This window comes from Saccharothrix sp. NRRL B-16314, assembly GCF_000716595.1.
Lineage (GTDB): Bacteria > Actinomycetota > Actinomycetes > Mycobacteriales > Pseudonocardiaceae > Actinosynnema.
Genome location: NZ_JNXC01000040.1, coordinates 1 through 115343 on the forward strand (window position 1 = coordinate 1; position 115343 = coordinate 115343).

Consider the following 115343-nt stretch of genomic DNA (forward strand, 5'->3'; position numbering starts at 1 on the left):
CGGCGGCGTGCGCATCGAGAGCGGCGGCACGGGTGACGGTCAGCTCGGTGATCCGCAGCGAGAGGTCGGTGCCCGGGGGAGGCGCCAGCAGGTGGCGGCTCGGCCACTCCTGTACCCGGACGAGCGCTGGCCCGAGCGCGACGAGGAAGGCGGCGCAGAGCACGCCGGACAGCGCCACGACCAACGCGCCGGTGAGGTCCGTGACCTTCGAGAAGATGTTCCAGAAGAGGAAAGTGGGAGTGTTGTCCGAGGGCGGCAGCACGGAGTACCAGAACGGGTAGGTCGTGTTCTGCAGCATCGTGGCCGGCATCGCGATCCCGACGAACCCGATGGCCGAACCGGCTGTGGCGTGCAGCGGCAGCCAGGCCAGCTCACGTCGCACGGCCACGTTGCGCAGCGCGGCGCGCGCCTGCTGCGGCACCGCGTCGGGGGCGAGAACATCGAGTCGGGCCCGTTCCCGGTTCGCGACCGACCGCAGCGTGCGCAGGGCGGAAGGCACCAGGAGAACACCGGCACCGACGCAGCTGAGCAGTCCGACCACGCCGATCCAGACGAGGACGGCCAGGGCGAGCAACGCCGTGCCGAAGCCGCCGAGAAGACGCGCAGTGGCATCGAGCGTCGACCGCAGTCGCTCCCGCACCCGTGCCATGCCACCTCCCCGCTGGACCTTATCCGATCAACACAACCGGACTCGGATGCAGGTCGACCTGCCGTTGTGGCGCTCCACCGGGGCGTGAGCAGCTCGGTCACCGGGGTGGCACCGCTACTTCTGTTGTCCAGCAGGCTGGATTGTCGACCCGGATGAAGGTGAACAGACTGAGGTCGATCGATGTGCGCAGGATCGACATCCGCGCGGAATCTAGGAGTGTCTGCATTGTTCACATCCTCTTCCCGGCGAGATCGGCCTTTTTCGCCGCGATATCGCCGTATGACCACCGTGGCGGCAGCCGCGGTCGCGGCGGGCAGTCTCGCGTTCGTCGGCCCGGCCCCGATCACCCAGGCCGAACCTCGCCGCGATGCGATCCAGCAGGGCTTGGACAAGCTCGTCGGTACCGACCGGCACCCGGGAGCGCTGGCCGCTGTCCGGGACCAGCACGGCCGGACCCGCCACTACACGGCCGGGGTCAGTGATCTGCGGGCCGGTAGCAAGGTACCGGCGAACGGCAGGGTGCGGATCGGCAGCGCCAGCAAGATGTTCGCCTCGGTGGTCGTACTGCAGTTGGTCGGGGAGGGCAAGGTAGAGCTCGACGCATCGATCGAGAAGTACTTGCCGGGCCTGGTGCGGGCCAAGGGCGTGGACGCGAGCAAGATCACGGTCCGCCGGCTGCTCCAGCACGACAGCGGCCTGCCCGACTACACCGATTCGTTGTTCCCTGCCATGGGCGACTTGCTCCCGTACCAGCACGTCTACCTCGAACCGCGTGAACTGCTCGACCTGGCGAACGCCCGGGAGGACGGCAGGCCCGCCGGTAGCGGCTGGTCCTACAGCAACACGAACTACGTCTTGGCCGGCCTGATCGCCCAGCAGGTCACCGGTCGCCCGTTCAACGAACTGGTGACCACCAGGGTCATCGAGCGGATCGGCCTGCGCGACACGTACGCGCCCGAGGTCGGCGAGCAGGACATCCGCGGCCGGCACCCCAAGGGGTACCAGCGCAATCCGGTGACCGACGAGCTGCTCGACTTCACCCGCATGGACCCGAGCTGGGGCTGGGCGGCCGGCCAGCTGGTCTCCACGCCCGGCGATCTCAACACCTTCCTGGGTGCGCTGCTGGGCGGGAAGCTTCTCGAACCGGCCCAGCTGGCCCAGCTGCGCGCCACCATCCCGACAGACCCGGAGTCGGGCCAGGGCTACGGGCTCGGCATCTTCAGCATCCCGCTGAGCTGCGGAAAGGTCGCGTGGGGCCACGGCGGCGTCATCCCGGGCTACTCGAACGAAAACGGGGTCACCGATGACGGCCGCGCGGCAACCATCGTGGTCACTGCGACGCAAGGATCGGTGAAGGACAAGTCCGTCGCCGCGGACCGGAGCGCGCTCTTCGACGCCGCACTCTGCGCGAACTGACCCCCGGCAGAACACAGGCAGCTTCCGCCCTTGGGAAGCCACGCAACGGCAAGGGCTCGGGCGGGTGCTCAACGCATCCACACCCGAGCCCTTGCCGCACGTGCGTTTCCGGCGGGATCCGACCGGCCGGGGTCGATGGAGGTAGTGCTGGCTGTACCAGAGTTGTGCAGCCCAGGGGATCGTCGGGAGCCGAGGCCGCGGCAACACTAGGGGTGTCAGTGCGAACCGTCCAATTTGGAGAGTGTCCCTTGTTGAAAGGTCTGAGTCGCCCGGCCGGAACCAGCCCGGGCCCAGCGCGTCGGCGTCGTGGTGTGGCCGTGGCGGCAATCGCGGCGGTGGCAGTTGCCGGTATCGCGGTGACCTCGGCGGCCTCGGTGGATGCGGGCAAGGAGAAGTCGACGCCGGCTCACGACAAGTCGCTGCAGGCGGGCCTGGAGGAGTTGGTCAAGGACGGAACCCTGCCCGGGGCGCTGATGTCGGTGCGGGACCGCGACGGGCGGGTGGTGAATTACACCGCTGGGGTGGGGGACATTCGGACGAAGTCCAAGGTTCCGGCGGACGGCTACGTGCGAATCGCCAGCAGCACCAAGATGTTCACCGCGGTCGCGGTCCTGCAGTTGGCCGGCGAGGGCAAGCTCTCGTTGGACGACACGGTGGAGAAGTTCCTGCCGGGTGTGGTGCGGGGTACCGGTGACGGTGCGGCGATCGACGGCCGGAACATCACGATCAGGCAACTGCTGAACCACACCAGCGGGATGACCCGGGCGATGCCCCTCATGCCCGGGGGAATTCTGCCGATCAAGGACCGGTACTTCGACGCCAGGGAGGTGCTCGACGCGGCGTTGACGCAGGCACCGACGTTCGCTCCGGGACAGGACCGGGTGTTCGAGTACAGCAACGGCGGCTACGTGCTGCTGGGCCTGGTGGCGCAGAAGGTGGCGGGACGGCCGCTCGCCGAGGTGATCACGGATCAGATCATCAACCGGATCGGGCTGAAGGAGACGTACTACCCGGGACCGGGCGACCGCGAGATCCGTGCGCCACACCCGCAGGGTTACCTGCCGCCCATGGATGACGAGGGCAACGAGATCCCCGGTGAACTGGTCGACATCACCCGGCTCGACCCGTCGATCGCCGGCGCCGCGGGGCAGATGATCGCCACCCCGAGTGATGTGAACAAGTTCCTGGTCGCCCTGCAGACGGGCCGGCTGCTCAAGCCCCGCCAGATGGCGGAGATGCGTCAGACGGTCGAGGCGACCGGCATTCTCCCGGGGTGGCGCTACGGTCTGGGTGTCACCGAGATTCCGCTCAGTTGCGGAGGCGTGGTGTACGGCCACGGCGGCGACATCGACGGTTTCCAGAGCCGCTCCGCGATCACCTCCGATGGCAGGGCGGTCACCTTGGTCGTGACGAACGACGCAGCTCGCATCATGGAAGTTCTCGCCTTCTTCGACAAGGCCCTGTGCGTCACGAAGTAGAAGCCGCCTTACCTGAACACCCTCACCGGCCGGTGCGATGGAGGAACCACCGCACCGGCCGGTGAGCTTCGTCGGAACGACCCGACGATCTGACGACGCTCGTTCAGACCGGAACGACGCGCGTCGGCTCGACTCCTGTTCAGCTGCGACCGCAAACCGGTATGCGACGCGCATGCCTGTGCATCAGACCCGGGTGCGGAGGAACGGTCGCCCGGAGGGTCGATGTCGCTGTGGGGCGCGGGTGGTACCCGGCGGCGCTTGAGCACGCGGCGCACGGTTGAGGCGGCTACGCGGTGGCCGAGCTTGAGCAGCTCGCGCTCCAGCCGCGGGTGGGGGTTGGTGCGGCGTAGTACGGCGACTTCGTGCCGCAACACCAGCAGCTCCACGTCTTCGGCCGCCGATGACCGGCCAAGCAGGACCAACCAGGCGACGACCCGGACGAAGACCAGGTGCAGCAGTCCTCGGGCCACGCCCCGCGATCATGCTCGGCTACAGCCGATGGTGCGCGATCGCCACAGGTCGGCGCCTTGACGCAGAGTTCTGGCACCCCCGGGTTCACGTCCGATGTGCCAGGTGTCACGAGCCCTCGACGTCAGATGCCGACATCGTGTCGGTAAAGTTGCCGACATGATGTCGACAACCCAACTGGGCCGGTAGCCGATGTTCCTGACGATCCGCGAGCTGGTCTTCGCCCGGAGCCGCTTCGCTCTGATGGGCACCGTGGTCGCGTTGATCGCGATCCTCATGGTGCTGCTGTCCGGGTTGTCTGTCGGCTTGGTCGACGACGGCGTCTCCGGGCTGAAGAAGCTTCCTGTCACGTCGTTGGCCTTCGAGCGCGGCGTGGCGGGCGACGCCGCGTTCTCGCGCAGTGTGGTGGACCTCGGCACCGTCGACGAGTGGGCAGAGCGCGACGGCGTCACCGACGCCGCGCCGTACGGAAACACGCTGGTCAACGCCAAGACCAACGGTGACGTCGACATCGACCTGGCGTTGTTCGGTGTCCAGCCCGGTTCGTTCATCGACCCGGAACCGGCGCGGGGCACGCGTTTGGGCTCCGATCCGAACGAGATCGTGGTGAGCGCCACGGCATTGGACGCGGGCGTCCGGCTCGGCGATGTCGTCACGGTCGACAGGGTCGGCACCGAGTTGACCGTCGTCGGCGTGCTGGACGGTCAGCACACCTACGGCCACGTCGACATCGGCTACATCCCGCTGCGCACGTGGCAGGAGATCCGGACCGGGACCGCGCCGGGCGCTCAAGCACCGGCACACGCCTACGAAGAAATCACCGCGGTCGCGGTGCGATCCGCTTCAGGGACCGACCTCGCCGCAGGTGACCGCGAGGTGGGAACGATGTCGATGACGTTGGAGGAGTCCTTCGGCGCGTCTCCCGGCTACACCGCCGAGACGTCGACCCTCCAGATGATCCAGGTGTTTCTCTACGCGATCTCGGCCCTGGTGGTCGGGGCCTTCTTCACCGTGCTGACCATCCAGCGCAAACCGGAGATCGCGGTGCTGCGCGCGATGGGCGCGAGCACGCGGTACGTGTTGCGGGACAGCCTGGCTCAGTCGCTGGTGCTGTTGACGATCTCGACCGTCCTCGGGGTCGGCATCGGGGTGGCGGCGGGTGCCGCGATCTCGTCCACGCCGATGCCGTTCTCACTCGACCCGGGGTCGATCGCCGTCGCGGGGCTGCTGCTGGTGGTGCTCGGCATGGCCGGCGCGGCCATCGCGGTGCTGCGCATCGTCAAGGTCGACCCCCTTACCGCGCTGGGAGGCAACCGATGAGCGCCGGGCTGTTGTTGGACGAGGTCACCCTCCGCCACGGCGACGGGGAGGACATCACCACCGCGCTCGACGAGGTGACCCTGCGCGTCGAAGAAGGCGAGATCGTCGCGGTGGTGGGGCCGTCGGGGGCGGGCAAGTCGAGCCTGCTCGCCGTGGCGGGCGGGCTCACCGTGCCCGATGCGGGTCGAGTGCTCGTCGGTGACGTCGACCTGTCGGGCACCGAGCGGGACCGGGCGCGGATCCGTCGGGAGCGGATCGGCTACGTGTTCCAGAGCAACAACCTGATCCCCTCGCTGACCGCCGTCGACCAGGTGCGATTGCCGCTGACGTTCGGTCGACACGACGCGAGCCGCGACCCCCTCGAACTGCTCGCCGAGGTGGGCATGGAGCACAAGGCCGGCCGTCGGCCTCACGAGCTCTCCGGTGGTGAACGTCAACGGGTCGGCATCGCCCGTGCGCTGGTCACCCGACCGCGCCTGCTGCTCGTCGACGAGCCCACCGCGGCGCTGGACCGCCGGCGCAGCCACGAGGTGGTCGAACTGCTGGCCAAGGAGACCCACCACCTTCGGATGGCTACAGTCGTGGTCACACACGACCACGACGTGCTGCGCCACTGCGACCGGGTCTACGAGATGGCCGACGGCAGGCTGAAACCGACCCGGCCCGCCCTGGTGTAGCGGAGGCGACACCCGCCAGGAGGAGAGCATGCCCCGCATCCAGGCGCCCACCGTGGCCGAGCACCGCGCACGGCAACGGCGGGCGATCCTGGTCGCGGCGCACGAGTTGCTCGCCGAGACGGGTCAAGCCCCGTCGCTTGCCGCTGCGGGCGCACGCGCCGGCCTCGCTCGGTCCAGCGTCTACCAGTACTTCTCCTCGCGAGACGCACTGCTGCAGGCCGTGGTCGAGGACACCTTCCCGGCCTGGGCCGCCCAGGTGCGCGCCCACGTCACCGCGGCACCCACCCCGGCCGATCAGGTGTGGGCGTACGTGGAAGCCAACGTCGCGCTGTTCTCCGGGCCTGAGCAAGCGGTCGCCAAGGCGTTGCGGACCGCCATGGACCCATCGGTGCTGCACGAGCACAGCGCGCGGCTGCACGCCCAACTCCGGGAGCCGCTCACCCGCGCCCTGCGCCTGCTCGGCGAGCCGGATCCCGACCAGATGGCCGAGTTGGTGAACACGACGGTCCTGCGCGCGTCACAGGACATCGAGCGCAATGGTCAAGCGGCCGTGTTGGCCCTGCTCGACCGGCTACTCCGCCCCTACCTGGACGTGCACCGGACCGGGTGACCCTGTGGGGTGTCAGAAGGCGACCACGCGGCCTGACCCGCGCTTGATCCCGATGCGCTTCACCACGACCTGCCAAATCGTTTGGGCACTTGGTTCGGTGAAGGGTTCTTGAGGACCATGCCGCTGTAGACGGCCTGTTACGCGTCCGTGTCCGATCAGGGCGCGGGCGGGATCTCGCCCGAGCCGCGCTGGACGAGGGTGGCCGGGATGACGGCGTGCGTGGGTGGGGACTGGTCGCCGTCGATGCGGGTGAAGATGAGTTCGGCGGCTTTGCGGCCGAGGGCGGGGACGTCCTGGCGGAGCACGGTGACGGCGGGTTCGAGCATGTCGGCGAGGGGGAAGTCGTCGAAGCCGATGAGTGCGATCCGGTGGTGCAGGCCGCGGGCGCGGAGGGTGCGCATCGCGCCGACGGTGACGAGGTTCTGCGCGGTGAACAGCGCGGTCGGCGGTTCGGCCAGGTCGAGCAGGGCCGCGGTGGCGGTCTCGGCGGCGTCGGGGCCGTGCAGGTCGGTGCGGACGAGTTCTTCGTGCAGGGTGAGGCCGGTGTGGGCGAGTCCTTCCAGGTAGCCGGTGTAGCGCTCCTGGCTGGTCCAGAGCGTTTGGCGGTCCCCGAGGAAGGCGATGCGCCGGTGGCCGCGTCCGGCCAGGTGCAGGACGGCTTCGCGGGAGCTGTCGCGGTTGGTGGTGGTGACGCTGTCGGTGCCGTCGAAGGTCGGTGGGCGGTCGACCAGGACCATGGGTGTGCCGCGTTCGCGTTCCTGCTGGAGCGCGTCCTGGTGGCCGCCGGCGGCCATGGCCACGATGCCGTCGACCCGGCGGGTGGCCAGGGAGGTGAGCAGCTCGCGCTGCAGCGCAGGGTCGTCCTCGTTGCTGCCCGCCAGCACGAGCACGTCGTTCTGCCGGGCGCGGTCCTCGACCGCGCGCAGCAGGGCGGCGTCGAAGGGGTTGGACAGGTCCTCGAAGAGCACGCCGATGGTGGCGCTGCGCTTGTCGGAGCGGCGCAGGCTGCTGGCGGTGAGGTTGGGGCGGTAGCCGAGGGTGCGGGCGGCGGCGCGGACGCGTTCGACGACGTCGGGACCGGCGCCGGGCAGGTCGTTGATGACCCGTGAGACCGTCTTCGTGCTGACCTGGGCGAGTGCGGCGACGTCCTTCATGGTCGGCTCGCGCCGTGCACCCCGTACGTCCATGGTCCTTTGCTCCATCCTGGGTAACGCTTGCGTAACGGCGACTTGTCGTGACTTGGACCACGAAGCTAGCGTCAACGTTGACTTAACGAAAGCCCCACTTCTTCGAACTGTCCTCATGGGACCGGAAGTGCGGCGTTTTCCATTGCTGCATGCGTAACAGGCGGCCACGACGGAACCTCAGCGGGTCCGGCGGCCGGTTACGTCAACGTTGACGTTGGAGGAGACATGACCGGACGGTCGCGAACGGGCGCCAGGCTCACGGCACTGGTGTCGGCGTCGTTGCTGGCGTTGGCCACCGGGTGCGGGGACGGCGGCGGTGCGGCCGGTGGCGGCACGCTCGTCGGGTTGGTGACCAAGACCGACACGAACCCGTTCTTCGTGAAGATGAAGGAGGGCGCGCAGAAGGCGGCCGGGTCGACCGGTGCGACGGTGCAGTCGTTCGCGGGCAAGCAGGACGGCGACAACCAGTCGCAGGTCGACGCGATCGAGAACCTCATCGGTGCGGGCGCGAAGGGCATCCTGCTCACGCCCAACGACTCCAAGGCGATCGTGCCCTCGGTGGACAAGGCGCGCCAGGCCGGGCTGCTGGTCATCGCGCTGGACACCCAGCTGGAACCGGCCGACGCCGCCGACGCGACCTTCGCCACCGACAACTACCAGGCCGGCTGCTCATCGGGCAGTGGGCCAAGGCGAAGTTCGAGGCGGAGGGCAAGCAGGCGAAGATCGCGCTGCTGGACCTCAACCCCAACCAGGTCTCCGTGGACGTGCAGCGTGACCAGGGCTTCCTGGAGGGCTTCGGCGTCGACGTGAAGGACAAGAAGCGGATCGGAGACGAGAGCGACCCGCGGATCGTGGGCCACGACGTCACCGACGGCGCGCCCGAGGGCGGCCGGACCGCGATGGAGAACCTGCTCCAGAAGGACCCCGGCGTCAACCTCGTCTACACGATCAACGAGCCCGCGGCGGCCGGCGCGTACGAGGCGTTGAAGGCGGCGGGCAAGGAGAAGGACGTCACGATCGTCTCGGTCGACGGCGGCTGCCCCGGCGTGGAGAACGTCAAGTCGGGCATCATCGGCGCGACCTCGCAGCAGTACCCGCTGAAGATGGCGCAGCTCGGCGTCGAGGCGATCGCGAAGTTCGCCGCCGACGGCACCAAGCCGCAGAACACGGCGGGCAAGGACTTCGTCGACACCGGCGTCACCCTGATCACCGACCAGCCCGCGACCGGCGTGGAGTCGAAGGACACCGCGTGGGGCCTGCAGAACTGCTGGGGCTGAGCCATGTCGACGACCCTGTCCAAGGACCACTCGCCCGGCGGCAATCCACTCGGCGAGCACACCACGCGCTCGCCGCTCGCCCGCCTCCAGCACCTGCTGCACTCGCAGGCCACCATCGGCCCCGCCGTGGTGCTGCTGGTCGCCGTCGTCGTGTTCGCCGTGCTGTCACCGCGATTCCTCACGCCGGGCAACATCTCCCTGATCCTGCAACAGGTCGCGGTCATCGGCACGCTCGCCGTCGGCCAGACGATCGTCATCCTCACCGCGGGCATCGACCTGTCCTGCGGCGCGATCATGGTGCTGACGTCGATCGTGATGGCCAAGGTCGCCGCGGACACCGGCCTGCCGGGCCTGCCCGCGCTGCTGCTCGGCTTCCTGGTCGGCACGCTGTGCGGTCTGCTCAACGGCCTGCTGGTCACGCGGCTCAAGCTGCCGCCGTTCATCGTCACCCTCGGCACGCTCAACGTGTTCTTCGCGCTGAACCTCTGGTACTCGCAGAGCGCCACCATCCGCGGCACCGACATGCCCTCGCTGCTGCTGTGGACCGGTCAGACGATCAACCTCGGCGGCACCCGCGTCACCTACGGCTCGATCATGATGGTGGTGCTGGTCGCGGCGATGGCGTTCGCGCTGAAGAACACCGCGTGGGGACGTCACGTCTACGCCACCGGTGACGACCTGGAAGCCTCACGCCTGTCCGGCATCCGCACCGGCCGGGTCCTGCTGAGCGTCTACGCGACGGCAGGTCTGGTGTACGCGCTCAGCGCGTGGGTCCTCATCGGCCGCATCGCGTCGGCCAGCCCGCAGGCCGGGCAGCTGGACAACCTGGACTCGATCACCGCGGTGGTGATCGGCGGGACCAGCCTGTTCGGCGGTCGCGGGGCCATCGTCGGCTCGCTGCTGGGCGCGCTGATCGTCGGCGTGTTCCGCAACGGCCTGGCGCTGGCCGGGGTGGACGTGCTGTGGCAGACGATGGCCGTGGGCGTGCTCATCATCGTCGCGGTGTCGCTGGACCAGTGGATCAGGAAGGTGAAGCCATGACCACACCGGTGTTGCAGGCCCGCGGCCTGGTCAAGCGCTACGGCCGGGTCACCGCCCTGGACGGCTCCGACCTGGAACTGCTGCCCGGCGAGATCCTGGCCGTCATCGGCGACAACGGCGCGGGCAAGTCCAGCCTGATCAAGGCGCTGTCCGGTGCTGTGGTGCCGGACGAGGGCGAGATCCTGCTCGACGGCACACCGGTGTCGTTCACCTCGCCCATCGACGCCCGGGACGCCGGCATCGAGACCGTGCACCAGTCGCTGGCCGTGTCGCCGTCGCTGGACATCGCGAGCAACCTGTTCCTCGGCCGCGAACGCCGCCGCAAGGGCGTGCTCGGCACGGTGTTCCGGATGCTCGACCGCAACGGCATGCGCGAGGAAGCACGCCGCCAACTCGACGCCCTGGGCATCATGACCATCCAGAACCCCGGCCAGGCCGTCGAAACGCTGTCCGGCGGCCAGCGGCAAGCCGTCGCGGTCGCCCGTGCCGCCGCGTTCGGCAGCCGGGTCGTCATCATGGACGAGCCGACGGCGGCGCTGGGCGTGCGCGAGTCCCGCGCCGTGCTCGACCTCGTCCTCCAGGTCCGGGACAGGGGTCTGCCGGTCATCCTGATCAGTCACAACATGCCGCACGTGTTCGAGGTCGCCGACCGCATCCACATCCAGCGCCTCGGCCGCCGCAAGGCCGTGGTCGACCCGAAGACGATCTCGATGGCCGACGCCGTCGCGATCATGACCGGCGCCATGGAGCCGCCCGACCAAGCCGCCTGACGCGGCCGTTCCCGCGCGACGCCCGCACCGGGCGTCGCGCGGGACGAGCACGCCTTCCCGAGGCGTCACGGACGTCGCCTCGTCAGCCTGCCGACCGTCACCGCCCTGCTCGGGGCGGTGCCGAAGCTGAAGGAAACCCGACATGATCATCGTTGGCGGCGAGGCCCTCGTCGACCTCGTGCCCGACCGCGTCGGCGGCTACCGGCCCATCCCGGGTGGGAGCCCGGCCAACACCGCGGTCGGCCTCGGCCGGCTCGGCGCGCAGACCGCGCTGCTGGCCCGCTTGGCCGATGACCGCCTGGGCGCTCTGCTGCGCGCCCACCTGGAGACTTCCAACGTCGACCTCCGCCACGTCGTCCGGTCGACCGCGCCGACCACGCTCGCCGTGGTGGACGTCGACCTGGACGGGGTGGCCGACTACTCGTTCTACATCGACGGCTGCGCCGACGGCGGCTGGCGGGTCGCCGACCTGCCGACCGACCTCCCACCGGATGCGGCACTGCACGTGAGCGGCTCCTTCGCCCTCGCGGTCGAGCCGATGGCCGCCGTGTTCGAGACGCTGCTGTCCCGTGAGCACCCGCACCGCGTCGTCACCCTGGACCCCAACATCCGCCCGGTGCTCATCGACGACCCCTCCACCGCGCGCGCCCGGTTGCGGCGTTGGCTCGGCATGACCGACATCGTCAAGGTCAGCGCCGAGGACCTGCGGTGGATCGCCCCGGACCGCACGCTCGCAGACGTCGTGTCCGAGTGGCACGAGCAGGGCCCAGCCCTCGTCGTCGTCACCCGTGGGGCGGCAGGCGTGCACGCCTCCGGTCCCACCGGCCGCATCGACCTCCCCGGGCTACCGGTCGACGTCACCGACACCGTCGGCGCGGGCGACGCGTTCATGGCGGGCCTCCTGGCCGCTCTCGACCGCAACGACCTGCTCACCCGGACCAACCTGAGCACCGTGACCCACACCGAACTCGTCGACGTCCTGTCCTACGCCCAGCGCGTCGCGGCCATCACGTGCACCCGCGCCGGCGCCGACTCCCCGTGGTTCGACGAACTGCTCCCCGACGAAGCCCGCTCCACGAACGCCTGACCCGACGAACTCCCTTCCCACAGACGTGAAGTGAGGCCAGTATGCGCAGATTTGCCGTCCTGTCGGCGACAGCGGTCCTGATCGCGATCACGGCGATCGCCGCGCCCCCGGCACAGGCCGCGCCCTACCCGGAGTACCCCTACGACGCCACCGACTACAACGAGCCGTTACGCGGCCAGTTCCACTTCAGCTCGCAGGGCGGCTGGATGAACGACGTGAACGCGCCGCTGTACTACAACGGCGTCTACCACCTGTTCTACCAGCACAACCCGCACAGCTTGCAGTGGGACACCATGCACTGGGGCCATGCGACCAGCACCGACCTGGTGCACTGGAGGCAGCAGCCGATCGCCCTGGAGCCGGGTCTGCACAACGCCACGCTGTTCTCCGGTGGTGGCTGGGTCGACCACAACAACGTCACCGGCCTCAAAACCGGCGCCGACGCCCCGATTTTGTTGTTCACCAACACCAACGGCGTGTCCATCGCCTACAGCACCGACGGCGCGCGGACGTTCCGGATGTACAACGGTGGCACCAAGGTGATCTCCACCCCGTACGAGTCGCGTGACCCGAAGGTGTTCTGGGACGCCGCGCGCAACCGCTGGGGCATGGTGCTCTGGGGCAACGAAGGCGGCAACACCGCGAAGTTCCACAGCTCCACGAACCTGCTCGACTGGACCTACCGCGGCGAGTTCCGCGCCGACTGGCTGTTCGAGTGCCCCGACCTCTACCAACTCCCCGTCGACGGCAACACCGCGAACCCGAAGTGGGTCCTGCAGGACGCGAGCGGCGAGTACGTCATCGGCACGCTGAACAGCGCCGGCGTGTTCGTGCCGGACGCCGGCTGGTCCCGACCGCAACGCCTGGACGTTGGTCGCACCGAGTTCGGCGGGACCGCCTACGCCGGCCTCACCTTCACCAACATGCCCACCAACCGGGTGGTCCAAGTGTTCTGGCAGCCCGGCAACAAGGGTTCGACCTGGACCGGTAACGCGTCGTTCCCCGCGCAGCTCGGGCTCAGGACGTTCCCCGAGGGCATCCGGGTGACCCGCAACCCGGTCAGCGAGATCTCCACCGTCCGCCAGGCAGCGCAGACCTGGAGCAACCTCACGGTCTCTCCCGACCTCGCGACTAACCCTTTCAACGGCATCACCGCCGACACCTACGAGATCGAAGCGACCTACGACCTGACCGGGGCCACCGCCACCGACTTCGGCTTCGAGCTGCACCGCCGCGCCGACGGCACACGTGACGCCGCCATCGGCTACGACCGCGTCCGGCAGACCCTCGCCGACGCACCCATGCCGCCGATCGACAACCGGGTGAAGCTTCGCGTCCTCGTCGACCGCGGGCAGCTGGAGACCTTCGGCAACGACGGCCGGATCTCCGTCACCGACAACGTCGACTTCAACTCCTCCAGCGGTAGTCTCGGCATCCGCGCCTACGCCAACAACGGCACGGTCCGCGTCGAGTCACTGACCTTCCGACGCTTGAGCAAAGCGTGGACGAACGCACCCAGCGGACCGGACCAGGGCATCGGCATGATCAAGTGGAACGGCGCAAACAAGTGCGTCGACCGCGACGCCGCCGCCACCGTGAACATCTGGGACTGCTGGAACGGTGCCAACCAGCGCTGGACCTTCACCGCCGCCGGGAAGATCAAGATCGGCAACGAGTGCCTCGACCAGCCCGGTGAGGCCATCGGCAACGGCGCGCAGCTCAAGACCCACCCGTGCTGGGGCGGCGACAACCAGCGCTGGATCCGCATCGGCACCAACCAGTACCAGAACGCGTGGTCCAAGCGCTGCCTGGACCTCGCCGCCGGCGACCCCACCAATGGCCGCAGGCTGCAGGTCTGGGACTGCGTCGGCGGCCCGAACCAGACGTGGAGCATGCCGACCAACTGATCACGGATGCACAGCGTGACGGAGGGTGGACGGCCGGACCATTCGCCCCCCGTCACGACTCCGCACCTCGGCGTCCCGCTCGGCATGGACCGCACCGTTCACAGGTCCGAGGTCGGGCCGGGCGAACCGCGGCGTCGGCCTGACCGGTCCCGTAGCGGCCGGTGTACATCAACGGCAGGTGCACTTACTAATGGTCAAGCCCACTTGCTGCTAGCACGGCCGCTCGTTGACGCGTCCGCAGAGGTGGTGCTGAGCCCGTTCCAGGTGATCATCCTGCGGGTTCGACAGTGGGCTGAACGGCGTATTTCGGGGCAAGGCGTGCAACACATCCTCGTCCCGGATGTATTCATGAGGTGGACGCCTCCACAGGAGGTGTGGGGGTGCAGGGGACTTTGGGGGAGCTTTCGCATGCCTCTCTTGAGATCGCTCGCGGTCGTCGTGGCCGCGTTACTGGGGACGCTGGTGCCGGGTGTGGCACATGCGGCACCACCGGACAACGACGACTTCGACGCATCGACACCGATCACGGAACTACCGTTCACCACCCAGTTGGACAGAACCGAGGCCACCAGAGCACTCGACGACCCGACCAACTGCGTGGGGTGGCCCGCAGAGGGATCTGTTTGGTTCCATCACACCACGACCGAGAACGGAATCGTCCGCATCGACACCGACGGCAGCGACCTCGATGTGAGGCTGTCGGTGCTCGTCGGCAGCCGCGGTGATCTGCGGTCCCTCGGGTGCAGCAGTCCCGGAGGCCCGCTGACGCTGCGGGTGACCGCGGGCCAGACGTACTACTTCATGGCCGCCGATGGGTACGACGGTCGCGGGGCCAAGCTGAACCTGAGCGTGCGGCAGATGGCGCCCGTGGCCAACGACAACTTCGCCGACGCGCAGACGGTGACATCGCTGCCGTTCAGCGCACCACAGCCGGACTTCACGCTCGCCGGCGCCGAACCGGAAGAGCCTTGGGCGACGACGTGCGCCGGTGTGCGAGAAGGCGCACCCACAGTGTGGTTCACCTACACTCCGACTCGCACGGAGTCGATCCTCGCCCAGGTGAGGGCGAACAGCATCGGCCCCGTCCTGTCCGTCTACGAAGGCTCGTCCTTGCCGGAGCTCAGGTCGCTCGGGTGCACGGAGGGCCACTACTGGAAGGGCAAGGCGTTCCGGCTCGTCGCGGGCACGACCTACCACTTGCAATTGCAGTACAGCTTCTACAGCTCCACCGAGGCCACCATGGTGCTGGAGGAGGCACCGCCGCTGGAGGCGGAGGTCGCTCCCACCTCGTCCGGTGAGTGGTCGATCTTCCAGGACATCGACTTCAGGCTGTACCACCGGAACGACTACGACCAGCCGGTCACGACGGAGTGGGACTTCGGCGACGGCACGAGCGTGCCGCCGAGCACCGAGAAGCAGGCGATCCACCGCTACGCCAATGATGGCAACTACACCGTGACCGTCCGCTCGACCTCCGAGGACGGCCGTGTCGCTACCGACACGACCTCCGTTGTGGTGAAGACGCACGATGTCGGAATCACCAAGTTCACCACGCCGTCCTCAGCGCGGGCAGGGCAGCAGAAGCAGATCTCCGTGCAGGTGTCGAACACGCGCTATCTGGAGAAGGACACCACGGTCACGCTCTACAAGTACGGAGAGTGGGGATGGCAGGAGGTCGGCCTGATGAAACTGGACGTACCGGCATACCCGACGCGCAAGGTCACCTTCCCGTTCGCGTACACGTTCACGCAAGAGGACGGGGCCAGGGGCAAGGTGACTTTCCGCGCCGTCGTCTCATTGCCGTACCCGTCGCAGGACGCGCTGCCGCTGGACAACGAGGTCATCTCCACCGCCACGACCGTCCTCCCGGCGGCCACCGTCACCGCTCTCGTGAACTGATCAGGGGGAACCATGTTCAGACGGGCAGGCTTGACATCCATCGCGCTCGCCGTGGTCGTGGCGCTGGCACCCGCCGTCGCCCACGCGGCGCCGGCAGGCGACGACTTCGACTCAGCCGCCGAGATCACCTCGCTGCCGTTCACCACGACGATCGACACCAACGGATCCAGCAAGGCCGCCGATGACCCGAACCCCTGCTACTTCTGGGGCGAGGGTTCCGTCTGGCAGAAGTACACGGCGCAGAGCGACGGGCTGTTGCGGGTGTCCGCGCGCGCGGATACGTGGGGCAGGATGCTCGCCGTCTACACAGGACAGCGCGGCGCGCTCGACCTGGAGCCGAGTGCCTGTATCCAGAACGAGAACTACACGGTGCACGCCAAGGCGGGTACCACGTACTACTTCATGCTGGTCGAGTACAGCGGGAGCGCCGCCGGCGGGGTCTCGTTCACACTGAGCGAGACCACCCCGGAGCCCAACGACAACCGTGCGGCGGCCACGGTGACGAACGTGCCCGGCGACCACCAGGCCGATCTCACCCGCGCCACGGCCGAGCAGGGCGAGGTGCCACCGAGCTGCGCTCCTGAAGCAACCCGGTCGGTCTGGTACCGCTACACGCCTGCGTACGCCAGGTTCGTCCAGGTCAGCTCGGCGCAGGTGATCAGCGTTCACCATGCGATCGATCTGTCCGAAGTAGACTGCTCGGTCCGCTACTCGACCGCGGTGTTCCACGCGGCGGCTAACGAGAGCTACTTGATCAGGATGGCCGCTTCCCCGGAGGCGACCGAGGGGTTCCAGGTCAGTCTGCGAACCGCCCCTGACATCGTTCCGCACACGACCACGTGGCCTGAAGTCCCGAACGTTCTCGGCGACACGACCCTCGGCGCGTCATCGGGCGACCCGATCAACCAGCCGGTCGCGAGCGGCACCATCGACCTCGGTGACGGCACCGTCATCCCGGTGACCGACCACCACGTGAACCACCGGTTCACCAAGGACGGCGACTACCGCGTCACGACCACGGTCACGACACCCGACGGCCGCACCGGCACAAGCGTGCGGACGCTCAAGGTTCAGACGCACGACGTGTCGGTGTCCGGGCTGACGGTGCCGACCTCGGCACGGGCCGGCCAGAGCAAGCCCGTCAAGGCGTTCGTGACCAACACGCGTCGTGAGGACGATGTCATCGTCACCTTCTACCGCGTCGGCGCGAACGGGGAGGGCGACAAGGAGATCGGCCGTCTCACGCAACGGGTTCCGGTCTCGCTGACCGGCACAACCGAGTTCCCGTTCGCCTACACCTACCGGCCGGAGGACGCGACCGCCGGCCAGGTGACATTCCGGGTGCGTGCCGAGGTCGTCGGCTACGGCTGGCGGGGCGACGACAAGGGTGAAGACAACGAGGCACGCGCCACCACGACCTCTGTCCGGCCCGCAGCCACTGTGAACGTTCGAATCGAGTAGTCGAATCAGTCGCCTTACCCGGCCCATGAAAGTCCGCTGAACGACCCGGCGGAGGGCCGGGTAAGGGCCTCACAGCCCTGGAGCGCTATCCGGAAGAAGTGATCACGGTTGCACGCAGCGGCCTTGTCCGATCGTGATCGTTCCCCTCACAGAACCTGATCCCGTCCTGAGGCCACGACCGGACAGCCCTGCGGTCGACCTCGATACGACCGCCCTCCACCCGACCGTCGAGTCCGACGGGGTGGTCACCTCCTCGGGACGGGGCGGATCGCTGCTCGACCCTGGTGCGATCATCGGTACCGTGGCCGACTACATCGCCGCCCTCCGACGTCTGCGCGGGTCGTCCGGACTCACCTACCGGCAACTGGAGGGAAAGGTGAGCGCCGATGGCGCGGTGCTGCCGTCCAGCGCCATCGCCACCACGCTCAGCCGATCCACCCTGCCGTGCGAGCAGTCCGTCGAAGCATTCGTGCGGGCATGCGGGCTCGACGGCGGCGATGCCCCGCTGTGGATCGCAGCCTGCAAACGACTCGCCGGCGACCCGGTTGTGGAGCAATTCCGCGCGAAGCGCACCCCCGACGTGGTCTCAGTACTCGCGGAATTCGGAGCCCTGGCACTGCTGGGCGGCGCGGGCACCGGCCTCTGCTACGCACCGCACCGCACCCGCCTCCGGACTTGCGGTAGCAGGTCTGTCGCTTCCCGCGGTCGGTAGTTGGGCGCAGTTCCATCCGGCGAGCACACCCGCGTACTGCGTCGCGGAAGGCTACGACCGATCCGGGCGCTACGGCACGGAGATCGCCGTCCAACTCGCATGTGCCGGCTGTACCCTGCCGCGCACCTACCTGGAGGCCCGTTGGGGGACGGCATAGTTGCAGATCCAGTGGCATCACCCGGTCCACGGTGTCGGCTGCCTGACCGCAATCCTCGACGGCGACGGCCGGGACCTCCTGGAACCACGCGACGCGGTCGCCGAAGGCCGGATCACCGCCATCCACATCGTCATCGATCCGGCCGAGTTCGCCTCGGTCCAACTGCCGGCCCCGGCCTGAACCGGTGCGGTCGGGTTCGGCCCGCGTCGGGTGCGAGCCATCGCCGGCCGAGCGACCGGGCCCCGACGAGGTAGCTGGTTCGGACCGCGCTGTCATCGGCATGTGCGGACGTGTAGTCGGCCGTGAGCTGCGGCGCGATCAGCTCGGACCTGCCATCGGTGTCGGCGGTCGTGGTGTTTCGGGTAAATCGGGAGCGGCCTACGGGCGTGGTCGTTACGATCCGCGCATCTCATGGAGTAGATCAGTGGTAGATCACCCCGCTTGGGACGGGGAGGGCGCGGGTTCGATCCCCGCCTCCATGTCCGGCCGACCGTGGAGTCCGCAGTGTCCGACCAGATCCACACCGCTTCGTCCGGCTACGCGACCGGTCAGCTGGCGCGGGCGCTGGCCGCGGCGGTCTCCGCGGGTACCGAGGCCGACCGCGAGCGGGCGCTGCGCAAGCTGCGGCGCTGGGAGGATGTCGTCAGCGGGATGGCCGACGGCACGCTGACGGTCGGCTCCCGCACCCCGGTCGCGGACACCCCGGCGTGGGTGACGCTGGAGGTCGCGCACGGCGGATTCGCGACCGGCGGGTACCTGGCCGAGGTGCCGTTGTCCGAGGACGAGACGGCCCGCGTCGCCTCCTTCCCGGACGACGTGCCCGGTAGGAACGAGCGGGAACGGCTCAACTCCTGGTACCTCGGCGACGCCGGTCAGACCGAGCTGCTGGACGCGATCCGCAGCGGGCACTACCGGGTCGACGTGCCGGAGGACGCGGCGCTGCCCGTCGTGGCGTTGCTGCTGGACAGGGGTTTCCCGGAGCAGGCGCTCGACCTGGTCACTGAACTGCGCCCGCTGATGCACCGGCTGCGGCTGACGCCACGCTTCGAACCGGTCTCCCTGCCTTCGGGCGCCGCCGTCCGCCTCACCTCGGTGAAGGACGCCGCCGCGTCGCTGCGTTCCACGCGGGTGCCGGTGCAGCTCGCCAAGATGCGCGACGCGCTGACCGTGTGGGATCCGCTGTACGACCGGCTGGTCGCGTTGTGGTGCCGCACCGTCGACGACGACCTGCCGCACGTCGACGAGAACGGGACCGTGCGCGGCGGCTGGCCGTGCCGGATGTGGCCCGCGGACTGGGCGGCGGCCAGGACCGAGTGGCTCGCGGACTTCGCCGAGACGTCTCGCACGCACGCGCCCTCGAGCAGGCAGACCAACCCGAAGAGCAACTTCGCGAGACTGCGCAGCGCACTGGAGTCCTGCCCGGACGGCAGTGACGCACTCACCGCGCGCGAGGTCGGCTGGATCCGCCGCGTCATCGCGAGCACGGTGAGCCACCGGGGCGCTCCGGGAAGCGGACAACGCGACGCGTGGCGCACCGCCCAGGTGGCCACCGTCGCGGCGCCGACGCACGCCGCACTCGCCGGCGTGCTCGCAGCCCGGCTGGACCGGTACCCGGCGGACGGCGGTCTGCCGTCGCTCGACGTCGCGACGGCCGCGGTGTCCGAAGCCGAGGCGACCGCCGAGGTCCCCTGCGGCACGACGATGCCGGACCACCTGGTGCACAAGGCGGCGCGGTCGCTCGAAGCACCGGCGGACGAGTTGGTGCGCCTCGGCGTGATCACGTCGGGGGAGACGTTGGCGGTCGTGCTGCCGCAACTCACCTCACGGCTGCTGAGCGCGGCGATCGACGACCCGGTCGTGGCGGGGCTGCACGAGCAGACCTACACGGCGTTCCGGCGTCGCCGCGGCCTGCTGCTGCTCAACCTCGACCACCAGGTGCGGTTCACCGAGCTGCCTTGGGTGAAGGCGCTCGCCCCCTACCGCTCGCCCAAGCCGGACAACGCCGTGGCCGCACTTCGAGCCCTGCGGCAGACCACGCTGCTGGCGCTCACCGCGTTCCCGCACGCCCTGCTGCCGAACCCGCTGGTGACCGAGCTGAGGACGCTGGCGAAGCAGACAGGCCTGGAGCTGCCGCTCGTGGAGGAAGTGGCCGCGGACATCTTCATGGGCACGTTCACCACCAAATGGCGCGAGGCCGGCGTGGTGGCGAGCCGTCTGCTGGCCGGCACGCTCTACGCGAACTACTACGACCTGCCGGCGGACTGGCCCAAGCCCCGGCGCGAGAGGATGCGTTGGGGCAAGCACACCGCCGAGGACTTCTCGGAGCTGTGCCGGGAGCGGGCGGGCACCTCCGGCGGCTCCATCGCGGCGAACGGCATGGTGCTGGAGCAGAGCCAGATCCTGACCACGCACAACCTCGCCGTGCTGGTCGACGGCCTGAACCTGACCGACGAGCTGCGCGAACGCGCGCCGGAACTCGCGTGGCAGGCGTTCGGCTGGATCGTCCGCAGGCTGACCCAGCGCGCGGCCCACCGGCACGCCGCGCTGATCCAGGTGAAGAACGCGGCGTACGCGTGGCGACAAGCCCTGTTCCTGCTTGCCTTCTGCGAGCCCGCCGTGCAGTTCGCCCACGCGGAAAGGCTGGCGGTCGAGGCGCGCGGCACCGCACTCGAACCGGCGGTCGAAGGTCTGCTGCACGTGCTCCTCGGCGGCCGTTTCACGCCAACCGGAACCGTGCAGCACAGCACGGCCGTGCGGTTCCTCGGCTGGGCCGAGAACACACACCCGCTCCTGCCCCCTTTCGGCCACAGCTGACCCGGATCAACGGCAGTCAGGGGCAGCCGCACCGGCCACCGAGAGTCGACAACGCGGCACCAGGGCCGTCGAGAAGGTTTTGTACGCGCGGAACCGTTCGCGAACGTCCGCGTCACTTGAGGCTGGTCGGCCTGAACGTGCAAGCCCGGGCGATGTGCTGGTGCGGTTCACGTCCTGTGGGTTTGTGCGTGGCGGACGAAGGTGGGGCGACCGGCCGTTCCACCGAGCCGCGGACAGCGGGCGGGAAGCCGCTGTGAAACTTCGAGCGGCGATCGTTCAAGCAGGGTGTCACGATTTACCGTTACGCCCTGCGGGATGCAAAGGAGGCGAGCTGGTGCTGAGGCAGGTCGCAGAGGGTGTGCTGGTCCACGAGAGCGAGTTTGTGCAGAGCAACGCCGTTGTCGTGCAAGGCCGTGCCGGCGTGCTGCTCATCGACCCCGGCGTGCAGGACCACGAGATGGCCTGCCTCGCGAACGACCTGTCCGATTTGGGCCAGAGCGTTGTGGCGGGCTTCTCGACGCATCCGGATTGGGATCATCTGCTCTGGCACCCCCGGCTCGGCGAGGCCCCTCGTTACGGCACGGCCCGCTGCGCGGCGGCTGTCCGCGATGAGCTGTCCGACCCGGGTGCGAAGGCCGAGATAACCGCCCACCTGGAGCCGACGGGCATCGCCGAGCAGGTGCCGCTGGACCTGTACGGCCTCATCACCGCCCTGCCCGCCGAGACGGCACGGATTCCATGGGACGGCCCTCACGTTCGGATCATCGAGCATCAGGCGCACGCACCGGGCCATGCGGCGCTGTTCATCGAAGAACGCGGGGTCCTCGTCGCCGGCGACATGCTCTCCGATGTCCTGGTCCCGATGCTCGACTTGACCGCCACCGCTGACCCGATCGAGGACTACCTCGCCGCGCTGCGGCTGTTCGACGGTGTGGCGGGCGACGTCGGTGTAGTCGTCCCCGGCCACGGGTCAGTAGGCGGAGCTGATCAGGTACGCGCTCGGATCGAGCAGGATCGGGTGTACGTGCTCGCCTTGCGTGAGGGCTGTATCCCCAGTGACCCGCGGGTCGGCCCATCGGCTAAGCCCGGCTGGGAGTGGGTAAGCGATGTGCACCACGGGCAAGCCCGGCGCCTCGTCGAAAGAAACGAACGCGGCGGCACTCGTGGCTGACGCGGTCCTGCGAGGGCGAGATGCGATGGTCTCCCTGGAGGCGGAGAACGCGTCGTGGCCGTCCCGACCGGTGGGAACCCTAGGGCTTGGCGGCCGGACGGTAGGGAGATCTACATTGGGCCCGAGTCCGGGCCGGACTCGGGCTGATCCGCAGCGGTCTGTGTCGGACGCCACCGGACCACAGCGGCTCGTCCTGTGCCGCTGTCAGGCGGGAGTTCGGGGCTCAAGCGAGGAGATCTACCTCAACAACCGGGACGAGCTGATCCTGTTCCGGAACCACTACACCGGCCACCAGTTCGGTGAGGGGCGTCGCGGACCCGGCTGCACGCTGCGCGTCGACCTGCCGGTCGCCTCGGACGTGTCCAGCTACAGCCGCGTGCAGGCGCACCTAAGATTCCCGGCGGTGAACGCCGCCCAGGTGGCGAGCCGAACGTCCGAAGCCAGGTCGCTCTGACCGGCACGTGCTACGGCACCAACAGCCGTCTCCTGAAGCCCCACGACCGGTGGTTCAGCCCAGGTCAGCTTTGGAGTCGACGGTGCATCGGCTACGCCACCCTGAGCCCGCTGCTGTCACCGACGTCGACAGCGGCCCTGTCCCAGCGGTCCTGCAGGCACTGGAGCGGGCGACTGGTGACTTCGGGGCGACGGGGGAGCAGGTGCGCTGGACGGGGTCTGTGAGGATTTGGCCGAGCCGGGGTGACTGGGCGATCTCGGGGATGAGATATTCCGGAACCGAGCAGGACTCCAATGCGTCATCATCTGCAGTAGGCGGGGCGAAGTCGGGGGAGGTGTCGCCGTGTCCGTTGTGCCGGTCGAACACGGGACGGTCGTTGTCGGCACCGGGGCGGGTGCCTGATGGCGGGCGAGAACCCGCTGGTCGCCGCGCCGCCTGCCGAACCGGGCGGGTTCATCAACGCGGGCACCGGCGACAACGGTTGGGCGACCGGCATTTCCATCGCCGAGTCCGCGATGGACACGTACAACGGCATCAAGGACGGCAACTGGATCGAGGGCGGCCTCGGCCTGGTCGGGCTCGCCGCGGACGCCGCCGCGATGGCCATCGACCCGTTCGGCACCCTGCTGTCCTCCGCCGCGTCGTTCCTGATGGAACACGTGCAGCCGTTGAAGGACATGCTCGACTGGCTGGCGGGCGATCCGCCCGTGATCGAGTCGTACTCCACGACGTGGAACAACGTGGCCACCGAGCTGGGGAAGATCGCCGAGGACTACAACGCGGCGATCAAATCCGGCACCGAGGGGTGGACCGGCGCGGCGGCCGAGGCGTACCGCACCAACTCGAAGGCCCACGGTGACGCTCTGAGCGGCGCCGCGTCCGCCGCCGGGACCGTCGGCACCGTCGTCGGGTTGATGGGGATGGTCGTCGGGTTCGTGCGCGAGATGGTCCGTGACCTGATCGCGGACCTGGTCGGCAAGCTCATCGCGTGGGTCCTGGAGGCCGCGTTCACGCTGGGCTTCGGGACGCCGGTGATCGTCGCGCAGGCCGTGACGGCGATCTCGAAGTGGGCCGCGAAGATCGCGAAGATCATCCAGGACCTGCTGAACACCATCAAGAAGGTCTCGCCGATGCTGAAGCGTCTGGTCGAGGTCTTCGAGAAGATCATGAAGGTGGTCGGGAAGCTCGCGGGCAAGGCCACCGCGACCGCGGACTCGCCGAGGAGCGACGTCCCGACCGGTTCGTCGAGGCCGGGGCGCGACCCGAGCAGCGGGTCGGACGGCGATTCGCCGCGTGGGGGACCGGCTCCCGGCGGCAACGGTCCGATGGGCGAGGTCCGCGGCGGGCCGAGCGGCAGCAGCCCGGTCGGCGACCACCGAGGCGGCCCGGGACAGCCCGCGCCCGGCGGCGACCGCGGCGGACCCTACGGACAGCCCGCGCCCGGCGGGAACCTCCCCAGCTCGTACACCAGTGGTGGTGGCACGGGTGCCGGTGCCGGTGGGCCGAGTGGCGGTTCGCCCAGCGGTGCCGGTGGGCCGAGCGGTGGCGGTTCGCCCAGTGGTGGCGGCGCAGGCAGCACCGGTAACGGCGCAGGCGGCGGCAGCACCGGCGGAGGTGGTGGCAGCACCGGTGGCGGTGGCGGTGGCGGGAACTCTGCACCACCTCCGGCGCGGTTCGACCAGACCTCCGCGTCGACCGCGGCCACGGCCGACGCTCCCGTGCGCCCCGACCAGCCCCAGACCGGTGGCCCCAACACCGGCCCTCAGGGCGGCCAGTCCAACCCGGGCAGCACGCCTCCGCCCGGCGGCATGCCCGCCGGCGGCGCGCCCGGAGGTGCTCCTGGTGGTACGCCGGGCGGTGGTGCTCCCGGTGGTGGCGGTGCACGTCCCGGCTCCAGCGGCGGCTGGACCGGAACACCCGGAAGCCGGGGCGATGTCGGCTCAGCCATCCCGGCGGCCCGAGGTGCGGAAGGCCCTCGGCCTTCCTCGTACGGCCCGACGCACAGCGGACCCGGGACTTCCGGCCCGACGCACACCGCGCCGAGCGCTCACGGCCCTTCCCACGGTGGCTCGTCACCGAGCAGCACGCCTCACGGCGGCTCGCCGCACACCAGTTCCCCGCACAACGGGCCTGGCAACACCGGTCCCTCGCACAACGGGCCGTCCAACACCGGCCCTGCCGGCACGCGCCCGCACAGTGGCCCAGGCCCCACGCAGAGCGGCCCGCCGCACACCGGGCCGACCCACAGCGGTCCCTCGCACAACGCGCCCGGCAACACCAGCCCTTCGCACAACGGGCCGGGCAACGCCGGGCCGTCCAACACCGGCCCCGGTCACAACGGGCCGTCGCACAGCGGGCCTGCGCACACGAGCCCGTCGCAGGCAGGTCCGCCGCACGCGAGCCCGCCCCACCACGGCCCCGGCAACACGGGTCCGTCTCACGCCAACCCGCCCCACGGCAACCCGGCACCCGGCGGCACGCCCCACGCCAACCAGCCGCACACCAACCAGCCCAACACCAACCAGCCCAACACCAACCAGCCCAACACCAACCAGCCCAACACCAACCAGCCCCACACCGGCCCGCAGAGCCGGGGCCCGGTGCCGACGTCCCACCCCAACGTGCCGCACCAGCCGTCGTCCCCGCACGCCCCGAACCGGCCCTTCGGCGGCCCGCCACCCCAGCGTCACCCGGACGCGCAGACGCCGTCCCCGCGCCACGCGCCGGACAGCGCGCCTCCGCGGCACACCCCGGACCCGTCCCCGCGCCAGGACCCGGTCCCGCACCAGCGGTCCGACCAGGACCCCTGGTCACCGCCGCAGCGCGACCCGGACGGCCCCGGCACGGCGGACCGGCCCGACATCGACGACGCCCACGCCCGGCACGGTGAGACGACGCCCGCAGGCATCTCGCACCACCGGGGAGACTCGGAGATGGGCGACCTGCCGCAGCGCGTCCCGCACGACCCGCGCTACTTCACCGCCGACGTCCACATCACCCCGGACGGCCGGGCCCGCATCGGCAACCACAGCTACAGCCCGGAGGAGTACGGCGACCTGTTGCGGCGCAACGGCTGGGACGGCAAGACGCCGATCCGCCTGATCGGCTGCGACGCGGGCTCGAACGACTTCGCCAACCGCCTCTCCCGGCACACCGGCGCGGACGTCCTCGCGCCCACCAAGCCCGCCTGGACCGACAGCAACGGCCGCGTCTACACCAGCGACGCCGAGGTCGACCCCGACGGCAACCGCCGCCCGCGCATCCCGCCGAACGGCGAGTGGGAGACGCACCGCCTGGACGGCACCCGCAACAAGGCGAGCGACGACGGCTTCGTACCGGGCACGAACGACGCCGACAAGCACGACCTGGACCCGGACGACGCACGTGACCGCGCCGCACGGGACAACACAATCACCGACCCGCCCGAGGGCCGCGACCCGACGCCTCAGCGGACCGTGCCGTGGGACCCGCCCGAGGACCTGCCGCGCGTGGACGTGGAGGTCGACCCGAACCAGCGCGTCCTCGACTTCAACGGCGGTCCGCCGCTGGAGCCGAACTCCCGCGTCGTCGTCCACAACCCGGACGGCTCGGTGCGCGGCACGTACTACACGGACGCGAACGGCAACGTCACGCACGTCGACACGAGCGTGCCGAACACCCGCAACAGCGCGGGCGTGCCGGTCAACCCGGACACCGCCCGGCCCGAGCCGGGTGTCGTGTACCAGGTGGACACCGGGGTCAGCACGCACACGTTCCGCGGCCAGGAGGTCCCCGACGCCGGAACGTCCCGCCCGGACACCACCGCAGGCACGACGGACACCGGCCGGACCGACGGCACGGACGGCACGAACAACGCGAACGACACCGGCACGTCGCCGGACCGGACGGACGCGCCGGGAACGTCACCGGACACCACACCGGACACCACACCGGACGCCACACCCGACAGCACGCCCGACGCGTCGCCGGACCACCGCCCCGCCGACCGCTTCGACGACTTCGACCAGACCCGCACGCCACCCGCCGTGGAGTGGAACCCGCCCGGCGGCCCCGACGGGACTTACCGGACGATGCCGCCGCACGAGAACTACAACCCGGCTCCGCCGCCGGACGGCGACGGCCCGTTCTCCCTGCGCGGCAACGACCCGGACAACCCCTTGGAGCCGCACGCCCGCTACGACGTCCACAACGACAACGGCGACTGGCACGGCACCTTCTACACCGACGCCGACGGCCGGGTGTCGCACGTTCACACCTGGTCGGGCAACAGCACCCAGGGCTTCAACCCCGAGCTGGGCACCGCGGAGACGTGGGACGCGAACCTGCCGGTCCCGGCGCCGAACACGACGTTCGCGGTCGGTCCGCGGCACGTCGAGGGCATGGACCCGGAGGTGCCCCAGCAGATGTACCGGACCGACGTGCACGGCGACACGATCGCCGCGAGTGGCCGCCCGGTGTACCCGCCGAGCGGCACCAGGGCGGAGGACTTCTGGGGCCCGCGGCGCGGTGTCGAGCCGGGCTCGCCCGGCGAGGGAGTCCAGCCCGACACCGGCCGGATCGCGAGCGGTGGCCCGGAGGGCTACAAGAGCCCGACCGCGGGCGAGTACGCGCCGTTCAACTACTACGGGGACCGGCACGAGCTGTTCAAGTTCGACGGCGGCCACATCGTGGCGTTCGAGGGTGGCGGCCCCGGCGAGCGGATCAACCACGTACCGCAGTGGGCCTACGAGAACCGTCCGATGAAGATCGACAACGGGTCGACGGACGACACCTGGCGGCGGGTGGAGGAGGACATCGCGCGGCGCGCGGCGGTCGACGGCACGACCGTGGACCGGGTGGACTTCTTCGCCGAGCGCACCACGCCGGACATCCACACGCCGGACAAGCTGCACGTGCGCTACCACTTCACGGTGTCCGACCCGCCGCCGCCCAGGACCGTGCAGGAGATCAGGAGCTTCCACAATGTCCCCGAGCCCGCCCGGAACAACCGTGTCGTCCTCCCCCCGCCAACCCCGTGAGCGGCAGCAGGAGCTGCTTCAGGAGATCGGCCGCGACCTGGTCGAGGCGTGCCCGCAGGGCTGGTTCCGGATCGACCTGCGCGCGTCGGTGGCCGTCACGTCGGACTGGATGGCCCTCACCGTGCTGATGCCGGACCACTCCAGCCCGCCCGCGGACCCGCCACTGTCGGTGGGCCGGGCGTTGCGGGAGCTGCGCGAGCTGATGTACGCGGAGGGGCGCGGCACGTGGTTCTCGCTGCGGTACACGATGGACCCGCCGGCCGCGTTCCACGTCGTCTACAACCACGACTTCGACCCGAAGTGGTCCCCGGACCTGAGCCCGCGCGAGTGGGCACTCGACCTGGAGCACTTCCCGCGCGCGCCGGAGCACGTCCCCGACTGGCTGCGCGCCAAGCTGCCCGACGACGACCAGCCGACTGCGGGATACTGAGGCCATGACGGAACCACTCAACCCGGTCCAGCAGGACGAGCTGCTCCAGCGGATCACCGGGCGACTGGTACTGGACCTGCCGGCGGGGTGGAGCCACCTCCAGGTCGACTACAAGGCCCTCGGCGACCACGTCGAGGCGGGTGGCCTGCTGCGCATGGCGAACGGTGGCATGTTCGGCTGGGACCTGCCCGACGAGGCGCGCGACCTGTTCGCCCGGCTGCGCGTCGGAATGGCCCGCCCGGAGCGCGGCACGTGGCTGCACGCCACCTACTGGCTCGACTACCCGGACAACTACGCGATCGAGTACAACCGCCAGGACGAGCCGCGTTTCCGCACCCCGCCGCCCCCGCAGGCCCACGCCCGGGAACTGGAACTCTTCCCGCGCGCCGACGAGCACGTGTCGGGCTGGCTGCGCGCCGCCGTCACGCCGTGATCCTGTGGGCTGTCATCAGTTGACGTGCGGCGGTTGTCGCATCGGGCGGTAGTTCGGAGGGGCGCCAGGATCTTCGACGCATGCTCAGCCTGCCATGTTGGACAACGCTTCCTCGGCGAGTGGCCGCAGTTGTCCAGCGCCGGCCACCGTGGAAGGTGTTTTCGCTCTCCTGCGCGGCAGGAGGCCCCATTCGCATGTCGGGGCAGGTTGAACACCGACTGCACAGTCGCACCGCCGGCGCGAACGCCTCGGCGTGGAATTCCGTTGTGGCGTCGGCAATTGAGTCTGTCCGGGCAATTGAGCCTGTCCGGCGGTGACGGCGGCCCGCGGCTTGTCGCCGGCGTCACCTGCCGAAGTCGAGGACCTGCTCAGGGGGAGACGAACCGTCCTCGAGCGAGACGCCGTGCACCTCCCGGACGTAGGCGCGGAACCAGCGGTCGAACGGCTCTTGGGACGTTGCGAGTCCCTCGAACACCGTCGGCAGGTCGTCGGCCTCCACGTAGACGACCGCCACGTCACCGGTGGGAGTCGGTTGGATCCACACCGCCTCGCGGGTGATGCCGAGCCGCTGACGGGAGGCTTCGAACGCCTCTTGGCGGTGGCCCCGCCAGCAGGACGTCATGGCCTCCCGGTCGTCGTCGGTCCGGCCGGGCAGGATCGGGAGTACGAATCCCACAGCGGGCATTTCGGGCCTCCTCGCGTTCTGGTGAGCCCCGAGCCTGACCGGGCGGACGCGCGGAGACATCACTCGATCGCGTGATCCTGGTGCAGCACCGCCGCGGTGAGGGCACTGCGCGAGGAGACCCCGAGCTTGCCGAAGATGTGCCGCAGGTGCGTGTTGACGGTGTGCGGCGAGACGAACAGGCGCCCCGCCGCCTCGCGGTTGGTCAGCCCTTCGGCGACGAGCCGGGCGACCGCGAGTTCGGTGTCGGTCAGGCTCTCCCAGCCGGTTGCCGGCGACTGCCGCTCCCGCCGCACGCCGACGCGCGCGCCCATCGCCCGGAGGGACGCCCGGACGCGCCGGGCCCACAGGGACGCCCCCACCGCCTCGTAAACGTCCAGTGCCTCGGTCAACAGTCGCAACGCCGCCGGCGGTCCGACCAACGCGGCAGCGTCCTCCAGTGCCCCGGCGCGGTCGAGGACCCGCGGGGAGGACCGCGCCAGCTCGACGGCCCGCAGCAGCGCGGACTGGTCCCGGTCCGCGAGACCGCGGCACCGCAGGGCGGCGGTCTGGACGCTCACCACCTCGGCGGCCAGCCCCGCCGATTCCCCGATGCCGTCCACGACCGACGCCGCGACGTCGGGGCGTCCCGCAGCCGGTGCCAGCCGGGCCAGAGGCGGCCCGAGCTGCGGCAGGAAGCGCATGACCCGGCCGTCGACGTCGTCCTGCCAAGCCGACCACAGGCAGTGGAACGCGCTGACCGGGTCACTGCGGGCCTCGGCGACGACCGCCCGAGCGAGCGCCGTGACCTCCGTTCCGTAGGCCCTGCCCCCGGGTAGGCCGCCGAGCAGGACCTCGGCGTCGCGGAGGTCACCGCGGCCGGCGAGGATGAGGGCCTGGTAGCCGGTCGACTGGGTGACCGCCACGCGGTTGCCGCGTTCGGCTGCCGCGTGGAGACCGGCGTCGAGCTCCACGAGTGCGTCGTCCCACTCGCCCCGGACGAAGTGCAGCTCACCGGTGAGCTGCTGGATGTCGGGCAGGATCCACGACGAGCCGAGAGCGGTGCACTCGGCGACCGCGTCGAGGTACGCCTCCCCGGCCGGGACGAGGTCGTCGGCGTCGGCGAGCGCCATGCCGAGGAAGAAGTGCGGGTGCCGCAGCCGACCGTCCACCGAGTCCGCGGCGATCTCGACCGCCCGCCGCGCGAGGTCGACCGCCTCGGCGTACCGGCCTTGCGTCTTCACCGCGAACGACAACGTGGTGAGGCTCCACACCCGCATCCCGACCGCCCCGGCCCGCTCCGCGAGCGCCACGGCCTCCCGGGCGCTGTGCTCCCCACCCGGCACGTCGCCGGAGAACGTCCGGCCGTAGGCGGACTGCGCCAGCACGAGTGCCCGTTCCGCCTCCGAGAGATCGGGAGACCTCAGCGCCGCGTCAGCCTGGGCGACCAGTTCCGGACCGCGGTTCTGGAGGGACAACGCCTCGACGAGCAGCAGCCGGAGCGCGGCGCCGGAACCTGCGCCCCGCGGCCGGCGGAGCAGCTCCTCCACGAGGGCGGCGCACTTCGCGACCCGGCCGGTTCGGAGCAGGGCTTCCGCGAATTCGACGTCGACCTCGTCCGACGGTCCGATCGCACGGGCCCGCCGCAGCAACTCGACCCCCACCTCGGGTGCCCGCGGGAGCGCCTCCCGTGCCGCGGCGCGCAGCCAGGCGGCGGCCTGGGCGTCACCCGGCGTGGCGCCGCGAAGCACGTGGGCGGCGATCTGGGTGACCGGAGCACCGGCGTCGGCGAGCACCCGGGCGACCTCGCGGTGCAGCGCCACCCTCCCGGCCTCGGGGATGTCGTGGTAGATGGCGTCGTGCACGAGCTGGTGCCGGAAGGCCAATTTGCCGGACTCCTCCCGCAGGAGGCGGCTTCCGACCGCGGGTCGCAGGTGTTCGACGAGTTCAACGGCGCCGCGGCCGGTGATCGTGGACAGGTCGACCAGCGAGAAGACGTCCCCCAACACCGCGGCGACGCGCAGGGTGGCCAGGGTCGCGTCAGGCAGGTAGCGCAGGCGACGCAGCACCAAGCTGCCGAACGAGTCGGGCAGCGAGCCGTCTGCGGCGACGGACCGAGCGATCTCCACCACCCACAGCGGGTTGCCCCCTGCCTTCGCCACGACCGATTCGAGGTCGCGAACGCTGCCGGCCTCGGCGCGGACCAGTTCGAGCACCTCCGCGGGTGCCAGCGGCCCGAGTTGCAGCACTTCGGCACCCGACTCGACGGCCTCGGCCAGCACGAGGTCGAGCTCGGCGGTCCGCGGCGCCGGTCGCAGCGTCACGACGACCAGCACCGGCAGGAGTGCCACCCGGTGGAGCAGGGTGCGCAGGACCAGGCACGTCGATTCGTCCGCCCAGTGCAGGTCCTCCAGCACGAGCAGCGTCGACGCGGCCCGGGACTCGACCTCGACGAGTTCGAGAGCGGCCTCCAGCACGTCGTACCGCACGTCCGACGCCTGCCCACCGCTGAGGAGCGCCGCGACCTCGGCCCGCCGCGGATCGGGCGAGCCGCGCCGCATCCCCAGCGCCTCCGCGACCGCCCCGAACGGACGAGTCGTCTCCAGCGGTCGAGCCGCACCGACCAGGCAGGTGAAGCCGCGACGCCCCGCCGACTCGACGACGCCCTGGACGAGGCGGGACTTGCCGATCCCGGCCTCGCCCTCGACGAAGACGACCGACCCGGAGCCCGCCGCTGCCGAGAGCAGTGCCCGGTCGAACACCGCCAGCTCTGCGGTGCGGCCGATCAGCGCACGCGACGAGGCTGCCACCGCCATGCCCCGAAGCGTAAGCCAACCAGGCAGACCCCCGCTGACCCGCGCAAACGCGTCGATCAGACGGCAGGCGCCGGTTGGAGAACGGCGTTGGCCGAGCCGGCACCGGCCAACCGCGGCGACCGCCCTTCTCCATCACCTTTCCGTCACGGTCCAGCGCGCACGACCGCTCCACCTCCGCTGGCACCCGTTCGACGTCCACCGCTTTCATGACGCCTCGACGAGCGTCGCGGTAACGCTCGACCTGAGCTCCGTTCTACATCGGCCGCCTCCGGTTGTCGGAACTCACCCTGCGGCGTCGATCGCGGCCAGCACCTTCGCCAACACCTGGTCCGGCGACTCGAGTGCCGAGTCCACGACCAGGTGCGGTTCGTCCCACCGCTCCCACCGCGTTTTCATGCGCAGGACGTGCTCCCACGACACCGTCGAGTGCCAGCCGGGGATGCCGCGCGACCTGCCTTCGACCCGGCCGCGCTGAACCGCTTCGTCGGAGCAGACGCACTCCACCCCGACGAAGACCCCACCCAGGTGCTCGGTGACCGAGCGCCACCGCTGCCGCACCTCACGGCGGTGGCCGGTTGCGTCCACGATCACGTCCAACCCGAGCTGCACCTGGCGTGCGATGGACGCGGTCAGGTTCACCTCGGCCAGCGGCAGGGAGTTGTCCAGTCGCAGCGCGCCGAACGGGACCAGCGCGCCCAGCTGCCAGTCCATCGAGCACACCGGCGCGCGCAGCCGCCAGGCCAGTGCCTCGGCCAGGGTGCTCTTCCCGGTTCCCGGCACCCCGGCCAGCAGGACCGTCCGGGGTGCACGGACGGCGTCCGGACGCGGTACGGACGTGAGTTGCTCGTAACTCCGCTGCGCCCGCTCGGCCATCACCCACTGCAGTTCTTCCCGAACCCGCTCCAGGCCCGGTGCTCGCCTGTCATCGCGCTCGGCGGCCAGCCGTGCCAACCCCAGCACCAAGTGCTCGGGCCGCACGGTGATGTCGCCGAGCCGGTCCGACTCCCACGAGGCAGCGGTGATCAGGTCGGCAGGCGCGGCAGTCCCGCCGTCGAAGTCGCCCCGCTCGAAGCGCTCCAGCAGCCGGGCAGCGACCCCGTCCTCCTCTGCAAGGTCGGCGAGCAGGTCTGCCACATCGAGGAGACCTCCACCCGGCCGTTGGAGGAACCGGGCCGAGGACGGATGCACAGGTAGATCAAACACCGGGTCGGAACTCCAATCGATAGACACTGGTGACCGGGAGTCGGTGCAGCATTGCCGTGAGGAACGCGTGGTCGCCGGGGGAGAACTGCGGCCGGGTCTGGTCCAGTTGGCGTTCCAGGACGGTGATCTGGTGCCGTAGTGCCAGGATCTCCGTGTTTTGTTCCGGTCGCTCATGGGCAGCAGTCGCAGCAGCGCGAAGGCGCTGGTCACGCCGAGGTAGACCAGTCGGAGCAGCACAGCGGGTCATCATGCCGTGCTGGCTGACGTCACAGCGGATGGCAGCCTTGCCGGTGAGCACTCGGTACCCTTGGGCGTCGTACGCCTTCTACCTGCGTTGATGAGATTATCGGCAGGCACAGCGTCGGCCTCGGTCCCATCCGGCCGCGTGAGCCGGAGCTACCGCTGTACTCGGGGCTGTACGGCCGCGCGTTGCGCGAGGAACCGTCGACGTGGAGCACTGGTGCCGCAACCTGTGGCGGCCCGTCCGGTTCCGGCAGGTGGTGGAGGCGGCCCTTGCGGACGGGCACCGCGTGCTGGTCGAGGTGAGCCCGCACCCGGTGCTCTCCACCGATGTGGCGGACACGGTTCGGTGTGCGGCCGTGGACGCCGTGGCGTGCGAAACCTTGCGGTGCGATGACGGCAGCGTCCGGAGGTTCCTCGAGTCGGTCGCCGGAGGTCTCCGTCGCGGGAGTGCCGGACTGGAACCGTGTTCTGGCTGCACACCTGACGGGCCGTGCCACCGCGCCGCCGATCGGGTGATGCCTGCGGCGGTTGACGTTCAGCGGGTTGCCTGCTTGTCCGGGTGGGGATGCAGGAAGACCAGCAGCAGTGCGTCGAGCAGGCGGTTCCAGTCCGCTTCCCCCGGCTCGTGGCCTGCCAGGTCGGCGATGCCCGCCAGCGCGGTGAGCAACGTCGGCGCCAGGTCGGCGGGCGTGCGGCCGGTGGCGTCCGCGAGCGCGTGCAAATCCCTCCGGAACCGTGCACCGCGGCTCCACCGCACTAGCGAACCCGGTGCCAGCGATCGCGACGGCGTCGAGGCGGTCGAGTCGGCGCTCTCGGGCACGAACTCGATCACCAACCGGGTGCGCAGGGCCCCGGCCAGCCTGCTCAGCGTCTCGACGGTCGGGTTGCCCCTCCCGTTCTCCAGGTTGGCCACGTACGGCACGGACAGCCCCGCCTCGGTCGCGACCGTCGCGACGGTCTGCTCGGCGGCGGCGCGAAGTGCGCGCAGCCGTGGCCCGAGTGCCGGGTCGGCCATCACCACCACCTGTCTTGACAGAAGAGCATTCCCTCACACTATCCTACCAGGATAAAACCAGGGGTCGGCGTGCTGAAAGTGTTGAGCGTCCGGGACTTCCGGCTGCTGTGGCTTGCCCGTACGACCAGTCTGCTCGGCTCGTGGCTGCTGGTGGTGGCGGTTCCGTTCCACGTGCTCGCGTTGACCGGGTCCGAGACGGCTGCGGCTCTGACGCTGGCCGCCGAGTTCCTGCCCCCGGTGCTGCTCGGACCGATCGCCGGCGTGCTTGTGGACCGGTGGGACCGACGCAAGGTCATGATCGCCGCTGACGTCCTGCGTGCCGTGGCGATCAGCGCGCTGCTGTTCGTGCGGGAGCCAGGCGACCTGTGGTTGGTCTACGTGGCGCTGGTGGTGGAAAGCGTGGGCACGCTGGCGTTCCGCCCCGCGGCGCAAGCGCACATCCCGGCGGTCGTCGGCACCGGTCCGCTGTTGAGCAGTGCCAACGCGCTCAACTCGTTCACCGATGGCGTCGTGCGGCTCGCGGGTGCGCCCCTGGGCGGTGTGCTGCTGGGCTTCGTCGGGTTCTCCGCGTTGGTGTGGGTGGACGTCGCCAGCTACATCGTGTCGGTGCTCGCGCTGCTGATGACCGCGAAGATCACAAGCGTTCGAGAGGCGCGCGGCGGCATCGGGCGTATCCTGACCGAGCTGCGGGAAGGCTTCACGTTCCTCCGCGGGGATCGGATGGCTGTCGGATTGCTGGTGGTCAACACGTCTTTCCTCTGCGCGAACGCGTCGCTGACAGTGCTTCTGGTGCCCTTCGGTGCTCGGGAACTGGGTGGCAGCGGGCCCAGCGGACTGGCGATGTCCGGCCTCGGCGTCGGGTTCCTGATCGGCGCACCGCTTGTCCGCTTCCTGGTCGACCGGATGCCCGTGGTGTACCTGCTCGCCGGTGCGCTCGGCGTCACCGCGATCGGTTTTACGCTGCTGTTCCGGTCGACCTCACTCCTCGAAGCGCTGCCCTCGGCGGTGCTCATCGGCATCTTCGGTTCGACGGTGCTCGTAGCGGCGCAGACAGCGCTGCAAAGGGCGACGCCGAACGCCGTCCTCGGTCGGATCAGCGCTGTCCTCTTCACCGGCGAGGCGATCGCGACTTTCCTCGGCGCGGTCGCCGGTTCGGCCCTCTTGGAGATCGCGTCGATCAGCACGACCGCGTACATCGCCAGCGGCTTGACGCTGCTGAGCGGTGTTGTCGCACTGGTCGTCATACCGCGAGCCCCCGCCGGGTCACCCACGTCCGAGTCGTTGTAGCGGAGAGGAGCGGCCGGCTCGACGGTCTCGCAACGCATCACCGCCATTGTCCGGTGACGCACCCGCACGGCCTCTCGACGGGGCTGCGCCGTCGGTGCGTGGTGCGTCAGGTCTTCGAACTCTGCCAACCCTGTGCTTGCCGAGAACCATCATCCGTGCAGACCAAGGTGGTTGTTGCGCAGTGCGGCACCCCGGGGCGGAGTTTGCGCCCTGCATCCGTACGTGGCGGTGATCGACGTCATTGCCATCGCCGGGGTATGCGATTTGACCGAAGGGCTGCCGCGATTGGCTGATCGACGAGTACCGGCCCGCTGTCCACCCGGTCCTGGTGGGTGGTGGCACGCAGTTCTTCACCGCGCTGGACAGCTGGGCGAACCCGGGGAGACGCGAACGTTCTCCGGCGGTGCGGTGCTGACCCGATACGAGACGAGGCGATGAGCAGAGACCCTGGCGGGGGCGGTGGCGTCTGCGTGGTTGCGGTCGTGTTCAGCTGGTCGGGGTACTCATGCGCGGTGACTTCGGTGACTTCGGTGACGGCGGCCCGTGCGCCGGACTCGTCGACGAGGAGGGCATTTGTGATCACAGTGTCGGGGGCAGGTCCAGCCATGGTTTGTCGGTGGCGTCGAAGCCGGTGAGCTCGGCGATCTTCCCGTCGACGATGTGCAGGACCGCGATGGTGAACAACCGGTACTCCGAATCGTCGGGGGTGCGGAGGTACAGCACGGCGGCAGGCATGCGGTTGACCGTCGTGGTGGTACAGCGCCAGTCGTCGTAGCCGCGCTGGAAGAGCCCACCGGAGACCCAGCCGTCCACCGCGTCCTTGGCCGTGGTGACCGAAGTGCCCGCTTCGGGCAGCATCGCGAAGCGCAGGTCGTCGCGCAGCAGGGACATCAGCCCGTCGAGGTCGTTGCGCTCGTGGGCGTCGATGTAGGACTTCACCACACCGCGCTCGTCATTGGACAGCTCGTGGGTGGCGGGGCTCCGCCAGTCGAGGCGGCGGTCGGGCAGCCGCTCGCGCATCGTCACGCGTGCCCGTTGCAGCGCGCTGTTCACCGATGCGACGGTCAGTGCGAGGGCGTCGGCGGCTTTCGACGCAGGCCAGCCGAGGACGTCGCGCAGGATGAACACCGCCCGCTGCCGCGGCGGCAGGTGCTGGATGGCGACGATGAACGCCAGTTCGATCGTCTCCCGCGCCACCACCGCCTCCTGCGGGTCCTCGGGGAGCATCCGGTCGGGGTACGGCTGCAGGTACAGCACCTCGGAGTCGGAGTCCGGCAGCTCGGACGGCACGGGTGTGCGGTCGTTGCGCTTCTCCAGGAAGTCGAGGCAAGCGTTCGTCGCGATCCGGTACAGCCACGTCCGCAACGCAGCATGGCCCTTGAACGATTCCCGCTTGTTCCACGCTCGCAGGAACGTCTCCTGCGTCATGTCCTGGGCGTCCTCGTAGTTCGCGAGCATCCGGTAGCAGTGCACCTGCAGCTCACGCCGGTGGCGCTCCGTGATGAGCGCGAACCGCGCCGTATCGCCCGAGCGGACCACCGCGATGAACGTGGCCTCGTCGGCGCCCAGGGGTCTGGCGTCGGTCATGGTCAGTAATCCTTCCACCGATGCGAGGGGGCTACCAGAACTGACGATGTAGCGAAGGATTTCTCATCGGTGAAGCCGCGGACACCGGGCCGTTCGTCAGGGCGGCACCCCGAACGCCGTATTGCGCGCCGACGGAACTTTCGCCGCGCACGTCAACCTGGGTTCGCTTGGGGTGGCCGACCGGTGGGCCGATTCGGCGGTAGTGACGTGAAAGCTCGGCTGGAACCACGGTCCCGGCTTCGAGTGCATGCTGTACCACGCGCACCGGATCGATTCCGACCCCCGAACGCATCGCCTGCTACCGCTTGCTCTACGGCCTGGCATGACTCCCTCGCGTCGTAGGCGGGCATGACGCCACGGATCGACCTATGGCCGGATGACGGCTGCCTGAACAGGCACAGGTGGCTATGTGTGTGTGGGCGCAGCCGGTTGACTACGTACGGTGCACGGTCAAAGCTGCTGGTCGCGATGCATCGACAGTCATGCCCTCTATCTGCAATTTCATACCTTCTGTGACTTCAGTGTGGATCGAAACAAGCCACGATACGGTGGGTGCGACAAATCAGTTCGCCATGTGAGCACCGAGGGAAGCGCTGGTGTTGGCGGGGAGGATGCGAAACGGGTCCGGGCGCTGCATGAACTGGGAGTGCTTGTCACCCTGTCGGAGGACACGGTTCGTCCTGGTGAACGCTGTTCGGGTGTGAAGCGGTCTGTCAGCAGTCGTGCCTTGGTCCACGTCGTCATGAGGTTGGCAGGTGCCAGCCAGTCGTGGCTGGAGGCGTTGAACATCATGCGATCGGTGACCTGACTCGATCCGTCCTCGCACTCCAGCTCACCGGGGGTGCTGCGTCGCAATTAGGGAGGTCGCGGGTCGGGTGCAGGCCCGCGCCGAGCGGAGCGGGTCAATCCGACACCGCTCGTTCCGATGAGTTTTTCCCGGCCCGGCAGTCTGTACTGCTATGGGAAAGCTGACCTATGGAATGAACGTCTCGGTGGACGGCTACACGGCCGACGCGAACGGCGACCTCGGCTGGGGCGTGCCGGACGACGAGTTGCACCAGTACTGGAACGACCGGACCCGGGACATCGCGCTGTCGCTGTACGGGCGGAAGTTGTACGAGTTGATGTCGGCCCACTGGCCGACCGCCGGCCAGGCGCCGGACGTGCCCCCGGTGGAGGCCGAGTACGCCCGGCTGTGGCTGGGGATGCCGAAGGTGGTGTTCTCGCAGACCCTGGAGTCGGTCGACTGGAACTCCAGGTTGGAGCGGGGTGACGTCGTCGAGGTCGCGAGGAGGCTCAAGGCCGAGACCGACGGCCTGATGGAGGTGGGTGGCGCCACGCTCGCCGCGCCCCTGATCCGGGCCGGTCTCGTGGACGAGTTCCAGGTGCTGGTCGCACCGGCCGCGATCGGCGGCGGCATGCCGTTCTTCCCGTCACTGGACAAGTGGTTGAAGCTGGAGCTGGTGGAGAACCGCACCTTCTCGTCGGGCGCGGTCCTTCTGCGCTACGCGCCCGTGCGCGGGTAGGAGACGCTGACGACCGGGGAGTCCGTCCGCGCGGTCTCCCCGGCCTCGCCGGCGATGCGCATCGCTGGAACCGGAGGTGCTCGACGAGTGCGAGCGGCTGCACGAGGTCTACAGGCAGGGTGACCGACCGCCCCACGGTTACTTTGCACCGTGGGGCGGAGGTGGGGACCGGGAGGGCTTGGCACTCTTTCCGCGATATCTGCTCAAGAGATCGGAAAGAGAAGCCGCCGGGCTCACGTGTGGCTGCAGCCGTTCGCGGGAGGTCTGTCCTCGGAGCGTGCGACGTGGTGCAGCGTCAGGTTCTACTCGTCGGGGTTCCAGGCCACGAGCTGGTCGAAGAGACGTGGGTCGCCGTCGAGTTCCAGGGAGTTCACCGGAATACGGCCGTAGAAGACCAGGACCAGCTCGCTGGCCGTGCCTCGGAGGGAGGCGTCGGCCGCGTCCGGGTCCTCGCCGCCCGCCATGGCGGGCATCGTGCCCGATTCCGGGAGGAGGGCGGTCCGTGCGCCGTCGGCGGAGAGCCAGAGGCGCCAGGAGCGGCCCTCGGTGGCGTGGTAGTCGACGATGGCGGGCTTGTGCGGCCAGGCGGCCGTCGTTGCGCAGCAGGTGGACAGGAACTCGTCGACACCGTCGAGTGCCACCTCGTTCGGCAGCGACTGCGGGGTGCCCGTGGTGATCTGGGCGTCGTAGGTGTGCACCGCGATCTCTTGGAGTTGGTGCCGGGCGGCGGCACCGGCGGTCTGCGGAGACTGCGACTTGTCCCACCAGGTCCAGCAGCCGCGATCCGGGCCGACCTCGCGCAGCGCGTCCAGGAGCTGTTGCGCCGATGTGGCCCACCAGTCCGCCAGGGCCTCGCGCTCACGAGGCGCAGCCGAGCCCCATGCGGACTTGGCCGGGGGAGCGGCGGCAGGTCCCGCGGCGACGATGGCAGCCCACTTGCGCCGCCCCTCGCCCAGGTGCTGCACCAGGTCGAAGAATGTCCACTCGGGACAGGTCGGCACCTGCGCGTCGAGGCTGGGCGTTGAGGCGACCGCCGTGCGGAAGGCGGTCGACCGTTCGTCGATCAGCCGTAGCAGATCGGGAAACTCCGGGGTCTTTCCCACTGCGGGTGTCTACCACCGTGATCCGGCAACGGGACAGCGATTTTCGCGACCGACGCGGCGGGCCGACTATGCCGTCTACCGGTGATGACGCGTCACTCGACCCGGATGTGGGTCGCCTGGCATGCGCTGTCCGCTTTCCGGGGTCGGACTCTGTGTCGGCCGCGGTGCGCTCGACCATCCGGTTGACGTTTCTTGCCGACCTCCTGCCGCGCGGGGAGCGCGTGCTCTCTGACTTCCCGATCGATCAGCTTATTTGGGTTGCGCGGGAAGAGGCGAAAGGTTGCCCGTGGAAGGAGTTTTTCGCTGAGCTGCTGCACTTCCTGCTCGAAGATGGCCTGATTCGGATCGGTGAACTTGCCGCAGAGGGATTCTCGCCGTGGACGGGGACGGCTTCTGAAGTTGTCCAGTTGGTGCTCGATGACCTTGAGCGCCATTCCTGGGAACCCAAATTGGGCAGTCGTGGCTGGATCGCCAATACGGAATCAGGAAATGAAGTCGCACGTCTGCTGATCGACTGCCAGGGCGAGCCTCGGGGTGAGGGTGTGTTTTTTCGACCCGATCGTCACGCACGAGCACGAGCCGCACGTCCTTTGCGCGGCTGGATTCGCCGACCAGTCGGCGGTGATCGCCTTGGCAGTCGACGGCTGCGATGGAACTCCGGACGTCGCGTGATCCGAAGGAGAGCACATCTGGAGGCTGTGACGGTCCCGCAAGGATGTTCAAGAACTGAGGGGTGGTGTCGGGGCAGGCTTGTGCGTACCGAACCTGAAGGAGTCAGCGCCATGCCCGCACGGGCCCAGCTCGCCACGATCGTCATCGACTGCGCCGACCCGGACCGCCGGCAGAGCTTCGCCGTGTGATCACGGGGCGGCAGGCGGCCTGCAGCAAGGCTGATTGTGTCTACCTGGGCGAGGGCGGCGTCCAGTTCGCCTTTGTACGCGACTGGTCGGACAGGGCGCGAGACAGATCCGAGTTGTCCCCCGGCGACGGGCAGGGGACGGTGCCGGCCGATCCACAGCGTTACCTGCTGTGTTCGGCCGCCGGTGACTCACCAGCTCACCGTTGTCGCAGTACGTAGAACACAGGTAGGGAGACATGGCGTCCATCAGCAAGGAAATCCTGATCGAATCCGGTGCCGAGGATGTGTGGGAGGTGATCGGCGACTTCGCTGCGGGTCCCTCGCGCATGGTACCGGGGTTCGTGCTGGACACCCGGGTCGAGGCCGACCGCCGGGTCGTCACCTTCGTCGACGGGACGGTGGCCTGGGAACGGCGGATCTGCGTCGACCACGACACGCGCCGGATCGTGTACGCGGTGGTCGGCGGCAGTGTGCAACCGGATCACGACAACACCTCCATGCAGGTCGTTGCCGATGGCGAGCGGCGGTGTCGGCTCTTGTGGATTCGCGATGTGCTCCCCGACGAGCTGGCTGCGCCGATGGCCAAAGCGATGTCGCACGGTCTGGGTGTCATCAAGCGAACCCTCGACGACACGCACCGTCCGCAGTAGGGGGCCTGCGTGTGATGCCCGCATTCGCCGGTCCGGAGCGGGGCGAACCGGAATCGATCAGCAGTTGTCTGAGATCGGCCGACCGTCAGTCCTGCGGTGTCAGGTAGCCGCGGGAGAATGCGGCGGCTACGGCGGCTGCCCGGTCGTTGACGCCTAGCTTCGCGTACACGTGCAGCAGGTGCGTCTTGACCGTCGTCTCGCTGATGAACAGCCGCTTCGCCGCCTCGCGGTAGCGCGGGCAGGGCAGGCGGGGCAGGAGCAGGGCAGGGCAGACAGCGCCGGGCGGGGCGGGGCAGCGTGGGGTAAGGCGGGGTAGCGCGGGGCAGGGGTAGGGGCAGCGCGGGGCAGGGTGGGGCGGAGCGGGGTAGCGGGGGTGTGACGCTCGTGATGTGCGGGCGGCAGGTTGTGCTTCCTCTTTGCCCCGGCAGTTTGCCCCCGGCAGTGTTGCGGTCCGGGGAGCGGCCGGGGGCTGAAGCCCTATTCGGCTGAGCGTTCGACCCACTGGTCGTGGGTCTGTCGCCAGTGCGTGCCGCGCTGGCCAGGGTGGACGAGCGGCAGTACTTCGAACGACTTGCCGTTCACCGTGGCGCGGTGACGTTGGCCGTAGCTGCCATCGGACGTGAGACGGTCGGGGAGGGTGCCGCCGAGCAGGCGGGCGGCGACGGCAAGTGCCTCGTTGCCGAGGGTGATCAACAGTGGGGTGCTCGAATCGGTCATCTCATCGAGGATTCGGGTGCGTTCGCAGGTGACGGCGCACTGGATCAGCTGGTCGACGGGTGGTCGAGTGGGCAGTCGGTGGACCGGCCAGCCGTGCTCGCGGGCCACGGGGTCGTACCGGGTCGACATCGCCTCGCCCTGACTCCGCGGCGTGCGATGCACGTGGAAGAAGGGCAGCGCGTCGGTCATCCAGACCTGGCCCGGTTCGATGCCCAGCGGACGCAGCACCCGCTCCTGGACGGCGCGCCCGGAGGACCCGTTGACGTGCCCCACCGGCTCGGCGGTGCCCCACTCCGGCCGCCAGCCGACGGCGTGACGCCACTGGTCGACCCGCTCGGCCTCGTCTTCGCCGGCCCAGAACGGCCACGGTTCCTGGGCGACGGCCAGCGCCGCGATCCGCTGCTGCGGATGCTTCCACCTGATGTGCAACGCAGACGGGTACACCCCGAGCACGAGCGCCTGCGCACGGCTGACCCGCCGCGGTTCGCACCGGACGGACGGCCGGCCGAACGGAAAGATCCCTGTCAGCGACTGCACCCCGATGGTCTACCGCACCGGCAGTTCCGGTGTCTCGGATTGCGGGGCGCGTCCAAGCGCGGAGTTCTGGATCATCTGCGGACGAACGACGTGCGGTACGCGATCGGGGTTTGGCCGACTCTGCGGAGCATGTGCTGCCGCAGCGAATCGGCGCTGCCCAGCCCGCTGTGGAAGGCGACCTGGTCCATCGGGAGCGTCGTGGTCTCGAGCAACCGGCGGGCGCGGTCGAGGCGTTGGTGCAGCAGCCACTGAAGCGGGCTGAGGCCGGTTTCGGCGTGGAAGCGGCGGGTCAGGGTTCGGGTGCTGACCCGGGCGTGCGCGGCCAGGTCGGTCAGGGTGACCGGCTGGTCGAGCCGGCGCAGTGCCCATTCACGGGTGGTGGTGAGCGACGTGTCCGTGACAACCGGAAGCGGGGTCTCGACGATCTGGGGTTGGTCACCGGCGCGCGGCGGGGCGGCCACGGTCCGCTTTCCGGCTTCGGCCGCCACCGCGGCGCCGTAGTCGGTGCGGACGAGGTGGAGGCACAACTCGACGCAAGCACCGGCACCGGCACACGTCAGCACGGGACCATCGGCGACGTACAGCACGTCGGGGACCACCGTGACGGCCGGGTGGCGGCGGGCCAGCTCGTCGGTCAGGCCCCAGTGCGTGGTCGCCCGGCGGCCGTCCAGGATGCCGGCCTGAGCCGCGATGAAGGTGCCCGTGCAGATCGCGGCGACGCGCTTTCCGGAGTCCGCCGCGGCGCGTACCACCTCCAACACCCGGGGATCGATGTCCTCGCGGGCACCGCCACCGATCACGACGAGGGTGTCGGCCTGCTCGGCCGTGGCGAGTCCGTGCTCGACGACGACGTCGGAACCGCTGAGCGACTCGACCCTCCCCGGCTGCGCCGTGCACACGGTCGTCTCGTACCCCGCGTCACCGCCGGGACGTGCGGCGTCGAGAACCATCTGCGCGATCGCCAGGTCGAACGAGTACACCGGCGGTACGACGACGAAGACGACCCGGTGCATGGCCAGAACCTCCGCAACGTTGGCAATCGGGCCACTGCCGCCGAGTCGGCACGGCCCTCACAGTGGATCACGTCAGGAACACAACGTCGCACCAAGGAGAATCATGCCCTTCCACGTGATCATCGGGCACGGTGCCACCGCCCGCGCCACCGCCGAGCTGCTGACCGGAGCCGGCGACGAGGTTCGGATGATCAGCCGCAGTGGTGCCGGTCCGGAACACCCGCTGATCGAACGGGTCGCGTTGGACGCCAACGACGCGGACGAGCTGACCGGACTCGCCGAGGGCGCCACCACGCTGATGAACTGCGCCATGCCCGCGTACCACACCTGGCCGCAGACCGTCCCGCCGTTGTTCGGCTCCGTGCTGTCGGCCGCGGAGCGCACCGGCGCGGTGTACGTGATGCTGGGCAACCTCTACGCCTACGGGCCGGTCGACGAACCGCTCACCGAGGAACACCCGCTCGCCGCGACCGGACCCAAGGGCAAGGTGCGCGCCCGGATGTGGGAGGAGGCCAAAGCCGCCCACGACGAGGGTCGGGTGCGGGTCACCGAGGTGCGCGCGGGCCAGTTCATCGGACCCGGCGCCTTCTCGATCTTCACCACGATGATCGTGCCCAAGGTGCTGACCGGGCGCCTCGCCCTCGCCCGCCGCCCTCGACACCCCGCACGCCTACACGTCGATCGGTGACGCCGCCCAGGCCCTGGTCACGGTCGCGCGCGACGAGCGCAGCCTCGGGCAGGCGTGGCACGCACCCGTCATCACCCACTCCATCAGGGAAATGGCGGCCCGGCTGGCTGAACTGGCCACCGCCGCACCACCACGCCTGGCGGAGATGACCGACCGGGAACTGACCCTGCTCGGCGCCACCGCCCCGGTCTGGGACGAGCTCTGGGAAACCCACTACATGAGCCATCGTCCCTTTCTCGTGGACTCGTCACGGATCGAGGCGGTTTTCGGGATGCAGGCCACACCGTTGGACGAGGTCCTCACCGCGACCCTCAACGACACCGGCACGGAGACCCGCGCGCTCACCGCCGCCTGACCCCGGCCGAACCCCGGGGGACAACGTCAGGCGCCCGCATGCACGTACGCGGCCCACAATGACGGCAGGCCGGGGTAGTGCTCCCTGAGCCGGCCGACGGTGCGGTGCACGGCGAACGGGGCGCGGCGGGCGTCCGGCGTGCCCGCCAGCAGATCTTCGTAGATCGACTCGGTGATCCGCGGTGCGAGCGCGTCGTGGATCTCCCACAGCGTCCCGACGACCTGGGCGAACCCGGCGATCAGGAACGCGGACGCGGGGTGGATCGCCTCGTCGGACAGCAGCGCCGACGTGCGGGCGGTGTCGCACGCCGACAGGTAGGCGAACTCCGCGTGGTCCAGCCGCAACCGCGACACGTCGAGCACGTGCAGCGGCGCGCCGGTGAGCGCGAGGTGGCTGTCCGACGGGTTGTCCGCGTCGCTGTACCCGTGGCACGCGAAGTGGGCCCAGGTGCTCGTGCGGAGCGCGGCGAGGACCCGGTCGCGGGTGGCGTCGGGGCCCGACAGCACGGTGCTGCCCGCCACCCGTGCGACCAGGTGCTCCGCCTCCTCGCGCGCACCGGGCAGGTCCGGCGCGTCCGCCGACTCGGGCACGGCCACGACGAGCAGGCTCGGGTTCCCGTCCCGGCGCGTCCGGGAACGGGCGTGGCCGAGCGCGCGGACGGTGGGCGTCACCGACGAGACCACGCGGTCCGCGACCGCGGGGCCACCGGAGCGCAGGTGCCCGGCGGCGTGCAGCGGCAGCAGGCTCAGCACACCGACTGGCGCCCACCAGAGCCGGGGCAGCAGGTCCGTCCCCCCGGCCGGCCCGAGCCGGTCGAGCACCGGACCCGTCACCGCGTCCCACAGCCACTCCAGGGTGTCGTGGACGACCTCCTCCGCCGCCAAGCGCTCCTCGCGCCCGCCCCGGACGGCGAGCGCGGCCCGGAACGCCTCGACCCGCCCTCTCAGCTCCGATTCCGTCAGGCGCACCAGGTTCTCGACCAGCACACCGGACGGGGTGAGGATGAGCGCGTCGCAGCGGTAGCGGCTCACGTTCACCAGCACCACGGGACCTTCGTGCGCCTGCTCGGTCAGCTCGGCGAGCAACGGCGGCCGGAGGAACCGCTCCAGTCCCGGCAGCGCCCGGACCTCGGCGGTCACGGCCGCCAGCTCGTCGGCCACCAGCAGCCGGTCGCGCGGGGTGTCGGACTCGATCTCGGCGCTCAGCGCGGCGAACCGGTCCGCCAGCTCCGGCGCGCGCTCACGCAGGTCGGTCAGGTCGCTGCGGCCGTCGAACGCCTGCGCGGCCAGCACCCCGCGCCCGAGTTCCAGCAACGTCACCGCTTCCTCGACGTTCCCGACGGTCAACGAGCACGCGGCGGCGTCGGCCGCGAGGTTGGCGAAGCGGCCCAGCCAGTACTGGGCGTCGCCCTGGCCCAGCCGTCGTCCGGCGAGCTGGGGGAGCAGGCGGACCGCCGCGGCGAAGCCCTCCGCCGCCGAGGCGTGCTCACCGGCTTGCGCTGCGACCGTGCCCCACAGCTCGGCGGCGGTGACCCGGTCGTCCGTCGGTGACGCGGGCGCGGCAGCGGCCTCGCGGAAGGCGTCCAACGCCTCGGCGAGAGCCGCGCGGTCGCCGTGGTGGACGAACCGGAGGTGCAGCGACTTGCCCAGCCCGGTCAACCTCCTCCCGCGCCGGTAGGGGTTGGCCGCGTCCGCGTGCGCGGCACGGCGACCCAGGTCGATCGCCTCCGCCAGCGCTTCCTCGTCCGGCACGCCCTCGTCGGCGGCGACCGCGGACCTCTGGCGGAGTGCTCCGCCGAGGTTCGCCAGGTAGCCGGCGTGCTCGGCGAGGGCCGGGTCGCAGCCCAGCACGGCGGCCCGGTACGCGTCGATGCCGCGGTCCAGCGCGTCGTGGTCGCCGTAGCGCTCGAATGCCGCGATCAGCGCTCCGCCGAGGTTGTCGAGCAGCCTCGGCCGGTGCGGGTGGCGCTCCGGCGTGGCCTGCACGGCGGCCTCGTGCAGCTTGATGCACTCGTTCATCGCCGCAGCCTGTCCGGTGCGGCGCCACAAGGTGAACACCATCGCCCCGAGGTTGGACAGGTGATTCGCGTGGCCCGCGACCACGTCCGCCCCGATCCGGAGGCCTTCGCGGGCCACCGCGATCGCCTCGGTCAGCACGGCGAACTCCCCGGTCGTGGTGGCACGCCGGTACAGCAGTACGGCCAGGTTCGACAGCGCGGTCGCGCGGTCGGAGGCCTTGGTCGCGCTGTCGACCGCCCGACGCACCACCTCGGCGGCTTCGGTGAGCCACGCCAGCTCGCCGGTGGCGTGGAAGGCCGCGCCCAGCGCGGCGCCGAGGTTGAGGTGGAAACGCGACTCGTACGGGTGCCCTGCGGGCATCGTCGCGACGGCCTCCCGGTGCAGCGCGACCCCCTCGACCAGCGTGGCCCGGTCGTCGTCGGCCTCGGCCCGCACCAAGAGGGCGGAGGCCAGGACGTCGAGCCGTTCGGACCGCTGCGGGTGGTGCACGCTGGTGTCCGCGACGGCCGCCTCGGCCTCTTCGACGGCCCGGTCGAGCAGCGCGCGGTCGCCGGTCTCGTTGAACCGCATCGTCAGTTCGACGGCGTGGTGGGAGCGGACGCCCGACCGGTCGGACGGGGAGATGATCCTGTCCGGCTCGTGTTCCCCCGTCAGCTCGGTCCACGCCCGCGCCGCGGCTTCGTAGCCGGACCGGTAGGAGGTGAAGCTCGGGTGCCCCGACGGGGTGATCATGACCAGGGTCCGGCGGACGTCGACGAGTTCGGCGAGGTCCGCCCGGTCGCCGGTCAACCGGTGCCGGTTGTCCAGGAGGTGTCCGAGCAGCGCCAACCGGTCGAGCTTGTCCGTGAACCCGGCGGGGGTCAGGTCGACCGCCCGGCGTTCCGCGTCGATCGCCTGGTCCAGCGCCTCGACCTCACCCGTTGCCTCGAACCAGCGGCGGGCCAGGAACGCGAAGAAGTGCAGGCTCAGCCCTCTGTCCGCGTCGTCGCCCGACTCCTCCACGGAGTCCAGGGCCTCCTCGATCGCCTCTTCGAGCAGGTCCAGGTCCCGGGTCACGGTGAAGGCGGTGGACAGCGCGACGGCGAGGTTGCGCTGGTAGTCCGCTCTCAGCGGCCCGTCCGGCGCGATGGCGACGGCGGTGCGGCTGAACTGCACCGCGTCGGTGAGCACGTCCCAGTCCCGCGCGTGCTGGAACTGCGTGTGCCGCAGCATGCCCGCGTTGTTGCGCAGGCTCGCTTCCTGCGCCTCGTCCACGTCCTCCGAGAGCGCGGTCAGCACACCGGCGATGGCCTCTTCGAGGTACCCGACCTCACCGGTCTGGTGGAACCGGGTCTGGAGCAGGCCGCCGAGGTTCGACAGGTGCCGCACGCGGTCCTCGGCGCCAGGCGCGGTGGCGGCCCTGCCCGCCTCGATCGCCGCCTCGACCGCAGCCGGGCTCGGGTCGAAGCGGGCGACCCGGAGCGCGAGGTCGAACCGCTCACCCGGGTGCACCGGCTACTCCTCGGCGGGCGGGGTGCGGGAGGTGCCCGCCTTGCCCGGCGGGGCTTCCTCCGGCTCTTCCACGTCCTGCTTCGGGGTGAATCCGCGCCCGTTGCCGAGGAGCAGGTCCTCCGCGTCGGGCAGGGGTCGGGGTTCACCGGTCGTCATCGCCCACCGCCTTCACGTCGCCGCTCGCGCTGATGAACTCCAGCACGTCGAAGTCTTCCGCACGCAGGCGAACACCCGCCGTCCCTTGGACCCTCGGTCCGAACTCGCCCTCCGGCGTCATCACCCGCGCCGATTCCAGGTACAGCTCGGCCGGGTGCGGGTAGGAGGTGGCGTACGACCGGTGCCCGTACCAACCGCCCGCCCAGTTGCCGTCCTTGAGCCTGACCCGGACGAAGCACGGTTCGCGGTCGCGGAACGCGTGGTCCCAGGCGGTCGGCGTGCGCCGGTAGGTCGACTTGCGGCGCCTGCGCTCCACGAGCGAGACGGCGAAGGCCGCGGCGGCGGGCACGACCAGGAACAGCAGCACCGCCACGGCGCCGACCGCCCGCGGCTGCTGGACGAACCCGTTCAGCTCACCGGGCGGCGTGCCGCGGGTGAGCCTGATCAGCGCGGGGCCCGCGACGGCCAGGTAGGCGGAGTCCAGGACGATCGACGCGACGATCGCGCGCAGCACGCGTTCACCGAGGTCGCGTTCCCACGGCACCGGACCGCGCAGGCGTTCACGCACGAACTGGTAGGAGATTCCCGGCAGCACGAGCAAGACCAAGAGGACGAGTTGTACCACCGTCGACGGCGCCTGCACCCACCCTCCCCAAGCCCAATGATCTTTGTCGGCAGGCTACTGCGCCGACGACCCCGTGGTGCGGATTTCCGCCGGACGGACCACCAACGGGTCGGGTCGAGTTGCCGACGGCACGCGAGCACGTACGGGCGGGTGGTGGTCGACCTCCTGGGCCAACAGGAGGCCGACGGGTTCCGGAGCGCGACTGCACGGCGCGCTTTCGGAACCGTGGTGCGGGTGCTCGTCGAACATACCCGCCGATGACGGTGCGGGACCAAGCTGTTGGACGCCGTGGGATCGCTGCCATCTGCGCAAACACCGGTTGTGCCGGTGGTCGGGCCGGGTCGGGCGGCCAAGCGGGGCGGTGGACGCGGAGCCGGGACGTGGACGCGGTGGGACGTTGCAGGACAGGCCGGGGGATGCCGCCACACGTGGGAACGGGCGTGTTCACCAGCGATCCCGTGAAGTCCCGTGCAAACGGCGATGGGGCGGTGGTAAGCCTTGTGTGGTCCGGAGATTCGTCCGGGACCTCGTGCCGACAGGGCCAACTGTCCGCGCGGTAGTCGGGTCACCGGCCTACGCGAACGATCGACTGCACGGCGTCGTCGCCTGTACCGAGCGATCAGCGAGCACGCGACGACGTCCTCACACAGGAGGGCGACTCATGGGTTTGTGCTGTCTCTCGGAAATCCGGCAGGCGGATGCGGGCCGCGGCGGGTGTCGGCGGTCCTGCCACGGCGGGTGGGCGTTATGACGTCACCGGAAGTCCGGGATCGCGAGTACCGGACGTCGCCGGCGGCGTTCCTCGGAGCTGTCCGGGGCGAGCTGAGGCGAGCCGGTCTGTCGATCCCGGACGTGGCCCAGGACGTCGGCCGTTCGACCGAGGTCGTGCGCGCCGGGGTGCAGCAGCGGGTCCGCGAGTGGCCCTTCTACCGGAAGGTCCTGAGTGCCTGTGCGGCCGACAGGTCCACGGTCGAGCACCTGCACAACGCGTGGAAGCGGCTGGACGCCGCGAATCCGGCGAACGTCGTACCGATAACGCAGCACGTGCCCGACGTGCCGAAACAGCGACCGCGCGCCGTGCCGATGACGGACGACGACCTGAAGGCCGGCAGCGCGTCGGAGTTCATCTCCCTGCTGCGTCGGATCCAGGTGCGGTCCGGGCTCACACCGGCCGAGATCGCCGCCCGTGGCGGCATCCCCCGCAGCACCGCCTACCGGTTCGTGAACGACCAGAAGAACTCTTCGCTGCCCGCGAAGATGGACCAGGTCCGGGCGTTCGCCGCCACGTGCGGGCTGCCCGAACCACAGGTCGAGAAGGTCGTGGTCCTGTGGTGCGAACTGCAGGGCGGAGTCGTGCCGGTGGACGGCCCGGCGGTGACGGACGAGCCGGTCGGGCAGCGGGAAGACGTCGAACCCGATTCGCCGGTGGAAGTGCGCCAGGAAGATCGAACGGCCGGCACGCCGAACGTCCGGGACGTCGTCGTCCCCCTGCTGGTCGGTCTGGCGCGGCCGGTCCTGGCCATGCTGTGCGTCCTGGTGGCGACGGGGAGCACAGCGGTCGTGGCGCTGTCGATCGGCGACTTGACCGCCGGGGCGCGGATCGTCGCCGTCGTGATGATGGCGGTGCTGTTCACGGTGATCGGGGTGTCGTGGTGCGTCAACGTCGGCCGGCAGACCGGAACCCGGTGCCATCGCCCTCACCCGGTGCCGCACGGTGGCCTGGTCATCGAGGACGTCACCGCGGTGCCGGTCGTGATCGGCGTGGCCGGGTGGGATGACGACCGTTCCGAGTCAGTGCGCCTCGGCTGAGGAGGATCATGCGCCCGGAATGGTCGACAGGGCACTTCGCTGCCCTCAGTGAACGAGAACTCGAAGTGCTCGAAGTGATAGCGAGCGATAAAACCGACCGGGAAATAGCGCATCGCCTGGGCATCGGTGAACGCACCGTGCGGGCACACGTCGGCAGGATCATCCTGAAACTCGGTGTGGCGTCACGGGTCGGTGCCGCGGTCGCGTTCGTCCAGTGGAATGCGGGCGGTACCGCACCCCGGTGTGGCGGTTCCTGCATGGCGGAAGCGCCAATGGTGGGAATTCGCGCCGGGTGCAACACTGGTCGTAAGCCGAAAGGTTCGGACCGGTCAAGCCGGAGCGGTTCGGAGCGGTGAGGTCGAGGCGGTCGTCGATTCCGCTCTTCGACCGCATTCCGTCGAGCCGGTCCCGACCAGGGGGTGGGGCCGGCTCGACTCTTCCGAGGCGCAGGTCTGCCACACGGGCCCGATTCGGTGGAACGCTCGCATCTGCGATCATGGTCCACCATGGACCGTTACGAGCAATTCCGTCGCGCGGCGAGCGATCGGGGTATCCCGGACGACGAGGTCGGCAAGTTCGCCGATCAGCTTCGATTCGCGATCTGCACGGCCGCCGGCGGCCCCGACGACGAGATCGTCGGGCACACGGGCGGACTTCCCCGGTTGCCGGTGGGCGTGGAGTGGCCGAGCAGTCGGAGCGGTTCTCCGTTGCCGTTCATCGCCTCCGTCGATTGTGCGGCCCTTCCGCGGGCCGAGGGGGTTCCGCTGCCGTCGGACGGCTCGCTGCTCTTCTTCCTGCACCACGAGGACGACCTGGAAGACCATCCCCACGCGGAAGAACCGGAATTCGCGCGGGTCCTGTACGTCCCGGCAGGAACGGACACGGCGGTGGCGTCACCGCCGTCCGACCACGGCAGCACGACGTCCTTCCACGAAGACATCCCGTTCCTCACCCCCGAGCGCGGGCTTTCCGCGCGGGTAGAGCCTGTTCTGCCGGAATGGATCGAAGAGCGGGACGTCACGGCCGAGTCGGATTCCGTGCAGCAGCTGTTCGGCGACCTCGAGCACATCGACGAACTCTGCGAGCTGGTGGAAGAACTCTGGCCGGCGGCGGACCGGGACTCCGCGCTGAGCATCGGTGGACACTGCATGGACATCGGCGGCCAGGACACACCGTGGACGCAGATGGCGCGTGCCAACCTCGAACACCGCCACGGTGCCGACCTCCCGAGGTCGGAGCGAGTCCGCCTGCGTGGCGTGGAGGAGGACCGGTTGATCCGGGAGTGGGTGCCGCTCGCCCAGTTCCACACCCGGAGCGACTTCTACTACGGGTGCTTCCTGATCAGCTCCGACGACCTCGCCGCCAAGCGTTTCGACAAGACGCGTTCGTTCACCATGTTCACCGAGTAGGCGGGCGCGGCGAGGTCCGATCGGGCCGTCCTGTCACGACCGTGCGCGCTCAGCGGGACGCTTCAGCCGGCACGACCTCCTTCTGGACGTGCAGCGACTCCGCCTGGACGGCCGGGTTCGCCGGGTGGCGCGCGAGTTCGATGAGGTGTTCGGGTTCGCGAAGTGTGATGTCGTCGAGCACCGCGGTGAGTCCGCGCTCGCGCAGCCACTCGTCGTCGAAGGACTCGCCCAGGTAGTTCGCGCCGTCGTCGGCCGCGACCACGAGGATGCGGCTGCCGGGGTGGTGGTGCGCGTGGTGCAGCGCGGCGAACACCGCGGCGCCCGCCGACTCGCCGACGAGCAACCCCTCGTGACGCGCGAGCGCCCGGCTCGTGGCGATGCCTTCGAGGTCACCGACCAGGTGGACCCGATCGACCACCGACAGGTCCAGGTTGCCCGGTTTCCAGGCCAGCCCGAGCCCTCGCATCGCGTAGCCGCGGAACGGGAAGCCGAATGCCGCCGAGCCCGCCGCGTCCACCGCGACCGTGACGAGGTCCGGCAGTTTCTCCTTGAGCACCCGGGACAGGCCGCTGATGTGACCGCCGGTGCTGACCGCCGCCACCAGCGCGTCGAATTCGGGCAGATCGCTCAGGATCTCGCCCGCGGTCTGCTCCGCGTGAATGCGCGGATTGTCCGGATTGCGATATTGATCCGGCCAGAACACGGTGGGATCGTCCGCCCGCAACTGTCGCACGCGCTCCAGTCGCTGCCGCTGGTAGCCGCCGCCTTCGTCGGGGGTGTCCACCAGCTCGATCTCCGCGCCGAGCGCTTTCGCGTACCGCAGCACGGACGTCGGTGTCTTCGGGTCGACCACCAGGATGACTCGGTAGCCCTTGACCGCGCCGATGAGGGCGAGCGATTTGCCGAGATTGCCCGATGTGGACTCGACGATGGTGTCCCCGGGGCGGAGCCTGCCGCTCGCCTCGGCCTGGTCGATCATGAAGTGGGCGGCCCTGTCCTTGATGCTGCGCCCCGGATTGGCCGACTCGACCTTGACCAGCACCTCCGCGCCATTGTGCACGGTGAAGTGTCGCAATCGGACTATCGGTGTTCCGCCGATCAGTTCCAGCACACTCTCGTGGATCGCCATGTCCCCCCAGTCCTCCCCGAACAGTCCCACCCATGAGGGCTCGCGCGTGAGCAGATTGATGCCGTGATCACCCAGAATGCGATGGTGGCGTATTCGAATGACTTCCGCTCGCGCACTCCACTTTTGATGGAGACTGCGTCACCCCAGTAGTCGCCGGTGACCCTCGGTGGCCCCAGCGGCCGAAGATCGCACTGAACGTACGCCATCCAACGTACCCAGCGCCCCAGTCGCACGCACTAGGCCACACGGGTGCTTCGCGGTGCGCAACGGAGTAATGCCGTCGCATTGCCTGAGATGTGGTTGACGATTCGCCGCGGGCGTGGGTAGTGTCGGTTTCCGGGGGGCAAATTCAGCGCACCTGTCGCTTTGATCGAACCTGTCGGGTTTTACGCCGCTCTTTTGGGCTGCGAACTGGGGGCTTCACCGTGTATGAATGCGTGTGGCTGACGGCCGGAATCGACTCCGGCGTCGCCGAGGTCATCCGCCTGATCGAAACCGTGTCGGTCGACGAGCCGTTCGTCGGCCTGCCCGCCAAGCCGACGGCCGAGGAATCCACGGCCCTGCAAGCGAAACTGGCCGCGGGCATCGCGTCTGGTCAGACGTACGTGCTGACCGTGCGGGCGGCATCCGGTGAGGTCGTCGCCTGTGTGGCGATCAACCGGCCGGCCACGGCCAACCAGCGCCACATCGGCGAGTTGACGACGGGCGCCGTGCACCCCGACCACCGGGGTGGCGGGGTGGTGACCACGGCGTTCCGCGAGGTGGTCCGCCACTGCGAGGAGATCGGGATCGACGTTCTCAGGCTCGACGTCCGCGCGGGCATCAGGGCGGAAAGGCTTTGGCGCTCCTACGGGTTCGCCGAGTACGGCAGGCTCGACGACTACGGCCGGATCGGCGCGGAAAGCTACTCCGGGGTCTACCTGGCACAGCCGGTGGAACAGCTCAAGTCAAGGCTTTTCGACAAGGAGGTATCCCGTGCTCAGCAAGGATGAATTCAAGAAGCAGTGCTACGCCACGATCGAGAAGCACACCTCGGTGGCGCACCCGCTCGTCTCCGAGCTCGTGAAGCCGGAGGCGAACTGGGAGTTGCTGCAGGCGATGACCCTGCAGGGGTACCAGCTCACCAAGCACTTCCTGACCTACATCGAGCACCTCTTCTTCTACTGCCCGTTGCCCAAGCACAAGAAGGCGCTCATGGTCAACATGTACGAGGAGGAGACCGGCCGCCTTTCCGGCACGAAGAACCACGTCCGCCTGATGCAGGACTTCGTGCGGGCCATCCGGGTCGACGACGCCACCAGGGACGCGGTCAAGCCGTACCCGCAGACCCAGGAGCTCATCGACTACCGGATGGACCTGGTCAAGAACCCGGAGACCTACCACCTGGGCGCGGCGGCCGTCGCGATCGCCAGCGAGGGCCAGAACCTCGAGGACACCGCGGGCCAGCACCGGCACTCGCTGCTGGGTGACGTCTACGGTCTGACCGACAAGGACACCCTGTTCTTTTCGGTGCACGCCAAGGAAGACGTCGGGCACGTCCGCGAGGGTATCGCCCTGGTGAACGACTTGTGCACCGACGCGAAGATGCAGCAGGATGCGCTCGAGGTTGTGGAACACACCTGCAAGCTGTTCCAGGGGGTTTACGACGGCGTCGCCGAACGCCATCTGACTGGAGTGCGGTGAAATTAGGATCGGCTGACAAAGCGGCGAGGATCGGCGGGGGCGTCCTCGCCGCTTCCGTCGTGCTCGGGTTTGTCATCTCATTGCTCGGCTCTTCGCTCAAGAACACGGTACAGGTCTACTTCCTGCCGATGGCGGAGTCCTTCGGCCAGCAGCGCGGCACGTTCGCGCTGGCCACCACGGCTTTCGCGATCACGTACGCGATCGCGGCGCCGTTGACCGGCGCGCTGGCCGACCGGCTCGGACCGGGTCGGGTGCTGCTGATCGGCACGGTGAGCGCGGGGATCGCGTTCCTGCTGTGCGCGGTGGTCCCGTCGTTCGCCGTTTTCGTCGCGGTGTACGGGATTCTGGCCGCGTTCGCGTACACGATGCTCTCGTACGTGCCGCTCGGCGTGCTGGTCGACCGGCTGTTCTCGGAGAAGCGCAAGGGTTTCTTCTACGCGCTGCTGACGAACGGCACCGCCGCCGGGTTCATCCTGCTGGTTCCACTGTGGACGTGGCTCGACGGCAGGACCAGTTGGAACAGCGTGTTCATCGGGCTCGGGGTGCTGCTGCTGGGCGTCATCACGCCGCTCACCGCGCTGCGGTTCCGCGGTGAGGTGAAGCCACCCGCCTCGGCTTCGACCACCGGTGAGCGTCCCAGCATCGCCTCGGCGTTGAAGACGTCCACCTTCGCGGGACTGGCGGGCGCGTTCTTCGCCTGCGGCGCGACGATGGCGTTCATCGACGTGCACCTGATCCCGTTCATGGGGGACATGCACGTCCACACCGACATCAGCGCGACGAGCGTCATCCTGCTCGGGCTGTTCGAGATCGTCGGCTCGCTGATCGCGGGCAGGCTGTGCGACCGCGGCCTGATCAAGAACGTGCTGATCAGCGGCTACCTGATTCGCGCCGCGTCGATGTTCCTGATCTCGTTGTCGACGTCCGTCGTCGCCGTGATCGTGTTCGGGTGCCTGTTCGGTCTGAGCTACCTGGTGACGGTCGTCGCCACCTCCATGTGGGTGCTCAAGTCGTTCCCGGTCGAGGTGAAGGGCGCGGTGATGGGCTTCATCTGGACCGCGCACCAGATCGGCGCCGCGCTGAGCAGCCAGTTCGGCGCGCACACCCGTGACTCGACCGGCTCGTACCTGCTGGAGATCGTGGTCACCGGCGGCCTCGCGGTGCTCAGCGTCGTCCTGATCGCGAGGATGCCCGATCCCAACCGGAAACTCGTGACCACCTGACCTCTTCCGAGGAGACAGAATGCAGGACACCAGGACCGTCGGCGTCATCGGCGGCATGGCTTGGGAAAGCTCGGCCACCTACTACCGGATGATCAACGAGAAGGTCGCGGAACGCCTGGGCGGCAGGCACTCCGCGCGGCTGCTGCTCAACAGCACCGACTTCGAGGAGATCATCCAGTGGCACGGGGCGGACGACTGGGCCTCCGTCGGCCGCAAGGTCACCGAACTCGCGCAGGGGCTCGAAAAGGGCGGGGCGGGTTGTGTGCTGATCGCCTGCGTCACCCAGCACAACGTGGCCGACGAGGCCGCGGCCGAGATCGGCATCCCGCTCATCCACATCGCCGACGTCACGGGGGAGGCGATCGTCGCCGACAACCGTCGCACGGTCGGCCTGCTCGGCACCCGCTTCACCATGGAGAAGGAGTTCTTCGCGGGCAGGCTGCGCGACCGCTTCGGGCTCGACGTCCGACTGCCCGACGAGCCGGGCCGCGCCTACCTGCACGAGACGATCTTCGAAGAGTTCGCCAAGGGCATCTTCACGGACGCCACCCGCGCCCGGTACGTCGAGATCATCCGTTCTCTGGTCGCGGATGGCGCGGAGGGGATCATCCTGGGCTGCACCGAAATCGGCCTGCTGATCCGCCAGTCTGACGTCCCCGACGTGCCGCTCTACGACACCACCGAACTGCATGTGAACGCCGCGGTCGAGTTCAGCCTCGCCAAGGACTGAAAGTTCGTGAAGGCCACCGGCACCGGGTCGAACTCGGTGAACGGGGCCTTCACGCGCTTTCCCCACCGCACGGCCGCCGACCGCGGGCGTGTCGGCTTTGCCCGATGCGCCCCGGCGGCGAGGGCCATCCTGTCTGACCATCGCCGTTCACCGCCGGGTCAGCGGCGGCCGGTGGTGAGGATGACCACGTACTGGCCGCCGCCCGCTTGGACGTCGGCGGTCACGGGCAGGGTGGGCACCAAGCGGGAGAACCGGTCCACCAGCCAGTCCGCCGCCTCCCGGGCGTCCTGTTCGGTCGGACACCGGGCCACCATCTCGCGGCCCCCCTTGCGCTCCAGCCTGTCGGCGACGGTGATCAGCGGCGCGGGGTCGGCGACGTGCAGGCGGTCCGGCCAGGCGATGACCACCTTCACCGCGCCCTTGCGGGTGTTGCACCCGCGGTGCGCGAGCCGCTCGGCGACCTTCGCCTTCCGGTCGGTGGTCCGGCTGTCGACGCTCGGCCCCCTCGGGTCGTTCACGGACATGTCGGGGTCGACCGGTTCGTCGCACACCCAGCACCGCCAGCCGTCGCGTTCGGCCACGTCATCGAGGAGGCTCACCCGAGCAAACTAGCCTGCCGGCCGCCGCCCCGCGCAGGGGTGCCTCGTTCCCGTCGCGCGGCCAGGCCGTGTCCCCCGTGCGAGCTACACGCAAGTGTCCACCGCGCGGTGACGATTCCGGGCGGTCCGATCCATAGCGTTCAGACATCCGCGGCGCCATGGCCGTGAACGTCTCGCGAAGGATTGGTAATGCGACTGTTGATGCAGTTCGGGGCCGTCGCGCTGGTGGCTTTCGCCGGCAACGCGCTCGTCACCGCCATGCACTGGAACGTGCCCCTCACGCTGGTGGGCGGTTTGGCCACAGCGGCGCTGTCGCTGTACGTCTACGCGTACGTGGTGAAGCGGACCGAGCGCCGGGAACCGCTCGAAGTGGCCGTGCAGGGAGCTGTCCCCGCGTTCGGGCGTGGGCTGCTGGTCGGCACCGCCATGTTCGGCGCCGTCATCGCGATCATCGCGCTCTTCGGCGGCTTCGAGGTGCTGGGTTGGGGTTCGCCGGCGGGCGCGACGGCGTTGCTCGGCTTCACGGCCGCTGCCGTCGTGGTGGAGGAACTGCTCTTCCGCGGCATCCTCTTCCGCATCGTCGAACAGCACATCGGCACGTGGGCGTCGCTCGGGCTCACCGGGCTCCTGTTCGGCGCGGCGCACCTGTTCAACCCGCACGCCACGTTGTGGACCGCGTCCGCCATCGCGATCGAGGCGGGATTCATGCTGGCCGCCGTCTACGCCGCCACGCGCAACCTCTGGGTGCCCATCGGCGTGCACTTCGGCTGGAACTTCGCGCAGGGCGGCATCTTCAGCACCAGCGTGTCCGGACAGGACGCTCCGCAAGGGCTGCTGGACGGCGTGACGTCCGGCCCGTTCCTGCTCAGCGGCGGCGAGTTCGGTCCGGAGGCGAGCGGGTACTCGGTGCTGGCCGGCGTCGCGGTGACGGTCGTGTTCCTGTGGCTGGCCCGCCGGCGCGGCAACCTGGTGCCACTGCGCCGCCGCTCCGCCCCCGCGGCTACCCTCGCCGGGTGATCGGCTTCCGGCGGCTCCCGGACCTGTGGCGACGGTGGGACGTCACGGTCCGGGACGTCCCGCTCGCGCTCGCGCTGGCGCTCTCGTCGCTGGTGCCCGCGCTGCACAACCGGGGAACGCAGCTCGGTGACCTGCCCACCCGCCCGATGGACGCGCTGGCCGTGGCGGTGATCGCGCTGGAGTGCCTGCCGCTGATCGTGCGCAGGCGGTGGCCGGCCGTCTGCCTCGCCTTGGTCGCCACCGGGTTTGCGGCCGACCAGCTCCTCGGCTACCACGCGGTCGCGGGCACCGCGCTGCCCATCGCGCTGCTGAGCACGGGGCTGCACCTGGGCGGCCGGCGGCGGGCCGTCGCCGTGCTGGCCTCCGCGGCGTACGTGCCGCTGGCCGTCGCGCTCGACCGGCACGGTTCCGGCGAAGGCGTGGCCGGGTTCGTGACGTTCTACCTGACGCTGGCCGCCGCCTGGGCGGCAGGGGCGTGGCTGCGGCTGTCCAGGGAGGGGGAGGCGGAACGCCGCCGCCACGTGGCCGAGGCGACCCGGCTCGCGGAACGCACCCGCATCGCCCGCGAGCTGCACGACGTCGTGACCCACCACGTGACCGCGATGGTCGTGCAAGCCGAGGCGGCGCGGTACCTGGGCGGTGCGCCCGAGCGCCTGGACCAGACGTTGGCCGCGATCAGCGACACCGGCCGCAGGTCCATCGCGGACCTGAGGCACCTGCTCGACCTGCTGAACCCGGACCACGACGCCGATCCGCGCACGCCGTCCGTCGGGGAGCTGAGCGCGCTCGTGGCGCAGACCAGGCAGGCCGGGCAGCCGGTCGAGTTCACGGAGGAGGGCGTGCCGCCGGCGGGGAGCGCGAAGGTGGTGGCGTACCGGGTGGTGCAGGAGGCGTTGACGAACGCGCTCAAACACGCGCACGGCAGCCGGACCACGGTCCACGTGCGGCACGGCGGGAGCGAGATCGTGGTGGAGGTCGGCACCGAAGGCGGTGGATCGTCCGTCGCGTCGCCCGGTGGCAGCGGGCGGGGGCTCGCCGGGCTGCGCGACCGGGTCGACGTGCTCGGCGGTGAGTTCAGCGCGGGCCGGCGGGACGGCGGCTTCGTCGTGCGCGCACGCATCCCGGTGGGGAGCCCGTCGTGAGCGCGCCGGTGCGGGTGCTGGTGTGCGACGACCAGGCGCTGGTCCGCACCGGTTTCGCGACGATCATCGACGCGCAGCACGACCTGGAGGTCGTGGGCGAGTGCGGGGACGGGCGCGCCGCGGTCGACCTCGCCGAGCGGCTGCGCCCGGACGTGGTGGTGATGGACGTCCGGATGCCGGTGCTGGACGGCATCGAGGCCACCCGCTTGTTGGCGGGCGCGGACGTGGAGAACCCCGCCAAGGTGCTCGTCGTGACGACGTTCAACCTGGACGAGTACGTGTACGAGGCGCTGCGCGCGGGCGCCAGCGGGTTCCTGCTCAAGGACGCGCCGCCCGCGCAGCTGCTGCACGGCATCCGCACCGTCGCCACCGGTTGGGCGCTGCTGGCGCCCGAGGTGACCCGCCGGCTCGTCGGCCGGTACGCCGATCGGATCAAGCCGGTGCAGGGCATGACGGACGACGTCCCGCTGACCTCACGCGAACTCGAAGTGCTGCGCCTCATCGCGGACGGCCTGTCCAACAGCGAGATCGCCGCGACCCTGGTGCTCAGCCACGAGACCGTCAAGACGTACGTGTCGCGCATCCTCGCCAAGCTGAACCTCCGCGACCGGGTGCAGGCCGTCGTCTACGCGTACCGCCACGGGCTGGTGGCCTGACGGCGCAGGGCCGTGGGCGCGGACCTACTCCTGCGCCTTGCCCCCGGTGACGCGGGACAGCGCCAGGGCGATGAGGATGATCGTGCCGTTGAGCGCGCCGATCCACTGGGCGGGGACGCCGCCGAGGGTGAGCACGTTCTGGATCATGAACAGCAGCAGGATGCCGGTGAACGCGCCGAACATCGTCCCCTTGCCGCCGTTGAGGCTGATGCCGCCGATGACGGCCGCGGCGAACACGGTGAAGATGTAGCCGTTGCCCTGGGCGGAGGCGACCGAGGCCAGCCGGCCGGACAGCAGCAGCCCGCCGAGGGCCGCGAGGAGGCTCGCGGTCACGATGACGATCCAGAGCACCCGGTCCGTGCGGATGCCGGCCGCCTTCGCCGCGTCGACGTTGCCGCCGATCGCGTACAGGGAGCGGCCGAAGCCGGTGAAGCCGAGCACCACGATGCCGATGGCGAACAGGACCAGGCACAGCCACACGGACGCGGGGACGCCGAACCACTGCGTGGTGCCGAGGTAGAGCATCGACTCCGGGAGGCGGAAGAAGGTCTGGCCGCCGGAGATGCCGGTGAGGATGCCGCGCAGCACGATCAACATGCCGAGCGTCACGATGAAGCCGTGCAGCCCGAACCGGATGATGAACAGCGCGTTGAGGACGCCGATCAGGACGCCGACCGCCAGCGTGACAGGCACCGACCAGCCTCCCGGCAGCAGGCCGAGCCCGTGGCCTGCTCCGACGGGCACCGTGAGCCACGCGGCGACTCCTGGCGCGAGTCCGACGGTGGACTCCAGGGAGAGGTCCATCTTCTTGACGATCAGCACCAGCGTCTGGGCCAGGACCAGGACGGCGATCTCCGACATGGTCTGCAGGATGTTGATCAGGTTGTCGGCTTGCAGGAACACCGGGTTGACCACTTGCCCGACGACCGCGATCACGATGATCGCGGGGACGAGCGCCAGGTCGCGCAGGCGGGCGAAGGCGATCCGCCGCCCACCGGCACGCCCGGTGGACGGACCCTTGCCGACCGGGCCGTCCGCGGGACTGTCGCCGGTGACCGCCGCCGCGGTCGTGGTCTCAGGCATCGAGGTCCACTCCTTCCATCGCGGCCACGAGCTGGTGGTCGTGCCAGCCGCGGGCGGTCTCGGCGACCACGCGGCCCTGGAACACCACCAGGACGCGGTCGCACAGGCGCAGGTCGTCGAGCTCGTCGGAGGCGATGAGCACGCCGGTGCCGGACTCGGCGATCTCCTCGACCTTGCCGAGGAGGAATTCCTTGGACCGCACGTCGACGCCGGCGGTCGGGTTGATCAGCACCAGCAGCGCCGGGTCGTTGGCCAGGGCGCGAGCCATGACGACCTTCTGCTGGTTGCCGCCGGAGAGACCGGAGACCGGCAGCTCCGGTCCCGGCGTCTTGATCGCCAGCTTCCCGATCGCGGACCGGGCGAAGCCGTCCCGCAGCTCGCCGTCGATGAACCCCGCGCGGCCGATCCGCTCCGGGATCGTCAGGGTCGCGTTGTCCGCGATGGACATCTCCGGCACGAGACCCTGGTGGTGCCGGTCCTGCGGGACGAACCCGGCACCGGCTTCCAGCGCCGCGGGGACGCTGCCCGGCTTGGGCCGTGAGCCCGCGATCTCCACGGTGCCCCGGGCGGCCGTGCGCAACCCGACGACGGTTTCCGCGATCTCGATGCGACCGCTGCTCGCCGCGCCGGCGAGACCGACGATCTCACCGGCTCGGATGCGGAACGACACGTCTTCGTACGCGCCGGGCAGGGACGCGCCGTCGACCTTGAGCACGTCCGCGGCGTCGGTCGACGGTCCTCGGCGTGCGGCACCGGCCCCCGCGGCGGCCTCGCCGGTCATGGCCGCGACCAGCTCGGCCCGCGGCAGTTCGTCGACCGTGGCGGTCAGGATGTGCCTGGCGTCGCGGAACACGGTCACCGTGTCGCAGATCTCGTAGACCTCTTGCAAGTGGTGGCTGATGAACAGGAACGTGACGCCCTGCTGCTGGAGGTCGTTGATCCGGGCGAACAGCCGGTTGATGGCGGCGGCGTCCAGTTGGGCGGTGGGCTCGTCCAGGACGATGAAGCGCGCCCCGAACGACAGCGCCCTGGCGATCTCCACGAACTGCCGCCGCTCGACGTCCAGCTCCTTCGCCAGGGTGCGCACGTCCACGTCGACCGACCAGGTGTCCAGCAGTTCCCGCGCCCTGTCGCGCACGGTCTTCCAGCTGATCAGCCCGCCGCGTCCGCGGTCGTGCCGGTTGAGGAAGAGGTTCTCGGCGACGGTCAGCTCGGGGATGATCGTGGACTTCTGGTAGACGCACGCCACCCGCTGCCGCCAGGCGTCCCGGTCGGCCGGCCGGGGCGCGGGCTCGCCGCCGAACCGCACCGCACCCTCGTCCGGCGGCTGGAGTCCGGTGAGGACGGACACCAGGGTCGACTTGCCCGCCCCGTTGCGCCCGACGAGGGCGTGGGTCTGTCCGGCCTCGATCCTGATCGACGCCTCGTGCAGGGCCACGGTCGACCCGAACCGCTTCGTGATCCCCGTCGCCTCGGCGACGGGCGCAGTCGCTGCCATCTCGCGCATCGCCCTTCCGATCAGCCGAGCTTGTTGCCCCACAGGGACTGGTCGTCGCTCTTCAGACTGGGAACGCCGTCGTAGGTGCCGCCGTCGGAGGTGACCAGGGGAGCGGAGAGCTGGTCCTCCAGCAGACCGTCGCGGACCTGGATGATCGTGCTGTCGTGGTCGGTCTTGCCGGGCGCGAACGTCTTGCCGTCGATCGCGGCCTTGAGGTAGTGCAGGGCGTACTTGGCGTAGAGGTCGGCCGGTTGGGACACGGTGGCGTCGATCCGGCCTTCGGCGATGCTCGTGAGCTCTTCGGGGATGCCGTCGTTGGAGACCACGAACACGTGCTTGGGATCTTCCGGCCCCACCAGCAGGCCCTTCTGCTTGAGCACCTGGAGCGTGCCGGCGAGCGCGAAGCTGGACTGCATGTAGACGCCCTTGATGTCGGGGTGGGCGGTGAGGTCGGTCTGGAGCTTCTGCGCGGCGACCGCGCCGTCCCAGTTCGTGGCCTCCCCGAAGACCGTGATGTCGGGGTAGTTGGCCTTCATGCAGTCGTTGAACGCCTCGGTCCGGTCGCGCCCGTTGATCGAGGCGAGATCGCCTTGCAGCATCACGACCTTGCCCTTGCCGCCGAGCTTCGCGCCGAGGAACCGGCACGACTTCTCGCCGTAGGCGCGGTTGTCGGCGCGGACCACCATGTACACGTTGCCGGTGTCGGGTCGGGTGTCCACCGTGACGACCGGGATCTTCTTCGCCTCCAGCTGTTCCAGCGTGGGCGCGATGGCCGCGGTGTCCTGCGGCGCCATCGCGACGCCCTTGACGCCCTGGCTGATGAAGGTCTGGGCGTTGGCGGTGAGCTTGGCGACGTCGTTCTGGGAGTTGGTGGTCTTCAGTTCGAGCCCCAGTTCGTCCGCGAACTCGGGGCTGTACTTGATGTAGGAGTTCCAGAAGTCGGTGTCGGACCGCGGGTAGTCGACGCCGACGACCGGGCCGCCCGAGCCGGACTGCCCGGAGCCCGGTGCGCCGCAGGCGCTCAGCGCGGCGACGAGGGCGGTGACGGCGGCGATGCGGACGCGGAAGCTGGTCGGCACGGCGGTTCTCCTAGCGCGCGGTGTGGTTCGGGAAGCCGGAGCTGACGGTCGGGGGTGGGTACGGGTGCCGGCGATCGTCGTGTGGTCGGACTGGTGCAGCGCGCACCTCGCCCGCGCTGACGGCCGGAGGTGGGGACGGGTGCCGGCGATCGCCGTGTGGCGGAACCGGTGCAGCGCGCATCTCGCGGGCGCTTGGCGTGGCAAGAGTGCGAAGCGCTGTGTCGGGCGATGCGCCCGCGAGCTCGCTCATGCGGTGGCCTGCCGGTTCCAGACGGGCCCGTCGGGGAAGCGGTGGGCGGCGATGGACGCGGGGTGCAGTTCGGCGCTGATGCCGGGTGCGGTCGGGGCGAGGTAGTGGCCGCGGCGGATTCGCACCGGGTCGGTGAAGTGCTCGTGCAGGTGGTCGACGTACTCGATGACGCGGTCCTCGGTCGTGCCGCTGACGGCCACGTAGTCGAACATCGCCAGGTGCTGGACCATCTCGCACAGCCCCACCCCGCCCGCGTGCGGGCAGACGGGTACGCCGAACTTGGCGGCCAGCAGCACGATGGCGACGTTCTCGGTGACGCCCGCGGTGCGACTGGCGTCGAGTTGCAGGACATCGAGGGCACCTGCCTGCAAGAACTGCTTGAACATCACCTGGTTGTGGGTGTGCTCGCCGGTGGCGACCTTCACCGGCGCCAGCGCCTCTCGGATGGCGGCGTGGCCGAGGATGTCGTCGGGTGAGGTGGGCTCCTCGATCCAGTACGGGTCGTACGGCAGGAGCGCGGCCATCCAGTCGATCGCCTGCCGCACGCCCCACGCCTGGTTGGCGTCCACGGCGATCCTGATGTCCGGTCCGACCGCCTCGCGGGCCAGCCGCAGCCGGCGCCGGTCGTCGGCGTGGTCGGCGCCGACCTTCAGCTTGATCTGGGTGAACCCGTCGGCGACGGCTTCCTTCGACAGGCGCACGAGCTTCTCGTCGTCGTAGCCGAGCCAGCCGGGTGTCGTGGTGTAGGCGGGGTAGCCGTGCCGAAGGAGGTGGGCGGCGCGTTCGGCGCGGCCGGGTTCGGCGCGGCGGAGGATGTCGAGTGCTTCGTCGCGGGTGAGCGCGTCTTCGAGGTAGCGGAAGTCGACGAGGTCGACCAGTTGCTCGGGGGACAGCTCGGAGAGCAGCTGCCACACCGGCTTGCCCGCACGCCGCCCGTACAGGTCCCAGACGGCGTTGACGATCGCGGCGGCGGCCATGTGGATGGCCCCCTTCTCCGGGCCGAGCCAGCGCAGCTGGCTGTCGCCGGTCAGCCGCCGGGAGAACGCGCCGAGGTCGCCGAGGACCTGGTCCACGGGCAGGCCGACGACCAGCGGAGCCAACGCCCGCACCGCGGCGACCTCGATGTCGTTGCCCCGCCCCACGGTGAACGCGAGGCCGTGGCCCGCCGCGCCGTTGCTCGTGCGGATGGTCACGTAGGCGGCCGAGTAGTCGGGTTCGGGGTTCAGCGCGTCGGAGCCGTCCAGCTCCCGCGAGGTCGGGAACCGCACGTCGACCGCGTCGACGGCGGTGATCAGCTCAGTCATCGTGCCGAGGACTTGGACATGGGATGGATTTATAGGACCTCGGCGGCCCGATGTCCAGATCGGGGGGCCAATCGGGGCAACGTCGGACCGCATTCAAGCTGGTGCTGCTGGGTTTGACGCTGATCTTCCGCTTCGTTGACACATCCCATCTCTTTCGCGGAGATGGGATGTATTGCTAGCCTGCCCCGGCGCGCACGCCACGTTCCGGGGAGAACCACCGCATGTCACTGACCGACAAGGCGATCGACCGCATCAGGGACCTGATCCAGTCGGGCGAGCTGCCACCCGGGTCCAAGCTCCCCCCGGAACAGCAGCTGGCGGCCGAGCTGGGCCTGTCGCGGAACCTGATGCGGGAGGCGGTCAAAGCGCTCGTCGTCGCGCGGGTGCTGGAGATCCGGCGGGGCGACGGCACCTACGTGACCAGCCTGGAGCCGGAGGTGCTGCTCGGGAGCATCGCGTCCGCGGTGGAACTGCTCAGGGGCGACACCCTGCTGGAACTCACCGAGGTCCGCCGGCTGCTCGAACCGGTCGCCACCGGGCTCGCCGCCACCCGCATCTCCGCGGCGGGACTCGCCGAGGTCGAACGCCACCTGCACGCGATGCGCCTGGCCCGCGACGACGTGGAACTGCTCAACAAGCACGACGCGGCGTTCCACCGGGCGGTCGTGGCCGCCACCGGCAACGCCACGCTGACGACCCTGCTCGAAGGCATCTCCGGTCCCACGGTGCGAGCCAGGGTCTGGCGCGGACTGGTCGACGACAACGCGGCGAGCCGCACCCTGGCCGAGCACGAGGCGATCTACCTCGCCCTGGTCGACCGGGACGCCGCCCTCGCCCAGGCCGCCGCCCTCGTGCACATCACCACCACCGAGCGCTGGCTCCGCGAGCACGTGGACCGGGACGGCGACACCGGTACCGCCGCCGCCAACGGCCGGCCGCTCACGGCGTACCCGCGGTGAGGGGTAGCCCGATGGGACTGCTGGGCGTGAGCCCCGGCATCGACGGGTCCGGTCCGCAGCGCCACGTCCTCGGGCGCGCGTGATGGCGTACTCGCCGCGGCAGTGGTTCGCGGAACGGGTGCCGCTTGGCCGCTCCGGCGTCGCCGTGACCCGTCTCGGCTTGGGCACCGCGCCGCTGGCCGGGTTGTTCTCGGCGGTGGCCGAGGACCAGGCGGTGGCCACGCTGAAGGCGGCGTGGGCGGCGGGCATCCGCTACTTCGACACCGCACCCCACTACGGCGCGGGCCTGGCCGAACGGCGCCTCGGTTCGTTCCTGGCCACCCGGCCTCGTGCGGAGTCCGCGGTCTCGACCAAGGTCGGCCGGCTGCTGGTGCCGGGAGTGGCGCCGGTGGGTGGCGAGGGCTTCTACGACGAGCAGGGCGTGGTCCGGGTGCGCGACTACAGCGCCCACGGGGTCTACCGGTCGCTCTCCGAGAGCCTGGAGCGGTCCGGTCTGGACTCCTTCGAGATCGCGCTGATCCACGACCCGGACCAGCACTGGCAGGAGGCGGTCACGGGGGCGTACCCGGCGCTGGAGCGGCTGCGCGCCGAGGGCGCCGTGCGGGCGATCGGTGCGGGGATGAACCAGACGGCGATGCTCGCCCGGTTCGTCGCCGAGACCGACGTCGACTGCGTCCTCGTGGCCGGTCGGTACTCCCTGCTGGACCGCGGCGCGGCCGACGACCTGCTGCCGTTGTGCGAGAAGCGGCAGGTGGGCGTCATCGTCGGTGGTGTCTTCAACAGCGGCATCCTCGCGAACCCGGTGCCCGGCGCGACCTACGACTACCGCGCCGCCCCGGACGACGTGTGGCGGCGCGTCCGGGCGTTGGCCGCGCGGTGCGCCGAGCACGACGTCCCGCTGGCCGCCGCGGCGTTGCAGTTCCCGCTGCGACACCCGGCGGTGACCAGCGTCGTCGTCGGCGCCCGGAGCGCGCGGGAGGTCACGGAGAACATCGCGCACGCCGCCACCGCGATCCCGGAGGCGCTGTGGGCGGAACTCGACGTGCCGGCGGCGACGTGATCTCGCGCGAACTCCGCACGCTTGCGCCTGCCCTTGTCGTTGTCGTGCAAGGAGGATGAACGTGCCCGGACCGGACGTGGTCGACCTCGGGTTCGCCAAGGTCGACGTCGATCGCGAGGCCCGTCAAGGGCTGCCCGAGGTGGTCTACGGCAGCGGGAAGACACCCGCCCAGGTCGTCGCGATCGTGCGGACGTTGTTGCGGCACAACGACGGTCCGGTGCTGGTTACCCGTGTCGACGGCGAGGCGGCGGCGTCCGTGCTGGAGTCCGTGCCGGACGGCTCGTACGACAGTGAAGCCCGTCTGCTCGTGTGGCGTCCGGCCGCGCCCGCCGGGTTCGGCGTGGTCGTGGCCGCGGCGGGCACGGCCGACCTGCCGGTGGCGCGCGAGGCCGCCGCCGTGGCCACTGCGGTGGGACTCGGCGTCACCACCGTCACCGACATCGGTGTGGCCGGCCTGCACCGGCTGCTCGCCGAGCGGGACCGGTTGCGGGCCGCGGACACGGTCATCGTCGTCGCGGGCATGGAAGGGGCGCTGGCGAGCGCGATCGGTGGTCTGGTCGCGTGCCCGGTGGTCGCCGTGCCCACCTCGACCGGCTACGGCGCCGGGCTGGAGGGCATCACCGCGCTGCTGGCGATGCACGCGTCCTGCGCGGCCGGGATCACCGTGGTGAACATCGACTCGGGGTTCGGGGCCGCGATGGCCGCGTTCCGACTCGCCCGCGTGGTGGGGCGGAGGACGACGTGAGCCGGGTCTGCGTCATCTCGCCGTTCACCGGGCTGGCCGGTGACATGCTGCTGGCCGCGCTGGTGGACGCGGGCGCACCGCTGGACGCGATCCGGGCGGCGGTCGCCGACACCGGTCTGACCGGCTGGGACCTCGCCGTGACCCCGGTGCTCACGCACGGGCTCACCGGCCGCCGGGCCGTCGTGTCGGTGTCCGACGAGGCGACGAGCCGCAAGGCGGGCGAGCTGATCGGCATGGCGGGCAGGGTGCGTGACCGGGTGGTCGCGGACACCGCGGTCGCCGCGCTGCGCGCGATCGCCGAGGTCGAGGGACTCCTGCACGGCGAGGACCCCGACGAGGTGCACCTGCACGAACTCGGCGGTCACGACACGCTCGTGGACATCGTCGGCGTGGCCGCCGCGCTGCGCGCCCTGGACGTGCGGACCGTGCACTGCGAGGCGTTGCCGATCGGCGCCGGGTCGGTCCGCACGGCGCACGGGGTGCTGCCCTGCCCGGCACCGGCGACCTCGGCGCTGCTGCACGGCGCACGCGTCGTGGGCACCACCCTGTCCGGCGAGACCGTGACCCCGACCGCCGCGGCGCTGCTGCGCGCGATCGGCGCCGACTACGGCCCGCCGCCGGACATGCGGCTGTCGGCCACCGGCTACGGCGTGGGCACCAGGACCCTGCCCGACCGGCCCAACGTGGCGGTGGTCAGGCTCGGCGACCGGGAATCCGCGGACGTGCGCGACCTGGTGGTCCTGGAGACCAACCTCGACGACGTCACCGGTGAGGTCCTCGGGTACGTCGTCGCCCTCCTGCTCGACTCGGGCGCGTTGGACAGCTGGATCACGCCCGTCACGATGAAGAAGGGCAGGCCGGCGCACGTGCTGCACGCGCTGGTGGCACCGGAGGCCGCGGACGGGATCGAGCGACGGATGCTCGTCGAGACCGGCGCCCTCGGCGTGCGGCGCACGAACGTGCGGCGCACCGCCCTGCCCCGGACGACCGACACCGTGCAGGTCCACGGGATGCCGGTGCGCCGCAAACACGGACCGCACCACGGCAAGCCGGAGTACGACGACGCCGTCGCCGTCGCCCGCCAGACGGGCCTCCCGCTGCGCGTCGTGCTCGCCATCGCCGCGGAAAGCCTGGAGGAGCACTGATGGACACCGGCGCAGCCGCCGAACGGCTCGTGGAAAGCCTCCGGGTGATCGGCCCCGTCGCCGTGGCCTTCTCCGGTGGCGCGGACTCCGCACTGGTGCTCGCCGCCGCCGTGCGCGCCGTCGGTCCCGACGCGGTGCTCGCGGTCACCGCCGACTCGGCGAGCCTGGCGACCGCCGAGTCGACGCACGCGAGCGCGTTCGCCCGCGCCCTCGGCGTGCGACACGTGGCCCCCGAGACCGCTGAGCTGGACAACCCCGCGTACGCGGCGAATGGCCGGGACCGCTGCTACTTCTGCAAGTCCACCGTGCTGGACGCCATCATGGCGGTCGCGCGGGACCACGGTCTGGCCGCGGTGGCGACCGGGGTGAACGCCGACGACGCGGTCGACCCGTTCCGGCCGGGCATCCGCGCCGGTGACGAGATCGGTGTGCGCACGCCGCTGCGCGACCTCGGGATGACCAAGGTCGACGTCCGCGCGGTCAGCCGCCACTGGAAACTGTCCACTTGGGACAAACCGGCGATGCCGTGCCTGGCGAGCCGGGTGCGCTACGGCGTGACGATCACCCCGGCCCGCTTGGCCAGGGTGGAACGCGCGGAGGTGGCGGTCCGGGCGTGGCTCGCGGACGCGGGCCTGTCGACCCGGGACCTGCGCGTGCGGGACCTCGGTGACACCGGGCGGGTCGAACTCGACCCGCACCTGGTCGACCGCCCCGGGATCGCGACCGCGCTGACCGAGGTGGTCCGGGCGGCGGGGTTCGACGGCGTCGAACTGGCCGTGTTCCGGTCGGGCGTGCTCAACATCGAGGCCGACGCGGCAAAGTTGCGTTTGCGCTAACAAGGTTGCTTGACGTGCAATCTTGCGTTCAGTGACCTGAACGGGCGATCGTGGCGAAGGCGTCTCTGACCATTGCCTATTCAAAGGAACCATCGACGACATTCGACGACAGTCGTTGCGCGGTCGGAGAGTGAGCGCTAACAAGATTGGCGCAGTCGGGCGTTGACCGTGCCCCGGTGGCCGGCTAGATTGACCCGAAAGTGAAAGTGACTCAACCGAAAATTTCGAACCCGTCGGTCGGGCGACTCCGCGCCGGCCGTCCGTCAACGACGACGTCGGGGGACACGGATGCGATTACCGCCTGCGCCGTGCGCGTTCGCCGCGCACCCCGCCTCCCGGTCGCCGGGTAGGGATGCCCCCTGGCGCCGTTGGCCGATCGTGCCCGCGGTGGTGCTCGTTGCCGTGCCGGCACGGTCTCCCGGCGCACAACCATCCATTGAGGACGGTACATCGGCGCGGGCAGATCCGGTGCGGCTCCGAAGACTCGGCCACCACGCGAGTCCGTGAGCCGTCACCCGGCACGATCACCTCAGGAAGGCGAAGCCATGTTCTTGTTACGACGCTTCACGTCGAGGCGCGCGAAGCTGGCCGTCGCGGCGCTCACGCCGGTGGTCGCCCTGTCCGCCCTCGCAGCGGTGTCGGCGCCGGCGTCGGCCGCGCCGGGCTGTTCGGTCGCCTACTCCGCACCGTCCCAGTGGCAGGGCGGGTTCACCGCGAACGTGGCCATCACGAACGTGGGCGACGCGGTCAACGGGTGGACGCTGACCTGGTCGTTCGCCGGCGGTCAGCAGGTGACGCAGGCGTGGAACGCCGACGTGTCGCAGAGCGGGGCGCAGGTGACGGCCCGCAACGTCTCGTACAACGGGTCCATCCCCACCGGCGGCCGGGTCGAGTTCGGCTTCAACGGGTCGTGGACCGGCGGCAACCCCGCACCGACGAGCTTCAGCCTGAACGGCACCTCGTGCACCGGCGGCGTGGGCACCACGACCACGACGTCCTCGTCCACCACCACGTCGACCACGACCTCGACCACGACGACCACCACGACGACCACCCCGCCGACCGGGAACCTGCCGTCGAGCTTCCGCTGGTCGTCCAGCGGCGTCCTGATCGGCCCGAAGCCGGACGCCACCCACGCCAACGTGGCGGTGAAGGACCCGAGCGTCGTCTACTACAACGGCAAGTACCACGTGTTCGCCTCGACGTACACCACCGGCTACAACCTGATGCACACCAGCTTCAGCGACTGGTCGCAGGCGTCCTCGGCGCCGCACACCTACCTGGACACGACCGCCGTCGGCTCCGGCTACAAGGCCGCGCCGCACGTGTTCTACTTCGCGCCGCAGAACCTGTGGTACCTGGTCTACCAGACCGGAGACAACGCGGCGTACTCGACCACGACCGACATCGCCGACCCCAGGTCGTGGAGCGCGCCGAAGAAGTTCTACGCCAACGGCATGCCGCAGATCGTCCGGGACAACATGGGTGACGGCTACTGGGTCGACTTCTGGGTCATCTGCGACACAGCCAAGTGCTACCTGTTCTCCTCCGACGACAACGGCCACATCTACCGGTCGGAGACCACGGTCGCGAACTACCCCAACGGGTTCACCAACACCGTGATCGCGATGCAGGACGCCGACCAGAACCGGCTGTTCGAGGCGACCAACGTCTACAAGGTCGCGGGCAAGAGCCAGTACCTGCTGCTCCAGGAGGCGATCGGTTCGGACGGCAGGCGCTGGTTCCGCTCGTGGACCGCGCCCGCCATCACCGGACCGTGGACCGCGCTGGCCGACTCCGAGTCGAACCCGTTCGCCCGCGCCAACACCGTGACGTTCCCGAGCGGTCAGTGGACGCGGGACATCAGCCACGGCGAGCTGGTCCGCTCCGGCCACGACCAGGTCATGGAGATCAGCCCGTGCAACCTGCGCTTCCTGTACCAGGGCATGGCACCCGACTCGGGCGGTGACTACAACCGGCTGCCCTGGCGGCTCGGCCTGCTGACCCAGACCGGCTCCACCTGCTGACACGCGTTCGACCGGTCGCCGCCGCGACTGCTCACCCGCGCACCTGACGTCCGAACGGCAGAAAAGAGTCTCTGATGATCACGCGTAGGCTTCTCGGGCCCGCGTTGGCGGCGGTGCTCCTCACCGCGGCGGCGACCGGCACGGCGTTGAGCGGAGGGCTCGGCGAGACCGCGCCGTCCTCACAGGTCGGCGCGCTCGCGTCGACGGCGGGCTGCGGCAAGGCACCGACCTTGCGCAGCGGCACGCACACGATCCAGAGCGGCGGCAAGAGCCGCAGTTTCATCCTGAGGGTGCCCGACGGCTACGACAACACCCGCCCGTACCGGTTGATCTTCGGGTTCCACTGGCTCGGCGGCACGATGAACGACGTGTCGTCGGGTGGGTCGAGCGGGACGGCGTGGTCGTACTACGGGATGCAGGAGCAGTCGAACAACAGCGCGATCCTGGTGGCGCCGCAGGGCTTGAGCAACGGCTGGGCCAACTCGGGCGGTGAGGACGTCACGTTCACCGACGACATGCTGCGGCTCATCGAGGGCGACCTCTGCGTCGACACGGCGTTGCGGTTCGCGATGGGCTTCAGCTACGGCGGCGGCATGAGCTACGCGCTGGCGTGTGCTCGGGCGACGGTTTTCCGCGCGGTCGTGGTCTATGCGGGAGCACAGCTGAGCGGGTGCAGCGGCGGGAGCCAGCCGATCGCGTACTTCGGCCTGCACGGCATCACGGACAACGTGCTGAACATCTCGGCGGGACGGTCGTTGCGGGACAGGTTCGTGGCGAACAACGGCTGTGCCGCGCAGAGCCCGCGTGAGCCGGCGCAGGGCAGCCTGACCCACATCGTGACGACGTACTCGTGCCGGGCGGGGTACCCGGTCCAGTGGGCCGCCTACGACAACGGGCACACGCCCGGTCCGGTCGACGGCACCTACACCGAGAACGGCGCCCGGACCTGGACGAAGGGCGAGGCGTGGAAGTTCATCTCGCAGTTCCAGGGTGGCCCCGGCACCACGACGACCACCACTACGAGCACCACGACCACGAGCACCACGACCACCACCACTACGACCACGACCACGAACCCGCCTGGTGACGGCTGCAAGGTGACCGACACCGTCAACGCGTGGAACTCCGGCCTGACGTCGGAGATCGTCATCACGAACACCGGCAGCGCGCCGATCAGCGGCTGGTCGCTGGTGTTCACCCTGCCCGGCGGGCAGACGATCACCTCCGGGTGGAACGCCTCCTACTCGCCCACGTCGGGACAGGTCACGGCCAGGAACGTGTCCTACAACGGCTCGATCGCACCCGGCGGGTCGGTGAGCATCGGCTTCCAGGCCAACCACACCGGCAACGCCGGCAAGCCCGCCTCGTTCACCCTGAACGGCGCGGCCTGCGGCGTCGCCTGACCCACCACCGGTCGTTCCCCGGCACGCGACCGGGGGGCTGGGATGAAGACCGCCGAAGGCTGCGAACGCCTTCGGCGGTCTTCGTCGTCACCACGGCACCGGGTCGGTCAGGCCGTCGTGCCGGTGACCGTGTCGCCCGACTCGGTGACGAGGTACGGCACCTTGTCACCGCTCCAGTAGTGGAACGTGAGCGTCACCCGCGAGTCGTCCTCGACGGCGGTGAAGAACTCAGGCGTCAGGGTGGTGCGACCACCGGCGTGGTCGGGCGTGAACGCCCGGTCGTACTCCTCGAAGCGGTCGTCCCGGTGGCGTCGGACAGCACGGGGATGTCATGGGTGATGACGTGGAACCGCCACAGCTCCCCGTGGGAGAAGCGGGCCGTCAGCACCGCGTTCGTGCCGTAGCCCCGCGAGCCGCTGAGCCTCGTCAGCGCCGAGGCGGTCAGGGTGAGCTGGTCCCCTTCGATCGTGTAGTCCCGGGCGCGCACCGGTTTCGTGTCGGCGGCACCGCGTAGGTGGGCGTGCCGAGGATTACCGAGATGCCGCGTTCGTGCGCGCCGTCGAGGACCGGCCGCAGCCAGTCGAGGTCGAACCGCCCGTTGTCCGGTTCCAAGGTGGACCACACCGACTCGCCGACGCGGATGACGGTGAACCTCGCCCGCGCCATCAAATCGAGGTCTTCGGTCAACCGGTCGTGGGGCTGGTACTCGTGGTCGTAGGCGGCGCCGAACAGGACGCGCGGTGGCATGGATCGATCCATGGCGGGGACCTTCGCTGTCGGGTGGGAGCGGTCGTGACGGGCGGACAGCCGCGCGGGACTCCGGGGTCAGCGGTCGAGCGGCTCGTACTCGGACCAGTCGAAGTGGACGACGCCCGCGGCGGCGTACAGGCCGATGACCCGGCCGGTGAAGCCGCCGGCCACCTCGGTGGAGAGGTAGCGGCCGTCGAGGGTGGCGAGCGTGGTGAACGTCCCGTCCGGTCCGCCGATGCCGAAGGACACGGTGTCGGGACCGGTGCGCGCGTCCCGGAGGTGCTTCTCCTCGTGCACGTCGACGCCGAGGACGAGCGGTCCGGCGGGTACCGCGCGGGACGCCACCACGGTCTTCAGCGAGCCGACGCGGGCGACCACCCGCACCTCGCCGGCGGTCGCCTCGACCTCGTAGTGGTGCTCCTCGTCCAGCCGCACCGCGAGACCGCCGGTTCCGCCCGTGGCGTCCACGAGCGTGCGGGCCCGGCAGGACGGGTGCTGCTGGCGGCGGCCGACGAACACGACGTCGAGCGCGTCCAAGGACTCGCCCCGCGCGCGGAGGGTCAGCCACCCGGCACGTTCCTCCGTGGTGCAGCGCCGCTCCTGGCGGTCGCGCAGCGAGATCCAGGACGGCGGGAGCCGGGGGAGGTCGAAGTCGTCGCGCCGCGCCTCGGCTTCCGCCGGCGCCAGCGGCCAGGGCACGGTCGCCTCCGGCTCCAGCGGGCCGACGACCGGCCAGTCGTCCACCCAGGTGACGGGCGCGAGGAACGTCTCGCGGCCCAGCACGTGCCAGCCCGGCGTCCCGCCACCCGGCCGCACGCCGAGCAGCACCATCCACCAGGAGCCGTCCGGCCCCTGCACGAGGTCGCCGTGCCCGGTGTTCTGGATCGGGTGGTCGGTGCTCCGGTGGGTCAGGACCGGGTTCGCCGGGCACGCCTCGAACGGGCCGGAGGGCGTGCGGCCCCGGGCGATCGAGACGCCGTGGCCGCGTTCGGTGCCGCCTTCGGCGATGAGCAGGTACCAGTACTCGCCGATCCGGTACAGGTGCGGTGCTTCCGGGGCCTTCGCGCCCGGCGCCCCGGACCAGATCCGCCGCGGCGCGTCGAGCACCTGCCCGGTCCGCGGGTCGATCCGGACCTGGGACACCCCGGCGATCGTGCACCAGCAGGCGCCGTCGTCGTCCCACGCCAGGTCGGGGTCGATGCCGGGCAGGTCGGGCAGCAGGACCGGATCAGACCACGGTCCGGCGGGATCGGTGGCGGTGACCAGGAGGTTGCCGTCGCCGCTCACGTTCGTGGTGATGAGCCAGAACCGGCCGTCGTGGTGGCGCAGGGTCGGCGCGTAGACACCGGCGGACGACGGTGAGTCGAGCGGCAGGCGGAGCTGCTCCGGCCGGTCCAGCACGTTGCCGATCTGCGTCCACCGCACCAGGTCCCGGCTGTGGAAGATCGGCACGCCGGGGAAGTACTCGAAGCTGGAGCAGACGAGGTAGTAGTCGTCGCCGACGCGGCAGACGCTCGGGTCGGGGTGGAAGCCCGCGAGCACGGGGTTGGCGAACGTGCTGTGGTTCGGTGACATGACGCCCTTTCGTGGCGACGGTCAGGGCATCCGGAGCACGGCGCAGCCGTGTGGCGGCAGTTCGGTCAGCGGACCACCGGTGAGCAGGTCGTGCGCGGCCTCGGGGAGCGGGACGGTGTCACCGCCGTGGTTGAGCAGGAAGCACCACCCACCTCGGGTGACGGCCTCCACGCCGGGCGGCCACTCGCGGACCACACCGGCTTCTTCGAGCAGCCGTGCGACCAGCGCGGTGTAGTCGGAGGTGTCGAGGACGGTCGAGAGGTACCAGCCGTGGCCGGCGCCGAACGCGTGGCGGGTGAGCGCCGGACGTCCGGCGAGCATCCCGTGGGTGTAGGCGGCGACCGCCTCCGCGCCGTCGAGGTGCAGGTACTCGCTCCACACCGTGCCGTGCGCGCCGTCGGACAGCGTGATCCGCTCCTCCTGCCGCAACGGCCGCGGCTCTTCCACCCGGATGCCGAGGGCTTCGCGCAGTGGCGGGGCCGGGTAGCCGCCGAGACGGGCGTGGGGGCGTTCGTCGACCACGCCGCTGAAGTGCTGGACGAGCAGCGTGCCGCCGTCGGCGACGTAGCGGTGGAGGTTCGCCGCACCCGCATCGGACAGCAGGAGCAGGGCGGGTGCCAGGACGAGTCGGTACCGGCTCAGGTCGTGCTCCGGGTGGGCGAAGTCGGTCACGACCCCCGCGTCCCACAACGCCCGGTGCGCCCGCCGGAGCATCGAGTGGTAGTCGAGGTCGGGGGAGGGCAGGCCGTCCGCCTCCGACGCCCACCACGCCTCCGCGTCGTGCAGGACGGCCACCTCGGCGGTCACGGTCGACCCGGCCACCTCCCCGAGCCGGGCGACGGCCTCGCCGACCGCCGCCACCTCGCGGAAGATCCGGCTGTCCGGCCCGGCGTGCGGGACCATCGCCGAGTGCCACGTCTCGGCGCCCGCCTTCGACTGCCGCCACTGGAAGAACAGCGCGCCGTCCGAGCCGCGCGCGATGTGGCCCAGCGTGTGCCGCAGGATGTCGCCCGGTTCCTTCGGCAGCACCCGGCCTTCGGCGTAGACGGTGTTCGCGCCCTGCTCCATGAGCAGCCACGGTCGGCCGCCGCCGAGCGAACGGGCGCGGTCCGCGCCGAACGCCGTGTCCGCCGCGGCGTCCAGGCCCGGCCGGTCCGGGTAGTGGTCGACGGCCACGAAGTCCAGCTCGCGGCCGAACGCCCACAGGTCGAGGTTCTGGTAGCCGGGCAGCATCAGGTTCGTGGTCACCGGGAGGTCGCTGTGCGCGCGGATCGCGTCGCGCTGCTCCCGGTAGGCGGCGAGGGCCACATCGGACCAGAACCGGCGGAAGTCCAGCGACTGCCCGGGGTTGTGGTGCCACTGCGTGGCGCGCGGCGGCAGCACGTCGTCCCACGAGGTGTAGCGCTGGCTCCAGAACGCCGTGCCCCACGCCTCGTTCAGCGCGTCCAGCGTGCCGTGCCGGTCGCGCAGCCAGGTGCGGAACGCGGCGGCGGCGTGGTCGCACCAGCAGAGCGTGGCGTACTCGTTGTGCACGTGCCAGAGCGCGACGGCGGGGTGCCGGCCGTAGCGCTCGGCCAGCGCGGAGGCGATGCGGCGGGCCGCGTCGCGGTAGGCCGGCGCGGCGAGGCAGTAGGTGTCGCGGCTGCCGTGCACGAGCCGGACGCCGTCGGGGGTCACCGGCAGCGCGTCCGGGTGCGCCCTGGTGAACCACGGGGGAGGGGACGCGGTCGGCGTGGCCAGGTCGACGGCGACGCCGCCCGCGTGCAGCCGGTCGAGGTGGGCGTCGAGCCAGGCGAAGTCGTAGCGGCCTTCCTCGGGCTCCAGCAGGGCCCAGGAGAACACGCCGACGGTGGCGAGGTTGACCCGCGCCCGGCGCATCAGCTCGTCGTCCTCGGCCCAGACGGCTTCGTCCCACTGCTCCGGGTTGTAGTCACCACCGAAGGCGAGGCCGCCCAGCCGCCCGGTCAGGTCGCGCGTCGTCATGCTGCTCCTCGCTGATAGGCCGGCCGGGTCGGGTCTCGCCGTCGGCCCGCCGAGGGCGTTGCCGGGGTCGCGGACGTGCATTCGGTGGTCCTGGCGGTGCGGGTGCGTCAGGTCGAGCTGGGCGTCCGGCTGCGGTGCGGGCCGGTGCTCTCCCGGACGGTCAGCACGGGTTCGAGCAGGACGAGCTCGTCGTCCGGCTGCTGGTCGCGCCCGGCGGCGGTGATCCGCTCCATGAGCTGCTCGACGGCGACCCTGCCGAGCTCCTGCGCCGGGCCGGTGACCGCCGTCAGCGCGGGCGCGTACTGCTCGGCGAGCAGTTCCGGGCACAGCGCGATCACGGAGGCGTCCTCGGGGACCGTCCGCCCGCTGATGCGCAGCAGGCTGAGCAGCGGGCCGATCGCGCCCTCGTTCTGCACCACGAACCCCGTGGTGTCCGGTCGGTCGGCGAGGATGCGGGCCAGCGTCCCCGCGGTGCTCTCGTACGTGCCCTCGCACGGCCGGTGCACGAAGCGCAGGCCTCTCGCCTCGGCGCGTTCCCGGAAGCCCATCAGGGTGCGCTCGGCATACCCGGCGTGCCGCTGGTACACCCCCGAGCCGTACCCGATGAACGCGATTTCGCGGTGGCCGAGGTCGGCCAGGTGGTCCGCGCACATCGCGCCCGCGGCCGTGAAGTCGTGGTCCACGCAGGACAGCCCGCTCCGGTCGTCGGGCAGGCCGATGAGCGCCGCCTGCGTGCGCAACTCGCGCAGCACCGGGATGCGCTCGTCGTCCAACTCGACGTCCATCAGGATCACCCCGTCGGCCAGGCCGCTCACCGCGACCCGCCGCACGCCCTCCGGCCCCTCGTCGTTGGTGATCAGCAGCACGTCGTAACCGTGCTTGCGGGCCGTCATGGTCACCGAGATCGCGATCTGCATCATGATCGGCACGTAGACGTCGGCGCGCAGGGGCACCACCAGGGCGACTATGTGCGAGCGCTTCGCGGCCAGCGCCCTGGCGCCGGCGTTGGGGTGGTAGCCGAGCTCGGCCACCGAACGCTCGACGCGGCGCCGGGTCGCCTCGGAGATCGAGCGCTTGCCGCTGAGCACGTAGCTGACCGTGCTGGCGGACACGCCCGCGTGCCTGGCCACATCGGCGAGTGTCACCATGCGTGATGCTCCTGCTTTCTCGTCCTCTTCCGGGCCCGCTCCGGCGCCCGCGTGCGCCCAGTGTGCCGCCTCAGCCCTTGACCGCCCCGGTGAGCACGCCGACGCGGAAGTGCTTCTGCATGAACGGGTACACCAGCAGCAACGGGACGATCGTCAACACGACGACCGCCATCTGCAACGACAGCGGCGCGGTCTGGGCGAACTGCGAGCCGAAGCCGGAGTTCACCGATCCGGGCAGCCCGTTGCCCCGGTTGACGTAGGTCAGCAGCACGTACTGGAGCGGCCACTTCTCGCTGTCGGTCGGCATGTAGAGCATCACGTTGAAGAACGAGTTCCAGTAGCCGACGCCGTAGAACAGGGCGACGACCGCGGTCACCGCCCGGGACGTCGGCAGGACGATCGACCACAGGATCCGCCAGTCACCGGCCCCGTCGATCCGCGCCGCCTCGATCAGGTCGGCCGAGGTGTCCGAGTAGAACGCGCGGAGCACCAGGATGTTGAACACCGACACCGCGCCGGGCAGGATCAGCGACCACCACTGCCCGTAGCCGCCGAGTTCGGTGACGACCAGGAACGTCGGGATCAGCCCGCCGCTGACGAACATCGTGACGATCAGCAGCACCAGGATGAAGCGGTGGGCCACCGAGCCGGACCGCGACAGGCCGTAGGCGCACAGGATCGACACGACCATGGACACCGCCGTGCCGACCGCCGTGATGCCGAGGCTGACCAGCAGCGCGTTGCGCACGGTGGAGTCGCCCAGCATCACGCGGTACGCCTCGAAGGTCACATCGGTCGGCCAGATCACCAGACCGCCGGCGCGGTTGACCGCCGCCTGCGTGGACAGGCTGGTCACCACGATGATCCACAACGGGATCAGGACCACCGCCACGACCATGCCGAGGGTCAGGCCCTTGGCGGTCTGACCGGCCGCGGTCGGCGGCTCCTCCCAGGCCGGGCGGGTGGACCGCTTCCGCCGCCTGATGGCACCCCGATCGGTCACGGGACGCTCGTCCTTGGTGCGTTCGATGGTGAGCGTGTCGGTCATCTGGGCTCCTGTCGGTGGATACCCCGGCGTTCACGGCGGGGAGGAATCCGGTGCTCTCGACCGCATCGGGAGGGTTTACCGTCGGGTGTCAACGTGTGAATCATGTCGTCGGAGGTGGTGGTGAAGCGGGCGTTCCGGTACCGCCTTTATCCGTCTGCGGCGCAGGAAGTGGAGTTGCTGCGCACGTTCGGGTGTGTGCGTCTGGTGTACAACCGGGCGTTGGAGGCCCGCACGCAGGCGTGGTACGGCGAGCACCGGCGGGTGAACTACCTGCAGACCTCGGCGCTGCTCACGGAGTGGAAGCGCTCGGAAGGGTTGGGGTTTCTCAACGAGGTGTCGTCGGTGCCGTTGCAGCAGTCGCTGCGGCACCTCCAGTCGGCGTTCACCGCGTACTGGGAGAAGCGGTCCCGCTATCCCCGGTTCAAGTCCCGCAAGCGCGGCAAGGCATCGGCCGAGTACACCCGGTCGGCGTTCCGTTGGCGTGACGGCCGGTTGACGTTGGCGAAGATGGTCGAGCCATTGGAGATCGTGTGGTCCCGGCCGCTGCCCGAGGGCGCGGAGCCGTCCACGGTGACCGTGTCGCGTGACCCGGCCGGCCGGTGGCACGTGTCGATCCTGGTCGAGACCACCGTCGACCAGGCTCCGCGCACCGACCGCGTGGTGGGTGTCGACGCCGGGATCACCTCCCTGCTCACCCTGTCCACCGGGGAGAAGATCACCAACCCGAGGCACGAGCGGCGGGACCGGGAACGCCTGGCCCGTGCGCAGCGGACGCTGGCCCGCAAGCAGAAGGGCTCCGCCAACCGGGCCAAGGCCCGACTGCGGGTCGCGCGTGTCCACGCCCGCATCGCCGACCGCCGCCGAGACCTGCTGTGGTCGTGGTCGACCGGTGGTTGCCCAGCTCGAAGACCTGCTCGGACTGCGGCTACCTGCTCGACACTGGCCGCCGGGCAGGCGGTCACAGCCTGTGGAGCCGGAGTAAGACCGACCCGACGCTAGTCGGCGAGGCATCCGGCGAAACCTCCCTTCCCGGGGAGAAGAAACAGGAACCGCCGGGCGCAAGCCCGACGGGCAATCCCCACCCCTTCAGGGAGGGGAGGTTGTCAACTCCGGTACAACCCGTCTTCGCCGAAGGCGTGCGCCAGCTTGTTCGCGCTCCAGATGAGCAGCAGCGAGATGACGCTCTTGAACAGCCCGGCCGCGGCGCCGTAGCTGTAGTTGTTGGTGGCGATGCCGTAGTAGAACGAGAACGTGTCGAGCACGTCCGCCGCCTCGTGGCCGACCGCCTCCCGCTGGATCAGGAACTGCTCGAACCCGACCGTGAGCGCGTTGCCCAGGCGCAGCACGAGCATGAGCATGATGACGCCCATCATGCCGGGCAGGGTGATGTGCCACAGCCGCCGCCACCGGCCGGCTCCGTCCACCGCCGACGACTCGTACAGGTCGGTGTTGATGGCGGCGAGCGCGGCGAGGAAGACGATGATCGACCAGCCGGCTTCCTTCCAGATCGCCTGCGAGGTGATCAGCAGCACGAAGGTGTCGGGGTCGGTCATGACGTCCCAGGTGCTCATGTCCTTGCTGCGCAGGAACTGGTTGACCAGCCCCGCACCGCCGAACATCTGCTGGAAGATCGTGATCGCGAGCACCCACGAGAAGAAGTGCGGCAGGTAGGCGATGGACTGGATGAGGTTGCGCAGCCGTTCGCTGAGCACCGAGTTCAACAGCAGGGCCAGCGCGATCGGGATCGGGAAGAACAGGATCAGCTGCACGAAGCTGAGGTACAGCGTGTTCGTCAGCGAACCCCAGAACAGCGAGTCACCGAACAGGGTCGTGAACTGGTCGAAGCCGACCCACTCGCTGTTCCACACCCCCACCAGCGGGTTGTAGTCCTGGAACGCCGTCAGCAGCCCGAACAGCGGAACGTAGTTGAAGACCAGGAGCAGGGCGACGGCGGGCACGGTCATCAACAACAACGACCGGTCGCGCCGCAGCCTGGCCCGCAGGGTCAGCTTGTTCTTCCGTGCGGGCGGCTCCGTGTCCACGGAGCTCATTGCCCGGTACCGTACTTCTGCAGGACGTTCTCGTCCGTCCACTGGACCAGCTTGTCGCCGCCGCCACTGGACTTCCAGGTGTTGATCGCCTCCTTCACCTCGGAGACCTTCTTCTTGCCGTGGTAGCAGTCCTTGATGGCGTCCTCGACGGCCTGCGCCGCGTCGGCGGTGGCCATCGACCGGGGCAGGCTGATGTTCATGTTCCAGAACACCGGCTTCTTCAGGTGCTTGACGTTCGCGGCCTGCCAGGCGGTGTAGTCCTTGGTGACGACGTCGGAGCCGGGGTTGCTGATCACCGAGGGCGGCGAGGCCAGGAACGGGAAGGTCTGCGGCTGGACGTTCTTCTTGCCCTCCTCGGTGGCGGTCGGGACGCCGTTGGCCATCGTGTGGTGGACGCCCTCGATGCCGAAGTTGATCAGCGTGTACTCCGCCGAGCCGTACGGCGCGGCCAGGTAGTCGGCCACCGCCAGCAACTCCTCGATCTGCTCCGGCTTCAGGTTGCTGTTGAGGTAGCTGAGGATGCGGGCCGAGGAACCGACCTCGATCCGCGGCTCGCCCTTGCCGTCCGCGGTGAAGAAGTCGAAGGAGTCCCGCCGGAAGTTCGGGTTGGCGGCCGTGCCGGACTGGTGGTCGGAGGCGTTCCACCCGCCGGAGCCGCCGCCCGCGATCAGCACCTTCCCGGAGTAGAAGCGCACGTTGCCGTCGGCGTTGTTGCCGGCCAGCGCGTCCGGGTGCACGTAGCCCGCAGTCGCGAGCTGGTAGTGCCACTCCAGGGCGTCCAGCAGCTCCGGCATGTCGTACTTGTGGACCAGCTTGTCGTCCTTCACCGTCCACTTGAGGGGCACGCCCCAGGCCGGGAACAGGTAGGTCCACACGTCGTCGAAGGCCCACACCCCGGCCTTGGCGTCGGTCAGCTCCTTGCCCAGGTTCATCAGGTCGGCGGCGGACTTCACCTGGTCCGAGCTGATGCCCCTGGCCTCGAGGACGTCGCGGCGGAAGCTCGTGCCGCCGGAGATCACGAACCCGCTGGAGAACGACGGGATGCCGTAGATCTTGTCGCCCCAGGCGCCCGCCTGCCAGGCGCCCGTGGGGATGGCCGCGAGGTTGGGGTACTTCTTGACCTTGTCGCCGGACAGGTAGGGCGTCAGGTCCGCGAGCTGCGACCCGGCCAGTTCGCCGACGTTGAAGTTGGCGTTCCACCAGCTCGGCAGCTGGATCCAGTCGGGCAGCCGCTTGGCGGCGGTCATGGTGGGGATGATCGTCGCGTAGTTGTTGCCGTCGGCCGGCTTCATCTCCAGCGTGACGCCCAGCGCCTCGTTCATGGCCTGGTAGAACGAGTTGTCGGCGGGCGGGATCGTGCCCCACAGCGGCGTGACGGTCGTGTACTTGCCGCCCTTGCCCGGAACTCCGGACACGGTGGTCACCGGGTTCGACGGGTAGGTGAGGAAGCCGGGATCGGTCAGGACGTCCGGTCCACCGGCGACGGAGGCGATGTCCGGCTTGATCGAGGTGCTCGGCACGTAGCTCGGCAGCGCGGACCTGAGGGCATCGCTGTTCGCGCCGGTCTTCTGCTGTGCGCCACCGCCGCAGGCGGACAACAGGCCGCCCGTGGCCGCGAGTCCCGCGACCGAAGCCGTGACGCTCAGGAACCTCCTGCGATTCAGCTCGATCCCCATGACAGGGCCCACCCTTCGTCGTTGAAGCGGACTGTCGAAGCGCTTAGATGATGCCGGAGACTAATCATGTGACATGGCGCACGGCAAGAGGCAGTTTCGAGGCTGGATTGGAGGCTGCTCGGCACGATTGACAGTGCTCCGATGCACGTGACAGCGTTGAAGCGCTTCACCTGATCTGACTCAAGGGGTTGTGCCGCGTGAGTTCCTCTTCCCTGCCCGCCACCGAGCGGCTGCCGTTTCACGACTCCGAGCTGGACGTGCGCAAGCGCGTCGATGATCTGCTCGGCCGGCTGACGCTCGACGAGCGGATCGCGATGCTGCACCAGCACGCACCGGCCGTGCCGCGGCTGGGCGTCGGCCCCTTCCGCACCGGCGCCGAGGCGTTGCACGGTGTGGCGTGGCTCGGTGTCGCGACGGCGTTCCCGCAGGCAGTGGGCCTGGGCGCGACCTGGGACGAGGACCTGGTCCGCCGCGTCGCGGAGGCGACCTCGGTCGAGCTGCGCGCGTTCCACGGGCACCGCCCACCGGCCGACGGCGACGCACCGACGAGCCTCCAGGCGTGGGCGCCGGTGGTGAACCTGCTGCGCGACCCGCGCTGGGGGCGCAACGAGGAGGGCTACTCCGAGGACCCGGTGCACACCGCGCGGCTGGCGGAGGCGTTCTGCCGCGGCATGGCGGGCGACGACCCGAGGTTCCTGCGCACGGCCCCCGTGCTCAAGCACTTCCTGGCCTACAACAACGAGGACGACCGCTGCACGACCTCGTCCGGTGTGCGTCCCCGCGTGCTGCACGAGTACGACCTGGCGGCGTTCCGGCCCGTGGTGGCGTCCGGCGCGGCGACCGGCGCCATGGCCGCCTACAACCTGGTCAACGGTCGCCCGTGCCACGTCAGCCCGCTGATCGAGGACGAGCTGCGCCGCTGGGCCGAACCCACCGGGCACGAGCTGTTCGTGGTCAGCGACGCGGAAGCGCCGTCCAACCTGGTCGACCCGGAGCACTACTTCGACGACCACGCCGAGTCACACGCCGCCGCGCTCAAGGCGGGCATCGACAGCTTCACCGACCACGGCCTGGACAGCGCCACGCCGGTCGGGCGGCTGCGCGAGGCGCTGAAGCGCGGCCTGATCGACGAGGCCGACGTCGACCGCGCGGTGCGCCGGCAGCTGGCGCTGCGGTTCCGCCTCGGCGAGTTCGACCCGGACCTCGACCCGTACGCCGCGATCGGTCCCGACGTGATCGACCACGCGGACCACCGGGTGCTCGCCGCGCGTGCGGCCACCGAGTCCGTGGTGCTGCTGAAGAACGACGGGCTGCTGCCGCTCGACAAGGCGTCGGCGCCCCGCGTCGCGGTCATCGGCCCGCTCGGCGACGTGCTGCACGAGGACTGGTACAGCGGCACGCTGCCCTACCAGGTCACCGTCGCCGCCGGCCTCGAGGAGGCGGTCGGCGGTGTGGTCCGCGTGTCGGGTGACGACCGGATCGCGCTGCGGTCCCGCAGGACCGGCCGGTTGCTCGGTGACACCGCGTTCGACGTCACCGAGTGGGGCGACGACGTGGTGACCCTGCGGTCGGCCGACACCGGTCGCCACCTCAGCGCCAAGGACGGCTCGCTGGTCGCGGACGAGGAGCGGATCAAGAGCTGGGACGTGCACGAGACGTTCCGGCTGGAGCCCGTCGCGGACGACGGCGACGCGGTGCTGCTGCGCAACGTCCTCACCGGCCGTTACGCCGCGGTCGACCCGGTAGACGGCAAGGTCGGCGTCACGGCCGCGACGCCCGAGGCCGCCGAGCGCTGGTCGCGGGAGCTGGTGCGCGACGGCGCGGCGGAGGCCCGTGCCGCCGCTGCCGCCGCCGACCTCGCGGTCGTCGTCCTCGGCAACCACCCGCTCATCAACGGCCGCGAAACGCAGGACCGCACCGGCACCGCGCTGCCCCGGACGCAGGCGGCACTGCTCCGCGCGGTCGCCGAGGTCCGGCCGGCCACCGTCCTGGTGGTGATGAGCAGCTACCCCTACGCCCTGGACTGGGCCGACGAGCACCTGCCCGCCGTGGTGTGGACCTCCCACGGAGGGCAGGAGACGGGCCACGCGCTCGCCGCCGTGCTGCTCGGCGACGCCGAGCCGGCGGGACGGCTGCCGCAGACCTGGTACCGGGGCGACGACGACCTGCCCCACCCGCTCGACTACGACGTCATCAAGGCGGGGTGGACCTACCAGTACCACCGGACCGCCCCGCTGTACCCGTTCGGCCACGGCCTGTCCTACACCGACTTCGCCCACAGCGACCTGCGGTTGTCGTCGTCGGTCGTGCCGCAGGACGGATCGCTCGACGTCTCGGTGGCGGTGGCGAACACGGGCGCGCGGTCCGGCAGCGAGGTGGTCCAGGTGTACGCGCGGGCGTTGGACGCCCGCTACGACGCGCCCCGGCTGCACCTCGTCGACTTCCGCAAGGTCCGCATCGGCGCGGGGGAGACCGAGGAGCTGACCTTCCGGCTGCCCGTCGAACGGCTCGCCCACTGGGACGTCGCCCGCGGTGCGTTCACGGTCGACCCGGGCGACTACGAGATCGTCGTCGCCCGTTCCGCCGAGGACCACGTCCTCGTCGCACCGCTCACGGTCACCGGCGAGAGCCCCGCGCCGCGCGCCCTCGTCGACCGGGACACCCGCGCCGTCGACTTCGACGACTACTCGGACGTCGTGCTCGTCGACGCGACCCGTGCCGCCGGTGACGCGGTCGCACCGGCGGACCCGGCGCGACCCGCGACGCTGCTGTTCCGCGCCGCAGACCTGGCCGGCGCCGTCGGCGTCGAGGTCGAGGTGGCGCGGGCCGGTGGTCCCGGGCAGGCACGACTGGAGTTCCACCTGGCCGACCGGTTGCTCGGCGTGGTCGACGTGCAGGTGACGGGTGACCGCTACGAGTGGACGACCGCCGCGACCCGGTTCCCGGAGCGGTTGGACGGGGTCCACGACCTGCGGCTGACCCTGTGCGGTGACTTCGTGCTCGCGGCGTTCCGCCTCACCTCCGACCGGCCGGCCGCCGGCTGAGCTGTCGACGACCGACCGGTAGAGGCGGCCCGCACCCTGCGGGCCGCCTCTACCCGCACCTAGGCCTTGGCCCAGCGCTGGTTGGCGCCGGTGTGGCAGTTCCACACGATCACCCTGGTGCCGTTGGCGGTGCCGGCGCCGTTGATGTCGAGGCACAGCCCGTTCTGGGCGTTGCTGATGGTGCCGTTGGTGTTGAGGTTCCACTGCTGGTTCGTGCCGCCCTGGCAGTCCCAGATCCGCACCTGGGTGCCCGCGGCGGCGTTGGCCGGCATGTCCAGGCACTTGCCCATCACCTGCAACGCCTTGCCGTTCTGGGTGAACTGCTGGTTGGCGCCGCTGTTGCAGTCCCAGATGATCATCGGCGTGCCGTTGGCCGAGTTCGCGCCGTTGACGTCCAGGCACCGGCCGGCGGCCTCGCCGCGCAACCGGAACGTGGTCGGGGCCGGGGGCTGCTCACCGGTGAAGAACTTCCACACCTCGTTCTTGACCCAGCTCCGGGCGCCGCTCTCGCAACCCGCGCACCCGTCGACCGGGCCCTGCTGGTGACCGCCGTCGAACGCGGCCCAGACGACCGGGTACCCCGTCCGGCACCCCGAGTAGGCGGTGCTGATGTGGGTGAGGCTGCCCCGGGCCGGCTCCGGCGGGTTCTGGGCCGTGCAGCCGTTGTTCCGGACGAACCGGTCGCGCAGACCTCGTCCCGCGCCGATGTTGTCCGAGATGCCGTGGATGCCCATGAAGGCGACCGGCTGGGTGCCGTCGCTGCACCCGCTGATCGCGCCGGGCGCCGCGATGGCCGCGACCGCGCGGAAGGCGGTCGGCCGTGAGCACGCGAGCGAGAAGCTCATCGCGCCGCCGTAGCTGAAGCCGAGGGCGAACCGCTGCGCCGTGTCGACGCAGAGGTCGTCCTCGATCCGCTTGATCATGGCGTCGACGAAGGTGACGTCCTCGCCGCCGGAGTTGCCCCAGCCGTTGTTGAGGCCCTGGGGCGCGACGAAGATCGCGGTGTTGTTCGCCAGCCGCCGCAGCCCGTAGTGGGCGTAGACGTCGCCGTCGCTCCCGCCCGAGGCGACCTGGTCCATGGTGCCGCCCAACCAGTGGAACCCGAAGACCAGTCGGTGCTGGTAGGTGTTGTCGTAGTTGTCGGGGACGCTCAGGATGAAGCTGCGGGTCTTGCCGCCGCTCTGGATCGTGTGCGTGCCGCTGCGCAGGGTGGGTGCCTTGCCGCATCCCGGGGTGGCGGCGTTGACCCCGACGGCGGACGCAGCGGGTGCGGACGCGGCGGGTGCGGGTGCGGTCGCGGGCTCCGCGCCGGCGACATCGGCACCGGTCAGCAGGAGCACTGCGGCGGCGGCGATCGATGGCCAACGCCGGTGAAAGCGGTTTTCTCTTGACACGTGTGTGCTTCCGTCCTGTGTGGTGTGGCTCGCTAGTGGGTCGGGTGGGCGGTCACCCGCTGCCTTCCGGCGCCGTGTCGGCCGGGATCGCGCCGGAGTCCGGGCCGGAGGGCAGGTAGACGTGCACGTGCCCCTTGCCCGCGTCGATGCTGATCACGTCCAGCTGGAGCGCGGCGACCGACCAGGCGCGCAGCGCCAGCGTGCGCTGCGCGCCGGCCAGGGTGAGCAGTTCGCCCGCCAGTGGCTCGGGAGCGGTGACCGCGGCGGCGAAACCGTCGACCGCCGCCGCGAGTTGCTCGACGGCGGTCCGCATCCCGGTGCGGGCGACGTTCACCCCGTTGCCCGCCGACGGTGTCTCCGCGTACCGCTGCACCTCCGCGGACACCACGTCGCGCCAGCCGCGCACCTCGTCGATCGTGGGCGCGGCCGGCGTCCCCGTGCCTTGCGGGGGAGACGCCGCGGCCATCGCCTGCAACACCGGTGTCAGGCGTTCCCTGCCACCCCTGGCCAGCTCGATCAACGTCCCGACCTGCTCGACGTCCCGCTTCGCCTCGGCCTGTTGCAACTCGGCGATCCGCTGTTCCGTCGCGTCCGGCCCCGACGTCCACGAACCGGACACGAACGCGACGGCGAACCCGAGCGCGAACGTGGTGACCAGGGCGGTGGCCGAGCCCCAGCGGGATCGTGGCCCGGCGGGCCGGCTGAGGGACTTCCGGGGCCGGGCCCGCCCCGCCGACGTGGTCTTGCCCATGACCGTTCTCCTTGCCGTGCTCTGGGGAGGAGACCTGGCGGCGGAGGGTCCGCGGCCCCGGCGCGTGCCGGAGCCGCGGACCGCCCGCTCAGGGCAGCGTCCACCGCTGGTTGGTGCCGCCGTTGCAGGTCCAGATGATCAGCTGGGTGCCGTCGGCGGAGCTGCCGCCGTTGGCGTCCAGGCACTTGGAGCCGTTGCGGAGCGTGCCGTCCGACTGGGCCGACCAGTTCTGGGCGGCCGAGCCGTTGCAGCTCCACAGCTGCACCAGGGCGCCGTCGGCGGTGCTGCCGCCGTTGACGTTGAGGCACTTGCCCAGGGCCTGGAAGGTCTGCCCGGTGCGCGTCCACGTCTGGTTGGCGCCGCCGTTGCAGGTCCACAGCTGGACCTTGGCCCCGTCGGTGCTGCTGTTGCCGTTGACGTCGACGCACTTGCCGCCGACGCCGACGATGCGGCCGGTCCCACCGCCGGTGCCCGGTGTGCCGACCCCGGCCCCCGTGAACGTCATCGAGTCGACGTCGAAGGAGCTGGTGCCGGTCCTGAACACCATGAACAACTCCGTGGTGCCACCGGGATCGGTGACGTTCACCGCGGACGTGCTCACGTAGTTGTCCCAGCCGCCGGTGCTCGGCACCTGGACCGTGGCGATCAACGCCCCCGTCGGCGACCCGGCGCGGAACTCGACCGATCCGCCACCGCTCGGCGAGGACAGCCGGACGGACACCTGGTTGATGCCGGTGAAGTTGTACGGCTTGAACGAGATCCAGTCGTTGGTGCCGATGTCGCCGACCCGACCACCGGACTCGGCCCCGGACTGCGACACGACCCGCACGCCGGAGGAGCCGGTGAAGTACTCGGCCTGCTTGCGCTTGGGTTGCAGCAGGACCTTCCGGCTGCCCTCAAGTGCGGGCACGCCCGTCGTGCCGTTGTCGGTGTACCGGCTCGCCGCCACCCAGAACGAGTTCAGGTTGGCGTGCGCGCTGTCGGTCTCGGCCTTCAAGGTGCCCGTGCAGCCGGGGATCGGCGAGAGGTCGTGCCCGTGCTGGTCGTGTCCCAGCGCCGGGGTGGTGGTCACCCTGCCGCAGTCGACCGTGCCGTCCTCGGGGTCGGTGACCGCGACCGTGTACGGGATCGAGTCGCCCCAGCCGAACATGCCGCCGTCCGGGATGCTCAGGTTGACCGTCGGCGCGGTGTTGCCCGAGGTCACGACCACGCTGCCGACGCCGGACTTCCCGCCGGCGTCGGTGACGGTGAGCTTGGCGTTGAACTGGCCCTTGGCGGTGTAGGTGTGCGACGGGTTGGCCTCGGTGGACGTGCCGCCGTCGCCGAACTCCCACCGGTAGGTCACCGGGCCGCCTTCGGGGTCACCGGAGCCGGCGCTGGAGAACCGCACCGTCAGCGGTGAGGAACCAGAGGTGGGCGTCGCCGTCGCGGTCGCGGTCGGACTGCGGTCACCGCTCTTGTAGTCGATGCGGTAGAGCCCGGAGTCGGGGTTGTCCCGACCGTAGCCGGAGCCCCATTCGAGCAGGTACATCGCTCCGTCCGGGCCGAACTTCATGTCCAGCGGCGACTTGAAGCTCAGGTTCGACAGGAAGTCGTTGATCTTCAACAGCTTGCCGTCCTGGCCGACCCGGAACTCCCACATCCGGTTGCGCGACCAGTCGCCGAAGAACGGGGTCTGGTCGAAGTACGACGGGAACTTGGTCTGCGACGGGTTGTTCGCGTCGTACTGGTAGATCGGGAACGCGCCCGGCGCCTCGCCGCCCGAAGGGCTGCCCATCTCCGGGAACTTGTTCCCGTTCGCGCCGTTGCCGTACCAGACCTCGGCCTTGCGCGCGGCGGGCAGCTCGGTCAGGCCGGTGTTGTTGGGCGAGTTGTTCACCGGCCGGGCGCAGTCGAACTTCGCGCCCGACTGACCCGTGGCGAAGTTGTAGTCGTTGAACGGGATGTTGTCGCCGATGCAGTACGGCCAGCCGTAGAAGCCGGGCGACGTGATGACGTTCCACTCGACGGTACCGCCGGGTCCGCGGTTCGCGTTGTCGTTGGCGGCGTCCGGGCCGTAGTCGGCCGCGTAGATCGCACCCGTGGTCGGGTGCACCGAGAACCGGAACGGGTTGCGGAAGCCCATCGCGTAGATCTCGGGCTTCGTCCTGGCGGTGCCCGGCGCGAACATGTTGCCCGACGGGATGGTGTAGGTCCCGTTGGTCTCCGGGTGGATGCGCAGGATCTTGCCCCGCAGGTCGTTCGTGTTGGCCGCGGTGGCCTGCACGTCGTTGCTCGACCAGCCCGGCCGCTCGTCGATCGGCGCGTAGCCGTCGGAGCGGTGCGGCTGGACGTCGTCACCGGTGCCGATGTAGAGGTTGCCGTTCGGCCCGAACGCGATGTAGCCGCCGGTGTGGCCCGGTTCCGGCGCCTGCCGTGACGACGGCACCTTCATCAGGATCCGCTCGCTGGACATGTCCAGCGTGTCGCCGTTCACGGTGAACCGTGACACCCGGGCGATGTCCTCGCCACCGCCCGCGGGCGAGTACATCAGGTAGATCCACTTGGTGGTGGCGAAGTTCGGGTCGAGTGCGAGCCCGGTCAGGCCGTCCTCACCGCCGGTGTAGACGCTGAGAGTGGCCGCCGTGACCGTGGTGCGGGCGTCCGGCCGGTAGACCTTCACCTTGCCGCCGTACTCCGCGTAGAACACGCGGCCGTCCTTGGCGACGTCCAGCTCCGCCGGCCCGACGGTGTTGTCGTCCAGCGTCACCTTCTCGAAGCTGCCCCACGAGGTGGGACCGCAGTCGGCCTGGACCTTGCCGCCGGCCGACTCCACGCCGCCCTTGACGTGCTCGCGGAACAGCGATTCGGAGTAGCTGGACGCCTGGTGGCCCATGGCGGTCGTCCACAGCCGGCCGCCCTCGAAGTTGCGGCACCACGAGATCGGGTGGTCGTAACCCATCCGGCTCGAACCCGGGTCGTACGTCGTCTCGTCGGCGGTCACCAGCACGTGGGCGTTGCCGCGGACCGAGCGGGTGAAGTTGTACCACTCCTCGGTGCGCGTCCACCGGTCCGGCAGCGCCGCGCCGGACGGGTGCTTGCGGTCGGCGACCTTGGCGGTGCCGGACACCGTGGCCGAGTGCTGCGTCATGGTCGCGCCGAGCATCTGGTCCCACCACGGGAACTGCTGCTCGACGTTCATGTCCGTCGCGTTGTGGATCGCGACGAAGCCGCCGCCGGCGCGCATGTACTTCTGCGCCGCGGCGCGCTGGGAGTCGTTGTCCCACACCATGCCGGAGGTCTGGAGCATGACGACCACGTCGAACGTGGCCAGGGCCGCGTCGTTGAAGACCGACGAGTCCTCGCTCTTGGTCAGCTCCCACGTGTTCTGGGCGGCGAGCTGCTCGAACATGGTGATCCCGGCGGGGATCGAGTCGTGTCGGTAAGCCCCGGCGGCGGTCTTGCTGAACAGCAGGACGTGGAAGCCTTCGGGGTGCGCGGGCGCCGGCGCGGTGGCCAGCCCCGTCATCACCAACGCGCTACCTATGATCGACAGCAGGCGCGCGAATCTGTGTCGCATGGCCACTCCTCTGGGGCACTTGAAGGCGACTGAAGGGATTACGCGGCGGCGGTGTGCGGGAAGGGCGTCGGTGTCCGGCGGCGGTCACCGGAACCGGTGGTCGACGTACGAGTGCGGCGGCACCCCGGCGGACGAGGGTCGAGCCGGCGCGGTGCACGGCACCGCGCCGGCTCGGATTCGGATTCCAGTCCGCTCGATCGCACCACGGGCTGTCGACCGCGGTGGGGCTCAGGGGGCTTCACCGGGGGAGGCGGACTCGTCCACCGTCAGCGGACGATGATCGAACCCGTCGACGAGCAGACATGAGCGCTCCCTCGGTGCGTCATTGCCCGGGTGCTGGATGTCATACATGTACTCGTACGTTCGAGGCGATTTGTAGCACACATCCGCCGAACGAGTCCAGACACCAAGGGCACCCCACCGTCATGGACGAGGGGTGCCCCTGGTCGATCAGTCGAGGGTGCCGGTGCGTCAGCCGAAGAGGCGGCGCTGGATCTCGCGGCGGTAGTCCTGCAGGGTGTTGTCGATGTGGACGGCGGCGGCGGTGGCGGCGGCTTCGACGTCGCCGTCGCGGATCGCCTGGTAGATCGCGAGGTGCTCCTCGACGGCCTCGGCCGCGTGTCCGCCGACGGTGCCGTGCAGCCCGATGGTGCTGGACTGCCGTTGCAGGCGGCGGGCTTCACGCACGGCGGCCACGAGGAACTGGTTGTGGGACGCCTCGGCGACGGCGAGGTGGAAGTCCTCGTCGCCGCGTTCGAACAGCACGGCCTGACCGGTCACGTGGCCCTGCCGGCAGGTGTCCGCGGCGGCGCCGATGGCGCGCAGCTCGGCGGGGGTGGCGTGGGTCGCGGCCAGGCGGCTGGCCGCGGTTTCCTGCACGCGGCGGAACTCGAAGAGCATGTAGACGTGGTCGAGGTTGGTGGGCAGGAAGAAGCCGCCCCACCGGGAGGAGCCGAGCATGCCCTCGTCGTCCGCCACGTAAAGCCCTCGGCCCTTGTGCGCGCGCACCCGACCGATCGCGGAGAGGATCTTGACGGCTTCCCGCACGACCGTGCGGCTGGTGCCCATCCGCGCGGCCAGCTCGTTCTCGGTCGGCATCCGGTCGCCCGGCTGCAACCCCAGCTCGGCGATCAGCTGGAGGATCTGCTCGGAGACGAGCTCGTAGCCCGGTCGGTACGGACCGGGCGCGGGGGTGGTGCCCGGTTCCCCGGTCGGGTCGCCCGGCACAAGTGCGCGATCCGTCAACGCCGCTCCTTAATGACGGTTCGCCAGAAGAGTATGACGGCTCACCGTTGTCCACCCAGCCTACATCCGGCCAGGCGACCGGCGGCGCGCTTGCGTCGCGGTGCCCGGCACTGCACGTCAGGGTGGATCGTACTCGGCGCTAACGATCCGCGGGCGACGGGGTGCGGATAAGCATGCTCATTTCGCCCGAGTGGCCTCCCGTTCCGGGGCGAGCGCGCCGGTCACCGCGCACCGCCCGCCAAGTAGGGGATGGTCTGGGGACCTTCCGGGAGGACGCACACGCGCGCTCCGGGACCGGCGTCGGCGAGCGCACGGGCGACGGTGGCCGAGATGTCGTCGGTCTGCTCGAGGTGGGCCGCGGCGAGGTCGGCGTCGCTCAGGAACGAGGTGTGCATGACGACCCGGCAGGTGGACTGGATGCGGGCCTGGATCTGCACCTGCCACTGGTCCGGAACGGTGTCGACGCGCGCGCTGATGTCCTCGAACAGCGCCTTGGGCGACGGGGCGGAGGCAAGCACCCGGCGGTAGGAGCCGTGGTCGGGGAAGCCGTCCCGGCACTCCGCCGCGCACACGATCGTGCCGCCGGGCCGGACGACCTGGTGCGCCGCGGACATCCCCTTGACGGCCTGGTAGAGGTTCTGGTCCAGCGGGAAGCCGGAGTTCGTGGTCACGACCACGTCGAACGGCGCGTCGACGGGCCGCATCGCCATCCGCTTCGCCACGGCGGTCGCGGCGGCGTGCATCGGCAGCAGGTCGCCGCCGAACGCCGCCACGACCTCCTTGTCCCGGTTCAGCACCACGTCCAGCGAGAAGGTGGTCCCGGTGGCCGCGGCGATCGCCCGGACGTCGTCGTGGACGGGGTTGCCGCGGGTGATGCCCCAGGTGGCGCGCGGATCACCGATCCGGGCCGCGTCGTGCAGCACCAGCACGGTCTCCAGCGCGGCGAGCCCCGGCGCGACCATCTTCGGGCCGCCGGAGAAGCCCGCGAAGAAGTGCGGTTCCACGAAGCCCGTGGTGATGCGGACGTCCGCGTCCACCCACTCGCGGTTCAGCCACACCGGCACGCCGTTGCCGTGCGTGCCGACCCACGTCAACCGGTCGCGGTCCCGCGCGTCGTGGTTGACGATCCGCACGGAGTCCACGACTTCGTCGCCGAACATCCGTCGCAGCTCGTCCTCGTCGTTGCCGCGGTGCGTCCCGGTGGCCACCAGGACCACCACGTCTTCGAGGCGCACGATCCCGTCGAGCTCCGCGAGGACGGCGGGGATCATCAGCTGCCGCGGTTGCGGCCGGGTGCCGTCGCACGCCGAGATCGCCACCGTCTGGCCGGGGCGCACGCGGTCGCGCAACGGAGGTCCGGCGACGGGGGAGCGCAGCGCCGCGCGCAGGACGTCGACCTGATCCGCCGCGGCGTCGTGGTGCACGGGTTCGACCACGGTGGTGGCCGCCGGGTCGAGGTGGATGTCGAGCCCGGTGTCCCCGTAGGCGAGACGCACCTTCACAGTCGTTCCCCCGGCAGTCGGTAGACGCGCGCGGCCGTGCTGCCGAACACCTCGTCGCGCTCGGCGGGGGTCAGCCCGGCGGTCAGGCCCTCGGCCGCCGCGACGACCTCCTCGTAGGAGCCCGCGAGCAGGCAGACCGGCCAGTCGGAGCCGAACATCACCCGGGACGGGCCGAACGCGTCCAGCGCCACGTCGGCGTACGGGCGCAGGTCCGCCACCGTCCACCCGACCGGGTCCGCCTCGGTGACCATGCCCGACAACTTGCAGGTGACGTTCGGCTCGGCGGCGAGTTCGCGGAGGTGGGACGCCCACGGTTCGAGGTCGCCGGAGGCGATCGGGGGCTTCGACAGGTGGTCCAGCACGAACGTCGCCCCGGGCAGCGCGCGGACGGTCTCGATCGCCGCCGGCAACTGGTGCACGAGGGTGAGCAGGTCGTAGGCCAGGCCCGCCTCGGCGACCGCGCGCAGCCCGCGCCGGACGTCGGGCCGGGCCAGCCAACGCGGGTCCGGCTCTCCCTGCACGAGGTGCCGCACGCCGACGAGGAGGTCGCCGCCGGGACCGGCGCGCAGGTCGGCCAGCACGTCACCGATGCCCGGGTCGGTGAGGTCGACCCACCCGACGACACCCGCCACCAGCCCTGCGCCCTCGTCGGCCGCCAGGGCCAGGAACTCCGCCGTCTCCTCGACGTCGGGGACGACCTGGACCAGGACCGTCCGGTCGATCTCCGCCACCGCGGCGACGGACGACAGGTCGTCGAGGGTGAAGTCGCGGCGGATCGGGGTGAGGTCCGCTCCGTTCAGCCAGTCGTGGGCGCGACGGCTCGGCCCCGTCCGGGTCGGCGTGCCCGGCAGGAGCCGCCAGAGGTGGTGGTGGGCGTCGATCCGGGTCATATGGTCTCCACGGCAGGTCGTCGGCCGCACTGGGTTCGGCGGGGTGGCGGCCGGCCACGAGCAACGCGGTCGAGGTCGGACGCCGCACGAGCGCGGCGAAGGTTAGCAATACATCCCACCTCATCGGAAGGGTGGGTCATGCGCTCGGCGACGTCCGACACCGCGTATTGCCTACTGGGCCTTGCTGTTGGTCTCACACGAGCCGTCCTACGACTCGCGTGTCGCCACCGTGATCCGGCGGATTGATCCTATGTCTTGTCGGTGAAGGTGGACTGCGGCCCGGCCAGGAACAGCGACGGTCAGGCGCGCTGGAGCAGGAAGCGCTGGTTGGTGTTGCCGGTGAGCGACCACTGCGAGATGCGGGCGCCATCGGCCGTCGAGGCGGACCACACGTCCATCGCGAGGCCGCTCTGCTGGTTGACCACGCTGACCACACCGCCGCCGTGGTCGACCAGCCGCCACAGCTGGTTCGACGTGCCCGCATCGCGCTGCTGGGTGATGTCGGTGCCGCTGCCGCTGCCGGCCTGGAGCACCAGCCCGCTGTGCCGGGCCCGGATGCGGTAGTGGTCGCCCGAGGGCAGGAAGTCGAACTGCTGGTTGAGGCCGCTGGTGGCCGGCCACTGGACCAGCGTGGCGCCGGCGGCGGTCGAGGCTCCGTTGACGTCGGCCCGCTTGCCGCTGTGCTGCGCGACGAGGTGGTAGTTCACGCCGGGCTCGACCAGCGCCGGTTGCCCCTGGGCGGTCACCCGGTAGGTGTGGCCCGCCTGCCCGGTGAACCGGATCAGGTCGGACTCCAGCCGCTCCGGCTGGACCGCGGCGCCACTGGTCACGTCCTGCAGCGCGTAGGTGCCGGTGAACGCCCGGCTGCGGACCTTGACGGCGCCGTCGCGGTCGGGCTTGACGGTGAGCTCCCTGGCCACACCGCCGCTCCACGTGGCGCCCACCGTGTAACCACCCCGGCCGCGCAGGCCGTCGACCTTGCCGGCCGGCCAGGCGGGCGGCAGCGCGGGCAGCAGGTGCAGCTCGCCGTTGTGGCTGTGCAGCAGCATCTCGGCGATGCCGGACGTCGCGCCGAAGTTGCCGTCGATCTGGAACGGCGGGTGCAGGTCGAACATGTTCGGCGCGAGCCGGTCCGGCGTCACCAGTGAGCGGATCAGGTCGTGCGCCCGGCCGCCCTCCTCCATCCGCGCCCAGTAGTTGATCTTCCACGCGAGTGACCAACCGGTGCCGGCGTCGCCGCGCAGCTGGAGGGTGCGGCGGGCGGCCTCGAACAGCTGGGGCGTGCCCCGCTTGGTGATCTGGTTGCTCGGGTGCAGGCCGTACAGGTGCGAGACGTGCCGGTGGTTCGGCTCGGTCTCGACCCAGTCGTACAGCCACTCCATGACGTTGCCCCGGGAGCCGACCCGCGTCGGTGCGAGCCGCTGGCTCGTCGAGCGGACCCGCGACCTGAAGTCGGCGTCCACGCCCAGCACCTCCGAGGCGCGGGCGCAGCCGTCGAACAGGTCGCGCAGGATCTGCATGTCCATCGTGGGACCGGCGCACACGCTGGCGTTCGCGTGGTGGGGCAGCTCCGGCGAGTTCGACGGGTTGGTGACCAGCCACTTCAGCGTCGGTTCCTCCACCAGGGTGTCGAGGAAGAACTGGACGGCGCCCTTCACCGCGGGGTAGTAGGTCCGCAGGAACTCGACGTCGCCGGTGAACAGGTAGTGGTCCCAGACCATGGTGGCGAGCCACGCGCCACCGGTCTGCCACATGCCCCAGAGCGCGCCGTCGACCACCGAGGAGCCGCGCCACCCGTCGGTGTTGTGGTGGGTGACCCAGCCACCGGCCCCGTACTGGGCCCTCGCGGTGCGGGCGCCGGTCGCGGTGAGGTCGTTGATCATGCGGAACACCGGCTCGTAGCACTCGGCGAGGTTGGTCGAGTCGGTCGGCCAGTAGTTCATCGGCAGGTTGGCGTTGATGGTGTACTTCGAGTCCCACGCCGGGGTCAGCTGGTCGTTCCAGATGCCCTGGAGGTTGGCGGGCTGGGTGCCCGGCCGCGACGACGAGATCAGCAGGTACCGGCCGTACTGGAAGAGCAGCGCGGAGAACTGGGGGTCGACGGTGCTGCCGTGCTGGGCGATCCGGACGTCGGTCGGCTGGTCCGCCGCCGCGGTGCGGCCGAGGTCGATCGTGGCCCGCCCGAACAGCTGCCGGTAGTCCGCCACGTGCCGGCTGCGCAGCACGTCGTACGCCGTGCCCTGCGCGCCGTTCAGGCGACCGCGGGCGATGCCCTGGTAGTCGCCGGCCACGTTCCGGTAGTCGACGTAGCTGGTGCCGATCGAGATCAGCAGCGTCACGCTGGTGGCGTTGGACACCCGCAGCGTGCCGCCGGAGCTGCTGGTGCTGCCGCCCTCGGCGATCGCCTTGGCCAGCACGAGGAACCGGACGGCGCCGGTGATGCCCCGGTGGTCACCGGACCGGCCGTCCAACCCGATCGTCGTGCCGTCGGGGCTCGACGCCGTCGCCCGCTGCGGTGTGCTGAACGAGGCGGTGAACGAGATCGACCCGGGCGTCTCGGCCGTCAGGCGCACGGCGATGACCTGGTCCGGCGCGCTGGCGATCACCTCGCGCTGGTACCGGACGTTGTTCGCCACGTAGGTCACCGCGGTCGTGGCGGTGGTCAGGTCGAGCCACCGCTGGTAACCGGACAGCCCGCTCGCGGTGGGGAACGTGAGCCTGAGGTCGCCCACGGTCTGGTAGGCCAGCTGCGCGGCCGGGCTGCCGAGCATCGTCCGGTCGATGAGCGCCTGCGCCTCGGTCCACCGGTTCGCGAACACCAGTCGCCTGATCTCCGCCAGGGCGCTCGCGCCCTGCGGGTTGGTGTAGTCGTGCGGCCCGCCCGCCCAGACCGTGTCCTCGTTGAGCTGCAACCGCTCCGTGTCGACGTTGCCGAAGACCATGGCGCCGAGCCGGCCGTTGCCGACGGGCAGCGCGCGCAGCCACTCCGTGCCGGCCTGCTCGTCGTACCACAGCGCGAGGTCGTCGACCGCCTGCACTTCGGGCGGCGCGGTCGACCCGGCACGGGCCACCGCCGTCCACCCGCCCGGCATCATCAGGGCTCCGGCGCTCGCCGCGCCGAACTTCATCAGGCGCCTGCGTGGCAAATCCGACATGCTGGACCCTCCAGAGTGGACGGTGCTGGACCGGGAGCGGGACACGACTGTCCTCAGTGGCCGGTGGACCGCCGGATCGGGTCGCGAGGTCCACGGCTCGACCGAAGCCCTCGGGGCAACGTAGCCGGCGGCGAACGGCGCCGTCAATGCCATCCGGCCGATCGGTGTTAGCGATAACACGAGCTGGCCCCGCCTGCTGACCTTGCCGAATGGCCATCGCTCGTTAGCGCTAACAATTTTAGCAACGCAGAACGTTGACGCCCCGACTCGTCGGTGGCTACGGTGCGGGGACAGCTCCGGGGAGGCCCGCGGTTCCAGGCGGGTGGCCCGGCCGCGCCCGTCGACGATGACGTGACGAGGGGGCTCTTCGATGCGACGACCACGCTGTGGTGCAACGGGTGCCGTGTTCCGACCGGCGCACCCGCCCGGTCGCGGTCGCTCGGCCGGTCGAGCCCCGGTGATGTTCAGTCCATTGAGGACATAACGCGCGCGCCGCCCGTGCGGCCGGCGGAGTCGTTGCTTTAGCCGATCATTAGCACTTAGCCTGCGCCGGAAATCCATCGGAATTCCCCGAGCACGACTGGGAGCGCTCCCGGAAGCCGCTCGCGATCGTGTCGAAGCCCCCTGTCAGCTGAGATCAAAGGGTGTGAGCCTGCCATGAGATACCGAGTCAGGGCGGCGTTGACCGCCGCTCTCCTCGTGGCCGCCGGTGTGGTGGCGACGGTGATCGGCTCCTCGTCACCGGCCGCCGCGCACGCGGTCAACCCGGCCGACTTCCAGCAGGTCGAGCTGGCCCGAGGCGTCGGCGAAGTGGGTGAGCCGATGACGCTCGCCGTGCTGCCGGACCGCTCGGTGCTGCACACCGCCCGCAACGGGACGGTGCGCCGCACCACGGCCGCGGGCGCCACCAGCGTGATCGGCTCGGTGCCGGTCTACACGCACGACGAGGAAGGGATGCAGGGCATCGGGGTGGATCCCGGCTTCGCCACCAACCGGTACATCTACCTGTTCTACGCCCCGCCGCTGTCCACGCCGGGCGGCGACGCACCGGCCACCGGGTCGGACTTCTCGGCGTGGAAGGGGGTCAACCGGCTGGCCCGGTTCACCCTGAACGCCGACTTCACCCTCAACATGGCGAGCCAGGTCACCGTGCTGGAGGTCGGGACCGACCGGGGCAACTGCTGCCACGTCGGCGGCGACATCGACTTCGACGCGGCCGGCAACCTGTACCTGTCGACGGGGGACGACTCCAACCCGTTCGACTCCAGCGGTTACACCCCGATCGACGAGCGGACCAACCGCAACCCGGTCTACGACGCGCAGCGCAGCGCCGGCAACACCAACGACCTGCGCGGCAAGGTGCTGCGGATCAAGGTGAACGCCAACGGGTCGTACTCGATCCCGGCGGGCAACCTGTTCGCGCCCGGCACGGCCAACACCAGGCCGGAGATCTACGCGATGGGCCTGCGCAACCCGTTCCGCTTCAACGTGGACAAGGCGACCGGCGCGATCTACCTCGGTGAATACGGGCCGGACGCGGGCACGAGCAGCAACACGCGCGGGCCTGCCGGCCTGGTGGAGTTCAACCGGATCACCTCGGCGGGCAACTACGGCTGGCCCTACTGCGTCGGCACGAACACCACGTCCGAGGCGTACGTCGACTACAACTTCGCCACCGGGCAGTCCGGCGGCCGGTTCAACTGCGCCGCGCCGACCAACAACTCGCCGCGCAACACCGGGCTGGGCACGCTGCCGGGCGCGCGCTCGGCGTGGATCAAGTACGACAACTGCTCCTTCGCGGCGTTCGGCTGCGGCTCGGAGTCCCCGATGGCCGCACCGGTGTACCGGTACGACGCGGCCAACCCGTCGTCGATCAAGTTCCCGGCCTCGCTGGACGGGCACGTGTTCGCCACCGAGTTCGGTCGGCGCTGGATCAAGACCATCGACGTCAACGCCGACGGGTCGGCGGGCCAGGTCAGCGAGTTCCCCTGGCGCGGCACGCAGGTCATGGACGCCACCTTCGGCCCCGACGGTGCCCTGTACGTGCTGGACTACGGCACCGGCTGGGGCAGCGGCGACGCCAGCTCCGCGCTGTACCGCATCGAGTACAACCCTGCCGGGAACAAGGCACCGACCGCACGCGCCGGCGCCGACCGCACGTCCGGCAGCGCGCCGCTGACGGTGAACTTCTCGTCGGCCGGTTCCTCCGACCCCGAGGGCGGCGCGCTGACCTACTCGTGGAACTTCGGCGACGGCACGACGTCGACGGCCGCCAACCCCAGCCACACCTACACGGCCAACGGCCAGTACCAGGTGACGCTCACGGTGACCGACACCGGAGGCCGCACCGGCGGCGCGAGCGTGTCGATCTCGGTCGGGAACACCGCGCCGACGGTCAAGCTGGACGCGCCGGTCAACGGCACCCTGTTCGACTTCGGCGACGCCGTGCCGTACACGATCACGGCGTCGGACGCGGAGGACGGCACGATCGACTGCACGCGGGTGAAGCTGAGCTACGTGCTCGGCCATGACAGCCACGGCCACCCGATCACCACCCGGACCGGCTGCTCGGGCACGTTGCAGATCCCGGTGGACGGTGAGCACGACACGGCGGCGAACCTGTTCGCGGTGTTCGACGCCGAGTACACCGACTCCGGCGCGAACGGTCAGCCGCCGGTGACCACGCACACCCAGCACGTGCTCCAGCTGCGGCACCGCCAGGCCGAGCACTTCTCGACGCAGTCCGGCACCGGGCTCTACGACAAGGCGACCGCCGAGGGCGGGCGCACCGTAGGCGACATCCAGAACGGCGACTGGATCGCGTTCGAACCGTACGCGCTCGGCGCGACCACGAGGTTCACCGCGCGGGTGTCGTCCGCCGGCTCGGGCGGCACGCTGTCCGTCCGGACCGGTTCGGCCACCGGGCCGGTGCTCGGCACGGTGACGGTGCCGGTGACCGGCGGGTGGGAGACGTTCACCGACGTGTCCACCACCTTGTCCAACGTGCCATCCGGGACCGTCGCGCTGTACCTGACGTTCGCGGGTGGCACGGGCACCCTCTTCGACGTGGACGCCTACACGTTCGGCACGTCGACGGGCGGCACGCGGACCGGGCCGATCGTCGGGGTCGCGAGCAAGTGCGTGGACGTGAACGGCGGTAGTTCGGCCGACGGTGCGAAGGTCCAGCTGTGGACCTGCAACGGTGGTGCGAACCAGCGCTGGACGATGAGCGGAACCACGTTGCGCGCGCTGGACAAGTGCATGGAGGCGGCCGGCACCGCCGACGGCAGCCTGGTGCGGTTGTGGACCTGCAACGGCGGTGGCGGTCAGAACTGGGCCGCGGGCGCCAACGGCTCGTTGGTGAACTCGCAGTCGGGCAAGTGCCTGGACGCCAACGGCGGCAGTTCCGCGGACGGCACGCAGTTGATCATCTGGAGCTGCCACGGCGGCACCAACCAGCGGTGGACCCTGCCCTGACGATGTGGCGTCGTCCCCGTCGTTCCCACGACGGGGACGACGCCACATCGCCCTCCTCCCAGGAGGCCATGAGATGAGAACTTCCCCCACCCGACGGGTGTTCGGCGTCATCGCCGCCGCCCTGACCGTCGCCGCGCTCAACTCCGCTCCACCGGCAGCCGCGGCCGACGCGCCGTACGACGTCCTGGTCTTCTCCAAGACCGCGGGATTCCGCCACGACTCGATCCCGGCCGGCATCCAGCTGGTCCGGGACCTGGGCGCGGCCAACAGCTTCACGGTGACCACCACCGAGGACTCGGCCCAGTTCACCACCACCAACCTGGCCCGGTACGAGGCCGTGGTGTTCCTCAACACCACCGGGGACGTGCTCAACGCGACGCAGCAGTCCGCGTTCGAGTCCTACGTCCGGGGCGGTGGCGGGTACGTCGGCGTCCACTCGGCGTCCGACACCGAGTACGACTGGGCGTTCTACGGCGAGCTGGTCGGCACGTACTTCACCTCGCACCCGGCGATCCAGCAGGCGACGGTCCGGGTGGAGAACCGCGCGCACGCCGCCACCGCGCACCTGAGCCCCGCGTGGACCAGGACCGACGAGTGGTACAACTTCCGCGGCAGCGTCCGGTCCACCGCCAGGGTCCTCGCCACGTTGGACGAGTCGACCTACAGCGGCGGCTCGATGGGCGCGGACCACCCGCACACCTGGTGCAAGACCGTGCAGGGCGGGCGGTCCTTCTACACCGGCAGCGGCCACACCCAGTCCAGTTACACCGAGGCCGGTTTCCGCGCCATGATCCTCGGTGGCATCCGGTACGCGGCCAACCGGACCAAGGCCGACTGCCGACCCGAGACCGGCTACACCGCGCTGTACAACGGGTCCACCACCGGCTGGTCACAGGCCGGGCCGGGCGGGTTCACCAACAGCGACACCACGCTGACCTCGTTCGGCGGCCAGGGCCTGCTCTGGAACAGCGCGCGCGAGTACCGCTCGTACTCGCTCAAGCTGGACTGGCGGCTGCCGGGCGACGACAACTCCGGCGTCTTCGTCGGCTTCCCGCCGAGCAGCGACCCGAACTCCGCGATGGCCAACGGCTACGAGGTGCAGATCGACGCCACCGACACCGCGGACAAGACCACCGGCGCGATCTACGGCTTCAAGGGTGCCGACCAGACCGCCCGTGACTCCGCGCTCAACCCGCCCGGCGAGTGGAACACGTTCGAGCTGCTGGTCGAAGGCGAGCGCCTGCGGGTGTTCCTCAACGGCGTGCAGGTCAACGACTTCACCAACACCGATCCGGCGCGGTCGCTGGTGTCCGGGCACATCGGCATCCAGAACCACGGCACCGGTGACGACGTGTCGTTCCGGAACATCCGCATCAAGGAGCTGGGCACCGTTCCGGTTCCGCGCACGGGGCCGATCACGGGTGCCTCCGGCAAGTGCGTGGACGTCAACGGCAGCAGTTCGGCCGATGGCGCCAAGGTGCAGTTGTGGACGTGCAACAGCGGCGCGAACCAGCGTTGGACGGTCGACGGGACCACCCTGCGCGCGCTGGACAAGTGCATGGAGGTGGCGGGCACGGCCAACGCCGCCGCGGTCCGGTTGTGGACGTGCAACGGCAGCGGTGGTCAGAACTGGACCGCCGGCGCCAACGGCTCGCTGGTGAACCCGCAGTCGGGCAAGTGCCTGGACGCCAACGGCGGCAGTTCCGCGGACGGCACCCAGTTGATCATCTGGAGCTGCCACGGCGGCACCAACCAGCGGTGGACCCTGCCTTGAACCGAAGGAGTGCCCGATGACAACCACCGGTGAGGCACACGCCTCCCCACAGGCACGTCGCAGACGACCGGTGACGGCCGTCGTGGCGGCGGTGCTCCTCGCGGCCGGCACGATGACCGCGGTCAACGCGTCGCCGGCGGCGGCGGCCACCGTCGACCCGAGTGCGTGGTACGTGCTGGTGAACCGCAACAGCGGCAAGGCGTTGGACGTGTACGGGTTGGCGACGAACGACGGTGGCCGCATCGCGCAGTGGAGTCGCAACGACGGTGCGAACCAGCAGTGGCAGTTCCTGGACTCGGGTGACGGTTACTACCGGGTCAAGTCGCGGCACTCGGGCAAGGTCCTCGACGTGCCGAACTCGTCGACCGCGGACGGCGCCGCGATCCAGCAGTGGACCGACCACGGCGAGGGTGCCCGACGGCTACGACAACACCCGTCCGTACCGGTTGATCTTCGGGTTCCACTGGCGTGGCGGCACGATGAACGACGTGTCGTCGGGTGGTTCCAGTGGGACGGCCTGGTCGTACTACGGGATGCAGGAGCAGTCGAGCAACAGCGCGATCCTGGTGGCCCCGCAGGGTTTGGGCAACGGCTGGGCGAACTCCGGTGGTGAGGACGTCACGTTCACCGACGACATGATCAAGCGGATCGAGAGCGACCTGTGCGTCGACCCGAAGCTGCGGTTCGCGATGGGCTTCAGCTACGGCGGCGGCATGAGCTACGCGCTCGCGTGTGCTCGGGCCACCGTGTTCCGCGCGGTCGTGGTCTACGCGGGTGCGCAGTTGAGCGGGTGCAGCGGCGGTAGTCAGCCGATCGCGTACTTCGGCATCCACGGCATCTCGGACAACGTCCTGAACATCTCGGCGGGACGGTCGTTGCGCGACCGGTTCGTGGCGAACAACGGCTGCGCCGCGCAGAGCCCGCGTGAGCCGGCGGCGGGCAGTCGCACGCACATCACGACGGCGTACTCGTGCCGTGCGGGGTACCCCGTGCAGTGGGCCGCGTTCGACGGTGGCCACGGACCGGGCCCGGTCGACGGCTGCGCGTGCGAGGACGGCGTCCGGACCTGGACCAAGGGCGAGGCGTGGAGGTTCATCGCCCAGTTCTGACCGGCTCGGTTTCGACCCGTCCGGTTGCGACCGTGCGGCACTAGATCGGAGGGACGACCAATGGCGGACGAGTCCACGGGGCTCTGGCTGATCGGCGCACGCGGCTCTGTCGCGACGACCGCCGTGAGCGGCCTGCTGGCCCTGCGTGCGGGCCTGACGCCCGCGACCGGCTGCGTGACCGAGCGCCCCGAACTGGTCGGCGTCACGCTGCCGGGATGGTCGGACCTCGTTGTCGGTGGGCACGACATAGCGCAGACACCGCTGGAGAAACGGGCCGAGCTGCTGGCGCAGGGTGGTGTGCTGCCGCACCACCTGCTGGAGTGGGTCAAGCCAGGCCTGCGCGAGGTGGACGGCGAGATCCGGACGGCGAGCTTCGACGGCGTCCAGGCCGACGTCGTGCGGTGGCTGGCCGCCGACATCGCGGAGTTCCGCGAACGGCACCGGCTCGCACGCGTCGTCGTGGTCAACGTGTCGTCGACGGAGCCGCCCGTGCCGTCGCTGCCCGAGCACGCCGACCTGGCCGCGTTGGAGCGCGCGATGGCCGATCCCGGCCGGAAGGTGCTTCCACCCAGTTCGCTGGCCGCGTACGCGGCGCTCACCGCGGGCTGCCCGTTCGTCGACTTCACGCCCTCGACCGGCATCGCCCTTCCCGCACTGGACGAACTGGCCAGGCGGGAAGGGCTGCCCTACGCCGGGCGTGACGGCAAGACCGGCGAGACGTTGTTGCGCACGGTGCTCGCGCCGATGTTCACCTCGCGGGCGCTGTCGGTCCGGTCGTGGGCGGGCACCAACCTGCTCGGCGGCGGGGACGGCGCGACGCTGGAGGACCCGGCGCACGCCGACAGCAAGCTGCGGTCGAAGGCGAACGGGCTCGCGGCCATGCTCGGCGGCGAGGTGACGGCACCCCTGCACATCGACAACGTGCCGGACCTGGGCGAGACGAAGACCGCCTGGGACCACGTGTCGTTCGAAGGGTTCCTCGGCGCGCGGATGAGCCTGCAGTTCACCTGGACGGGCCTCGACTCGGCCCTCGCGGCGCCGCTGGTGCTCGACCTGACCCGGCTCGTCGCCGCGGCGCACGCGGCGGGGGAGTCCGGGGCGTTGGGCGCGTTGGCGTTCTTCTTCAAGGACCCGCTGGGCAGCGACGAGCACCGCTTCGCCGAGCAGACCCGCGAGCTGTACGAGTGGGCGGGACGATTGGGGTGAGGTCCCACCTGGGGCTAGTGCGGGCATAACGGCACCGAACGCCGCCCCGGCCACCGCCGTCGGCCGGGGCGGCAACGTGCTGCCTCCCGCCGCTCGCCGCTCGTCTCCCGCTCGTCTCCCGCTGCTCGCCGTTCACCGCTGTGGCGTGGGCTTACAGCACGGTGTCGCAGGGCACCGCGACCGGTCGTTTCCGCTGTACCCCTGAGCGTGTGCCTCTGAGCGTGCACCCATGAGCGTGACGGCGCCGTCCGCGTGGCGAAGTGCCAGATCCGCAGCAGACACCGGGTCTACCGAGGTGGCGCCACGGAATCCCGGTGGCGGACGGGCATCGGGACGCGGTGGGTCCTGTTCCGGCGCAAGCGGTCCGAGTCGGGTTGACCGGCGTCGGCGAAGAGGAGGTCGACGGCCTTCGCGCCGAGGTCGTGGTGCGGCAGGGCGACGGTGGTGAGGCCGGGGCGCAGCCAGGAAGCGATGGGGTGGTCGTCGAAGGAGACGACGGAGACGTCGTCCGGCACGGTGAGGCCCGCGTCCTGCAACGCCTGGTAGGCGCCGAGTGCGAGCCGGTCGTCCAGGCAGATCAACGCGCGGGGACGGGCTTTGCGCAGCAGGGTCCGGGTCGCCTCGAAACCGTACTGCGGCAACCACCAGCGGCACGCGTGCCCGCTCTCCACCTCGACGCCCGCCGCACCCAGCTCGTGGCGGATGCCGGTCAGCCGGTCGAACGCCGCCGGCCGACCAGGGGGGACGTCGTCCCCGGACGGGCCGACACCGATGAGGTGGATGCCCTCGCCGTGCCCGGCGTCGAGGAGCACGCGCGCGGCGGCGCGGCCTGCCTGGAACTCGTCGGGCAGGACCGAGACCAGCGGTGACGGTTCCCGGGGCAGCAGGTTGAGCAGCACCGCGGGTCCGGTGGCGAGTTCGGTCGGGATGCTCGTCGTCCTGGTGTGCACCGAGGCGAGGACGATGCCGTCGACGTGGTAGTCGTGCATCGTCTCGATCAACGTGCGCTGGAAGCCGGCATCGCCCTCGGTCTCACCGAACAGCAGCGTGACGCCGTGCTTGCGTGCCGCGCCTAACGCGCCCTTGATCATGTGGCCGGCGAGCCGCGAACTGGCGACGGCGTCGGACACGAAGGCGATCGTCTGCGTCCTCGTACCGCGCTGCCCCATCGACACCCGGTTGCGGCGGTACTCCAGCTCCGTCGCCGCTTCGCGGACCCGGCGCTGCATCTCCTCGGAGATCCGCAGGTCGCGACCGCGTCCCGACAGCACCAGGGACACCGTGGTCTGGGAGACGCCGACCACCTTGGCCACGTCGGCCAGGGTGACCCGTCGTGCGCCCAACGTGGACCTCCCGTTCTCCGAGCCCGGACGCCGGTGCACGGCGACCGGTGCATGCACAACAAGGGACGGGTCTTCCGGAACCGCCGGGAGTCCTCCCGGGACCGGTGAGGATCTGCGACGGCCGTTCACCGGGGGTGGCCCGTCAGCAGGGACCGCAGGTTCGGGGCGCACAGGGGGCGCGGCCGTTCGGCCGTTGTCGCATGAGCTGCTCCACTACGTCGTGGTGCTCGTGGGCCGGAGTCCGGTGAGCCCGGACCTCCTGTCGATGAGTCAGACTCATCGCGCCGCGGTTCTAGCTACTCATGACAGCCTGTGTGTCGCTGCGCGTCAAGGGAAACCCGAGACTTTTTCGCAGCATTGCGGAACTACTTCGATCGTACTGCGGGTTTCGCCAACGAGCTTCCGGTAGGCGGCAAAGTAAGTACGACTCATTGTTCCCTTGGATGGGGTGGATCGGTATGCTGGCCGAAGTCGTCGGCGCCGACCTGGCACTCCCGGCGACCCTCCGGGGAACGCACGAAGCCCGGGTGAACCACTCGCGCCGGCGTGCGTAGATCGCCCGGCCGCCGTCTGGGAAGTGAGCAGCGATGAAGCAGCGCGCACTGTGGTCGGCTGTCGTGGTCCTGGGGTTGGCCCTGGCGTCCGGCTGCGGAAGCGCCACGGCTCCGGGCTCCTCCGGCAGCTCGGGCGACAAACTGGTGGTCTGGGACTGGAAGTCCGGCGACGCGAACGTGGCCGCGTACCTGGACGAGGCGAAGGCCGACTTCGCGAAGAGCCACCCGGACGTCGACGTCGAGTTCGTGGCGCAGCCGTTCGACCAGTACTACACGCTGCTCGGCGCGGCGATCCAGTCCGGCAAGGGCCCCGACGTCATGCTCTTCAACGGGGGCGGCCAACTCCGGGACCGCGTCGACGCGCTGGTGCCGCTCGACGACTACGTGGCCCAGGACAAGCAGCGGCTGGCCGGCTGGGAGGCGTTCACCCGGGACGGGAAGACCTATGCCGCACCGGTGACGCTGCAAGGTCACCCGCTCTACTACAACAAGGCGCTGTACGAGCAGGCGGGACTGGACCCCGACGCGCCCGCCGAGACGTGGGACGACTTCGTGGCGGACTGCGGGGTCATCACCGGCAAGACGGGCGCCAAGTGCTTCGGCGTGGGCAACAAGGAAGGCATCGGCATCCAGTTCTTCCTGTCCAGCATCGGTTCCGCGGTGCTCACGCCGCAGGAGTACGACGACTGGATCGCCGGTAAGCGGAACTGGACCTCGCCGGACGTGAAGCGGATCTTCGAGCTCTGGAAGCAGGTCAGCGACGCCGGCCTGAACAACGACGGTGCCAACTCCACCGCGATGTTCAACGACGCGTTCGCGGTCTTCCAGTCGGCCAAGGCCGCGCACATCATCGGCCTGATGTCCGACATCGGGCACTGGAAGGACTTCGCCGAGTTCCTGGACGCGGACAAGGTCGGCGTCATGGACGCGCCCGTGGTCAACCCCGCGGCGACGCCGAGCCTGCCGTTCGACGGCGGCATCGGCTACGCGGTCGCCAAGTGGACCAAGGACCCGAAGACGGCCGCCGACCTGGTGCGCTCGTTGACGTCCTCCGAGGCGCTGAAGGCCTTCTACGCCGACGCGGGCGCGATCGCGTCCGACACCACCATCGACGTCTCCGCCGGCGGTCCGGCCGTCACCACGATCACCGCGGGCATCAAGACCGGCAAGCCCGCCCTGCACGTCGCCCTGTCCAGCAAGACGATCGACCTGATGGGGCGTCTCTCGCAGCAACTGCTCAGCGGCTCGATCACCGTGGACGAGGCCGTCGCGCAGCTGGCCGCCTCCGACAAGGCGAGTTGATCCGTGCCGTCCGGGGGTTCCCCGTCCTCGGTGCGCACGATGGTCGCCGAGCGGGACGAGGTGGCGGTGGTAGCGGCGGCCCGGCGACCGGGGAGGCCGTTCCCGCGGCGGACCCGTCGCGGGTCGCGGGCCGAGCGCCTGGCGCCGTTCGTCCTGCTCGCGCCGGCCGTCCTGATCATCGTCGTGCTGCGGCTGTGGCCGTTGGTGCTGGGGGTCAACTTCTCCTTCACCGGTGACGGCGACCGCAACGGCATGCCGGTCGGCCTGGACAACTACGCGACCCTGTTCGCCGACCCGCTGTTCCGCACCGCGCTGCGCAACGTCGGCCTGCTGGTGCTGCTGCTACCCGTGGCGGTGGCGATCCCGGGGCTGCTCGCCACGTTCATCTACCTCCGGGTGCCCGGACACCGGGTCTTCCGGGGCGTCTACTTCTTCCCGGCCGTGCTCTCACCGGTGATCGTCGGGGCGATCTTCAACCTGCTGCTCGCCTACGACGGTCCGCTCAACACGCTGCTCGGCGGGGTGGGCATCGGGCCGGTGGACTGGCTGGGCGATCCCGACGTGGCGATCTTCGCGGTCGTCGGCGTGCACGTCTGGGCGACGTTCGGCATGGCGCTCGTCGTGTTCCTGGCCGGGTTCTCCGCGCTCGACCCCTCGCTGCTGGACGCCGCCAAGGTGGACGGCGCGACGCTGCCGCAGACCATCCGGCACGTGATCGTCCCGGCCCTGACCCGCACGATCCAGTTCGTCTTCGTCACCACGATGATCGGCATGCTGACGTCGATGTTCGGCCTGCTGTTCGTGATGACCGGCGGCGGTCCGGAGGGCTCCACCTACCTGCCCGAGTACTACATCTGGGTCCAGCAGGGCCAGTTCAACCAGCCCGCGCTCGCGTCCGCGGCGTCGTCGGTGCTGTTCGTGATCATGCTCGTCGTGGGGTTGGCCCAGATCGCCGTCCTGCGTCGCACGGGCCGGGAGGTCTGATGGCCGGCCGGAGGTTGACGAGGTGGGTCGTCGCGGTGCCGATGGCCGGGCTCGCGCTGGCGACGATCTACCCGTTGGTGTTCACCACCAACGTCGCCATGAAGACCCGCCGCGAGTACATCCTCGACCGGTTCTCGCTGTCGGACTCGCTGCGGTGGGACAACATCGCCGCGGCGTGGACGAACGTCGGCATGTCCCGGTACTTCCTGAACTCGGCGGTGGTGGTGACGTGCTCGGTCGCGCTGCTGCTGCTGTTCGGGTCGATGGCGGGGTTCGCGCTCGCCCGGTTGCGGTTCCGCGGTTCCTCGGTGCTCTTCCTCGGCATCCTCGCCGCGCTGTTCATCCCGTTCCAGGTGATCATGGTCCCGCTGGCGCGGATCATGGCCGACGCCGGGCTCGTCGACACCTACCCGGGGCTCGTCCTCGCGTACGTGGCGCAGTTCCTCCCGTTCACGGTGTTCCTGATGACCAGCTACTACTCGACCGTGCCCGCCGAGATCGTCGACGCCGCGCGGATCGACGGGAACACCGTGTACGGCGTCTACTGGCGGATCATGCTCCCGCTGGGCGCGCCGGCACTCGTGTCGGTCGGTGTGCTCAACGCCTTGTTCTGCTGGAACGACGTGCTCATCTCACTGCTCATGATGCCGTCGGCGGACCATCGCACGCTCATGGTCGGTGTCACCTCGTTGCGGGGGCAGTACTCGGATGACATCCCCGTGTTCGCCTCCGGCGTGCTGATCGCCGCGGTACCCGTCCTCGTCGTCTACCTGTTCCTGCAACGCCGGATCGCCGACGGCGTCACCGCAGGGGCCACGAAGGGCTGAAATGCGCATCACTGGTTACCGGACCCTCACCACCGTCCAGGACTGGGGCCGTCCGGTCGGCGACGCCAACGGCGTCTTCGCCGACGGCGTCGTCCGGGTGCCGATCGTCCTCGTCGAGACGGACGTGGGCATCACCGGCGTCGGACTCGGCTCGCACGTGGAGATCGACTCGATCTTCGCCGCCCTGGAGGGCGAGGACCCGCGCGGCGTCACCGCCCTCTACGACCGGATGCTGCGCCAGACGTTCAAGGCCGGTCACGCCGGGACGGTGTTCGCCACCATCGGCGCCCTCGACACCGCGCTGTGGGACATCAAGGCGCAGGCCGCGGGCGAACCGCTGTGGCGACTGCTCGGCGGACGCGACCGCCGCGTGCCCGCCTACGCCTCCGGCGTGGACATCGGGCTGGGCGACGACGAGCTCGTCGCGCTGTACGAGACCTACGCCGACCGCGGACTGCGGGTGGCGAAGATCAAGGGCGGTCTCGACGTCGACCGGGACCGGGACCGGCTCATCCTGGTGCGCGACGTGCTCACCAGCGCCGGCGGGGGCACCCGACCGGGGTTGATGCTCGACGTCAACGAGGCGCTGACCCGCAAGCAGGCGGTGCGCCACGTCGGCGAGCTGGAGCGGACGCTCGACCTGATCTGGATCGAGGAGCCGGTCCGGCGGTGGGACGCGGAGGGGCACGCGGCGGTCGGGCGGGGCATCCGCGCGTCGGTCGCCAGCGGCGAGAACCTGTCCGGCCTCGAGCAGTACCGCCCGTTGATCTCGACGGGAGCGATCGACGTCGTGCAGGCGGCGGCGGGCTGGGGCGTCACCCACTTCCTGCGGGTCTCGGCCCTGGCCCACGCGCACGACCTGCCCGTCAGCCCCATCGGCAACACGCCGGTCGGGTTGCTGCACGCCGCGACGTCCGTGCCGAACCACCTGGTCAGCGAACTGCAGGACCTCCAGCCGCCGTCGGGGATCTCGATCGACCTCCACGTCGAGGACGGGTCCTTCGTCCTGGGCGACAGCCCGGGGCTGGGCGTCCGCGTCGACGAGGAGGCGATCGTCGCGGCCGGCCGCCGGCTCGCCCTCCCGGCGACCGAAGGCCCGCACGTCCGCCCGGAACGCGCCGGGCAGCGCCTGCTCGCCGTGGTGCAGGGCGTCGTCACGCCACCGGAACAGCTGCACACCCTGCGTTCCTGATCGACCGGCCCGACAACGATGTCGAGCCGGCCGCACCCCTCTCCCGGGAGTCCGATGTGGACCGCTTGCAACGCTATGGGATGGTCACCCGGCTGCGCCCCGAGCGGCGCGACGACTACCTCCGGCTGCACGCCGCGGTCTGGCCGTCCGTCGAGCGCATGCTGATCGAGGCCAACATCCGCAACTTCAGCATCTTCCTGCACGGCGACCTGCTCTTCGGCTACTACGAGTACACCGGCGAGGACCACGACGCCGACCAGGCGCGGATCGCGGCCGATCCGGAGTCGCAGCGCTGGTGGGCCCTGACCGACCCGTGCCAGGAGTCGCCGACCGATCCCGGCTCCGCCGTCCGCTGGGAGCCGATGCACGAGGTGTGGCACCTGACCCCCGACGACGCCGCGCCGCGTCCGGGGGACGCGCCACCGCTTCCCCGTTAGGCGCCGCTCGACGCGAGGCGTCCGGCCGGGCACGTTCCCGGCCGGCTCGCCCGCGCCACCACGACGTGCCACCCGACACCTCGACCGGGCGTCGCACCACACTCGAAGTCAGGAGGTTCCCTTGTTCGCGTCCTCTTCCTCCGCGGTGCGAAGGCCGCTGTCGGCCGGCGTCGCCGCCGTGGCGCTGACCGCGGCGGTGGCTCTCGCGCCTCCCGCGTCCGCCGCCACCACGACCCTCTACGCGTCGCCTGCCGGCACCGGCACCAGCTGCTCGTCCACCCAGCCGTGCTCGTTGCCCGCCGCCCAGGCCGCGGTGCGGTCGCGGAACAGCACCATGTCCGGTGACATCGTCGTGCAGCTGGCCGACGGCGTGTACCGGCTCTCCGAGCCGCTGCGGCTGACCGCGGCGGACTCCGGCAACAACGGCTACCGCGTGCTGTGGCAGGCGGCGCCGTCCGCGCGTCCCGTCATCAGCGGTGCCCGCGCCGTCACCGGCTGGTCGGTCGTCGACGCCGGCAGGAACATCTGGCGCGCCACCGTCCCCACCGGGATCGACTCGCGCCAGCTGTACGTCAACGGCGCGATCGCGACGCGGGCGCGCACGCAGGTGAACCGGGCCGACTTCACCTTCGCCAGTACCGGCATGAGGTTCTCCAACACCGCGCTGAACTACCTGAACACCCTGGCCAACCAGAACCGCGTCGAGGTGGAGAGCGTCAACTCCTTCACCGACCGGTACTCGCCGGTGCAGAGCATCAGCGGGAACTTCCTGACGATGCAGCAGCCCGCGTGGAACAACAACACCTTCGGGTACGACACGCTCAGCAAGCCGCACCGGGCCGGTCCGTTCTACCTCGCCAACGCCTACGAGTTCCTGGACTCGCCGGGGGAGTGGTACCTCAACCCCGGGACGGGCGCGCTGTCCTACATCCCGCTGGCCGGGCAGAACATGAGCACCGCCGCCGTCGAGCTGCCGGTGTTGCAGTCGCTGGTGGACGTCGGTGGCACCTATGACGCGCCGGCGCACCACATCTCGTTCACCGGGATCACGTTCACCGGCACCAGCTGGCTCGGCCCCAGCAGCAACCAGGGCTTCGCGGACCAGCAGACCGGCGGCTACATGACGGGCAACTGGAACTGGCCGGCCGACCGCCTGACCTCGTGCCAGAACGGCTGCACCCAGTTCGAGGCCGCGCGACCGCACTGGAACCAGATGCCCGCCGCCGTCCAGGTCTCCGCCGCCGACAACATCACGTTCAGCGACTCCCAGTTCGTCAACCTCGGCCAGACGGCCATCGGCATCGGCAACGACGCGAACGCCCACGCCAGCGGTGTCGGCCTCGGCGCGAGCAACATCACGGTCACGCGGTCCGAGATCGCCCGCAGCTCGGCCGGTGGCGTCGTGGTCGGTGGCGTGCGGGCCGACGCGCACCACCCGAGCGACCAGCGGATGGTCAACCGGAACATCACCGTCAGCTACAACCGCATCCACGACCTCGGCATCGAGTACCGCGGCAACGTCTCGGTCCTGAACACCTACGTCAGCACCGCCACCGTGTCGCACAACGAGGTCTACAACATGCCGTACTCCGGCA

91 protein-coding genes, 1 tRNA gene and 4 pseudogenes (1 of these 96 running past the window's edge) are annotated in these 115343 nt (G+C 70.3%); 58 read left to right on the top strand and 38 right to left on the bottom strand.

What is annotated here, in order from left to right:
- On the bottom strand, positions 1-649 hold a 649-nt coding region (locus OQ02_RS35205), incomplete at its 3' end, for a sensor domain-containing protein (RefSeq protein ID WP_033443011.1).
- A gap of 216 nt (positions 650-865) precedes the next feature.
- Between OQ02_RS35205 and OQ02_RS35210 the strand changes: the two genes are divergently transcribed.
- On the top strand, positions 866-2065 hold the full coding sequence (locus OQ02_RS35210) for a serine hydrolase domain-containing protein (protein WP_197043638.1): 1200 nt from the start codon (positions 866-868) through the stop codon (positions 2063-2065).
- Between the two features lie 218 nt (positions 2066-2283).
- On the top strand, positions 2284-3543 hold the full coding sequence (locus OQ02_RS35215) for a serine hydrolase domain-containing protein (RefSeq protein WP_156077506.1): 1260 nt from the start codon (positions 2284-2286) through the stop codon (positions 3541-3543).
- A gap of 8 nt (positions 3544-3551) precedes the next feature.
- On the opposite strand, the gene OQ02_RS46295 is transcribed toward OQ02_RS35215, so the two are convergent.
- Positions 3552-4013: a hypothetical protein gene (locus OQ02_RS46295; RefSeq protein ID WP_231500361.1), complete on the bottom strand. Its 462-nt coding sequence runs from the start codon at positions 4011-4013 to the stop codon at positions 3552-3554.
- Between the two features lie 190 nt (positions 4014-4203).
- Here OQ02_RS46295 and OQ02_RS35220 point away from each other — a divergent pair, with 190 nt between their 5' ends.
- Genes OQ02_RS35220 through OQ02_RS35230 form a run of 3 tightly spaced genes read left to right on the top strand, consistent with a single transcriptional unit; the run spans position 4204 to position 6618 of the window.
- Positions 4204-5331 carry an ABC transporter permease gene (locus OQ02_RS35220; protein ID WP_033443014.1) on the top strand — a complete coding sequence of 376 codons (1128 nt, stop codon included), beginning with the start codon at positions 4204-4206 and terminating at the stop codon, positions 5329-5331.
- Entirely contained in the window at positions 5328-6008 is a 681-nt protein-coding gene (locus tag OQ02_RS35225) for an ABC transporter ATP-binding protein (protein ID WP_033443015.1), read from the top strand. Before OQ02_RS35220 ends, OQ02_RS35225 begins: the two co-directional genes overlap by 4 nt.
- A gap of 28 nt (positions 6009-6036) precedes the next feature.
- On the top strand, positions 6037-6618 hold the full coding sequence (locus OQ02_RS35230; RefSeq protein ID WP_033443016.1) for a TetR/AcrR family transcriptional regulator: 582 nt from the start codon (positions 6037-6039) through the stop codon (positions 6616-6618).
- 155 nt (positions 6619-6773) lie between these two features.
- Here the strand turns inward: OQ02_RS35230 and OQ02_RS35235 are convergent, their stop codons facing one another.
- Entirely contained in the window at positions 6774-7805 is a 1032-nt protein-coding gene (locus OQ02_RS35235; RefSeq protein ID WP_033443017.1) for a LacI family DNA-binding transcriptional regulator, read from the bottom strand.
- A 384-nt stretch (positions 7806-8189) separates the two neighbouring features.
- Between OQ02_RS35235 and OQ02_RS40415 the strand changes: the two are divergent.
- The 16 genes and pseudogenes from OQ02_RS40415 to OQ02_RS35315 all read left to right on the top strand — a co-directional run bounded on the left by OQ02_RS40415 (position 8190) and on the right by OQ02_RS35315 (position 28436).
- Positions 8190-9082, top strand: a pseudogene (locus OQ02_RS40415) (substrate-binding domain-containing protein).
- Between the two features lie 3 nt (positions 9083-9085).
- Positions 9086-10123 (top strand): ABC transporter permease, encoded by a 1038-nt coding sequence (locus OQ02_RS35245; RefSeq protein WP_081916164.1) that lies wholly within the window; start codon positions 9086-9088, stop codon positions 10121-10123.
- On the top strand, positions 10120-10893 hold the full coding sequence (locus tag OQ02_RS35250) for an ATP-binding cassette domain-containing protein (RefSeq protein ID WP_033443018.1): 774 nt from the start codon (positions 10120-10122) through the stop codon (positions 10891-10893). The genes OQ02_RS35245 and OQ02_RS35250 overlap by 4 nt, the downstream gene beginning before the upstream one ends.
- A gap of 142 nt (positions 10894-11035) precedes the next feature.
- A complete protein-coding gene (locus OQ02_RS35255; RefSeq protein ID WP_033443019.1) occupies positions 11036-11980 on the top strand; it encodes a carbohydrate kinase family protein in 945 nt (314 codons plus the stop codon).
- A 41-nt stretch (positions 11981-12021) separates the two neighbouring features.
- The gene (locus OQ02_RS35260; protein WP_051773185.1) at positions 12022-13887 is read left to right on the top strand and encodes a GH32 C-terminal domain-containing protein; all 1866 of its coding nucleotides are present in this window, start codon (positions 12022-12024) and stop codon (positions 13885-13887) included.
- A gap of 417 nt (positions 13888-14304) precedes the next feature.
- Positions 14305-15786, top strand: a complete 1482-nt coding sequence (locus OQ02_RS35265; RefSeq protein WP_231500362.1) for a PKD domain-containing protein — start codon at positions 14305-14307, stop codon at positions 15784-15786.
- Between the two features lie 30 nt (positions 15787-15816).
- The gene (locus tag OQ02_RS35270; protein ID WP_033443021.1) at positions 15817-17247 is read left to right on the top strand and encodes a PKD domain-containing protein; all 1431 of its coding nucleotides are present in this window, start codon (positions 15817-15819) and stop codon (positions 17245-17247) included.
- A gap of 301 nt (positions 17248-17548) precedes the next feature.
- On the top strand, positions 17549-17959 hold the full coding sequence (locus OQ02_RS41645) for a hypothetical protein (protein WP_156077508.1): 411 nt from the start codon (positions 17549-17551) through the stop codon (positions 17957-17959).
- Between the two features lie 157 nt (positions 17960-18116).
- Positions 18117-18296, top strand: coding sequence for a hypothetical protein (locus OQ02_RS35280; RefSeq protein WP_033443022.1), 180 nt, complete (start codon positions 18117-18119; stop codon positions 18294-18296).
- A gap of 230 nt (positions 18297-18526) precedes the next feature.
- A tRNA-Pro gene (locus tag OQ02_RS35285) sits at positions 18527-18598 on the top strand.
- 22 nt (positions 18599-18620) lie between these two features.
- On the top strand, positions 18621-20930 hold the full coding sequence (locus tag OQ02_RS35290) for a hypothetical protein (protein WP_033443099.1): 2310 nt from the start codon (positions 18621-18623) through the stop codon (positions 20928-20930).
- A gap of 334 nt (positions 20931-21264) precedes the next feature.
- Complete coding sequence (locus OQ02_RS35295; RefSeq protein ID WP_033443023.1) at positions 21265-22101, top strand: MBL fold metallo-hydrolase; 837 nt, start codon at positions 21265-21267, stop codon at positions 22099-22101.
- Positions 22102-22261: 160 nt separating this feature from the next.
- The gene (locus OQ02_RS35300) at positions 22262-22555 is read left to right on the top strand and encodes a hypothetical protein (protein ID WP_033443024.1); all 294 of its coding nucleotides are present in this window, start codon (positions 22262-22264) and stop codon (positions 22553-22555) included.
- Positions 22556-22956: 401 nt separating this feature from the next.
- Complete coding sequence (locus OQ02_RS41650) at positions 22957-27573, top strand: hypothetical protein (RefSeq protein WP_051773187.1); 4617 nt, start codon at positions 22957-22959, stop codon at positions 27571-27573.
- Positions 27545-28003 (top strand): hypothetical protein, encoded by a 459-nt coding sequence (locus tag OQ02_RS35310; RefSeq protein WP_033443025.1) that lies wholly within the window; start codon positions 27545-27547, stop codon positions 28001-28003. Before OQ02_RS41650 ends, OQ02_RS35310 begins: the two co-directional genes overlap by 29 nt.
- 4 nt (positions 28004-28007) lie before the next feature.
- Complete coding sequence (locus tag OQ02_RS35315; protein ID WP_051773188.1) at positions 28008-28436, top strand: hypothetical protein; 429 nt, start codon at positions 28008-28010, stop codon at positions 28434-28436.
- Between the two features lie 343 nt (positions 28437-28779).
- Here the strand turns inward: OQ02_RS35315 and OQ02_RS35320 are convergent, their stop codons facing one another.
- The 3 genes from OQ02_RS35320 to OQ02_RS35330 all read right to left on the bottom strand — a co-directional run bounded on the left by OQ02_RS35320 (position 28780) and on the right by OQ02_RS35330 (position 33047).
- A complete protein-coding gene (locus OQ02_RS35320; RefSeq protein ID WP_033443026.1) occupies positions 28780-29121 on the bottom strand; it encodes a hypothetical protein in 342 nt (113 codons plus the stop codon).
- A gap of 59 nt (positions 29122-29180) precedes the next feature.
- The gene (locus tag OQ02_RS35325) at positions 29181-31913 is read right to left on the bottom strand and encodes an ATP-binding protein (RefSeq protein ID WP_033443027.1); all 2733 of its coding nucleotides are present in this window, start codon (positions 31911-31913) and stop codon (positions 29181-29183) included.
- 282 nt (positions 31914-32195) lie between these two features.
- Entirely contained in the window at positions 32196-33047 is an 852-nt protein-coding gene (locus OQ02_RS35330; protein WP_033443028.1) for an AAA family ATPase, read from the bottom strand.
- A 512-nt stretch (positions 33048-33559) separates the two neighbouring features.
- Here OQ02_RS35330 and OQ02_RS47310 point away from each other — a divergent pair.
- Positions 33560-33739 (top strand): annotated as a pseudogene (locus OQ02_RS47310) (acyltransferase domain-containing protein); the annotation flags it as partial.
- Between the two features lie 155 nt (positions 33740-33894).
- On the opposite strand, the gene OQ02_RS35335 reads toward OQ02_RS47310, so the two are convergent.
- Complete coding sequence (locus tag OQ02_RS35335; protein ID WP_156077509.1) at positions 33895-34374, bottom strand: helix-turn-helix domain-containing protein; 480 nt, start codon at positions 34372-34374, stop codon at positions 33895-33897.
- A 69-nt stretch (positions 34375-34443) separates the two neighbouring features.
- Between OQ02_RS35335 and OQ02_RS35340 the strand changes: the two genes are divergently transcribed.
- Together OQ02_RS35340 and OQ02_RS43095 are read left to right on the top strand one after the other, a co-directional pair.
- Entirely contained in the window at positions 34444-35661 is a 1218-nt protein-coding gene (locus OQ02_RS35340; protein ID WP_033443030.1) for an MFS transporter, read from the top strand.
- A gap of 280 nt (positions 35662-35941) precedes the next feature.
- Positions 35942-36099: pseudogene (locus tag OQ02_RS43095) on the top strand (dihydrofolate reductase family protein); the annotation flags it as partial.
- A gap of 141 nt (positions 36100-36240) precedes the next feature.
- Here the strand turns inward: OQ02_RS43095 and OQ02_RS35345 are convergent.
- On the bottom strand, positions 36241-37248 hold the full coding sequence (locus OQ02_RS35345; RefSeq protein ID WP_033443031.1) for an RNA polymerase subunit sigma-70: 1008 nt from the start codon (positions 37246-37248) through the stop codon (positions 36241-36243).
- A gap of 959 nt (positions 37249-38207) precedes the next feature.
- Here OQ02_RS35345 and OQ02_RS35350 point away from each other — a divergent pair.
- Positions 38208-38774: a dihydrofolate reductase family protein gene (locus OQ02_RS35350; RefSeq protein WP_033443032.1), complete on the top strand. Its 567-nt coding sequence runs from the start codon at positions 38208-38210 to the stop codon at positions 38772-38774.
- Positions 38775-39076: 302 nt separating this feature from the next.
- On the opposite strand, the gene OQ02_RS35355 is transcribed toward OQ02_RS35350, so the two are convergent.
- Positions 39077-39877 (bottom strand): maleylpyruvate isomerase family mycothiol-dependent enzyme, encoded by an 801-nt coding sequence (locus OQ02_RS35355; RefSeq protein WP_033443033.1) that lies wholly within the window; start codon positions 39875-39877, stop codon positions 39077-39079.
- 152 nt (positions 39878-40029) lie between these two features.
- On the opposite strand from OQ02_RS35355, the gene OQ02_RS44400 reads away from it, so the two are divergent.
- Together OQ02_RS44400 and OQ02_RS35360 are read left to right on the top strand one after the other, a co-directional pair.
- Positions 40030-40737, top strand: a complete 708-nt coding sequence (locus OQ02_RS44400) for a hypothetical protein (RefSeq protein WP_156077510.1) — start codon at positions 40030-40032, stop codon at positions 40735-40737.
- A 235-nt stretch (positions 40738-40972) separates the two neighbouring features.
- On the top strand, positions 40973-41386 hold the full coding sequence (locus tag OQ02_RS35360) for an SRPBCC family protein (RefSeq protein WP_033443034.1): 414 nt from the start codon (positions 40973-40975) through the stop codon (positions 41384-41386).
- A gap of 85 nt (positions 41387-41471) precedes the next feature.
- On the opposite strand, the pseudogene OQ02_RS43100 reads toward OQ02_RS35360, so the two are convergent.
- From OQ02_RS43100 to OQ02_RS35370, 3 genes and pseudogenes are all read right to left on the bottom strand, one after another.
- Positions 41472-41615: pseudogene (locus OQ02_RS43100) on the bottom strand (LuxR C-terminal-related transcriptional regulator); the annotation flags it as partial.
- 248 nt (positions 41616-41863) lie between these two features.
- The gene (locus OQ02_RS35365) at positions 41864-42532 is read right to left on the bottom strand and encodes a hypothetical protein (protein WP_156077511.1); all 669 of its coding nucleotides are present in this window, start codon (positions 42530-42532) and stop codon (positions 41864-41866) included.
- Positions 42533-42711: 179 nt separating this feature from the next.
- Entirely contained in the window at positions 42712-43653 is a 942-nt protein-coding gene (locus OQ02_RS35370) for a GlxA family transcriptional regulator (RefSeq protein WP_033443036.1), read from the bottom strand.
- 103 nt (positions 43654-43756) lie between these two features.
- On the opposite strand from OQ02_RS35370, the gene OQ02_RS46300 reads away from it, so the two are divergent.
- On the top strand, positions 43757-44341 hold the full coding sequence (locus tag OQ02_RS46300; RefSeq protein WP_231500363.1) for an NAD-dependent epimerase/dehydratase family protein: 585 nt from the start codon (positions 43757-43759) through the stop codon (positions 44339-44341).
- A 91-nt stretch (positions 44342-44432) separates the two neighbouring features.
- Positions 44433-44696, top strand: a complete 264-nt coding sequence (locus OQ02_RS46305; RefSeq protein ID WP_231500364.1) for a hypothetical protein — start codon at positions 44433-44435, stop codon at positions 44694-44696.
- A 26-nt stretch (positions 44697-44722) separates the two neighbouring features.
- Here OQ02_RS46305 and OQ02_RS35380 read toward each other — a convergent pair whose 3' ends face one another.
- Genes OQ02_RS35380 through OQ02_RS35385 form a run of 3 tightly spaced genes read right to left on the bottom strand, consistent with a single transcriptional unit; the run spans position 44723 to position 49004 of the window.
- Positions 44723-48205, bottom strand: a complete 3483-nt coding sequence (locus OQ02_RS35380; RefSeq protein ID WP_033443037.1) for a CHAT domain-containing protein — start codon at positions 48203-48205, stop codon at positions 44723-44725.
- A 3-nt stretch (positions 48206-48208) separates the two neighbouring features.
- The gene (locus OQ02_RS45195) at positions 48209-48361 is read right to left on the bottom strand and encodes a hypothetical protein (protein ID WP_197043639.1); all 153 of its coding nucleotides are present in this window, start codon (positions 48359-48361) and stop codon (positions 48209-48211) included.
- Positions 48348-49004 (bottom strand): DUF6338 family protein, encoded by a 657-nt coding sequence (locus OQ02_RS35385; RefSeq protein ID WP_033443038.1) that lies wholly within the window; start codon positions 49002-49004, stop codon positions 48348-48350. The genes OQ02_RS45195 and OQ02_RS35385 overlap by 14 nt, the downstream gene beginning before the upstream one ends.
- Positions 49005-49733: 729 nt before the next feature.
- On the opposite strand from OQ02_RS35385, the gene OQ02_RS35390 reads away from it, so the two are divergent.
- The 3 genes from OQ02_RS35390 to OQ02_RS35395 all read left to right on the top strand — a co-directional run bounded on the left by OQ02_RS35390 (position 49734) and on the right by OQ02_RS35395 (position 52204).
- Entirely contained in the window at positions 49734-50795 is a 1062-nt protein-coding gene (locus OQ02_RS35390; RefSeq protein ID WP_033443039.1) for a hypothetical protein, read from the top strand.
- Positions 50796-50803: 8 nt separating this feature from the next.
- A complete protein-coding gene (locus OQ02_RS46845; protein ID WP_081916167.1) occupies positions 50804-51151 on the top strand; it encodes a helix-turn-helix domain-containing protein in 348 nt (115 codons plus the stop codon).
- 150 nt (positions 51152-51301) lie between these two features.
- Positions 51302-52204 carry a DUF1963 domain-containing protein gene (locus OQ02_RS35395; protein WP_033443040.1) on the top strand — a complete coding sequence of 301 codons (903 nt, stop codon included), beginning with the start codon at positions 51302-51304 and terminating at the stop codon, positions 52202-52204.
- A gap of 49 nt (positions 52205-52253) precedes the next feature.
- On the opposite strand, the gene OQ02_RS35400 is transcribed toward OQ02_RS35395, so the two are convergent.
- Positions 52254-53333: a PLP-dependent cysteine synthase family protein gene (locus OQ02_RS35400; RefSeq protein ID WP_081916168.1), complete on the bottom strand. Its 1080-nt coding sequence runs from the start codon at positions 53331-53333 to the stop codon at positions 52254-52256.
- A 296-nt stretch (positions 53334-53629) separates the two neighbouring features.
- On the opposite strand from OQ02_RS35400, the gene OQ02_RS35405 reads away from it, so the two are divergent.
- From OQ02_RS35405 to OQ02_RS35420, 4 genes are read left to right on the top strand one after another with little or no spacing between them, the layout of a single operon-like run.
- On the top strand, positions 53630-54325 hold the full coding sequence (locus OQ02_RS35405; RefSeq protein ID WP_081916169.1) for a GNAT family N-acetyltransferase: 696 nt from the start codon (positions 53630-53632) through the stop codon (positions 54323-54325).
- Complete coding sequence (locus OQ02_RS35410; protein ID WP_033443041.1) at positions 54309-55016, top strand: TenA family transcriptional regulator; 708 nt, start codon at positions 54309-54311, stop codon at positions 55014-55016. Before OQ02_RS35405 ends, OQ02_RS35410 begins: the two co-directional genes overlap by 17 nt.
- Positions 55017-55075: 59 nt before the next feature.
- Entirely contained in the window at positions 55076-56239 is a 1164-nt protein-coding gene (locus OQ02_RS35415; RefSeq protein WP_051773191.1) for an MFS transporter, read from the top strand.
- 19 nt (positions 56240-56258) lie between these two features.
- Positions 56259-56969 carry an aspartate/glutamate racemase family protein gene (locus tag OQ02_RS35420; protein ID WP_033443042.1) on the top strand — a complete coding sequence of 237 codons (711 nt, stop codon included), beginning with the start codon at positions 56259-56261 and terminating at the stop codon, positions 56967-56969.
- A 158-nt stretch (positions 56970-57127) separates the two neighbouring features.
- On the opposite strand, the gene OQ02_RS35425 is transcribed toward OQ02_RS35420, so the two are convergent.
- The gene (locus tag OQ02_RS35425; RefSeq protein WP_033443043.1) at positions 57128-57568 is read right to left on the bottom strand and encodes a hypothetical protein; all 441 of its coding nucleotides are present in this window, start codon (positions 57566-57568) and stop codon (positions 57128-57130) included.
- Positions 57569-57757: 189 nt separating this feature from the next.
- On the opposite strand from OQ02_RS35425, the gene OQ02_RS35430 reads away from it, so the two are divergent.
- The 3 genes from OQ02_RS35430 to OQ02_RS35440 are packed head-to-tail and all read left to right on the top strand — an operon-like array spanning position 57758 to position 60383.
- The gene (locus tag OQ02_RS35430; protein WP_033443044.1) at positions 57758-58585 is read left to right on the top strand and encodes a CPBP family intramembrane glutamic endopeptidase; all 828 of its coding nucleotides are present in this window, start codon (positions 57758-57760) and stop codon (positions 58583-58585) included.
- Entirely contained in the window at positions 58582-59727 is a 1146-nt protein-coding gene (locus tag OQ02_RS35435; RefSeq protein WP_033443105.1) for a sensor histidine kinase, read from the top strand. The genes OQ02_RS35430 and OQ02_RS35435 overlap by 4 nt, the downstream gene beginning before the upstream one ends.
- Positions 59724-60383, top strand: coding sequence for a response regulator (locus OQ02_RS35440; RefSeq protein ID WP_033443045.1), 660 nt, complete (start codon positions 59724-59726; stop codon positions 60381-60383). The genes OQ02_RS35435 and OQ02_RS35440 overlap by 4 nt, the downstream gene beginning before the upstream one ends.
- 24 nt (positions 60384-60407) lie before the next feature.
- On the opposite strand, the gene OQ02_RS35445 is transcribed toward OQ02_RS35440, so the two are convergent.
- From OQ02_RS35445 to OQ02_RS35460, 4 genes are all read right to left on the bottom strand, one after another.
- Positions 60408-61466: an ABC transporter permease gene (locus tag OQ02_RS35445; protein WP_033443046.1), complete on the bottom strand. Its 1059-nt coding sequence runs from the start codon at positions 61464-61466 to the stop codon at positions 60408-60410.
- Complete coding sequence (locus OQ02_RS35450; RefSeq protein WP_197043640.1) at positions 61459-62964, bottom strand: sugar ABC transporter ATP-binding protein; 1506 nt, start codon at positions 62962-62964, stop codon at positions 61459-61461. The genes OQ02_RS35445 and OQ02_RS35450 overlap by 8 nt, the downstream gene beginning before the upstream one ends.
- 20 nt (positions 62965-62984) lie before the next feature.
- Positions 62985-64043 (bottom strand): sugar ABC transporter substrate-binding protein, encoded by a 1059-nt coding sequence (locus tag OQ02_RS35455; RefSeq protein WP_033443047.1) that lies wholly within the window; start codon positions 64041-64043, stop codon positions 62985-62987.
- Between the two features lie 246 nt (positions 64044-64289).
- A complete protein-coding gene (locus OQ02_RS35460) occupies positions 64290-65597 on the bottom strand; it encodes an enolase C-terminal domain-like protein (protein WP_033443048.1) in 1308 nt (435 codons plus the stop codon).
- Positions 65598-65818: 221 nt separating this feature from the next.
- Between OQ02_RS35460 and OQ02_RS35465 the strand changes: the two genes are divergently transcribed.
- The 7 genes from OQ02_RS35465 to OQ02_RS35495 all read left to right on the top strand — a co-directional run bounded on the left by OQ02_RS35465 (position 65819) and on the right by OQ02_RS35495 (position 73772).
- On the top strand, positions 65819-66556 hold the full coding sequence (locus OQ02_RS35465) for a FadR/GntR family transcriptional regulator (protein ID WP_033443049.1): 738 nt from the start codon (positions 65819-65821) through the stop codon (positions 66554-66556).
- A gap of 82 nt (positions 66557-66638) precedes the next feature.
- Positions 66639-67616 carry an aldo/keto reductase gene (locus OQ02_RS35470; RefSeq protein ID WP_051773193.1) on the top strand — a complete coding sequence of 326 codons (978 nt, stop codon included), beginning with the start codon at positions 66639-66641 and terminating at the stop codon, positions 67614-67616.
- Positions 67617-67677: 61 nt separating this feature from the next.
- Positions 67678-68361 carry a nickel pincer cofactor biosynthesis protein LarB gene (larB, locus tag OQ02_RS35475; RefSeq protein WP_231500366.1) on the top strand — a complete coding sequence of 228 codons (684 nt, stop codon included), beginning with the start codon at positions 67678-67680 and terminating at the stop codon, positions 68359-68361.
- On the top strand, positions 68358-69506 hold the full coding sequence (gene larC / locus OQ02_RS35480; RefSeq protein WP_033443051.1) for a nickel pincer cofactor biosynthesis protein LarC: 1149 nt from the start codon (positions 68358-68360) through the stop codon (positions 69504-69506). The genes larB and larC overlap by 4 nt, the downstream gene beginning before the upstream one ends.
- Positions 69506-70342 carry an ATP-dependent sacrificial sulfur transferase LarE gene (locus OQ02_RS35485; protein ID WP_051773194.1) on the top strand — a complete coding sequence of 279 codons (837 nt, stop codon included), beginning with the start codon at positions 69506-69508 and terminating at the stop codon, positions 70340-70342. Before larC ends, OQ02_RS35485 begins: the two co-directional genes overlap by 1 nt.
- 545 nt (positions 70343-70887) lie before the next feature.
- Complete coding sequence (locus OQ02_RS43110; protein ID WP_081916171.1) at positions 70888-72369, top strand: non-reducing end alpha-L-arabinofuranosidase family hydrolase; 1482 nt, start codon at positions 70888-70890, stop codon at positions 72367-72369.
- A gap of 74 nt (positions 72370-72443) precedes the next feature.
- Positions 72444-73772 carry a cellulose binding domain-containing protein gene (locus tag OQ02_RS35495; RefSeq protein WP_033443052.1) on the top strand — a complete coding sequence of 443 codons (1329 nt, stop codon included), beginning with the start codon at positions 72444-72446 and terminating at the stop codon, positions 73770-73772.
- Between the two features lie 107 nt (positions 73773-73879).
- On the opposite strand, the gene OQ02_RS45200 is transcribed toward OQ02_RS35495, so the two are convergent.
- From OQ02_RS45200 to OQ02_RS35525, 7 genes are all read right to left on the bottom strand, one after another.
- Positions 73880-74011, bottom strand: a complete 132-nt coding sequence (locus tag OQ02_RS45200) for a hypothetical protein (RefSeq protein WP_231500374.1) — start codon at positions 74009-74011, stop codon at positions 73880-73882.
- On the bottom strand, positions 74008-74259 hold the full coding sequence (locus OQ02_RS45205) for a X2-like carbohydrate binding domain-containing protein (RefSeq protein WP_197043641.1): 252 nt from the start codon (positions 74257-74259) through the stop codon (positions 74008-74010). The genes OQ02_RS45200 and OQ02_RS45205 overlap by 4 nt, the downstream gene beginning before the upstream one ends.
- Complete coding sequence (locus OQ02_RS35505) at positions 74214-74531, bottom strand: beta-galactosidase (protein ID WP_231500367.1); 318 nt, start codon at positions 74529-74531, stop codon at positions 74214-74216. The genes OQ02_RS45205 and OQ02_RS35505 overlap by 46 nt, the downstream gene beginning before the upstream one ends.
- Before the next feature lie 66 nt (positions 74532-74597).
- Entirely contained in the window at positions 74598-76097 is a 1500-nt protein-coding gene (locus tag OQ02_RS35510) for a glycoside hydrolase family 43 protein (protein WP_033443055.1), read from the bottom strand.
- A 21-nt stretch (positions 76098-76118) separates the two neighbouring features.
- Positions 76119-78080: a beta-galactosidase gene (locus OQ02_RS35515; protein ID WP_033443056.1), complete on the bottom strand. Its 1962-nt coding sequence runs from the start codon at positions 78078-78080 to the stop codon at positions 76119-76121.
- 107 nt (positions 78081-78187) lie between these two features.
- Positions 78188-79228, bottom strand: a complete 1041-nt coding sequence (locus OQ02_RS35520) for a LacI family DNA-binding transcriptional regulator (protein ID WP_033443057.1) — start codon at positions 79226-79228, stop codon at positions 78188-78190.
- 70 nt (positions 79229-79298) lie between these two features.
- Positions 79299-80276: a carbohydrate ABC transporter permease gene (locus OQ02_RS35525; RefSeq protein WP_081916172.1), complete on the bottom strand. Its 978-nt coding sequence runs from the start codon at positions 80274-80276 to the stop codon at positions 79299-79301.
- A 102-nt stretch (positions 80277-80378) separates the two neighbouring features.
- Here OQ02_RS35525 and OQ02_RS35530 point away from each other — a divergent pair, with 102 nt between their 5' ends.
- Entirely contained in the window at positions 80379-81275 is an 897-nt protein-coding gene (locus tag OQ02_RS35530) for an RNA-guided endonuclease InsQ/TnpB family protein (RefSeq protein ID WP_197043642.1), read from the top strand.
- Positions 81276-81379: 104 nt separating this feature from the next.
- On the opposite strand, the gene OQ02_RS35535 is transcribed toward OQ02_RS35530, so the two are convergent.
- Together OQ02_RS35535 and OQ02_RS35540 are read right to left on the bottom strand one after the other, a co-directional pair.
- Positions 81380-82327 (bottom strand): ABC transporter permease, encoded by a 948-nt coding sequence (locus OQ02_RS35535; RefSeq protein ID WP_033443058.1) that lies wholly within the window; start codon positions 82325-82327, stop codon positions 81380-81382.
- The gene (locus OQ02_RS35540; protein WP_051773195.1) at positions 82324-84003 is read right to left on the bottom strand and encodes an ABC transporter substrate-binding protein; all 1680 of its coding nucleotides are present in this window, start codon (positions 84001-84003) and stop codon (positions 82324-82326) included. Before OQ02_RS35540 ends, OQ02_RS35535 begins: the two co-directional genes overlap by 4 nt.
- A gap of 197 nt (positions 84004-84200) precedes the next feature.
- Between OQ02_RS35540 and OQ02_RS35545 the strand changes: the two genes are divergently transcribed.
- Positions 84201-87047, top strand: coding sequence for a glycoside hydrolase family 3 protein (locus OQ02_RS35545; protein WP_033443059.1), 2847 nt, complete (start codon positions 84201-84203; stop codon positions 87045-87047).
- 59 nt (positions 87048-87106) lie between these two features.
- Here the strand turns inward: OQ02_RS35545 and OQ02_RS35550 are convergent, their stop codons facing one another.
- The 7 genes from OQ02_RS35550 to OQ02_RS35580 form a co-directional block, all read right to left on the bottom strand.
- Positions 87107-88387, bottom strand: coding sequence for a ricin-type beta-trefoil lectin domain protein (locus tag OQ02_RS35550; RefSeq protein ID WP_051773196.1), 1281 nt, complete (start codon positions 88385-88387; stop codon positions 87107-87109).
- Positions 88388-88493: 106 nt separating this feature from the next.
- Entirely contained in the window at positions 88494-89192 is a 699-nt protein-coding gene (locus OQ02_RS35555) for a hypothetical protein (RefSeq protein ID WP_051773197.1), read from the bottom strand.
- A gap of 88 nt (positions 89193-89280) precedes the next feature.
- Positions 89281-92751 carry a ThuA domain-containing protein gene (locus OQ02_RS35560; protein WP_033443060.1) on the bottom strand — a complete coding sequence of 1157 codons (3471 nt, stop codon included), beginning with the start codon at positions 92749-92751 and terminating at the stop codon, positions 89281-89283.
- A gap of 471 nt (positions 92752-93222) precedes the next feature.
- Complete coding sequence (locus tag OQ02_RS35565; RefSeq protein ID WP_231500368.1) at positions 93223-93996, bottom strand: FadR/GntR family transcriptional regulator; 774 nt, start codon at positions 93994-93996, stop codon at positions 93223-93225.
- Positions 93997-94217: 221 nt separating this feature from the next.
- Positions 94218-95498: a nickel-dependent lactate racemase gene (gene larA, locus OQ02_RS35570; RefSeq protein ID WP_033443061.1), complete on the bottom strand. Its 1281-nt coding sequence runs from the start codon at positions 95496-95498 to the stop codon at positions 94218-94220.
- A complete protein-coding gene (locus OQ02_RS35575; protein ID WP_033443062.1) occupies positions 95495-96388 on the bottom strand; it encodes an amidohydrolase family protein in 894 nt (297 codons plus the stop codon). The genes larA and OQ02_RS35575 overlap by 4 nt, the downstream gene beginning before the upstream one ends.
- 299 nt (positions 96389-96687) lie before the next feature.
- Positions 96688-99543, bottom strand: coding sequence for a glycosyl hydrolase family 95 catalytic domain-containing protein (locus tag OQ02_RS35580; protein ID WP_033443063.1), 2856 nt, complete (start codon positions 99541-99543; stop codon positions 96688-96690).
- A gap of 657 nt (positions 99544-100200) precedes the next feature.
- Here OQ02_RS35580 and OQ02_RS35585 point away from each other — a divergent pair.
- The 4 genes from OQ02_RS35585 to OQ02_RS35600 all read left to right on the top strand — a co-directional run bounded on the left by OQ02_RS35585 (position 100201) and on the right by OQ02_RS35600 (position 107109).
- Positions 100201-103020, top strand: coding sequence for a PQQ-dependent sugar dehydrogenase (locus tag OQ02_RS35585; protein WP_033443064.1), 2820 nt, complete (start codon positions 100201-100203; stop codon positions 103018-103020).
- A 73-nt stretch (positions 103021-103093) separates the two neighbouring features.
- Positions 103094-104794 (top strand): ThuA domain-containing protein, encoded by a 1701-nt coding sequence (locus OQ02_RS47035; RefSeq protein WP_033443065.1) that lies wholly within the window; start codon positions 103094-103096, stop codon positions 104792-104794.
- 16 nt (positions 104795-104810) lie between these two features.
- Positions 104811-105407, top strand: coding sequence for an RICIN domain-containing protein (locus tag OQ02_RS47315; protein WP_442973726.1), 597 nt, complete (start codon positions 104811-104813; stop codon positions 105405-105407).
- A gap of 556 nt (positions 105408-105963) precedes the next feature.
- Positions 105964-107109, top strand: a complete 1146-nt coding sequence (locus tag OQ02_RS35600) for an inositol-3-phosphate synthase (protein WP_033443066.1) — start codon at positions 105964-105966, stop codon at positions 107107-107109.
- A gap of 287 nt (positions 107110-107396) precedes the next feature.
- Here the strand turns inward: OQ02_RS35600 and OQ02_RS35605 are convergent, their stop codons facing one another.
- Complete coding sequence (locus tag OQ02_RS35605) at positions 107397-108452, bottom strand: LacI family DNA-binding transcriptional regulator (RefSeq protein WP_033443116.1); 1056 nt, start codon at positions 108450-108452, stop codon at positions 107397-107399.
- Positions 108453-109039: 587 nt separating this feature from the next.
- On the opposite strand from OQ02_RS35605, the gene OQ02_RS35610 reads away from it, so the two are divergent.
- From OQ02_RS35610 to OQ02_RS46325, 6 genes are all read left to right on the top strand, one after another.
- Positions 109040-110308 carry an ABC transporter substrate-binding protein gene (locus OQ02_RS35610; protein ID WP_033443067.1) on the top strand — a complete coding sequence of 423 codons (1269 nt, stop codon included), beginning with the start codon at positions 109040-109042 and terminating at the stop codon, positions 110306-110308.
- Positions 110309-110347: 39 nt separating this feature from the next.
- The gene (locus tag OQ02_RS35615) at positions 110348-111292 is read left to right on the top strand and encodes a carbohydrate ABC transporter permease (RefSeq protein WP_081916182.1); all 945 of its coding nucleotides are present in this window, start codon (positions 110348-110350) and stop codon (positions 111290-111292) included.
- Complete coding sequence (locus OQ02_RS35620; protein ID WP_033443068.1) at positions 111292-112119, top strand: carbohydrate ABC transporter permease; 828 nt, start codon at positions 111292-111294, stop codon at positions 112117-112119. Before OQ02_RS35615 ends, OQ02_RS35620 begins: the two co-directional genes overlap by 1 nt.
- Position 112120: 1 nt before the next feature.
- Positions 112121-113311: a mandelate racemase/muconate lactonizing enzyme family protein gene (locus OQ02_RS35625; protein WP_051773198.1), complete on the top strand. Its 1191-nt coding sequence runs from the start codon at positions 112121-112123 to the stop codon at positions 113309-113311.
- A gap of 56 nt (positions 113312-113367) precedes the next feature.
- Positions 113368-113748, top strand: coding sequence for an L-rhamnose mutarotase (locus OQ02_RS35630; RefSeq protein ID WP_231500369.1), 381 nt, complete (start codon positions 113368-113370; stop codon positions 113746-113748).
- Positions 113749-113869: 121 nt separating this feature from the next.
- A protein-coding gene (locus OQ02_RS46325) for an RICIN domain-containing protein (RefSeq protein ID WP_081916174.1) crosses the window boundary here: on the top strand, positions 113870-115343 show its 5' portion. 911 nt of this gene lie beyond the right edge of the window; the window shows 1474 of its 2385 coding nt (coding positions 1-1474); the start codon lies at positions 113870-113872; its stop codon lies off the right edge, out of view.

What these genes read in the sequence shown, in the direction of transcription:
- OQ02_RS35220 (WP_033443014.1), top strand. Translation starts at nt 4,204, where the DNA reads ATGTTCCTGACGATCCGCGAGCTGGTCTTCGCCCGGAGCCGCTTCGCT.
- OQ02_RS35225 (WP_033443015.1), top strand. Translation starts at nt 5,328, where the DNA reads ATGAGCGCCGGGCTGTTGTTGGACGAGGTCACCCTCCGCCACGGCGAC.
- OQ02_RS35230 (WP_033443016.1), top strand. Translation starts at nt 6,037, where the DNA reads ATGCCCCGCATCCAGGCGCCCACCGTGGCCGAGCACCGCGCACGGCAA.
- OQ02_RS35235 (WP_033443017.1), bottom strand. Translation starts at nt 7,805, where the DNA reads ATGGACGTACGGGGTGCACGGCGCGAGCCGACCATGAAGGACGTCGCC.
- OQ02_RS35245 (WP_081916164.1), top strand. Translation starts at nt 9,086, where the DNA reads ATGTCGACGACCCTGTCCAAGGACCACTCGCCCGGCGGCAATCCACTC.
- OQ02_RS35250 (WP_033443018.1), top strand. Translation starts at nt 10,120, where the DNA reads ATGACCACACCGGTGTTGCAGGCCCGCGGCCTGGTCAAGCGCTACGGC.
- OQ02_RS35255 (WP_033443019.1), top strand. Translation starts at nt 11,036, where the DNA reads ATGATCATCGTTGGCGGCGAGGCCCTCGTCGACCTCGTGCCCGACCGC.
- OQ02_RS35260 (WP_051773185.1), top strand. Translation starts at nt 12,022, where the DNA reads ATGCGCAGATTTGCCGTCCTGTCGGCGACAGCGGTCCTGATCGCGATC.
- OQ02_RS41650 (WP_051773187.1), top strand. Translation starts at nt 22,957, where the DNA reads ATGGCGGGCGAGAACCCGCTGGTCGCCGCGCCGCCTGCCGAACCGGGC.
- OQ02_RS35315 (WP_051773188.1), top strand. Translation starts at nt 28,008, where the DNA reads ATGACGGAACCACTCAACCCGGTCCAGCAGGACGAGCTGCTCCAGCGG.
- OQ02_RS35320 (WP_033443026.1), bottom strand. Translation starts at nt 29,121, where the DNA reads ATGCCCGCTGTGGGATTCGTACTCCCGATCCTGCCCGGCCGGACCGAC.
- OQ02_RS35325 (WP_033443027.1), bottom strand. Translation starts at nt 31,913, where the DNA reads ATGGCGGTGGCAGCCTCGTCGCGTGCGCTGATCGGCCGCACCGCAGAG.
- OQ02_RS35335 (WP_156077509.1), bottom strand. Translation starts at nt 34,374, where the DNA reads ATGGCCGACCCGGCACTCGGGCCACGGCTGCGCGCACTTCGCGCCGCC.
- OQ02_RS35345 (WP_033443031.1), bottom strand. Translation starts at nt 37,248, where the DNA reads ATGACCGACGCCAGACCCCTGGGCGCCGACGAGGCCACGTTCATCGCG.
- OQ02_RS35350 (WP_033443032.1), top strand. Translation starts at nt 38,208, where the DNA reads ATGGGAAAGCTGACCTATGGAATGAACGTCTCGGTGGACGGCTACACG.
- OQ02_RS35360 (WP_033443034.1), top strand. Translation starts at nt 40,973, where the DNA reads ATGGCGTCCATCAGCAAGGAAATCCTGATCGAATCCGGTGCCGAGGAT.
- OQ02_RS35370 (WP_033443036.1), bottom strand. Translation starts at nt 43,653, where the DNA reads ATGCACCGGGTCGTCTTCGTCGTCGTACCGCCGGTGTACTCGTTCGAC.
- OQ02_RS46300 (WP_231500363.1), top strand. Translation starts at nt 43,757, where the DNA reads ATGCCCTTCCACGTGATCATCGGGCACGGTGCCACCGCCCGCGCCACC.
- OQ02_RS46305 (WP_231500364.1), top strand. Translation starts at nt 44,433, where the DNA reads ATGGCGGCCCGGCTGGCTGAACTGGCCACCGCCGCACCACCACGCCTG.
- OQ02_RS45195 (WP_197043639.1), bottom strand. Translation starts at nt 48,361, where the DNA reads ATGACGACCGGTGAACCCCGACCCCTGCCCGACGCGGAGGACCTGCTC.
- OQ02_RS35390 (WP_033443039.1), top strand. Translation starts at nt 49,734, where the DNA reads ATGACGTCACCGGAAGTCCGGGATCGCGAGTACCGGACGTCGCCGGCG.
- OQ02_RS46845 (WP_081916167.1), top strand. Translation starts at nt 50,804, where the DNA reads ATGCGCCCGGAATGGTCGACAGGGCACTTCGCTGCCCTCAGTGAACGA.
- OQ02_RS35395 (WP_033443040.1), top strand. Translation starts at nt 51,302, where the DNA reads ATGGACCGTTACGAGCAATTCCGTCGCGCGGCGAGCGATCGGGGTATC.
- OQ02_RS35400 (WP_081916168.1), bottom strand. Translation starts at nt 53,333, where the DNA reads ATGGCGATCCACGAGAGTGTGCTGGAACTGATCGGCGGAACACCGATA.
- OQ02_RS35420 (WP_033443042.1), top strand. Translation starts at nt 56,259, where the DNA reads ATGCAGGACACCAGGACCGTCGGCGTCATCGGCGGCATGGCTTGGGAA.
- OQ02_RS35430 (WP_033443044.1), top strand. Translation starts at nt 57,758, where the DNA reads ATGCGACTGTTGATGCAGTTCGGGGCCGTCGCGCTGGTGGCTTTCGCC.
- OQ02_RS35445 (WP_033443046.1), bottom strand. Translation starts at nt 61,466, where the DNA reads ATGCCTGAGACCACGACCGCGGCGGCGGTCACCGGCGACAGTCCCGCG.
- OQ02_RS35450 (WP_197043640.1), bottom strand. Translation starts at nt 62,964, where the DNA reads ATGGCAGCGACTGCGCCCGTCGCCGAGGCGACGGGGATCACGAAGCGG.
- OQ02_RS35460 (WP_033443048.1), bottom strand. Translation starts at nt 65,597, where the DNA reads ATGACTGAGCTGATCACCGCCGTCGACGCGGTCGACGTGCGGTTCCCG.
- OQ02_RS35465 (WP_033443049.1), top strand. Translation starts at nt 65,819, where the DNA reads ATGTCACTGACCGACAAGGCGATCGACCGCATCAGGGACCTGATCCAG.
- OQ02_RS35470 (WP_051773193.1), top strand. Translation starts at nt 66,639, where the DNA reads ATGGCGTACTCGCCGCGGCAGTGGTTCGCGGAACGGGTGCCGCTTGGC.
- OQ02_RS35485 (WP_051773194.1), top strand. Translation starts at nt 69,506, where the DNA reads ATGGACACCGGCGCAGCCGCCGAACGGCTCGTGGAAAGCCTCCGGGTG.
- OQ02_RS43110 (WP_081916171.1), top strand. Translation starts at nt 70,888, where the DNA reads ATGTTCTTGTTACGACGCTTCACGTCGAGGCGCGCGAAGCTGGCCGTC.
- OQ02_RS35495 (WP_033443052.1), top strand. Translation starts at nt 72,444, where the DNA reads ATGATCACGCGTAGGCTTCTCGGGCCCGCGTTGGCGGCGGTGCTCCTC.
- OQ02_RS35505 (WP_231500367.1), bottom strand. Translation starts at nt 74,531, where the DNA reads ATGGATCGATCCATGCCACCGCGCGTCCTGTTCGGCGCCGCCTACGAC.
- OQ02_RS35510 (WP_033443055.1), bottom strand. Translation starts at nt 76,097, where the DNA reads ATGTCACCGAACCACAGCACGTTCGCCAACCCCGTGCTCGCGGGCTTC.
- OQ02_RS35515 (WP_033443056.1), bottom strand. Translation starts at nt 78,080, where the DNA reads ATGACGACGCGCGACCTGACCGGGCGGCTGGGCGGCCTCGCCTTCGGT.
- OQ02_RS35520 (WP_033443057.1), bottom strand. Translation starts at nt 79,228, where the DNA reads ATGGTGACACTCGCCGATGTGGCCAGGCACGCGGGCGTGTCCGCCAGC.
- OQ02_RS35525 (WP_081916172.1), bottom strand. Translation starts at nt 80,276, where the DNA reads ATGACCGACACGCTCACCATCGAACGCACCAAGGACGAGCGTCCCGTG.
- OQ02_RS35530 (WP_197043642.1), top strand. Translation starts at nt 80,379, where the DNA reads ATGTCGTCGGAGGTGGTGGTGAAGCGGGCGTTCCGGTACCGCCTTTAT.
- OQ02_RS35535 (WP_033443058.1), bottom strand. Translation starts at nt 82,327, where the DNA reads ATGAGCTCCGTGGACACGGAGCCGCCCGCACGGAAGAACAAGCTGACC.
- OQ02_RS35540 (WP_051773195.1), bottom strand. Translation starts at nt 84,003, where the DNA reads ATGGGGATCGAGCTGAATCGCAGGAGGTTCCTGAGCGTCACGGCTTCG.
- OQ02_RS35555 (WP_051773197.1), bottom strand. Translation starts at nt 89,192, where the DNA reads ATGGGCAAGACCACGTCGGCGGGGCGGGCCCGGCCCCGGAAGTCCCTC.
- OQ02_RS35560 (WP_033443060.1), bottom strand. Translation starts at nt 92,751, where the DNA reads ATGCGACACAGATTCGCGCGCCTGCTGTCGATCATAGGTAGCGCGTTG.
- OQ02_RS35575 (WP_033443062.1), bottom strand. Translation starts at nt 96,388, where the DNA reads ATGACCCGGATCGACGCCCACCACCACCTCTGGCGGCTCCTGCCGGGC.
- OQ02_RS35580 (WP_033443063.1), bottom strand. Translation starts at nt 99,543, where the DNA reads ATGTCGGATTTGCCACGCAGGCGCCTGATGAAGTTCGGCGCGGCGAGC.
- OQ02_RS35585 (WP_033443064.1), top strand. Translation starts at nt 100,201, where the DNA reads ATGAGATACCGAGTCAGGGCGGCGTTGACCGCCGCTCTCCTCGTGGCC.
- OQ02_RS47035 (WP_033443065.1), top strand. Translation starts at nt 103,094, where the DNA reads ATGAGAACTTCCCCCACCCGACGGGTGTTCGGCGTCATCGCCGCCGCC.
- OQ02_RS47315 (WP_442973726.1), top strand. Translation starts at nt 104,811, where the DNA reads ATGACAACCACCGGTGAGGCACACGCCTCCCCACAGGCACGTCGCAGA.
- OQ02_RS35600 (WP_033443066.1), top strand. Translation starts at nt 105,964, where the DNA reads ATGGCGGACGAGTCCACGGGGCTCTGGCTGATCGGCGCACGCGGCTCT.
- OQ02_RS35610 (WP_033443067.1), top strand. Translation starts at nt 109,040, where the DNA reads ATGAAGCAGCGCGCACTGTGGTCGGCTGTCGTGGTCCTGGGGTTGGCC.
- OQ02_RS35615 (WP_081916182.1), top strand. Translation starts at nt 110,348, where the DNA reads ATGGTCGCCGAGCGGGACGAGGTGGCGGTGGTAGCGGCGGCCCGGCGA.
- OQ02_RS35620 (WP_033443068.1), top strand. Translation starts at nt 111,292, where the DNA reads ATGGCCGGCCGGAGGTTGACGAGGTGGGTCGTCGCGGTGCCGATGGCC.
- OQ02_RS35625 (WP_051773198.1), top strand. Translation starts at nt 112,121, where the DNA reads ATGCGCATCACTGGTTACCGGACCCTCACCACCGTCCAGGACTGGGGC.